A 91,698-nucleotide genomic window follows, 5' to 3' on the forward strand; every position below is an offset into this window, starting at 1 on the left:
ATGAATTTGCTGAGCAATGCGATCGATGAATTAGTCGATGCTGCGACCGAGAGTACCACCTCGTCTAAAACCATCACCATTGCCACCCGCAGTGTCGATGCTGAGTGGGTAGAGATAGTGATTCAAGACAATGGTCGAGGCATTCCCGAAGCCGTTCAAGCCAAGTTATTAGATCCCTTTTTCACGACTAAGCCTATGGGACAAGGAACTGGTTTAGGTTTATTTATCAGTCATCAAATTGTTGAGAAACACAATGGTGAGCTATTGTGCCGCTCTCAGCTAGGAGAGGGGACAGAATTTGTCCTGAAGTTGCCCGTGCAGCAAAGAGTTGCGATCGCCTAAACCCTGCGAGTGCTGTGAAAATTGGTATTGCTTAACGCTCTAAATCACTGTTGCCGCGCTTGCAGCAGAGCAATTTTCACGCTTTCCCACTCTGCCTCCAACTGTAAAACTTGGGGATGCGTGCTTATCTCCCCTTGATGTCCAATTGTTTCTAGTTGGTTGCAAAGTTCACTAAAAGAGAAGATGCCTAGGAGGTCGCTACTCGACTTGAGGCTATGGGCTGCCAGCGCCAATGCTGCTGTATCCGCTTCAGCAATCGCCTGATGCATCGCTGCTAAGCGTCGAGGCACCTCCTCCAAAAAGCAATCAATCATTTGCAGAAACAGTTCAGAAGCATCTTCACCGACCCGCTCTTGAACTGAGCGCTTCGCCTCGGCGATCGCGATTGCTAATGCAGATGAGGGGAGAGAGGCAGTGACTTGAGGGGAAACTTGACATTGGCTAAGTGCCCGCACCAGTTCTTTCACCTGCACAGGTTTGCTAATGTAATCGTCCATACCGCAACTCAGGCACTCTTCGCGATCGCCTTGCATGGCATTTGCGGTCATGGCCACAATCCGGGGGCGATCAGTGGAACCCCATTCTCGGTAGATCGCTTGAGTTGCCGTTAAACCATCCATTTCTGGCATTTGCAGGTCCATCAAGATCACATCGTAAGACTGGCGGCGTAAGGCTTCTAAGACTTCTAACCCGTTGCTAGCCAAGTCAGCCCGATAACCGAGCCGCCGGAGGAGATGGGTGGCTACCTTTTGATTGGTTACATTATCTTCAGCCAACAGAATCCGTAAGGGTAAGCACTCGGCTAATTGTGAATCAAAGGGAGAACTAATGGGACTGGACGAGAGAGACGTTGATTTAGTAACCGTGGCCCCAGCAACCGGAGCAACAATCGTGAAGTAGAAGGTGGAGCCTTGCCCAACCTGACTTTCCACCCATATCTTCCCGCCCATTAGCTCACAAAGCCGCTGGCTAATCACTAAGCCAAGACCTGTACCGCCATACTTACGAGTGGTGGAAGCATCCACCTGGCTAAAAGACTGAAACAAGCGATGAAGTTGGTTTTGAGGAATGCCAATCCCTGTATCCCTCACCGCAAATCGAATCTCGTACTGGAGTGACTGTAGGTCTAGAGGTTGCCCTGTCACAGAAACCATGACCTCTCCTACCGGGGTAAACTTGATGGCATTGCTGAGCAAGTTCACCAAGATTTGCTGTAAGCGAGTCACATCTCCGACGATCGCGCTTGGTACTGTCGGTTCTATGGTGTAGGCTAACTCCAATCCTTTTCCGTAAGCTTTTGGGCTGAGCAAATCTAGCGCTCGTTCTACACAAGCGCGCACACTCAAGGTTTGCTCCTCCAACTCCAACTTGCCAGACTCAATTTTGGAAAAATCTAAAATGTCATTAATCAGGGTGAGCAAGGTTTCACCGCTGCTGCGAATCGTTTCGGCAAAATCGCGTTGCTGAGGCGTTAATGGCGTATCGAGTAGCAGACCCGTCAAGCCAATCACGGCGTTCATGGGGGTGCGAATCTCATGGCTCATGGTGGCCAGAAACTTACTCTTGGCTTCAGTGGCTGCTTCTGCGGCTCGCTTAGTTTCCTCCAGAGAGAAGTTTTGCTGCTTGAGTTGTTGGCGTTGATGCCGCTCTTGTTCTAGAAGCTGAGCTTGAGCCAAGGCAATCCCTACTTGGTCGGCTACAGCTTCAAGTAACTCAATTTCATCGGCACTCCAGTCACGACGCTGATCACATTGATGCAAAGTAATGATGCCATTTGGCTCCCCTTGATAAGAGGTGCGGATCGCCAAGATGGATTTGATGCGGAACTCCTGACAGAGCGGCAGTAGGTATTGCAAGAGGGGGTTATTATTAACATCCGCAGAGGCGATCGCTCGCTCTTGCGCTAAAACTTGTTGGGCATGGGGATTGTCATGAATCGGAATGCCGACTTGTAAGAGGGAGGCATAACCAGACTCTAAATATTCGGCTTTGACCTCCAGTTGCCGAGTTGGGGTAGCCATATAGCCAAGAATCAGACAGCGGTTGGCTTGGAAGGCTCGACCGATTTGAGCGACTGTCGTCTGAAAAATCTGTTCAGGATCGAGACTTTCACGAATTCTTTGAGTAATTTCTTTGAGCAACGAAGCCCGATGTAGTTGCTGTCTTAAAGCAGTTGCGGCTTGCTGACGCTCAATTTCACTGCCGCTCCACTGAGCCATCAGCTTCAACAGTTCTTTATCAACCGGTTGGAATCGTTCTTGAGTCGGCACACGGCTCCAGAAGCACAACACGCCATACATTTCACCCGCAACCAAGACCCGCATACCAAGATAACTTTCGATTTTGAAGTCGGTATGGCCAGGATGCTGACACCACTGGGATGCACTTGCATGTGGAATAAATAAGGGTTCCGCAAGTTTGAAGGTCTCTGAGCAGTAAGTTTGTTGAAGTTCAAAGATGGTGCCCGGTGTGACTGAGCCATCTGGAGCCTGGACCGCAATGATTTCGTAGCGATCGCCTTGAATATGAGATAGAAAACTAAACTCAAGCTGGAATTGCTGACAGCCGAAAGCCAATAGCTGCTGGAGGCGAGCCTCAAAGCCGAGTTCATGATCCACACTCAAGTTATATAAAGCGCGAATGGCTGCTGCGCCTTCTCGCAGTTCTCGGGCTGAGCGATTGGACTTTTGCTTGAGATGGACGGCCAAGGCCAATACCCAGGCGAGAGACAGACCACCCAATAAAGTGATCGTCGGGAGCGGAGAATGCATCCGCTCTAGCAGGGCTGGAGTTGGCCAGACCTGGAGCCGCCACGTAACCCCATACATAGGAAGGCGCGTTGCTCGTCCCCACTGCTTTTGCAGTTGCCTATTCGCAGTTGGGTCCTGGTAGATCTGCTCGTTTCCATCAAAAATTGCTACTGCGAAGCCCGACACATCTTTTTGCGTCAAAATGTTATCGATGAGCGTTTGAGTTCGGTACGTGGCAGCAATAAACCCATCAAACTGGGTTGGTTGAGGAAAGATGGGCACATATAATTGAAAGCCTTTACCACCTTGGGCTAAGTCAATCTCATGAGTCATCCGAATTCTTTGTTGGTCCCGCGCGGCTATGAGAGCCTGACGCTGCCATGAGTCAGAGCCAAGATTGAGGTTGAGCGCAGCTTCGTTTCCCTTCAGGGGGGCAATCCAGCGCACCTGAAGATTTGGATCTATCCAGGCGATCGCTTGGTAACTCTTAAAGTGCTCTAGATTTAAGTTGGCGTTAAACTCCCACTCTTCCTGAGGCGGCTTACCCCCATGCTCCCACCGCTTAGCGATACGTACCAATGCCAATACTTTCGGCTGAATCTTTTCCTGAATCTCTAGCTTGAGCTTGGCTGCCTCTTGATCAACCGCACGTTGAATCTGGATTCCCTCTTGCTTCACGAGCGCCTGCCAAAGCCAAAGGCTAGCAGCTGAGGTGCTCAGACCCACTGCCAACGGCAATACAAACAATGAAGCCAGCGCGCGCTTTTGCAGCATGCCGAGAATTGCTAGCGGCCGAGTCAGCATCTTCTCAAGATTTTGGTTGCATAGAAATACTTTTCCCCACCAAGGCTGACTGAATCACTGTAGGTTGTGAATATCGAAACAAAACGCAACACCGCTGGGATGGGTGCTGCGTCAAAATGCTGTAGGTTTGGGGCAAAATCGTACGAACTTCGGGTCTTTCCTGCTTGTGGTGAAGGTTGAGCGCCACTGCTCATCTACAACATCGTAGCATCAGTCAATTTGGATCAGCTTTTGGCGGACGCAGGCGTAGAACAGCAGGAGGCCCAGTGGGCTAGGACACACAGCGAGTTGAGCCGCTCGGCTTACCTACTCCGGGCCGAACGCTCGTAGAATTCTCGGGTGCTGGTCTCTAGCTCTGAACCACTGGTTAACGGAATCAGGCTAAAGGGCGCGAATAAAAATAGGATGAGTGAGAAGAGGGAGACCTGCCTGCCAGATGTGGGTGAGATAGGTTTTGCGGTCCGGGGAGCCTGGAGGTAGGAGGTGATAGCTAAAGTCACAACCCAAATACTGAGTAGTGCCACAGCAATGGCCAAGATTGGTAGCAGCATAGAGCCTTCCAGCATTAGTACTTCTGTGGTTTATGTTTGCCACCATAACGAGGTCAAACTGTACCTGCAACATTTCTTAATAGAAAAGCCAATTTGTAATATTTAGATACAACTCTCTTAGAAATCGCTCCTAATTTCTATCTCTCCACGATCATGGCTGAAGAGACAGGAGCTTGAAGTCTATCTCTCTACTTGGCTGTGAGGTCTAGAACCCATTGATAAGAATCCGCCACGTCTTAAAGCGTTTATGAGAAGTTCGATTGCAAGCACCTCCTGACTTCCATACCGTCTGTACCTAAACAGATGAGTTGGAATGACTTCTGCATTTTCTCACTTACATCTGTCACGCGTTGGAATTGCTTTGATTCTGAAACCCCTCAAATGATAGAGGGCTGTCTCTCTATAGGTCCGCTACCTTGTCTAGGACGATGGCAAGCTCATTCATGAGCCTGTTGCAAGGGTGGTTCCATCCATACCTTGCTGCACCCATTTCTAGGTGACACCATGAACCGTATTTCTTCAGTGCTAACGACTTTGGGCCTAGCTGCCACTCTAATTGGTATGCCCTCGGTCGTTCAAGCTTACCCCACGACTGCAATCACCGCTCCCATGGGGTCTGTCGATGCTTATAACGAAGGCGTGTACCAAGCTCAGCAAGGCAACTACTCTAAGGCGATCGCTAACTGGAGTCAAGCGATCGCGTTCAATCCGCAATTCCCTGAAGCTCACTACAACCGGGGGCTTGCTCACTTAATGTTGGGCGATGCGTCAGCAGCGATCGCAGATTTTGACCGCACCCTAGAGATTAACCCCCAGGACGGAGATGCTTACAACAACCGGGGTCTAGCGCATCAAGCGCTGGGTAATGAGTCTCAGGCGATTGCAGACTTCACTCAAGCCCTCCAGATAAATCCTCAGGATGCTGAAGCCTACCAGAATCGAGGCTTTGCTCGGCTGAGCTTAGGAGATAAAGCTGGAGCGATTCGGGATGCTCGGCAAGCCTCGGCTCTATTCTTAGCGCAAGGCAATCCTCAGGAAGCGCTGCGTAGCGTTTCCTCAGACACGCTTTAGGAGAGTGAGGGGGATGGCTCTAGCTTTTCCCCTTTCAGTCAGGATTAACTTTTGCTAAATCTCGAAGTTGAAGCCTTTTTCCCTGAGTTGGTGATATTTGGCTGCATCGAACTGATAGAGTCGGGCGGCTCGATGCGCAACATCGGTTTGAGTTTCGTCTAGTTCAACCAAGAGATTCATCTTTAGAAGCTTCTTGCGAAAGTTGCGTTTATCGAGCCGCACGCCCAACACAGTTTCGTAAAGAGTTTGAAGTTGGGAGAGAGTGAATTTTTGGGGAAGTAATTCAAAGCCGATCGGCTCATAGCGAACTTTGCCTTTGAGTCGAGCGATCGCTATATCAACAATTTGCGCATGGTCAAAGGCCAGCGAAGGGAGATGGGAGATCGAAAACCAGGCTGCTTCGCTGGCATCGGTCGTGGCTTCGAGAGCATGCTCTCTGAGATTAACTAAGGCATAGTAAGCAACGGTGACAACGCGCTCACGGGGATCGCGATCGATCGCCCCAAATGTATATAACTGCTCTAGAAATACATCTTGTAGTCCTGTTTCTTCCTGTAGCTCTCGACGAGCCGCCGTATCAATGGATTCGTCAATTCGGACAAAACCGCCGGGAAGTGCCCATTGCTCCTGAAAGGGAGGTAGGTTGCGTCGGATCAGCATTACTTGCAGGTTATTCGGCTCATCCAGCCCAAATATTACGCAGTCTATAGCCAAGTTGGGGCGGGAATATGAGTACAGGTAGGTCATAGATTGACATTGTGTATTTTTGACATTAAGCTTGTTGTTATAGGTACACTATCCCATAGTAGAGACCCAAATTAAATTAGTGGGTGGCTTGGAATGACAACTCAAACACAACTGCCGATTCCTCCCCACTTTGCTACTCAGCGCGTCGGTGAGGTGTGGCGCGTTCCTTATCAAGAGCGAGCAGTGCAGGCGAAAGCATGGGCTAAGCAGCAGGGGTTACAACCAGCCGCCAAAGATCAGACACGCATTTGCTTAATGGCGATCGATGTACAAAATACCTTCTGTATCCCTGATTTTGAACTGTTTGTGGGCGGGCGATCGGGCAATGGGGCTGTGGAAGACAACGGGCGATTGTGCGAATTCATCTATCGCAATTTGGACGTGATCACCGAGATTGCGCCAACCATGGACACCCACACAGCGATGCAGATTTTTCATCCTAGCTTTTGGGTGAATGGTGCTGGAGATCATCCCGCTCCCATGACCATGATTTCTTTATCGGAAGTGCAGCAGGGTATTTGGCAGGTAAATCCTGCGATCGCCTACAGCCTCACTCAAGGCAACTACATGCTGCTAGAACGCTTTGCCTTGCACTATACCCAGCGCCTCAGCGACAACGGCAAATATCCTCTGACCATTTGGCCTTATCACGCCATGCTGGGCGGTATTGGACATGCGCTGGTTTCTGCTGTAGAGGAAGCCTGCTTCTTTCACGCGATCGCCCGTAACAGTCAAACTAATTTTGAGATCAAAGGGGGAAATCCCTTAACCGAGAACTATTCAGTGCTGCGTCCTGAAGTACTTGATAACCCTGACGGTCACCCGATTGCCCAGAAGAACACCCACTTGATTCAAAAACTACTGGAGTTTGATGCGGTAATCATTGCTGGACAGGCCAAAAGCCATTGTGTAGCCTGGACAGTTGATGATTTGCTCAGCGAAATCCAGACCCAAGACCCCAGTCTGGCTAAAAAGGTTTATCTGCTGGAGGATTGCACTTCGCCGGTTGTAGTTCCTGGGGTTGTTGATTTCACGGAGCAAGCGAATGCTGCGTTTCAACGCTTTGCCGACGCAGGCATGCATGTAGTGAAATCTACAGATCCGATCGCGCTCAGGCGCCAAAATTAGCAGAATGAGAGGCGATCGCTCCCCTGATTACTAAGACGACATTACTGAGGCTCTACTAGGCGTTTGAGGCGCAGGTAGGCTTCCTCAGGGGTGAGGGGTTCTGATTCCGTTTCATTGGGAATGTAAAACTGGCGGCTATCGGGAAAATGACGCACCACGAAGCTGGGAATTAAGCCTAACTTCATGGCTTCATAGCCTAATTGCTCTGCTGTTTCGGCTAGGGTAAATTCGTCGTGGAAGTGGCGCTCAGTCATGATGAATCCTAACTCCTACAAACCACAGCAGTAGTCTTTGGTAGACTTTACCACATTAGATTTGTGGGTTTCTGTTGGTTAGGCTTTACCCAGCTACCTAGAAGGTTAGTTGAGGCTTGTGAAATTGGATTCGCTCTCCCTTCCGCTGGTCTAAGAAGGTTGTAAGAAATGGCGTCTATGCCAAACGGACTCTGTCTTAGGGCAGTTTGGCCTGTGAGATAAATGAAGTAGAAATTAGGATGATAAATCTCGTGAAAACTGTGTTCTATGAAATCAATGACTAAAGTCTTTTCTATAGTTGGACGCTGGACAGCTACTATTCTATTTTGTGCATCAGCGATCGCTTTCGTTTGGCAAGGTGCGTTCTTCTCGAACACGAGCGCAATGGCCGCTCCTGCTGCCACCTTAATCGCGACATCCGATACAGGTGAGCAAGTTAAGAAAGAAAACAAGAGTTTTGTGAAAGATGCGGCAGAGAAAGTGAAAGAAACTGCCAACAAAAATGCGAGTCGGGTTGAGGACGCAACTGATGGTAGCGCCAACCCGATCCAGCGCAAGGCTCAGAGAGATGTAGCTCGCATTGAGAAAAGAGCCGATGAAGATGCAGCTCGGACTCAAAAGGCGATCGACAACAACGTGAATGCAGTTGAACGTGCGGTTGACAGCATCAAAGGTGTCTTCGGTAAGTAGACAATAAATAGCAACTTCTTGATTAGAGAGCGATGGAGAACTGAGTCTAACTAGTTCTCCATCGCTTTTTTAATGGTCAGCTATGCAGCGCGGGCTTTGAAGCTGAGAATGGCACCGAATTAGAGAATGGCAGCGATCGCCCTTGTGCAATCTCTGGGTGACGTAGGCAGGATAATAACAACGGTTTGTAGCTATTCCAAGTCGTAGCTTCATCTGGCAAACTCCAGACGGTAGCTTTTAGTACAACGAGCGATGAAGCGTGGGCGGTATACCAATACACGAAGCCTTAATGTGCTTTCCATCGTTTCTGTTGGGTTGGGCGAACAAGTATGTCTACGCTGGATAGGGCTATTTCTGCATCTGTGCCGCCGGATGCTTCTGAGCATGCGGAAGCCTGGCACGTAAAACCAAGTCCAATTTTGTCAGTACGAGAGTTGCTGGAGTTGAATGAGCGATCGGATCGCCAAGGCTGGCAGCAATTAAGCAGACATCTAACAGTAATGGTGGCTAGCGGTGCTATCTGGGGTTTGAGTTGGGCGCACTGGTGGATAGCAATTCCAGCATTGGTGGTTTACGGTTTTAGTCTGGCATCGATGTTTGCACCTATGCATGAGTGTGCGCATCGGACGGCATTTGTTAGTCACCCGGTGAATGATGCAGTGGCATGGCTAGCCGGGGTGTTGTCGTTCTACAACAGCACATTCTATCGGCGCTATCACAAGTGGCATCATCGCTATACTCAAATCCCTGGAAAAGATCCGGAGTTGGAGGATATCCCACCGACCAACTGGATGAACTACCTCTGGCAGATGAGTGGCATTCCCTGGTGGATGGGGAAGGGACGGAGACATATTCAGACTGCGCTCGGACAGTTTGAGGGATGTCCGTATATTTCTGAAACAGCGCGAGGAGAAGTGACGCGATCGATTCGGTGGCAGTTGGCCGTCTATGGCGGCGCGATCGCCCTTTCCATCGCTGTTCAACAACCCTGGTTCTTCATCTACTGGCTGTTGCCACTGGTGGTAGGACAACCAATCTTGCGCTTCGTTTTGCTGGCAGAGCACACAGGTTGCACCCAGGATGGCAATTCTCTGAGTAATACACGCACCACGCTGACAATGTGGCCGATGCGATTGTTGATGTGGAATATGCCGTTCCATGCGGAGCATCATCTCTACGCATCGATCCCCTTTCATGCTTTACCTAAAGCCCACGAAAAGTTAGCAGGGCAGTTCACTGAAGTAAGACCGGGATATGTGGCAGCCAACCGCCACATTGCTGCTCGGTTTGATGAGGCTGCCTGAGTAGTTGGACCAGATGCTAGACGGCGGAGCACTGTTTTGCTCCAGTGCTAACCCTCTTTTTAGGAAAACCCCACATGACTCCAGCTCTGTCTGAAATCGCCCGTGAGCGAGGTATCCGCTTTTTTTTGATCTCGTTTACCGATCTGTTTGGGACGCAACGAGCGAAGCTGGTACCGACAGCGGCGATCGATGCAATGGCAACTAGTGGTGCGGGATTTGCGGGGTTTGCCACTTGGCTGGATATGACGCCTGCTGACCCAGATATGTTTGCCCTGCCTGACACCAGCAGCCTGTTTCAATTACCCTGGAAACCGGATGTAGCCTGGATGCCCGCAGATCTGGTGACACCCAAAGGGATATCGATTCAGCAAACTCCCCGTCTGGTGCTGAAGCGAGTGCTGCAACAGGCGCAGGATATAGGCTACAGCGTCAAGACAGGAGTAGAATGCGAATATTTTTTGTTGTCAGCCGATGGAGAAACGTTATCGGATGCGTGCGATCGCCAGATCAAACCCTGTTATGACCAGCAAGCCCTGATGCGGCGATTTGATGTGATTGCTGAGATTTGCGATGCCATGCTCACTCTAGGGTGGGGAGCTTATCAAAACGATCACGAAGATGCCAACGGGCAGTTTGAAATGAACTGGACCTATGCTGATGCACTCGTGACTGCCGATCGCCATGCTTTCTTTAAGTACATGGTGAAGGCGATCGCGGAAAAGCATGGACTCCGCGCCACTTTCATGCCCAAACCCTTCGCCCATCTCACCGGGAACGGTTGCCATACCCACTTATCCGTTTGGGATGCGGTAGGCACTACCAACCTGTTTCATGATCCCGATGGAGAACTAGGGTTGTCATCCTTGGCCTACCACTTCATCGGTGGGGTTCTCCGTGCCGCCCCTGCTCTCTGCGCCTTCACCAACCCCACGATCAATTCCTACAAACGCATCAACGCCCCTGCTACCCTCTCTGGGGCAACTTGGTCACCCAATACGATCAGTTACAGCGGTAACAACCGGACACATGCCATCCGCATCCCCGAACCTGGACGCTTTGAGCTACGTCTAGCTGATGGAGCTGCCAACCCCTATCTGTTACCCGCCGCCCTCATTGCCGCAGGGTTAGATGGAATGGTGCAAAAACGAGATCCGGGTCCCCGCTATGACAACAACAATTACACCCAACCCCTCCCTCCAGACACGGCGAAATCTTTTCCTGACAACCTTCTTGATGCCCTACGCCAGTTAGAAAATAACTCGACCTTGCACGAATCACTAGGAACAGAGTTTGTGCAGTCTTATTTGAAGCTGAAGCATCAAGAATGGCGCGACTACAGCACCCAAATTACTCCCTGGGAGCGAGAAACTACTCTAGATTGCTAAACTTCGACGGGTGCAGCCAAGGATGAGATGTGAATTATGTCACTTCCATCGTTAATAATTTCAAGGCGTTGAATCCTCCGGAAGAACCAAGCCAGTAAGCTTGAAACGGCTTAGGGTGGATATAGAGTTGCAGTCCTCCCTAGGAGCACCCGAAAAACAAAGACTAGTTCTTTGAGACCAATATTTTTTAACTGTGCTACGGCTGCGCTACTGCCCTCACTCGGAGGCTTGGCGATCGCAATGAGTAAAAACCACGCCTTATTTTTTAACTGGCCTGCTCACTGGACGAGACGACGGTTTGTGCGATTTGGGATCGTGGGGTGCGCTTTACCGATCGCGGTCTCTCAAGTAACGCGTTGTGAAAATCAGAATTTATCAGTTATGGGAACTTCAAAGCAAATCGATTCAGCCGCTACAGGCCAACTACGGTCTCGACCAGAACAGCCTACAGTATTTGGAAAATCTGGGCTGCATCCTCTCCAGTTAAGTGAAAAAAGAGACGGTTTCCTTTATGTGCCTGCTAGCTATCGCGCCGATCGCCCTGCTCCTTTAGTGGTGATGCTACATGGTGCTGGAGGAGATGCTGAGGGAGCGCTGACTATCCTTCAGCAAATCGTTGATTCAGTCGGAGCCATTGTATTGGCAGTTGACTCGCGGCGGCAAACTTGGGATGTGATTATGGGTCAATATGGGCCAGATATTGCCTTTATTGATCAAGCGTTGACTCAAACCTTTAGCCGCTATGCCATCGACCCTCAGCGAGTTGGAGTAGCTGGGTTTTCCGATGGCGCTTCTTACGCCCTCTCTCTAGGCATCATGAATGGGGATCTATTCACCCATGTCCTCGCTTTCTCACCGGGATTTATGGCTCCGATTCGGCAAGCAGGCGATCCACATATCTTCGTCTCTCACGGAACCCAAGATAAAGTTCTCCCAATTGATCGTTGTAGCCGCAAACTGGTGCCGCAACTAAAAGGAGCTGATTACAACGTCCTGTATCAAGAATTTGAGGGACCGCATACAGTCCCAACGGCGATCGCCCGAGGAGCCTTGGAGTGGTTTATTCAAACCGACCCAATCCAAACAAATTCCAACCAAAGCTAAGCCCTTCCGGATGCAGTAAGGCGATCGCTGGAAGGGCTTAGGAGCTGCAAAAAAGTAGTAGAAATTTTATGGCAGCAATGCTGAGCGGGAGCTGGCTATTCCCTCAGCTTGAATGGTTGAGAAGGCCGCTTCACCCAAAATTCGATGCGCTGCTGTGGTAGGGTGAATGCCATCCCAAAACAAAAACTGATTAGGATTGCCACAAGCATTAGAACCTGCTAAACATCCACCAGTGACATTGGTAAAGCCAAACTTGGTTGGATTGCTGATGGCTTCTCGGTAAAGCGTGTTGGCATCTAGAGTCGCAATCTGTAAATCGGGATGCTGCTGAGTCAGCACTTTGAGCGATCGCCGTAAGCCTTGATTGTGGGTTTGGCTCAAGGCACTGAGAGTCTTAGCTTGGCCTCCATTCCGGGTAGAAGGAAGCTGCCCCAAGTCTGGTAGATTTGCCACTAAGATCTTTCTCGCTCCCACTTTGTTCAGCGATGCGATCGCCTGAGTAATATTCTGGATCGGGCCATTGGTGTTGCTGACTCCTTGCAAGTAGTCATTTGCCCCTGCCCACAACACATACAGAGCTTGAGAATCTGCTTTTGAATGGGTTTGGGTAAATGAGTTGACTTGGCTGAGCAGCCCCGGAACTAAACTGCTGCGATCGCTGCTAGTTGTGGCCCCACCATAGGCGAAGTTGCTCGTCTGCGCATTAGATAAAGAGAGGCGATCGCCCAGATACTCCACCCAGACTCGACCATTTGAGTAGCGCCCTTGGTAATACGTGGGACGAGGCGGATACATCCCTCCCGTTGCCCGAAACACAGTGCCTACATCTGAAAGGCTGTCTCCAAACACATAGAGCTGATTAATGGGAGTGGAACCTTGAGTGGATAGTGTCAGTGCAACCATAAAACCCAAAAACGCCAGAATTACTGCTAAAAGTCCTTTTTTTATCACGTTCAAAATCTTCCTATTCAAACCTTCTGCTCAGGAGAGCTAGGTTGGATTACCCAAATGGGAGCCTGTAAGCATCCTGGAATCGCCCTTGACACTTGCTCTACTCTAGCCATTCCGCTAGTAAGTGCGGAGGAGATAAACCGTACTAAATGGAGAGGATTGTTCTACCCTGTAGCACTACAGCTAATACCAATTCCTAAGCGGTGACTTACTAACAGACTTCCGGTCCAATATTCATGCAGAGTCTCAGAGACGTTTACAGGCGGTGCTGCCCCAGTCACCCGTAAAAGGAAGATTGAGGGAGAAATCTACTTGAAACAGTATCTATCTGACAAAGATGGCTCAGTTTAGATCTAGCTCTCTGGTTGAGCTGGGCGATCGCGGTTAAATCTTCAAAGCCATCTCAGCTCGATGTCTTGCTATCCAGGCCCAAGCCCATTGAAAAGTTATGCCTGCTCGTTGGGCGGCTTGTTCGTCTTCGGGACGATCGCCCACATACAAGCAGTTTTCTGGTAAGTGATTGTGTCTGACCATCGCCAACTTCAGCATGCCAGGGCTAGGTTTGCGATACTGGCGGAACCATTTCGTTATGCTGTGGTTGTGGACATTGTGGCGAGTCACGCGGAAGCACTTTCTGCCTTCAAAATCAGGACAGAAGTAGATTTCTTTTAGTTGAGGAATGAGCTGTAGGGTATATTGCTGTTCTTGAATGCATTGCTTGATGGATTTGTGCCCAGCCGCAACACCGCCTTGGTTGGTGATGCCTACGATGAGCCAATCTGCGGGATAGCTCTGGATCGCTAGATCTGCCCCAGCAATGATCTGTTGGTCTTGCGGGTGCTGCAAATATAGCTGTCCATCTAGGGGTTCGCGGATGGTGCCGTCGAGGTCGAGAAGAAGAAGGCTCATAATAAGAAAACTGCGATCGCCGAAACACTTAGACCAACCACAAGCTCAATTGCTGTCAGCCCTACTTTCCATACTGATAATTTGCTCAGCACAATTCATCAGCCCTAAGGAGAGATCGCGCTTGGTAGCTAAGCCTACAGGCTCTATCACTACCTGAATAGAGGCCAATCGCTCAGGGTACAGTTTGGGCTAACTAATCAGGCTTGGCGTACTGCTCAATATAGCGATCGCCCAATTGTTGACCCTGAGTAACCTGTGGAGTAACTTGTGGCTGGCCTAATTCGGATGACCGTTTTACAGTGGCTTAGGCAAAGGGGGTCAATTTTTTCTTCAGCCAAATATCGGCTCTGGCATGGAGATAGCAAGGATCAGGATGTAGGGTAATGGCTCGATCATAGGCAGCAAGGGCCGAGCCATACGCTCCCATCTCTACCAACAACAGACCTCGGTTGAACCAGGCTTGGTGATATAGCGGATTTATGAACGTGGCTTTGTCATAGCAAGCTAGGGCTTCTGCTTGTCGCCGTAGGGCACTGTAAGCATTACCTTGGTAGTTCCAAGTTTGGCAGTTATTCGGCTCTAGGCTTAAAGCAATATCAAACGCTGCGATCGCCGCTGGGTATTGCTCAGCCGCACAAAGATCGCAGCCTTGCGCTTGCCACTGTACCGCAGAGTTAATCTCTAGTTCTGCTTCTGCTGAAGTCATGCGATCGCCCACTCAATTCAATCCGTTCTCCTCCATTATGCCGAATATGCAGAACGGCAGCGCCAATCAACCAGATCGGTCCAGATCGGTGCAGATCGATTCCTGATAGGATGGTTCAGGTGATCCAGTCTTGAGACAATCTCCACCCCTTCGGCCTTGCAAGCGAACCTGTAAATGTCACTCTCTCAGATCCTGCCGTTGTCAACTTGTCCGGGACTTAGCTTAACAGCCCTAGCTCCCATGCAGGATGTGACCGATTTACACTTCATGAGCGTGCTGGCTCACTATGGCTGTCCCGATTACTTTTTTACCGAGTACTTTCGCGTTCATCCTAGTTCTACGCTCAATAAAAAGATTCTGCGATCGATTACAGAAAACACGACGGGTCGCCCAGTCTTCGCGCAGCTGATTGGGGAGAGCATTCCTGACTTAGTACGCATAGCCCGCGAGTTAAGCCACTATCCGGTTGCAGGCATCGACCTTAACTTGGGTTGTCCAGCTCCCAGAGTTTATCGCAAGAACGTTGGTGGCGGGTTGTTGCGTGACCCAGAACAGGTGAAACGAATTCTGAGCGAGTTACGGGAAGCTGTGGCAGGGCGGCTGACTGTCAAAATGCGGCTTGGCTTCGACAACACAGACCACTTCGATCGCCTCCTCGACCTGATCAATTTATGCGACATCAACTTATTGAGCCTGCATGGTCGTACGGTGAAGGAGAAGTATCATAGCGCTGTGCACTACGACCTGATTGCCCACGCCGTCCAACGAGTTAGGTGCCCAGTGTTAGCCAACGGTAATGTGACCTCCGCCACCTCTGCCCTATCTATTTTAGAGATGACAGGAGCCGCAGGAGTGATGATTGGTCGGGCTGCTATTCGTAACCCCTGGATTTTTCAGCAAATCCGCCAAGCCTTGAACGGTCAGCCTGTTTCTGGCGTTCCTCTCAGTGCCGTTCACGATTACATTGAGCGCTTGCGCCAAACCCAAACCGCGTCAATGGTGCCAGAGCGGGCGCGGGTCAGCCACATGAAGATGTATCTCAACTTTATTGCTCAAAGTGTTGATGTTGCGGGAGCCTTCTTAAGGGAGATGCGCCAAGCTCGGACGGAAACGGAACTCTTGGCAGTCTGCGCTCGCCATTTATTAAGCAACCCAGAGACAGAATTCGCTTTGGAGCCATATCCGGGGCTGGTCGCTCGTCCCACTTGTGAAACTCCCCAAGATTGCTGTGCTTGATACTTTACCTTTGATACTTTATCTACTGATCTCAACATCTTATGAATTTCTGGCAACAGATGACTTCATGGCTCGGTACCGATGTCCGCGATCGCCATTTTCATCGCTTTAATGGTTGGTCTTTAAAAGATCGTGATCCTGAAGCGATCAAAGCTTGGATGCCGATCTGGGAATGGTTCTATCGTTACTACTTCCGGGTAGAAACAGAAGGGTGGCAGCACATGCCAGCTAGCGGCAAGGTGTTGATTGTGGGCTCCCATAATGGAGGCTTGGCGTCACCTGATACCTCAATGGTCATGCTCGATTGGTTTCGGCGATTTGGCACTGAGCGTCCCGCCTATGCTCTGATGCATCCGACCGCTTGGCAAACTCCTATCTTTGCGGTTCCAGGGGCGCAGGTGGGAGCGATTCAGGCTCATCCGAAAATGGCGATCGCGGCCTTGCAAGCCGATGCGGCTCTACTGGTCTATCCGGGAGGTGCCCAAGATATGTTTCGTCCATATAGCTTGCGCCATCGCATTCACCTGGCAGGACACCGAGGATTTATTAAGCTGGCCTTGCGAGAGTCAGCGCCGATTGTGCCTGTGGTTTCTCATGGGGCGCATGAAACGCTGATGGTTTTAGGCGACTTTTATGAACAGATGCAGCAATTTCATCAGTGGGGATTTCCTTGGCGACTGGATGGCAACACTGGGGTATTTCCTATCTACTTGGGGCTGCCTTGGGGAGTGGGAATCGGTCCGTTGCCTAACTTCCCTCTGCCAGTGCCAATTCAAACCCGTGTCTGTGCGCCAGTCGTCTTTGAGCGTTATGGACGAGTCGCTGCCTGCGATCGCGCTTATGTCGATGCCTGCTACGAACAAGTACGAGCCCACATGCAAAGCGAATTGGATGATTTAGTTGCAAAGCGCCAAGATCAGCCATGATTTAACCTGTTTTACCCCAGGGTGTAACGTAGGAAATTAGAACAACTCACTGAAAAACATCGTTGATTAGCGCTTCTCTGAATCAGAGGTCAGAAATGTCAATGTCTACTAGGAGATCAGGACTATCTCAACTATTGAGCCAGGTATTTAGCAGAAAGATCAAAAACAGGGAGATCAAAACTTCCAAAACCTTTCCTAGAAGTTTGGTGCTCCTCCCAGTGGTACTCTTTGCTTGCACTGCCCCCAGAGCTGAGCAACCTCAGCGTCCAGAGACAAGCACTGCTGTAGCGACAAAACAACCTGTTGAGTTGGTTGGGAATTCTTCAATCGCCAGTCACAAACAGAAAGCAACCTATTCTCTCGTAATTCACCGCAGCGATAAGCGCCTGGAAGTACTCAACAGTCAGGGCGATCGCCTGTACGAAGCCCCGATCGGGATTGGGCAGGGTGGCATGAAGGAGAAACAGGACATGGCTGACCTAGTAACGCCGACGGGTGAGATGACAGTAGACCTAATTCTCTACAAAAAATCTGCTTACAACCAAATCGCGAGCCAGAATGTGCAGCGTTTCGCTCAAAATCCGCAATTTCGTCCCCTGGTGATTCAACCGCAAGGTTTGGTTCAGCTATTCCAGAACATGAGTCGGCTTGACTTTGATGGCAATGGTAGCCCAGACAAAGCCTATGGCGACGGGTATATCGGACTCACCTCAGAAACCACAATTACAGGCCCTAAGATGAGCACGTTTGCTTCAACGCCGTACTGGTTTTCGATCGCGCTGCATGGAACTCCTAATCCCAAGAATATTGGCCAAGCGAATTCTGGGGGTTGCGTGCATCTGGCCCCCGATACCTTGAAACAGTTGATTGAGCAAAAATGGGTCCAGCTCGGCACCGCCGTTAAAATTGTGGATTAAGCTAGGATGCTAAATCCGCAATTGTGGGAGCAATGTAACCTACCTCCCGATATAGGCACTGCCATGTGAACACCCATAACATTGAGCTTCAGTCGTATTTCAGGTAAGGCATATGTCATCTCAATTGAGCAGTAAGCCAGAAAAACTTGAGGCCAAGCAAAGTACATTGTTTGATCGCACCTTTCGAGACAGTGAAGGCAAGATCGTGATTGCTCAGATGCCCAATCTCCCCCTCCTGGTTGGGTTGACAGCAACTGTTCTGCAATCCGTGCTTCCTAGTGGCAAAATCCAGACCGCATTCGATTTAGTCGCGTTTGGTGCTTTGTTTACTTGGGCCTGGCAGGAACTGTTTGAGGGAGTTAACTACTTTCGTCGATCGCTTGGCTTGATTGTATTGTTGAGTATGCTGATGCTGGGACTTAACCTCGGTAGAGTGTGAATCCTGCCAGGAAGCTCACGCCGTGAGAAGTCTCGTTAGGTGTTGAGTCATTTTGGCGAAAAGCTGTATATCCAGTTGGCCTCTGTTACAGCGCATCAATCCGATGCAGTGACTCCATCAACTCCTCAATCTCCTCATCACTAGAGCATTGCTGCACCTGAGATTTGAACCACTCTAACTCTTCTGGTTCTGTGCTTGGCCCTTGGTACACTAGCAGTGTGCCTGCCACTCGTGCCAAGGTGAGGGGTTCATGAGGCACATGATTCAGCAGGGCATTAGCGTCTTCATATAGCTGTTCTGCTGCCACCTCGTTCAGCGGTTTCCCCATCTGTGACGCAATTTCCTGCAAGCTTTGCTGAATCGATCGCTGAAGATCTGGGGGGAAAGAATAGTTCATGGTGTCTGGGTAAAGGATTTAAATGCTTTAGGATTCATTTTCTCTCTCGCCACCCTTCTAATCAGGCATTTCCTCAATGCTGCGTGGTTCACCCTTCGGCTGCTGATTCATCTCATGACGGTAACGACTGGAGGCTTCGTACACCTGCCTCCGGACTCGCTGGATTGAACCAAGTGGTCGATGCTCTGCAATGCAGTGCCAGGCGTTGAACGATAGCACTTCATCCACATAAACACGCCGCGCGGGGCTAAACGCCTCCTGCACTGGAATTGTGAGCTTGGCGATCGCCTGATAGGGACTTTCCTGCTCGGACCACGGAATCGAGGCATCTTCGATCGGCATCGTCTCCAAATTGGTGCAAAGCTGAGCACGCAGTTCATACTCGGCAGGTTGCTGACGGAAGAAATCGACAATCAGATCGCGCAGAACTGAAGAATCATTGGTTTCGACCGTTTTGCCCACGAGTGGCTGAAGACTATCTGAGATGGGAACAGCGCTAATTTTGGCAATATAGTCTCCATAACGCAAGGCAGCAGTCGTATAGTAGGTCTCTCCCAGAATGTGGGTTTCTGGCACCGTGATCCCCAACGCAGTCGGGTAGAGGTCTATTCCTACCTTTTTGGTGACGGCATTCACAGTGCGTAGGGCAGTGGTCAGAAGTTGTTGCGCCTCCTCAGGGGCACGGACCACAACCTTTTCTTGAAGTAATTGCTCATTGAGGTAGCGAGCGACATTTCCCGATGGAAAAACCGGGCGGTTGATCATCAAAAAATCTTGGGTCAGTGCGTCTGGTTCAGAGCTAAATAGCTTAGAACCTTCTACGCCGATGACCTTAATGGCCATCCCCCGAAACGCAGACATGCCATCGGGCATGATGTCACCGGGAGAGGTTGAGAAGCGAATCATTACAGGATAGGTTCGCGGTTCACGGAACAAGCCCTGCGCTAGCGGTGTAGGCAGGTTGTCATATATCGTCAGTTCCCCTTTGAGCCCACCGTGTCCTTTGGCATGGGCACCGCGCATGGCATGGCGATGTTTGTCAAACACCCTTTGCCCCATGCGGCCAACCGAGTCTAAGGTTTCGTGAATGAGCTTGTCTTCGTCGGGTTGTTTGACTTCTACATCGTCCGAGTAGCGAACGTATTGTTCTCTGGGGCTGGGCATTAAGGTTCCTGGTCAGGTTGAGGGGATTATTCTAGACAGTCGTAGTTTAACAATCTGAAATGGAGTCTGCCTTCAAACAGATTGAATCAAGTAGCTTGAATCAAGCTAGAAATTACTTCAATCAATTTTTTGGGTTCGATTGGTTTGGAGACATGCTGTTGAAACCCAGCTTGTAGTGCTTGTTGCTGGTTGAAGTCTCCAGCGTAAGCAGTCAGGGCGATCGCTGCAACTTGCCCACCTTGCTCTGGCGACAACGCTCTTACCTGTTGCATCAGCATGTAGCCATTCATATCTGGCATCCCGATGTCACTCAGCAGCACATTTGGCCTAGAGTGGATGAGCATGGTCAAGGCTTCAGCAGCAGTCGTTGCGATCAGCACAGTGGCTCCAGCTTCCTTCAACACAAAGGCCACGAATTCTCGTGAATCCGGTTCATCATCCACCACTAAAACCTGAACCCCATGCAAATCGTAGTCAGATTCTGGCGATTGACGGCTCTGAGTAGCGATCGCCTGTGTGGGCATCAGTGGAAGTCTGACGGTAAAGGTAGCACCCATGCCAACCCCTGGGCTTTCAACTCCGACCGTGCCTCCGTGTAGTTCGACCAAGTGCCGCACGATCGCTAACCCTAATCCCAGCCCGCCAAACTTTCGTGTTGTAGTGGCATCAGCTTGCCGAAAGCTGTCAAACACATAGGGCAGGAAGTCAGGGACAATTCCCTGTCCAGTATCACCGACTGTAATGTAAGCGTATGAGTCTAAGCGCTCTAGCCGAATCCTGACTTGCCCTCCGTTTGGCGTGAACTTTACCGCATTGGAGAGCAGATTCCAAACCACTTGCTGCAACCGAGTAGAATCTCCAGAAACCAATCCCACATCTGGGTCAAGGTTGCTCTCAATTTGGATTGACTTCGCTTCTGCCGCTAGCCGTACCGTTTCCATCGCCGCTCGAATGATGAAGATCAGATTAATCGCGCTAACTTCAAGGTTGAGCTTGCCTTGGAGAATCCGGGAAACATCGAGCAAATCTTCAATCAATTCCGATTGCAGTTGGGCATTGCGTTCGATGGTCTTCAACGCCTGTTGGGTTCTGGCTGCGTCTAGCTTGCCGTTCTGCAAGAGCCTTGACCAACCCAAAATTGGGTTAAGGGGCGATCGCAATTCATGGGAGAGTACTGCCAAAAACTCATCTTTGAGCCGATTCGCGCGATCGGCTTCGACTCGGGCAGCTTGCTCACGGGTCAGGAGGTGTTCGCGTTCTGCCTCAATATGTTTTTGCTCAGTGATATTGAGTACAGTGCCAATAAAGCGTTGTGGCTGGTCGGCAGCATCAAAGTAAACTTGTCCTTTTGCCGTAATCCACCGTTCAACCCCATCTTGAATCCCGATCGTGCGATATTCTACGCTATACTTGCCGCCCCTGGCTGGGTTCAAAACTTGTTGCACTACTTTTTCTAATCGTTCGCGATCATCAGGGTGTAGACCTGCAAAAAAGCTCTCAATGCTGCTCTCCGCTTCTGGGGGTAAGCCAAACATGGCTTTGCAACCTTCATCCCAAATCAGTTGATTAGTGATCAAATCCCAGTCCCAGGTCCCTAACTGAGCAGATTCGATCGCCATGCGGAAGCGGTTTTCACTGTCGCGTAAGGCTGCTTCGGTGCGGGCCCGATCGACTGCTGCCCAAGTCCGCTCGGCGACTTCTTCTACTAAAGCCACTTCGTCTGGTGTCCAGTCTCGCGGTCCAGCCATGTGGACTGCTAATACCGCTACAAATTCGTCACCCTTGACCAGCGGTATGCCGATGTAGGCTCCAATCTGGATCGCAGCGTAGGCTGACCGTTGGGCTGGGGATAGGTTGGGATCGGTTGCCACATTGGGCATGTACACCGTACGACCCGCACGGAACGCCGCAAGCAGCTTGGGTCCAAATGAATCAATGGGATAGCCGCCAGCGATCGCGTCGGCACCGTTGACGTAGTCACGCTCAACCACGTAATCAGCACCGCAAACCTCGAAGTAGGCCACGCGGTTCGCACCGAGATATTCACCCAGCACTCGGCTAGCTGTAGCCTGAATCTCCACTGGGTCAGCAAGTGGGCGTAGGGTATCGGTCAGAGCAACCCGGAAGGCATCAAACTCGGCAGCACGCCGTGAAACTTCTTCTGCTCGTTTGCGTTCACTAATGTCATTGAACAGAACTGCCACTTTGCGCTCGTGCGGCTCACCGACCCGGAAGGCGTAAATATCAAAAAAACGTCCTAGCGCCTCAGCAGAGTTCTCAAAGCGTATCGCTACACCTGTTAGCGCAATTTTGCCGTAAACCTCCAACCAGTATGCGTCATGCTCTGGGACTAATTCGCGCATTGTTTTGCCAATCGCATCCACCAGTCCCGTGTGTTTCTCAAACAGCGGGTTAGCTTCCAGGAAGCGGTAATCGTCTGCTTTTCCGATTTCATCAAACAAAACTTCGATCAAGCAAAAGCCTTCGTCGATCGACTCAAACAGCGATCGATACTTTGCTTCCGATTCGCGCAAGGCTTTTTCTGCTTGCTGGCGTTCGTCTTCAGCGCGCACGCGATCGCTAATGTCTCGCGAGATGCACAACAGCCTTTCAACTTGCCCATTTGCTCCCCGAATAGGGCTAATCTTGTTATCCCACCACTTAGGTTCGCCGCTCAGTGTTGGACGAAATCCTTGAAAAGTGCAAACTTTACCCGCTCTAGCCTTCACGATCGCCTGGATTGCCACAGCCTGAGTCGATCCTTGCCAGAACTCAGTCCAGGATGTATTCAGAAACGGCGTAATGTCCTGGATGCTAAGCAGCGCTTGCCCTCGCGGACTCATGAACAGAATTCGCCCCTCTAAATCCAATACCTTGATGCAGTCATCGCTACTTTCAAGAATCTGCTGATCAAAATCCTGACTTTGGCCTCGTGCCATTGTTGGCTCTACCTGTTCAGCTTCAGCGCTGCCCTGAGCGGTGTTTTGAGTGATGTTTTGAGATAAATACTTGTCAGAAGCGACAGAGCGACGAAGGCTATCAGTCATACAGTCTCCATCCTTACTCTGAAAAGTATTTGGCGAGCAAATCTTTGCCAGTTTCACCCATCTGATGCAGCAATTGTTCAATCTGCTTCAACGCGATGGGTAAGGGCTTGGTTCGCCCATTTTCCCAGCGATTGACGCTCTGAAATGAAACTCCTAGCTTCGCGGCAAACTTGACTTGGGAGAGTGCTAGCCGTTGTCGCGTTTCTCGCACGAGATCCGCTAGCTCCGATGCGGCGATCGCAGGCATAAGGCACAAACCATAAAACAGCATTCACTAGCTATACCACGTGGTATAAAAAGCTTTCTCCCTCAGAAGACACAGGAAAGACGTTGCTATCTCGTCTAAGGAACACTCGTTACAGGAATAAAGTCGAGATCGATCTTATTTTTGTAACTGTTGGCATTACTGCTTGCCGAGGAATTCCACAGTAATGAAGTAAAGGATGCCGAGGCTCTTTGGTAGAGAGCGAAGCAATTTGGGTTTACTGTTAATCAGAATTATGCGTCTGCCCCATCTGGTGTTAACAGAACTGGCATGTTCTAAGCCTCTGGAGCTTTTTTAGAGCCACCTATTTTGGTAAGCGTTGGAGATCCCACTGATGTCTGCGACCTGGACCGCTGAGCAAATCTTGGCACTAGCCCCCGATGCAAGTTCTGCTAAGAACGGCAAAGGCTTAGCGAGCATTCGCAAATGGGTTGTGTTGGGCCAAGTAGAGCTAGCAGTTTGGGGAGAATGTCAAGGCAGTGGCAAAAACCCCTATCGAACGCAGATTGACTTGAGCGAACCCGCGTTTCAGTGCAGTTGCCCCAGCCGTAAGTTTCCTTGTAAACATGGCTTAGGGCTGTTTCTGGTCTGGGCCGAGCAATCCACTGCCTTTAGTGTTGGCACGCCGCCGTCCTGGGTTGAAGAGTGGCTGAGTTCTCGCCAACAGCGTCAAGAAAAGCGCACGCAAAAACAAAAACAAGAGCAATCCAAACCGATTGATGCGGCTGCTCAGGCAAAGCGGGCTAGCGCTCGCGCGGCTAAGGTCACGGCTGGTATTCAAGATTTGCAACTATGGCTTCATGACCTAACTCGTCATGGGTTAGCGACGGTGCAACAAAATTCTTATCAGTTTTGGGACATGCCCGCAGCTCGGCTGGTAGATGCCCAAGCACCCGGATTGGCTCGACAACTGCGAGAAATGGCAAGCATTCCGTCTTCGGGGTCAGGGTGGGCAGAACGATTGCTGAGCCGTCTAGGAAAACTTCACCTGCTGCTAGAAGGGTTCCAGCGCTTGGAGTCGCTACCCGCTGAAACTCAGGCCGACATCCGGAGTTTAATTGGTTGGACCCAAACTCAAGACGAGTTATTGACAGAGGCGATCGCGACAGAGCTACCCAATGAACTTCAAAACGCAGGGCGTGATGGTTCAAAAGAGATACTGCGTGACCATTGGTTAGTCCTAGGACAACATCACACCGAAGAAGACCGTCTGCGAATTCGGCGGAGTTGGCTTTGGGGTCAAGAGAGCCAACGCAGCGCCCTATTGCTCGATTTTGCTCACGGCAAGCAGCCGATGGATGCCAGCTTGATTGCAGGCACAGTTTTGGATGCAGAATTGGTGTTTTATCCTAGCGCTTACCCGCTCCGAGCCTTGCTGAAAACTCGCCACCACGCTCCAACTCCAATGCAGGAGATGCCAGGTTATCCAACCATTGCGATCGCCTTGCAAGCTTATGCTCAGGCAATGAGCTGCAATCCCTGGCTAGAGAGGTTTCCAGTTGCGCTCCAAGCGGTAACTCCAGTCTGTGAAGGCAATCATTGGTTTGTGCAGGACTCGGAGGGACGGTTCCTCAAGCTTAGCGATCGCTTTTCTGGAAGCTGGCAATTGCTGGCCCTGAGTGGAGGGCATCCGGTAGCGCTGTTTGCCGAATGGGAAGGAGAGACGCTACTGCCGCTCAGCGTTTGGACAGAAAACAAATTCTATGTTTTGAAGGGTGATGCTCTATGACTTCGCCCTGGGAAACTCTTGTGACAGCGGCGCTTTTGGGCACAGAGCGCCAAGCGTTTACTCCGCCTGCTGAGACTGGCTTGCTGGGTGAATTGCTCTCGCGTTTAGATGCTGCCAACCCGGAAGCAGCTTTACTGGGAGCGGCGGCAGCTGTCTCTTTGCATCAACAGGTGGGGCAATTGCCCGCGATCGCTCGTAAGCCTTTACCCACGGCTTGCGACTTAGACGATCTACCCCGGTGTAGTCCTCAAGCGGGTCATCACCTGAGCCTGATGCTAAGCGGAGAGTACGCCAAAGTGTTACCAGAATGGTTAGCGGCAGTAGCGGCGGCAGGGCAGCGAGTACCAGAATTTAATTTGCCTGCTTTGCTGGATTTGGGCCAGCGCAAAACCGATTTACAAGCCGCAATTGCGCCTGTGTTAGGTAAGCGAGGTCAATGGTTAGCAGCCCAAAACCCGGATTGGAATTTTGTTACGGCGACTGAGGAGGATACAAGTTGGGAGACGGGCAACCGTGCCGCTCGAAAAGCTTTGCTGAATCGCTGGCGATCGCAAGAGCCAGAACGCGCCCGCCATGCCCTGGCAGCTACCTGGAAACAAGAAACTGCCGCCGAAAAAACAGCTTTTCTGGAAACTTTTTCAACCCAGTTGAGCTTGGCAGATGAACCTTTTCTAGAATCGGCGTTGAGCGATCGCAGCAAGGATGTGCGCCGGGTTGCCGCTGATTTGTTGTCGAGACTACCCGACTCCCGCCTCTGCCAACGAATGACAGAACGAGTCCACCGCTACATCAAGTTTGGCCCGAACCAAACCCTAGAAGTCACCCTGCCTGAAGCGCTTGATCCTGACCTGCTTCAAGATGGGATTGAGCCAAAAGTACCCTATAACTACTCGATGGGCGAAAAAGCTTGGTGGCTGTTGCAGATTGTAGCGGCCACTCCCTTAAGCGTTTGGACTTCAACCCAATGCACTCTAGAAGCGTTGGTGCAAGCTGCCGTGCAGAGTGAATGGACTCCAGTATTTTGGCAAGGCTGGAAGCAAGCGACTATTCGCCAGCGATCGCCAGCCTGGGTGCCTGCTCTGCTGGAGTTTCATCTGGCAACAACCCAAGATGTGACCTATCTCCAGGACGAAGACTTACAACAACTTATGGCGCTTTTACCTGAAGCTGAGCAAGAAGCATTGGCGCTCAATCACTTGCAGCTCAAAGGGATAGAAAATTCAGCCGCATTGCGAATGCTATATCAGGTGCGTTCAGCCTGGAGTATCCAACTAGGCCGAGCGGTGCTGGACGCGCTCTATCAATACATCACTGTCTTGGAAGCACACCCCTTATGGCACCTGCTAGAGGCTTTGAAAGAATTTGCCCTCTGGATACCTCCCTCTTTATTAACCGAAGCCATCCCCTTAGCCGCAGCCATTGAGAACCGTAGCAACTGGGCTGCCAGCACTGATCAGGGTTGTTGGTCTAGAGAAATTGAGAAATTCTTAGCGCTGCTTCAGTTCCGGCAAGATATGTTACAGGCCCTTACCCAGCAATCAAAGTGAAACCATGACAGACAGCAAGCAAACTACCAAAACCCGCACCTCGAAAAAAGCCGCAACGGTCGAAGCTAGTCCCGCGATCGCTTCAACCCAGACCACCTTATTGCGAGAGCACGCCGAGCATCAGTTCGCCCATGAACTCGATGAACTCGCCAAACAAGATACGCGCCAGCGTCCCCCCAACTGGAAGCTCTCTCCCTGGGCCGTTTCAACCTATCTACTAGGAGGTATCCTCGACAACGGGTTTGAGGTGTCTCCCAAGTACATTGGTAATCGTCGTGTGATTGAAATTGCGGTGGCAACCTTGACCACCGATCGCGCTCTGCTCCTTTATGGGGTTCCAGGAACGGCAAAATCCTGGGTTTCCGAGCATCTATCTGCCGCGATCGCAGGTGACTCAACGCTACTCATTCAAGGTACAGCGGGAACCAGTGAAGAAGCGATTCGCTACGGCTGGAACTATGCGCGGCTGTTAGCAGAAGGCCCATCCATGCAGGCCTTGGTTCCTAGCCCCATGATGCGCGCGATGGAGATAGGGCAGATTGCCAGAGTTGAGGAACTAACCCGGATTCCCTCAGATGTGCAAGATACACTGATTACGATTCTCTCGGAAAAGACGCTACCCATCCCAGAACTGAATACCGAAGCGCAGGCAACCAAGGGATTTAACGTAATTGCCACAGCTAACAATCGCGATCGCGGTGTGAATGAACTCTCTAGTGCTTTGAAGCGTCGCTTTAACACCGTGATTCTGCCCGTTCCCGATAGCGCTGAGGACGAGGTGAATATTGTGCAGCGTCGGGTGACTAGCTTAGGCCGCGCCTTGGAGTTACCCGCTGAACCACCCGCCCTCGAGGAAATCCGCCGAGTCGTCACCATCTTTCGAGAGTTACGCAATGGTGTGACTAGCGATGGCAAGACCAAACTGAAATCTCCTACAGGCACCCTGAGTACGGCGGAAGCCATCTCCGTTGTCAGCAGCGGCATGGCGTTGTCCGCCCATTTTGGAGACGGCAGCTTAAACGCTAGCGATCTGATGGCAGGTCTGGTTGGAGCTGTGATTAAAGACCCAGTGCAGGATCAGGTTGTCTGGAAGGAATATCTGGAGACAGTGGTGAAAGAAAGAGAGGGGTGGAAAGATCTCTACCGCGCCAGCCGAGAGGTGATGTAACGCGATCGCTGCTTGAGATCTCCAGAAAAACTGACCCCCTTGAGTTATGTCACCAAGTTCTAATGTTCATATTTTCGGCATTCGGCATCATGGCCCCGGTTCTGCCCGAAGTTTGTTGCAAGCGCTGCACACCCTACAACCGGATGTGATTTTGGTCGAGGGACCTCCTGATGCGGATGATGTTTTGCCGCTGTTGGCCCAGGCAGACATGAAGCCTCCGGTTGCCCTGCTAATCTATGCCCCAGATCAACCACAGCAGGCGGTTTATTACCCGTTTGCTGTTTTTTCTCCAGAATGGCAAGCCCTGCACTATGGCCTGAAACACCAGATTCCTGTCCGGTTCATGGACTTACCGCAAATGCATCAGCTAGGGGTAAGCCCGCTTGAAGAACCCGTCAGGGAACCAGGAAACAGTGACGAAAAAGAGAACATTGCCACCACCGAACCAGAGGAGCTAACCCCCGACCCAGCGATAGATCTGCAACCTGAAGGCGATCGCCCTTTTTCTCCTACAGACCCCAGTCAGGCTGTGATCTCGGATCCTCTTACCTGGTTAGCCCAAGCTGCGGGCTATAGCGATGGTGAGCGCTGGTGGGAGCACATGGTAGAACACCGTCAAAACAGCACCGATTTGTTCGCAGCCATTCTGGAGGTGATGACAGTTCTCCGTGCCGAAGTCGAGGCTGACCCAGCTTACAGTTCTAGCCTCGCTCAACGCCATCCGCTCCAGGTTGAGCGAGAAGCTAAGCGAGAAGCTTACATGCGCCAAACCATCCGGGCCGCGCAGAAGGAAGGCAAAGAGCGGATTGCTATAGTTTGTGGGGCTTGGCACGCTCCAGCCTTAGCCGAGTTGTCAAACGCAAAAGCGGATACTGCAACCCTTAAAGGACTACTCAAAACCAAAGTTCAAACCACCTGGGTTCCCTGGACTTATGGGCGACTAGCGATGAGCAGCGGTTATGGCGCAGGCATTGAATCCCCCGGTTGGTACCATCACCTTTGGCAAGCAGGTATCTCCGACAAGCCAAGCTCTGCTTCCGCCTCTCAAATCACCATCAGTTGGATGACCTGCGTCGCTCGTCTGTTGCGGCAACAAGATCTCGATGCCTCCTCTGCCAGTGTAATTGAGGCAGTACGCTTAGCCGAAGCGTTAGCAGCTTTACGCGATCGCGCTCTACCTAGCCTCATGGAACTAAATGAAGCCACGCAAACCGTACTTTGCTTTGGGGATGCGCTGCCAATGAAGCTAATCCACGAAAAGCTGATCGTTGGCGAACGCTTGGGGGAGGTGCCCGACGAAACGCCAATGGTGCCTTTGCAGCAAGACTTGTTACGACAACAGAAGCGCTTGCGGTTGAAAGTTGATGCCACCGAGCAAACGCTAGATTTAGATTTGCGAAAACCCACCGATCTAGAGCGATCGCATCTCCTGCATCGGCTCAGTTTGTTCGGCATCGGTTGGGGTAAACCTCAGAGGAATGCAGGGGGCAAAGGCACCTTCCACGAGTTATGGCGCTTGCGGTGGCAACCAGAGTTTGTGATCGCTTTAATTGAGGTGGGGATTTGGGGCAACACGATTGAAGCAGCCGCGATCGCCTTTGTCTGTGATGCTGCGAATCGGGCCGCTGACTTGCCCGCTTTAACCCGACTGATTGACCAAACTCTATTAGCGAACCTGCCAGAGGCGATTCACCACTTAATGGTACGGCTGCAAGCTGAAGCCGCGATCGCCAGTGATGTCGCTCATCTCATGGCTGCCCTTCCTCCCCTAGCCAATGTGCTGCGCTATGGCAACGTTCGTCAAATTGACACAGGCATTGTTGGCCCAGTAGTGGATGGCCTGATCACGCGCGTTTGTATTGGTTTACCCGTGGCTTGTGCCTCGCTCAATGATGAAGCGGCTGCGACTTTGTACAACTTGCTCCTAGAGATGCATCGAGTCGTGACCCTATTGCAAAAGCCAGAACATCTCGCGGACTGGCAAGCAGTCTTAACTCAACTAGCCGATCAGCGAGGCTTACATGGTTTGTTAGCGGGACGTTGCTGTCGCTTGCTCTTAGAGTCTGGGGCTTTCAGTGCCGAGGAAACTGCTCAGCGTCTTGGTCTTGCCCTTTCCAGCACCAATGAACCTGCCCAATCTGCGGCCTGGGTAGAAGGGTTATTGCAAGGCAGCGGTTTGCTGTTACTTCATAACCCAACCTCGTGGCAGGTTTTAGATGAGTGGATTAGCACGCTATCGACCGAGCATTTCACAACGGTTTTGCCATTGCTCCGTCGTACCTTTTCGACCTTTTCAGCTCCAGAGCGGCGGCAAATGGGCGAGCAAGTGCGGCAAGGCAGAAGTGGTAGCTCAGCCAACCTTACTACATCAACTTCAAGTGAAAGCTTCGATCTCGATCGCGCCGATCAGATTTTGGCGATCGTGGCTCAACTGCTGGGAATTGAACTAGCCCTGCATCATCCCATTAATTCTGTCACCGCCGTCAAGGACACCCATTAGCTATGACTCAACCGTTTGACGAACGTCTCCGCCGATGGCGTTTAATTTTGGGTGGCGGATCAGCAGATGGGATTTGTACAGGTGGGGATACAGATGGGCTTGATCTGACCCTGAGTGCCGCCGACCAAGCGATGGATGATGCCTTGAGTGCTTTGTATGACAGCGATCGCCAGGGTAGCTTGGGCAGTTCTTCGCCCAAGGTCGCCCGCTGGTTGGGAGACATTCGCAGCTATTTCCCCTCATCCGTGGTCAAAGTGATGCAGCAAGATGCGCTCAACCGCTTGAATCTACGGCAAATGTTGCTAGAGCCAGAAATGCTAGAAGCTGTAGAACCAGATGTACATCTTGTCTCAAATCTGTTATCCCTCAGTGGTGTGATGCCCAGCAAGACCAAAGAGACGGCCCGGATTGTGGTACGGCGGGTGGTTGAAGAGTTACAGCGCAAATTAGAAAACCCTACTCGTCAAGCCGTAATGGGGAGCTTAAATCGAGCCATCCGCAATCGTCGTCCTCGTCACAACGAGATTGACTGGCATCGGACCATTCGCGCCAACCTCAAGCACTACCAACCTGAATACCGCACGATCATTCCTGAAACTCGCATCGGCTATGGGCGCAAACGCTCCTCCTTGCGAGACATCATTTTGTGCGTAGATCAAAGCGGTTCAATGGCAACTTCTGTCGTCTATGCAGGCATTTTCAGTGCCGTCTTGGCATCCTTACCTGCGGTGCAAACTCGTCTAGTGGTATTCGACACCGCCGTAGTTGACCTGAGCGATCTTTTACAAGATCCTGTAGAAGTTTTGTTTGGGACTCAGCTCGGCGGTGGCACCGATATCAATCAAGCTCTTGCCTACTGCCAGACTCTCATTCGCCAACCGCAAGAAACTATCCTGGTGTTAATCAGTGACCTCTATGAAGGAGGTAATCGCCAGGAAATGTTGAAACGAGTCGCGGCTCTCTCGTCCTCTGGCGTCCAGCTTGTCACACTCTTAGCGCTAAATGATGAAGGTGCCCCTTACTACGACCATCAAAACGCTGCATTTATGGCTAATTTAGGCATCCCTGCCTTTGCTTGCACCCCCGATCTGTTTCCAGATCTGATGGCCACAGCGATTAATCGGCAAGATCTAGGACAGTGGGCCGCTAAGCAAGACATCGTAACAGCTCGCAGCGATCGCTAACGGCTCTACCTTCACTTGAGCATGGCTTCCAGTTGGCTCAGCAACTCTTCTAACTGCTGAGTTTTTTCTGGACTACTCCACAGGGCTCGATCTTTCTTCGCTTGTTGTACTACTTGGGTTAAGCGCTGCTTTAGGTCTGGCTGAGCAGCTGGTTTCGTACTGCCATTCAGAGCTTTGACTCGTTGTTTAATTTCGGACAAACTGAGAGATTTACTCACAGCGTCTTTTAATAACCGTCGTCGTGCCTCTAGATCCTTAATACTGGCAATCACAATTCCCTTGGTATAGTGAATTTTGCCTTGACGAATCCCATCTAAAACTTCGCTCGGTTTCTTTAGGAGTGGCAGTCGAGTCGCGACAAAAGATTGCCAAGTGATCCGTCCAAAGGCATCAAAGATTTGCTTGACCAGTTCTGCTTCTTGGCTAACCAAAACGTTTTGGTTAGTTGTCCCTTTAGCAGCGTTATTCATCCGATAAAGGAAACTGATCACTTCTTCAGTGCCATAACCCAACTGAATTTCCAGCAAACGCAGCGTGTTATCCAGTTCTTCTAGGGCACTAAAATCACGGCGATTGGAATTCTCAGAGATCGCAGCTTGAAATGCAGTGCGGTCGTCCCAGTCGAATACCTTAACTGGAACTGTCTCCAGCCCTAAAATTTCTGCTGCCTTAAACCGACGCAGTCCTGCAACCAGCTCATACTGGCCCGACTGTCTGGGATGGGGGCGCACCCACAGCGGCGATCGAATGCCATTTGGTTTGATGTCGTTGAGTGCCCATTGTTGCAACTCGTCGTTGTCGTAGTAGTGACGAACTGGTTTGCCATCCGGGACAAAGGTAAATGTACAGGCGATCGCTTTCCAGGGAATGATCTGCTCTTTGGTTTCTTCAGCAGCTTGCGTAATTTTTTGCGTAGCTGCTTGACCAAAAACAAAGCTTAGTTCCTCACTGTTGGCGATCGCGTCACTGAGTTTGCGTCGTGTCGTCATGATTCAGCCTCAAACAGCTTCAGGGCTTCGGTTAAAAGTTTGGTGTAGACGTTGGCTGCCGACTTTGGTGCAGTTCCTTTCATCCGAAACACAGTGCTACCTTGGCCCGGTGCATCTTTGATACATTGGCGATCGGGAAGCGTAGTGTCTAAAAGCGGCAATAAACCACTTTGCAAAGCTTCTTTCGCTTCTCGCAACAAAACAGTGTTGTCTTTGACAGCATTGAGGTACAGCGCCGCCACAGGTAATCCACCCCGAATCTCTCTAGCTTGCCGCACAAACTGCACAATCTTGCCTGTGCTGGCTAAGTCAATCATGGAGTCTCGACAAGGAATTAGGACCATGTTGGAGCGAATCAGCATCGCTTTGGTGATTTCACTAGCATTACCAGGACCATCCACAATCACCACATCGTAGGACTCTGCCAGCTTGGGCAACTCATCGAAAAGAGTTTCTGGGTCGCTAATCACTTGGCAAGGCAAATCCAGCTCTTTCAACCACCCTGATGAACTCTGTTGACCGTCCGCATCGACCAAAATTGTCGAATATCCTTTTTGAGCAAACCAATCAGCTGCATGTACAGCTCCAGTGGATTTACCTGCTCCACCTTTCTGATTGGCAAAGGCTAATATCTTGGGCAACTTCGTCGCCACACTCACTGCTTTTACAGCTTTAGCTCTTGGCATAAGTTAAATAACCAAAACCTATGGTTTGATAGTATCACTGATTTTGTGCAGTGCAACATTGATCAGCAATTAACCAAAACGTTTTGGTTAAATAAACTTGGTTGGGATTAGTTGAGAAGGTTTCGCGATCGCCAGTCCTTCATTACTGTAGATGAATGACGCTGAGCCAATCTCCGCCCTCACAACCATTGCCACTAGGTCGCTCTGGCACCCCAGGCCAAATATGATTCCCATCTAAGGCGCAAAGACGACGAACGCTCAACTGTCCTGTATCTTTTCGAATCACATACAGCTTGTCCTGGGCAACCAAGCCCCAGCACAATCCTGTTACTTCAGACGCGATCGCCACAGATTCTTGAAGTGAAATGCCATTAACACTAAAGCACTCTTGCAACTTTGGTGAAATAATACCTTGCTCTAACTCTGCTTGTAACTCTAGATCTAGATTGAATAGAACTTCTTCATTCAGAATCCAGTCTCCTCGTAGTTCGACAGTGAGCTGATCTAGTTCGCTTGCTTTTATAAATTGCTGCGCTTCAGGCCAAGTCAGCCGAACTGCGTCTGTAAACAGGACATTTTCTAGTGCTTCGATTCCACCAATCATCTGAAACTCGTTTTCGACATCTGTTTCACCAATGCGCCAGCAAATTCGTTGCTTCGCTATGGTAGTGACTCGCACAGGCTGAATTTTAAGCTGATGAACTAGCTGCTGGCTGGCGATCGCGCCTGCATCATGACTCCAAAGCAAAACACTTCGCTGATGGAGGCCATCTACACGCACTGGTTTAGCAAACTGAATCACCAGTCCTACAGTCTGTACTAGCTCCAGAAATGCGTTTCTAGTCAGCACCTGATCATGATGCCAACTTGCATAAATAACTCGATTCAGGTCTGTAGGCGTTGGGTGTGTAAGCGGAGATGCAGTAGAGTTAAGGCTTGAGCCTAGTTCAGTGTCACTATCTGATACTTCTAGTAAATCTTCAGTTTGAGCGACAACAGGCGAATAGGCGCGATCGCTACCCAGAAAAAATTCCACTTTTTCTAGATACCGTAAGCACCGTTGATACTGGTTTGGGTATTCCTCGGCTACCCGTTTCTCTAAACGTCGAGCGATCGCGGCATCTCGCTTGGCCTCCCCAATTAAGTGGGTATAGCCGAGTTGGTCAGGCTGTTGAGAGGAGAAAGCTGCTTCTGGGGAATCGAACAGACATTCAATGCTGACGTCGGCAAAGAGCGAATCTGGCAACTGCTGATGATATTCAATACAAGCTGCCAAAAAATATTGCTCAATCAGCAGGCAATCTCCTAGTTTGTTATCCATCAACGCCAAAGCTGCTTGATTGCCAGGATCAGCAGCAATTCGCAAAGCCATGTCAGCATAGTGGCGAATAAAGTCTACCTGAGCGCCGCCCATAATACCGCAGCAATAAGCCAGATTTCGGCGCTTGGCAAAATACCAGTTCCACTCATCCGGTAGCCAACCATTTGTACTTTTGACGCGATGATTAAAAATTTCTGGGCGATACCACCAGCAGGTTGCTAAGGGTTTGCCAAAGACAAAATACTCCGGGTTCTGAGCAAGCACAGGCGCAGTGTTGACGACCGGGGGCAGCGGCTTCCACAAGAACACATCGTTATCGACATGGATGAAAGGCTGGGTTTGGCTACGGTAAGCCCATAGTTTACCTAAAATCCACCAATCTGGGTCTTGAGCTTGCAACGCATTTAACTCAGTTGTAACGCTATCAAACTCTAGCCCCAAGCCATCGATCAGCATTTTGGCTCCAGCATCATCCGTCACCAGCGCAGTTTCAGGATAATGTTTTCGCGCGGTTTCGAGCGACAAGATCCAAGCGAGAAGATGATGTTTTTCACTAAACCAGATGGTTTGGCGATGCGATCGGAAAGGTTTTGTCCAGAACGACCACACCGAGCGGGCGATCGCTTGGTTCATAAGAGATTACTTCCGATCGCCGTTCCCGAACCATAGTAACCAGGCACAACGACGGTGAAACTATCAGTGCTAGTCACGGTTCCACCTCTTGTCTGAACTGTGACTAGCACTTTTACCCCTCGTGAGAAGGACGGCACTCTCACCATAATCTGTGTTGCAGTCGGCGTACCGACTATAGTGCCATTCACAGAACCAAACCGAACGGCAGCTGTCCCCACAGTGAAGTTTTGGCCAGACAGAGTGATAATATCCCCTGCCTTGCCAAATTTGGGCGTAAACTGATCCGGCGCTGCATTGAAGAGGGGAGCAGGAGGTGGCGGAGGATTCACTACAAACTCACGCACAAATTGATTATTCGTGCGTAATTGATCGAAAATTTGATTACCTGGATCAGCAGTGAAACTAATTTGGTAAGTGCCAGGTTGGTCAAACTTGTGGGTAAACAGGAGCGCACCATCAGTTGATTGCTGTTGCGATCGCAGAGCCGTATGGGAATACAGCACTTGCTTAATAGATTGGGTAGGCGTTGCCTGGATATCGTCTGAGTCATCCACTACAGCTCGTAGCATCATCGAACCCGCAGAGTTTAGTGGCGGCACCCTACGAATTCCGACCTGAGAGACTTCCCAGCTAACATCAAAGCCCGCAGCATCCACGTTACCTTGGTTACTTAGAATTGCTCGAAATGTCACTTCTTGCCCCGCTACCAATGGGGTAGGTGAATCTAGCACAACATCTTGAACATTCAGATCCACAATATCGGCTCGCCAGAGTAGCAGATTGGTTTTCTGGTTCGCAGTTTTCACCACCACCAACCCGCCACCAATGACATTTCGCGGCATTTCTACCGTCAAGCGACTATTAGTGCGATCGCGAATTCTAGCCAGTTTATCTTGAAAGTAAACTTCAACCGTATCTGTTGGCGCACCGAAGTTGGCACCATCAAGGATCACAGTGCTTCCAGGAGCACCGCTCTCCGGTTTGATTTGCGTAATCAATGGTAAGTTGCGCCACAAACGCAACCGCGTTTCACCTAACCCGCTTTTAGACGAAATCTCTGTCAGCATGGCAGGCGTTTGGGTTGCCACTTCCAAATCATTGACGGAGTGAATCCCAACCGTTTTGAGTTTCTGGATCTCGACACTCTGGATTTCTGGCAGGTCTTCTAGGCGTCGATAATCACCCGTTTCCAGATCGACAGACTTACGGGTTTCTTGAACTTGGGTATCGAGGGCGGGCGTGAAACCTAGCTTTAAAACAGTAGCCCCCGTTTGACCAGGAGCTACGGTGCGAAACATGAGATGGCCGTTGGGGTCGCGGCGAACATCCACTTGAAGATCCAGGTTTAACTGGTTGACCATCATGGACAGTCGTCGATTTTGCGACTTGAGAATTAAGGTATCTTGAGCTTGATCTAACTCTGCCGTGATCACTTGGATCAGTTCAGATAACTCCCACTCATCATTGGGTAGAGCAGGAGGTTCATTGGGAGTCAGGGGGCGATCGCTATTGGTCACAGAAGCTATGTCACGTGATGAGATGGTAAGAACTAAAAGAATTTAGTCCAGAGGATTTAGCTTTAAGGTAACTCTAAAATGGCTCAAGGCATTGACTGATTTTGGCACCAGGGGTGAAGGTAAGGTAGTCATCAGTCGACTCCCTGACAGCGAATTGCCCGATCGCGGCGAGAGATGAAAATGCACCGGGATCGCGATCGCAATTTCATCAAGCTTTAAGCTGGGGAGAGCCATTTCCGAAGTCCAGTTCTGAAGATTAGACTCAGCTACTAGTTCCTCAACTTTATTAGGCGCTAGTTCATGCGTCACCGGAATTTGAGAAATCTCCCCAGCACTCATCACCACTAAGTCACTAAAGCGGATAGCAGGCATTCATACCCTCGAAAAATTGGAATTAGCTAACCTCTCCCCAACCCCTCTCCGCAGTAAAGAGAGACTTTAAATCTCGCTCCCCTTCCCTTGAGGGAAGGGGCTGGGGGTTACGTTTAGCTGTGTCTAACTGTTAACGCTAGTGCACACCGGAGGAGTGAAGCTCTAGACAATGGGAGCCAGATCCGACTCTTTCACCGTACCTGTACCATCGTTAAGCGGCTTGTAGTCAGTCTTAAACTTCAGAGTCACTTGACCGCTCATTTGGGTCAGCGTTTCGATGTTGCCCACCGTAGTTTGATCTACAGTACTGACGCTCAGGTTGTTGTAGTAAGCGCTGAGGCTAGCATTGCCCCAACCCCACATAGCACCTGCTTTTAGCGAACCACCGAAGCTAGTGCGATTAGTGTTGGTCGTGTTTGTGGTGGTGGAGTCAGTAGAGGACACCCGGAACAGCAGCTTGGTATTGATTTCGCCTTCGGTGATGACGATCCGGGCCATACCTTCACGCGCCATCTGCCGCAGTTGGTTCATGCCATCCTTGGCGAGACCATGCTTAACCGCTGTTCGAATAGTAGCAATATCGGTAGCCAGATAATTCTTTTTACCCGTGCTGTCTGCATCACCAATGCCTGCGGGATCATCTTGATCTAGCTTGCCTTTGTCTTCGTCTTTAATTTGACCATTTGCAACAGAGTCACCCAGGCCGAACACCTCCAGGATGTCCTCTCGGTAGCCACCTGTAACAGGGGCTAGGAAGTAAAGCCGCTTCAGGTGATAGGAGCGTCGAGGTTGACCCGTTGCAACCTTAAAGGTGGTAGCTGTGCCGTTGGTAGTCTCTTCAAACGCCATTTCCGCTAGCTTTTCCGAAATTGCATCTTCCGAAACGTTGTCGGAGGCAAATTCCTTCAAGCTCTTGGTTAAGTCAGATACCATTTCACTGTAGGCTTTCATCTGATCAACGGTAGCTTTGATGATCGAGTTGAAAGTGCCTGTAATTAATCCTTGGGTGAAATCAACAAATGCCATCCCGGTTTGCTGGGAGCCTCTTACCGCTGCATCGATCGCCCGCTCTGTCGTGCCATTATTACCTAGGGTTAACGATTCACCCACAGGTTGGACTAAGCCCATCGCCATCGATTCCAGATTGCCTTCTTGGGGTCGCAAGAATTCCAACAAGGTATCTTGCACAATTGTGGTCACACCTTGGCGCAAGAGTTCGCGTTCTGCTTCATCACTTCCGATGTTTTCCACATTGCGCTCGATCACTTCCATCAAGCGCTCGACACCACCTGCCACCGCTTCATCTACAGGAGCGATCGCTTCAGGCTGAGGTTGTAGTTCCATATCAGCACTCAGGTTCTCAGGGTTGGAATCGTTATTTTGCTTGCGATTACGAGCCATGTCTAAAGATCTCCTTGATGTTTAATAAATCCGAGGCAATTCGACCGCTGAGCACCAGCAAATCAGCAGAAACTATTTGAATCTGTTTTTCCTGATTTGGAGCTTGCAGTGACAGTCAAAAACTTTTAGCGAGAAAGTAACGATGTTGTTTGTTCACATCGCAGATAGCGCCTGGTTTTAGCAGTTGAGGCCAAATACGCCAGTATCTACCCAGTCCTGTTTGAGGAGCACCCACCAATCCACCGAAAGTCCACCCTGAATGTAGCTGTAGGGTAACCAACCGTACCCATCTTTACCCCAGCCTGTGCCCCAGGAATTCCGGATTAAGATCGCGCCTTTGCTTTTGCTGCCATCAGGTTTAGAATGCTCGATCACGATAGAGTCGTCATAGCCCACAGCTACCATTGCATGCCCTCCCTTGGGGCGATCGCTGTTGCATGGATATGGCAATTGACCGAGGGTTTCAGGCCGACTAGCATGCATCAAAGGTGTATCAAAGAGCATGGTGCCGAAAGCTAAGGGAAAACCTGCTGCTAATTGAGTTTTGATCGCCATCAACAACTCGGCAGTATCAATGTCTGGGGTATCTAGACGGACATAGTTAACTGATTTGTAGTTAGCAGCGAAGGCATAGCAAAACGCGGGTGGTTCTTCGTCTTGCTTGCTAAGGTCGTAGGGCCAGTACTCCTCTGGCGGAGCTCCAAATAATCGTAAAGCTCCCATCGCAGTGCGTAAAAACACTCCAACATTGCCTTGGGCTCGCAACAAATTTTTGGTGGCTTTATAAAGAAACAAGCGGGAGCGATGGCTGTACTCACTGAAAGCCTTTTGTTCTAAGTACTCGGCAATGGCGCTCACAACATGAGCAGTGCAAGACTCGATTTTGCCTTGATCTTCAACTGGAGAGAACCCTGAGCGTAGATCAACGAAAGCGGGTAGATCTAACTTTTTGAATTGCCTTTTTTCAATTAGTTCTGCAGATTGACCCATGACAGTTTCCATCATGGGTCGGATAGTTTTACTGGTCAACCTTAGATCTCGATGATCAGGATAATCGCGTATCCAGCCCATGCCATGTTGACGACTAGCGTTTCCATTCATGCAATGTTGTGACTTTCGATTTTCAGGATGAGGTGCGGACTTTTATATGCTTCAGCCCTTGTTTAGTTAATTCCGTATCTTCCCCAATTAGTTACAAAACTTACCGTGCTGTATCGCGTTCTACTTAGGGAACTGAGATTACAGGATGTTTCGTGTTAGAGGATATTGTTTTCTTAGATGAAACCGCTCTGGTTGTGCCTCAGCTAAGGGACTATATCAATAAGCAGGTGCGACCTATTCAGCAGTGAGTCAGTATGAATCAGTATTTTGCTACGGTGGCGAATGGTTTAGAGCCGCTCGTCGTTCAGGAATTAGAGCAGCTAGGGGCACATTCTGTGAAGCCAGGGTTTTGTGGTGCGGCATTTGAGGGCGATCGCACCTTGCTTTATCGCGTTAATCTATGGGCAAGGTTGCCATTCCGCATTCTCATGAAGTTGCGCCAGTTTCCTTGCCAGAGTGCCGAAGATCTTTATCGTGGAATTCAGACGATTGATTGGTCAGAGTATCTGACGCCAGATTTAACCTTGGCAGTGAACGCTACAGGCAAAACAGATCAGCTCAACCACACCCACTTCACGGCGCTTCAAGCTAAAAATGCGATCGTGGATCAGCAGCAAGAGCAGTTTGGCGATCGCTCCAATGTCGAGCTGCAAGAACCGGATGTGCAGATTAATATTCATATCGATCGTGAGGGCTGCACAGTCAGCCTGGATAGTTCTGGAAACAGTTTGCACCGCCGAGGCTATCGTCCTGCGGTTGGAGCGGCCCCGCTGAAAGAGTCTTTAGCAGCAGCCTTAATTCAGCTTTCCGGCTGGCAACCGGAGCAAATGTTTTATGACCCGCTCTGTGGCTCTGGCACCTTACCCCTAGAAGCTTGTCTAAAGTCGCTCAATATTGCCCCAGGACTGTTTCGGGAACGATTTGGGTTTGAAACCTGGCTTGACTTTGACCTCAATCTTCTGGAAGGCTTGATTCAAGAGGCGGAATCCAATCAACGGGACACTTTACCTGCACCGATTTGGGGCAGCGATCGCGATGCCAAGGTGATTGAGCAGGCGATCGCCAATGCCCAAACTTGCGGTGTACTAGACCAGATCTGGTTTTCGGAGATGGATCTTTCTGAGGTAGTTGCACCAACCGATAGCGGGGTTGTATTCTGCAATCCTCCCTATGGCGAACGATTAGGCCGAGACACCGACTTGGGCGCATTTTATAAACAGCTAGGCGATGTTCTGAAACAACGGTTTAAAGGCTGGACTGCTTTTATCTTGAGCGGTAACAAAGAGCTAGCTCAGTCGATCGGGCTGAAATCAAGCCAGCGAATCGCGGTGTACAATGGAACGCTGCCCTGCCAGTTAATGAAATATGAGCTGTACTAGAGATCTGGACTAAATATCAAATCCAGGCTGGAAGAACGCTCGTAGCACCACCCAACATCGATCATGCTCCGACTCACCGAAGTAAAACTACCGCTTGATCACCCTGAAGAGGCACTTCAGGCCGCAATCCTCAAAAAGCTGCAAATTACGCCTGCCGAGCTAGTCAGCTTTTCCATCTTCAAGCGCAGCTATGATGCTCGTAAAAAAGAAGACATTGTTTTTGTCTATATTCTGGACGTAGAAACGACTCAGGAGAAGCGGCTGCTCCAGCGATTCAAAAAAGATCCGCATGTTGTGCTCACGCCTGATACGAGCTATCGGTATGTGGCCCAAGCTCCTAACACGGCAACTGCATCTTTGGCGAATCGACCGATCGTAATTGGTGCGGGTCCCTGTGGCATCTTTGCGGGGTTGCTGTTGGCGCAGATGGGATTTCGCCCGCTGATTCTAGAACGGGGGAAGCCAGTCCACGATCGCTCGGTCGATACCTTTGGCTTCTGGAGCAAGGGCAAATTTAACTCTGAATCTAACGCCCAATTTGGCGAAGGGGGTGCAGGCACTTTTTCGGATGGCAAGCTCTACAGCCGAGTGAAAGATGCCAATCATCACGGTCGAAAAGTCCTCGAAGAATTCGTGAATGCGGGGGCGGCTCCGGAAATCCTTTACGTCAACAAACCCCACATTGGCACCTACCGACTGGTGAAGATTGTCGAGAATATGCGCCGCACGATCGAATCGTTGGGCGGTGAATTCCGCTTTGAAAGTCGGGTGCAAACGATTGAGATCGAGGAGCATGGTGAAAATCGGCAAGTGCGTGGTGTGGTCCTAGCCACTGGGGAGTATATCCCCAGCGAACACGTGATTCTAGCCGTGGGGCACAGTGCCCGTGACACGTTTGAGATGCTGCATCAGCAAGGGGTTTACATCGAACCCAAGCCTTTCTCAATTGGGTTTCGGATTGAGCATCCCCAATCTGTGATTGATCAGTGTCGCCTAGGATCACAGGCAGGCCACCCGGTTTTGGGTGCAGCCGATTATCAGTTGGTGCATCACTGCTCAAATGGGCGATCGGTCTATAGCTTCTGTATGTGTCCAGGGGGGCAAGTAGTGGCGGCAACCTCAGAAGTGGGGCGGGTGGTCACGAACGGCATGAGCCAGTATGAGCGTAGCGGTAAAAACGCGAACAGTGGCATCGTCGTTGGCATTACGCCAGAAGATTATCCGGGAAGCCCTCTAGCAGGAATGGAGCTTCAGCGTCGCTTAGAAGAGCGGGCTTTTGAGTTGGGTGGTCGCGCCTATGAGGCTCCAGGGCAATTGGTAGGCGACTTTTTGGCCCAGCAGCCCTCGATTACCCTCGGCAGCGTCAAGCCCTCCTACCGTCCAGGAGTGCATCTCTGCGATCTCAGCTCTAGCTTGCCCGACTATGCGATCGCCGCCATTCGTGAGGCGCTGCCTGCCTTCGACAAACAGATCAAAGGGTTTGCTATGCACGATGCCGTTTTAACCGGGGTAGAAACCCGAACCTCCTCCCCAATTCGGATTAAACGCAACACAGAGTATCAAAGCCTCAACACGGCAGGGCTTTATCCGGCAGGTGAAGGGGCGGGATATGCTGGGGGGATTCTTTCGGCGGGTATCGATGGCATTAAAGTCGCAGAGGCAGTCGCCCTCAACATCTTGCAAGGGGTGAATCCAGGAGCTGGGCAGGCGGCAACTCAGACTGCTTGATTCACTCCTGGTTCACAACTCTTGCTTCATAACCAATTAATAGACTAACGACCCGGAGCGCGAATATAGCCCCACTCTCCTCCTTCAAGTTGCGTTAAGTATGGGCCTTCAGGCCCAGGGGCTTGAGTGCTCCAACGTCCACTCAAATTCACGTAGGCCAAACCTTCTGAGAAGGAATTGGCATCTGCAAATTGAGGTGCGATCGCAAACTTGCCGCTTTTATCGATAAAGCCTGCTTTGTTTCCGAGTCGTGCCATTGCCAGCCCACCGGAGAAGGGAGATACTACGGCTACATCTTCGGCCACGACGGAGGTGCCATTGCCCGCTTGAGCTTGGGGAGCATAGAACTGCGCCGGAATCGCGATCGCGCCTTGGGCATTAATGAAACCCCATTTATCGGCAATTAATACGCCCGCTAACCCTTCAGCAAAGGATTGTGCCCGATAGAACTGGGGTGGAATTACTAGCTTGCCGCTTTTATCAATGTAGCCCCAGCGGCTCTCAGCGGTTTGTACTGCTGCCAATCCGCCTGCGAACGACTGAGCACCCGCAAATTGGAGTGGAATGACCACCGTTCCGGTTTTATCAATAAAGCCAATCCGATTGTTGCGCTCAACCTGAGCTAATCCTTCGGAAAATGGAGCAACTGAGCCATAAGGTTGGATGGGAATCACCCACTGCCCCTGAGGGTTGATGAAACCCCATTGCTGATTGAGTTGTGCAGCAGCCAATCCTTCGGAAAAGGGGAGAGCGTCGTCGAACTGAGGCGAAATCACAAGTTTGCCTGTGCGGTCAATAAAGCCGACCTTATTGCCTACTCTAACGGCTGCCAGTCCGGCGGAGAAAGGTTTGGCGCTAGCGAACTGCGGCTCCACTAGCCATTGCCCTTGGCGATCGATATAGCCCCAGCGAGTTCCCTCAGCATCGGGGACAGCTCCCACAGCCGCAAACCCTTCCGAAAACGGCAAAGCCACATTAAAGCGAGGGGCGATCGCGGTTTTGCCAGCAGTATCAATATATCCGTAGCGTCCATCTTTCTGCGCAACTGTAAGCCCTTGAGAAAACTGCCCAAACCCACCTGCTGCAGGAGGAATGGCAAACCCGCTCTGGTTCCCAGCAATGTACTGACTAGGAACCGTTTGACCGAGTTCTGGTTGGCTAGAAGCTAAAGCTTGGCAAAGGAGTACTGCCACTTCCCCCCTAGTAGCCGCTTGGTTGGGGCGAAGTTGTTTGACCTGCGGGTAATTCACGACTAAACGGTTCAGCGTCCCTGTGGCGATCGCCCGTTTGGCATAAGTAGGCACTTGAGCGGCATCGTCAAAATATTGCCGTAAGACTGCATCAGGCTGGTCGGGGGCCGGATGATTCAAGGCATTGGTAGCAATCGCGATCGCCTGGACTCGCGGAATCGCTTGAGTCGGTTTAAAGGTGCCATCTGGATAACCAGAAAAAAGCTGCCTTGCCGCCGCATCCTGAATCGCTCGGTAAGCCCAGTAAGTGGTTGGTACATCCCGAAAGGTGGGGGCCCTCTGCGATCGCGGCAGGTTGTGAAAAGCATTCAGCATCAAGACGGCAAACTCGGCCCGAGTCACGGTCTGGTTGGGCCTAAAGGTACCATTTGGGTAACCGTTGACTAATTTGCGTTGCGACAGTTGCTCAATGCAAGCTTGCCCCCAGTGAGTTGAAGTATCAGAAAAGCTCCAAGCGACGGATGAGTTAACGCTCCACATAGAGAAGGTGGCGATCGCCAGAGTTCCCCACCATTTAGCACCGGACATGAAAAGTTGCTCCTAGCCAGATTGAGTCTCCTTACCAGTCTGAGCAATTCTCCAGGCTAACCACTACGCCTGATGGGATGAAACTAAAACTGGATCTTTCCCTAGTCTCTTGTTTCATTGGCCCCACTTTGCCTGAATTCCTGTTAAGATGAATTTCTGCCAGTACATTCCGGTCTGTTGCTGGCGCATTGGAACTTGCTCATCCAAGCTCTCCAACTGAATCATAAGTTTCCTGCTCTTAGACTGGTCCCAGGTACTGAATTTGGGATAGGGGCACCACTAGGAGCGATCGCATCCATGACATTTCAACACCTCGGTCTTTCGGCCGACTTGCTTCGTGCTGTTACTGAGCAGGGCTACACTGAACCTACTCCGATTCAGCAGGCAGCAATTCCCGCCATTTTGAAAGGGCAAGACATTCTTGCTAGTGCTCAAACCGGGACAGGCAAGACCGCTGGCTTTACTCTGCCACTTCTGCAACGCCTTAGCGCCAAAACTGCTGGTAAAGGTGATCGCTCACCTCGTGCCCTTATTCTCACACCGACTCGTGAATTAGCAGCTCAGGTGGGTGATAGCGTCAAAACCTATGGTAAGTACCTGTCTTTGCGAGCCACTGTTATTTATGGCGGCGTCGGCATTGAACCACAAATTCAAACCCTGCGTCGGGGCGTGGACATTCTGGTGGCTACCCCCGGTCGGTTGCTGGATCACTTGGGGCAAAAGACTTTAGACCTTTCTCAGGTCGAAATCTTAGTCCTAGATGAGTGCGATCGCATGCTGGATATGGGTTTTATCCACGACATCCGCAAGATTCTGGCGAAACTGCCTCAAGCACGGCAGACCCTAATGTTTTCCGCCACTTTTTCTAAGGCGATTCAGCAGTTGGCTAATACCCTGCTTGACTCTCCTAGCCTGATCGAAGTTGCTCCCCGCAATACTGCTGCTGAGCAAGTAGAGCAGGTAGTGCATCTAGTCGATCGCAATCGCAAACAAGAACTCCTTTCTTATATGATTGGGTTCCACAACTGGCAGCAGGTGTTGGTCTTTACCCGCACCAAGCATGGAGCCAACCGCCTAGCTGAACAGTTGGCGAGAGACGGACTAAAAAGCACCGCGATTCATGGCAACAAAACTCAAGCCGCTCGCACCCGTGCCTTGAGCGATTTTAAGCAGGGAAAAGTGCGGGTCTTGGTCGCTACCGATGTTGCCTCACGGGGCCTAGATATTGATCAGCTGCCTCACGTCGTCAACTTTGAGCTACCAGATGTGCCAGAAGACTACGTACATCGCATTGGCCGTACAGGTCGAGCAGGCAATGAGGGCCGAGCGGTTTCCTTGGTCTGTGGCGATGAATACCCCCTGTTGAAAAATATTGAGCGCTTGCTCAATCGCACCTTTAGTAGAGACATCATTCCAGGATATGAGCCCACCGCCTCAGCCCAGTCGAAAGCAGACCCATCTAGCCGTAAGCGATCCGGTCAAGGTCGTGGTACTGGGGCAAAAACCCAGGCTCAAGCTGCTTCCACCCAGGGTAAAAAGCACACCTCCGCGAGAAGCCGCGATCGCAAACAGCTCCGGACTGGTTAAGGGTCTGCGTTAGTTCCTCAGCCAGAGCCACACCTGGGAAATGCCACTGAATTAGCTATCAGAGTAGGGTGAGTCGAGGAAAATTCTTGATCTTAAGTCGTGAGAGCGCTTAAGACCTAATTTTTAGGGAATTTTAGTACCGCTCCTACATCACAACACTTTACAATTGGCAACGTTGCCGTAAGTGTGGAAAAGGGTTCCCTAATATTCCAAGTGGTTGAAATTCAGCCTGTACTAGCTACGAAAGCAACACCGATTCCCTCTGAGTATCGCTTGCAGGTGGTCGTCAACGTTTTGTCGCATTTAATCTAAAGAGCAACTATGAAAGACCTCACTCGTTATCGCAATATCGGCATCTTCGCTCACGTTGATGCAGGTAAAACGACCACAACTGAAAGAATCCTGAAATTGACCGGTAAGATCCACAAGATTGGTGAGGTCCATGAAGGTGCGGCGACGACAGACTTCATGGAACAGGAGCAAGAGCGTGGCATCACGATTCAGTCTGCTGCTACGAGCTGTTTCTGGAACGACCACCAACTCAATATCATTGACACCCCAGGTCACGTAGACTTCACCATTGAAGTTTATCGTTCCCTTAAAGTGCTCGATGGTGGTGTCGGTGTTTTCTGTGGTTCTGGTGGTGTTGAACCCCAGTCTGAAACCAACTGGCGTTATGCAAACGACTCCAAAGTTTCTCGTGTGATCTACGTTAACAAGCTCGATCGCACCGGAGCTGATTTTTACCGTGTCGTCAAGCAAGTTGAACAAGTCCTAGGTGCTAAGCCCTTGGTCATGGTGTTGCCCATCGGTGTGGAAGAGCAGTTTAGTGGTGTCGTTGATCTGCTAACCCGTAAAGCTTGGATCTGGGATAACTCTGGCGATCCCATGAACTATCAGATCAAAGAAGTTCCTGCCGACATGGCCGATCAGGTCGAGACCTATCGTGAGCAGTTGATTGAAACTGCGGTCGAGCAAGACGACGAGCTGATGGAGAAATACCTGGAAGGCGAAGAGCTGACCATCGACGAAATTAAGCGGTGTATCCGTAAGGGCACCATCGACCTAGCCTTCTTCCCCACCTACTGCGGCTCCTCGTTCAAAAACAAAGGGGTACAGTTGGTGCTGGATGCGGTAGTGGACTACCTACCCAACCCTACGGAAGTCAAGCCTCAGCCAGAAATGGACCTCGAAGGCAACGAGATGGGCACCTTCGCCTATGTTGACTCTGAAAAGCCATTGCGAGCTTTGGCGTTCAAGATTATGGACGATCGCTTTGGCGCGCTTACCTTTACCCGGATTTACTCCGGTAAACTATCCAAGGGTGATACAGTCCTTAACACGGCTACTGGTAAGACCGAGCGGATCAGCCGTCTGGTGGAGATGCACGCCAATTCCCGCGAAGAGATCGAATCGGCTCAAGCGGGTGACATTGTCGCGATCGTCGGCATGAAAAATGTCCAGACGGGGCATACCCTCTGCGATCCTAAGAACCCAGCGACATTAGAACCAATGGTCTTCCCAGAACCCGTGATCTCGATCTCGGTTAGACCGAAAACCAAAGGTGGTGAGGAGAAAATGGTCGCTGCCTTGACCAAAATGGTGCAAGAAGACCCATCCTTCCACATGATGACGGATGAGGAGAGTGGCGAAACGATCCTGAAGGGGATGGGTGAGTTACACCTAGATATTAAGGTTGACATTCTCAAGCGGACTCACGGGGTGGAAGTAGAGGTTGGCAAACCTCAAGTTGCTTACCGCGAGTCGATCACCAAGCGTCTGGAAGATGATTACACCCACAAGAAGCAGTCGGGTGGTTCGGGTCAATTTGCCAAGATTGGCTACGTCATCGAGCCTGGTGAAGCAGGTACTGGTTTTGTATTCGAGTCCAAAGTGACAGGAGGCAGTGTACCTAGAGAATACTGGCCAGCGGTGCAGAAAGGCTTTGAAAGCTGCATTGATAAAGGTGTATTGGCTGGGTTCCCTTGTCTAGACTTGAAGTTCACGCTCCTAGAAGGTGGTTTCCACCCGGTTGACTCGTCAGCAATGGCGTTTGAGATCGCGGCCAAAGCAGCTTATCGCCAATCGATGCCTAAGGCGAGCCCTCAACTGCTAGAACCCATCATGAACGTAGATGTCTTCACTCCAGACAACTACATGGGCGATGTCATTGGCGACCTCAACCGTCGTCGGGGCATGATGAAATCTCAAGAGACAGGCCCGACTGGGGCTCGAATTAAGGCAGATGTGCCCTTGAGTGAGATGTTTGGCTACATTGGTGACCTCCGGACGATGACCTCAGGTCGTGGTCAGTTCTCGATGTCGTTTTCGCACTATGCGCCTTGCCCAAACAACATCGCTGAGGAAGTGATTAAGGAAACCAAAGAGCGCCAAGCTGCTTCATAGGGTTAAACGTAGCTTGCTGCTTCCAGTAAGCGTTTGATGTTTCCTAACGAATAGAAAAGCCTCCCACTGGGAGGCTTTTTTCTTAATGATGAGAATTGAGCACAATCTCAATTCCTAGCAAAGTTAGCGGGATCTTGATCCCGTCGATGTTTGACGGGAAGGGGAGGGCTCTGGCGATCGCCCACCAAGGCAGCAGTTGTCTCTAAAGCTGTCCTCAGTTGCTTTGCTGCGTAGATAGACATATCGCGGGGCGCGTTAATGCGATCGCGCAAATAACGCAGCGCCAGATCAGACCCCAAGGGTGGCAAACAGGTTTGGTTGGTCATCATGTAGGTGAGGGCACACCGTAAAGCTTCATCAAATAGTTTGTCATCAGCAGGATTGACCCGAATAATATTGGCGCGGTGCTTGATTACTCGGTGCAGGGCTTCAGCGCGTGAATTCTCAGGCTCTGGGTAAGCCACATCAGGTAGCCCAAACCAAGGGCCTTGATCGACTTGGGCTTTGTTCCGCAGCATCTGAGGCTCACCGTTTTCCCAGCAGCCCCCCATTTGAGGCGGCAAATCATGCACGTGAGTATGAAAATCGCTTTGAGTGCCACAATAGGTTGGTCGGCTTTCCATTGCGGCAAACCAGTTACTTAAACGAGGGTTTGCCTCTCGGAGCGAGTAGCCTTTGTAGTAATAAAGACTGGCATTCATGCGCTCGACATAGGGAGTAAAGATCACATCAGCAGTGCCGAACTCCTTCAAGAAGTAAGGGCCAGGGGTGCTGCCTAGGGCAAACTCGACCTTATCTACTACGCCTGTAAATTGCTCCCGGTTGCGCTGCTCTTGCTGAGCTGATCCGGTTGGGTAGCAAAGCCAAGTACACCAAGCTCTAAAGAGTAGCCGCTCCAACTGCCGCAGTGGCATCACGGTTGGGTCTTTCATGCCAAGACCGAGGGGACCAAATACCTGCTCTAGGGCGATCAAAATGTCATCACTTTCGGTGATCAGACGTCCATCTAGTTCGATCGCGGGTAGCATGCCCGATGGCACCTTGCGTTTGTACCAGCTCTCCTTTTCTCCGTAGCAGAACATGGTTACTTTTTCAATGCGGTAAGGAATCTGCTTTTCCTCTAGCCATAGCCAAATTTTCTGGCAGTAAGGGCACCAAGCGTGATTGTCGCGATATAGCGTGACGCGCACCTCGGACTCGCTGTGCCCGAACAGGCGCAAACAAGCCTGAGCATTGGTAGGCCCATTGACCGTATCGACTTGAAAATCGGTGAGGGCTTCTAGTTCAGGCCAACTGAGGGGAGCGATCGCCATAGAGATGGATGTCATTAGGGCTCGATTCAATGCGGATTAGTTTGGAAAATAGCTTTGTAGCTAGCTCAATGTCAAATTTGCGAAATTAAAGAGCAGTGTTTCCTCCTTCGATCTCCTGCTTGAGCCGCCACAAATCTTCGTACAGTTGCCCGTCTGGGGCTTCACCCAAAAATGTAGCAATGACTGCTCCCGCCATGCCACCGAAAGGGCTGTAATCCATTGTTACCTTGACTTCTGTGCCCGCTTCGTACTCCGAGCTGCGAAAGCTGACACAGCCTTCGTTAGGCACATTACTACCAGGCAGCGATCGCCAGCAAATTAGCTCATTTTCTTGGTCCTGCGTGATCTCAGCATCCCATTCAATGTGGTTGCCTAAGGGAGCTTTGGTAATCCAATGAGAACGCTGTTCATCTAACACTTTCACTGACTCTAGGTGATTCATGAACCGTGGCAAGTTCTCAAAGTTGCGCCAGAACTGATACAGCTCTTGAGGAGAGCGGTCAATCCGAATACTTCTTTCTACATGGATACTCATCGAGTTACCTGTTAGCTAAATGTCTGATTTATCTTGCCTAGACTTTGAGCTTAGATCCCTTTTAGTGAACTTACACCTGCTAGGGGAGAGACCTATGAGGGTTTGGCCTAATAGAATGAACCACTTTCTGTGGCCACAGCCTGCCCGGATTCCAGGTCGCTCAAGGTTAGTTTGCAGACAAAGCCGCGCTTAGCTCAGTTATATCGACGGGCTTGACTAAATGCACCGCGAAACCTGCTTGACGGGAGCGATCGCGGTCTTCTGGCTGACCATAGCCGCTTAGAGCTAAGAGTCGGATCTGGCTCAAGGCTGGTAGTTGGCGGAGACGACGAGCCAGCTCATAACCATCCATCCCCGGCAGCCCAATATCCAGCACCGCGATGTCTGGCAGAAAAGACTGAGCGATTTCCAGCCCTTGGAGACCGTCGTAGGCAACTTCCGTGATATGCCCACAGAGATTTAGCGAGATCGCCAAGACTTCAGCCGCATCCATATTGTCATCAACGATGAGGATACGAAGTGGCTGCTGACCCGTCGGCGCAGGGATGTCAGCTAGAGTTTTCTCACTTTGAGCCAACTGAGGCGCTAATGGCAACCACACCGAGAATTCGCTACCTTGGCCTTTGCCTGCACTCGCCGCTGATACTCGTCCTCCATGTAGGGTGACTAGGTTTTTGACAATTGCCAGTCCAAGCCCTAAACCTCCCTGCGATCGCTCAATAGACTGCTGCTCCTGGTAGAACAGGTCAAATACTTTGGGTAAGAGTTCAGGTGCCATGCCGTTACCCGTATCGCTGACACGCAACCAAACTTCGCTGTCTACCCGCTCCGCTAAGATGCTAATCTCACCTCCTGGCTCGGTATATTTAGCCGCATTATTCAGCAAGTTCGCAATCACCTGTGCCAACCGTCTAGGATCAGCTTCAATCATGAGGTCTGTGCTAGGCACCCCAATTGTGAGGTTGTGACGGCGTTGTTCCAATAAAGGGCTGCACTGCTCCACCGCTTCTGCAACGATCGCTGCTAGTTCCAAGGGTTCCTGCTGGAGCGTCAGCTTGCCCCGAGCGAGACGCGAGACATCCAGTAAATCATCGACCAGACCTACTAGGTGATGCACTTGACGCTCAATCACTGTCCGTTCTTTGTCTACTTCTGAGATGCCGCGCAGTCGCATCAGGTTCAGCGCAGTCAGGATTGGCGCGAGCGGATTGCGGAGTTCATGCCCCAGCATAGCCAAGAATTCATCTTTAGCTCGGTTGGCTAACTCAGCTTCACGCTGGGCATTGGAAATCTCAGTCACTTCAAAGGCAACTACAACGATGCTGTCGGTCTTGTCATACTCATCGGGGAGAGGTTGGTAAACGACCTCAAAGAAGCACTCCTCAATCGTCTGTGGCTGACCACGATTCAGCATTACCTGGATTCTGCCTATGTAGGGTTGCCCCGTTGTGTAAACAACGTCGAGTAACTCATAAATACCCTGACCCGCCAACTCAGGCAGCGCCGCCTGCACTGACTTACCCACCACTAGTCTGTGGCCAACCAGTTCCAGGTAGCGCTCATTAGCAAACTCAAAGACAAAATCTGAGCCTCGCAGGACAGCAATCCCTACAGGCGCATGTTTAAAGATGCGCGATAGTTGGTTGGCATTGGCTTGCAACCGTTTTTCAAGCAGTACCTTTTCGGTTGTTTCTGTAAATGTGACGAGGATACCTGCGACGTTACCAGCGTCATCTGGAACAGGGCTATAAGAGAAATTGAAGTAGCAATCCTCTGGATAGCCAAAGCGATCGATCGTGAGCTTAAAATTATCAAAGCCAAAGGACTTGCCCTGCCATACCTCTGCCCACATGGGCCCAATGGTGTTCCAAATCTCTGGCCAAGTTTCTTGGGCACTAATTCCTAAAGCTGCTGGATGCTTATCACCTAAAATCGGACGATAGGCGTCGTTATAAAACTGAGTAAATTCCTGGCCCCAAGCAATGTACATTGGCAACTGACATTGCAGCAGGATACGAACAGCAATCTTTAGGCTTTGGGGCCAAGCCTCTACCGATCCGACCGGCGTTTTAGCCCAGTCAATCGTCCGCATGAGCGCACCCATTTCTCCACCACCAGAGAAAGTAGCATGAGCGGCTAACCAATTCGCTTCGTCCCTAGATGCATCCGGTTGCATAGGCCTGTGGTCAACAGTTATTGATTTGTAGTCCCCTACTTCTCATCCTAGAGGATGCGCTTCTAGAAGCTCAGGATTTGCAGCTTCACTACTGATTTGGCTGGTTACTTACTGGAACTAAGTCATTAGCGGAGTTGACTAGAATCAGAATTTTTGTGACCTTCCAGTAACACTTCAAAAGTTGTCCAACCTTGGCCACTGTCTACTCGTAGCTCTCCACCTATTTGCGCCACTAACTTCTGTACCAAGGCTAGTCCTAGGCCAGTTCCACCTTGCCGCCACGGGTCGGCATGAGGTACACGGTAAAACTTCTCAAAAATATGAGGCAATGCAGCAGGCGGGATTTCCGCTTGATTACTCACTTCAAACTGAGTCCTGAGCGCCGCAGTTTGATCAGGGAGAGCAGGGTCGATCTGCTGCTCAACTCTCAGTTGAATCTCGCCTTGAGGTGGCGTGTATTTACAGGCATTATTGAGCAACTCAGCTAGTAATCGAGCTAAGCTATTGCGGTCTGACTGAATCGGCAGAACATGAAGTGGTAGATCAACTGTGAATTGTTGACCCCGCTCTTGCATTCGGGCTAAAAATGGTTGGATGATACTGGTCAGCCAGTCTTGAAGCACAATTGTCTCAAGGGATATAGGATAGCGATCTGCTTCAAGTCGCTGTAAGTCTAGCAAGTCATTGATTAGGTTCGCTTCTCTGGCGCACTCAGCTTGTAGGATTTCTAGGTATTGCTGCTGCCGCTCTGAGGAGGGAGAGAGCTTGAGCATGTGAAGTGCCAGCTTCATGTTAGAAATTGGCGTACGCAGTTCGTGGGATACGGTACTCAGGAAGTCATCTTTGAGTTGATGCAGATGTTGCAAAACTTCGACTTGGGCTTGAGCTGCTTGATATAAGCGGGCTTGACGAATGGCGATCGCGCACTGATTGGCTGCTTGTTGCACTAAGCGGACCTCTAGGTCATCGAACACGCAGTTGGGCAGGCGAAAGATCCATAGGTCTCCTAAGACTCCCTGATCATCAAAGATTGGGCAAGCCAAAATCGCCGCTTGAGGTCTACTAAACTTGGGTGCTAAGCGACAGAACTGTAGGATCTGCCCCTCCAGCAACGCTTGGTGGACATCTGAGACAGTCTCTAGAGGCAATGCACCGCTCTGACTAGAAGGCCAACCAGGCTTCACCGCCTCGTAGTGGATTGTAATGACGTTTTTCTCTAGATCATATAGGGCGGCATTACAGCACTCTGCGATTAGCGCCTGGTTTAATTCCTGTACCACAGTTTCTAGAATCTGGGCTTCATCCAAACTGTCCCGCACCTTATCTGTAACTCTTTTCAGCAGTGCTTCTAAATCGAGGGCTTGTCCCAGTTGCAAGGTACGTTCTTGTAATTCGGCTGTGCGCTGTGTCACGCGCAGCTCTAACTCATCCTTCACTGCTTCTAGAGCTGCAAAAGAGCCCCGCAATTGCGCCGCCATCTGGTTATGAGCTTGAGCTAAAACTCTAAATTCATTCACCCCTCCGAGGCTAACAGTTTGGTTAAAGTTCCCATTGGCTAGGGATTGGGAGGCCGAGCACAAGCGGAGAATTGGGTCAGTAATGCGGTGAGACGTGAGCACGCCTAGAACGATCGCCACCAGCAACGCCCCTAGGCACAGCAAAACCGTAGTGCGTCGGCTTGCTTCGATGTGCTCCATAAAATCTGCTTCTGGTACTACCACTACAATCAACCAATCCAACCCATAACGGTCCGTAAAGGGCATGACTTGCACAAACTGCCGCTGACCCTCCACGACAAAATCGAGTTGTTGGCTCTGCCGAATAGAGCTAAAACTACCAAAGTATTTTTGTAATTGTTGCGCGGTCAGGCGAGTCATCTGATTTCGGCTGGCGATCGCACTTAGCCGTCGTCGCGGGTCCGCCACTCCCTCTAGATTCAAGCTAAAAGGTAGCTCAGCCGTTGAACTAGCCACGAGGTTGCCTGAGCGCTCGATGATAAAGGTTTGTCCAGAGCGGCCCACCTTCAGCCGGTGCAAAAAGTCATCCAGTTGTGAGAGTGAAACCGTGGCATTGGTCGCACCAATTAAAGTCCCTGCTCCGTCATAAATAGGTCGAGTGGCACTGACGGCTAGCCCTCTAGAAGAGAAATAGGGATAGACTGCTGTCCAAGTTGGTTTATTTGCTTGCACCGCCTCTCGATACCAGGGACGAATCCGAGGGTCGAAGGTGGTATCCAGTCGGATCAATTGCTGGCGATTACCTTGCTGATTAATTGTGTAGGTGTGGTACTTGCCAGCAGTGGAGGTATCGATCACGCGAATGACGAGGGTTCCGTCCTGCAAGCGGTCCACAGCATGAATCTCTCCCTGCTCACTGCCAAAGGCGATCGGGCTTAAAGACTGAAACAACTGCATTTGTTGCCAAAAATGCTGCTCCAAACGCTTGCCGTCTCGCAAATTCAACTCCCCTAAGCGAAACGCACTGGCGTTGAGCGCAGTGACCAATTGCGGAGTTTCTAGATAGTCAGCAAGATGCTGATGGACGCGATTTGTAACTTCGTTTCTCAGCTCAGCCGCAACTTCATTGACTGCTCTCTGACCATCTCTTAAGGAAAAATATGCCGTTAACCCAACCGCCGCGGTAATTTGCAGAACAAAAGGAACAATGAGCGCTACTCTGAGCGGCACATTCGATAAATCTCTAAACAGGGGATGCAAGAGCTTCTGCATGTATCCTAGTTTAGAGCCTGCTTAAAAGTGAGTGGGCAGTGGAGTCATTCATGATAGGTACAAAGCAAAAATTATAATAGCTTTTACTTAATACCTTCTAGCCGTGCCTGTCCTGTAGCTTAAGTGTAGCTCAGCAGCCTCACATAATGGTTCGCGCCACGCTTGATCGGAAATTTCTGGCAAGGGATAGCCGAGCGATCGCATCCCTGCCGAATAATATGCTGAATCATTAGGATGGTTGCCCCAGCTTACACAAGAGGTAAGCAAATGCTAAAACAAGTGTTTCCTGGCTTCGATTCAACCAAAATCGTGCCCTGGTGCCGATTTTCCACAATGCGTCGTACGGCTTCCAAGCCCAGCCCAGAGCCTTTGCCCACAGGTTTGGTCGTGAAAAATGGCTCAAAGATGCGTGACTGAGTTTCAGGCGGAATGCCATCGCCAGAATCCATGATGTCAACGCGGACAGAATGCTCTTTACGTTGCGTGGTAATGGTCAGCACTCCTTTGCCATTCATAGCATCAATGGCGTTATCGATTAAGTTCGTCCACACCTGATTGAGTTCGCTGCCATAAACCAGTAACTTGGGCAGCTGCTTATCATAACACCGTTTAACTTGAACTCCCTGCTTGAGTTTATGAGCAAACAATCGCAAGGTATCTTCCAATCCTTGATGCACATCTACTTCTTGTCGAGTGCCTTGATCCAAGTAGGAATAGGACTTCATCGCTTGCACCAGTTCTGAAATTCGCTCTGCTCCCCGCAGACCATGTTTGATCATGGATATCACCTCAAACGAAAGTGATAGCCATTGCAACCCAATCTCGCGTAATTCAGTGGGGTCATCTCGCCAACGCACCATCAGTTGGTCTAAGGTTTCAGTCTCAACGCCTCCCTCTGCTAGGGGTTCTGCCAGTTTCCAAGCTTGGCTAACTCCATAGTCTTCTAGCCAATTTTCTAAGATTTCGGTGCGATCGCTCAGAGTTACAGCATCTACGCGATTGTTCAGAATCAAGTCATATCCCGTATCCCGCGCCTGTAGCCACTGTTGCGTATGTGCGTCATCCACTTGGCGTTTACCATAAACCAAGTTCATGCGCTGGAGTTCTAGAATGGCTGGCGGCATCTCTCGCAATGCCCGCACCAGTGCGGCGGCGGGATTGTTGAGTTCATGAGCTAGACCTGCGGCTAGCGTGCCCAGGGCTGCCATTTTCTCCCGCCCCCGGATGAAGGACTCTAACCCACGCAACCGTTGTTCCACAATACGGAACACCATCCGCTCGAACGTGCGGCATTCGTGCAACAGCGTCAGAAAGTCACTGGCCTCAATTTCGTGAAGATGGCAATCTGTGATGGCTCGCAGGGTCACTGGAGCAGGCTCATCTGTCAGGACTTGAACTTCTCCAAAGAAGGCGGGTGCTTGATGTCTCCCTAGCGGGATCTCTGTCCCCTCACTGCGACGGGTAATCAGCATTTGACCCTTTACCAGGATAAATAAGCCCCGATGCGGATCTCGCTCTTGAATTAGTGTCTCTCCAGCCTGCACCATCACAGTTTGAGTGCGATCGCACACCCACTCTAATCGGGTTTGGGACAGATGTTGAAACGCCTCCAGTTTGAGCAGGTCTTCGATGCACAACTTGCGATTCACCATGTCATACCTTACTTAGATAACGATGGATAAATTGCACCGCGATCGATCCTTCACCCACACCCGATGCCACCCGCTTCACGGAGTTATATCGCGCATCTCCGGCGGCAAAAATGCCGGGAACACTGGTTTCTAAAAGAAAAGGCGATCGATCCTGATTCCACCCTTTGGGAGGCTTGCCATCGCGGATTAAGTCAGGCCCAGTCAGGATAAACCCTCGCTCATCTCGCTCTACTACGCCATCCAACCAATCGGTTTTGGGCATCGCCCCGATAAAGATAAACAAAGAGGCAGCTTCGACGGTTTCGCTCTCGCCTGTGTGGATGTTTTTGATGACAATCGCCTCTAGGTTTTTGTCGCCTTTGACTTCCTCAACCGCACAACCGACACAAACTTTGATATTATTTGTCGCTTCTATCTGGTCAATTAAGTACTGCGACATACTCTTGGTTAAGGGCGATCGCACCAACATCACGACTTCGAGGGCATATTTAGAGAAGTGCATCGCGGCTTGTCCAGCGGAGTTGGCACCGCCCACGATATAAACGGTTTCACCCTGGCAAGCGATCGCTTCGGTCATCGCTGCTCCGTAATAGACGCCCGCTCCACACAGTTGGTCCATGCCTGGCACATCCAACTTGCGATAGGCAACTCCGGTTGCTACTAACAGCGCGTGACAACTAATTTCGCTGCCGTCGGCCAAATGCAGAATTCGGTAGGGATTAGTGATTTGGACTGCTGTTACTTCTTGAGGAGTGAGAATTTCTACCCCAAATCGCCGGGCTTGGGCTACCGCTCGCCGGGCCAAGTCTACCCCACTTAAGCCTACCGGAAATCCTAAATAATTCTCAATGCGCGAGCTAGAACCCGCTTGCCCGCCTGGGGCTTGGCGCTCAATCATGACGGTGCTGAGTCCTTCTGAGGCTCCGTAAACCGCAGCGGCTAACCCTGCTGGCCCGCCACCAATAATAGCCAGGTCGTAGAAAGGACGCTCTGCTTGGGTTTGTAAGCCAATCTTTTCTGCAATCGCCAGATTTGAGGGTTGAATTAACCGGGAACCATCAGGAAACAAAACTAGTGGCAATTGTTGCTTGCCATCAGCTTCGGCATATTCCACTAGCTGCGTAGCTTCACCTTCTAGTTCAATATCTAACCATTGGTAAGGGACTTGGTTTCGCGCCAGAAAGTCTTTCACTTGATGAGACAAGGGAGACCAGCGGTTGCCAACTACCCGAATGCCCTCGAAGGGGGGCCGAAAGGACGCAAACCAGTCGTCTAGCAAATCATCTAAAATCGGGTACAACCGCTCTTCAGGAGGGTCCCAAGGCTTGAGTAGGTAATAGTCGATCTGGATACTATTGATGGCTCGAATGGCAGCATCTGTATCCGCATAGGCCGTGAGCAAGGCCCGCTTGGAGTTCGGGTACATATCCAGAGCCTGCTCTAGAAACTCAACTCCGCTCATTTGCGGCATGCGTTGGTCTACCAAGAAGAGCGCCACAAACTCATTGCGTAGCTTGAGCTGTTGTAAGGCATCCAATGCCGCCTGCCCAGAATCCGCTCGCACAATCCGGAAGCGATCGCCATACTGATGCCGTAAATCCCGTGACACTGTTTGCAGCACATCTGGATCATCATCCACGGTGAGAATTACAGGTTTTGCCATCACTCAATCTCCTGTTATTCAACGGCCACAGTTAGGAATTTTGTATACCATTTATCGATTTGATGCTGCATTAACGTATACATATTCAGCATTTCTAGATAGAGAGCTATCTCAAACGCGATTCCGTTCGGGGAAAAAGCCAGACGCTCACTGAATTGATTAATTGATGGCTCAGTAGTTCTTTCCCTCCTCATCGGTAAAACACCACAGCCATTGTTCTCCTAATTCCGCTGAACTAATCACAGCATGTCCGCTCTCCTCATAATGACGACGTGCATGCTGATTTTTGGAGGAATCGCAGCATAGCATCTTGCCGCAGGTCTGACAGATTCGCAGATGTACCCAGCGATCGTTAGTCCGCATGCACTCTTCACACCGGAACATGGGGTAGTTAGCCTTCGGAATCAAGTTCTCCAGAGTCATTCCATTGAGATGTTGACAAGGCATAGGTTTTTACTATGTGAATGAGTAGGAAGTTTGTTTGGAGAAGAATAAATAGCCTTTCCTGACAACTCCATATAGTTTTATGGAAGGGGATACAGCCATTTGCAAAATAGTTGAGTTAGGTGTGGCATGATGAGATAAGTGAGCAAGGCAACACTGAAGCCTGTACTGATCAGTTGCTGGACCAATATAGGCAAATCAGACATTAGTGGTGCCAGCAAATGGTTCGAGATAGGAAGCGTGAGAAATACTCCTAGCCACGTCACTAACACCATTTTGTAGCGAGGGGGCGGCATCTCCACTCTGTTTGGGAGTGTAAACCAGGTTTCCAGTCCGGTTAGGGTTTGAACCGCTTCAGGCTTTTCAATTAGGGGCTGCAATCGCGCCAGCCACTCTTGCCGGATATCAGATTCTAGCCAAGTTTTGAGGTTACTGTACTGATCGAATTTGAGGATGGCAACATATTCCGGGTGAGTATGATTCCACGGTCGAATTACATTGACTCCCAAGTGTCCTCTAAACTTTTGGGCAACCGCAGCGATACCGTGCAACCACTCTTCATACCCATGCTCGCGCCCAGGGCGAACCGTATGAGAAATGATGGCAGTGACCTGCTGAGTTTTTGCATCTGTACCAATTGCTTGGGGTTCAAACATGAAATGCAACCTCAGTGAGCGATCGCTTCAGACCAATGGAGTATCCACTAAATGTTCTGCCAGAAACCAAACCTGTAACTCGTTCGCAACACTTGACTCACTAACATGATTATCCCTCTTTGAGAAAGTCTAGCAGTGCGGGGTTGACTTGTTCTGCATGAGTCCAGTTGATAGCGTGAGGACCATCAGGTATCACCACTAGACGACTACCTTTAATGAGATTCGGTAACCTGTTACCAGTGGAAGCGATCGGCAGGATGCGATCAGCCTCCCCTTGAATGATCAGGGTTGGCACATCAATGTGGGGCAAGTCATCCCGGAAATCGGTCAACCAGGAGGGTACACAGTCCAAGGTTCCTTTCGCAGAAGCTCCTGCCGCAACATTCCAACTCATCTGGATGGCCTCATTGCTGATGCGATCGCCGAGAAATACATCGACATTAAAGAAATTGTGAAGAAATGTAGAGAGATAGGCGGGACGGTCTGCGACAATGCTCTTCATAATGCCATCGAAGACGCTTTGATCCACTCCTTCCGGGTTATCGTCGGTCTTCAACAGGAAGGGGGGCACCGGAGCCATTAGTACTGCTTTACTCACCCGCTCTGAGCCGTACTTGCCGAGATAGCGCGTCACTTCACCCGTCCCCATCGAGAAGCCAACCAGCAAAACATCACGCAGGTCCAGTTCTGTGATGAGTGTGTTTAAATCTGCGGCGAAGGTGTCGTAGTCATAGCCAAAGGATGGCTGACTAGAGTTGCCAAAACCCCGGCGATCGTACGTGATGACTCGGTAGCCTGCTGCCAGCAAAACCCCTACTTGCTTTTCCCAGGAATGTCCGTTCAACGGAAAACCGTGAATGAGAACCACAGGCTGACCTGTTCCGTGGTCTTCGTAGTAGATATCGATAGTGCCAGAATTTTCTTTGCCAACGGTGACGTAAGACACTTTAAAGTCTCCTTTCTGTGAGTAAGTCTGTGGAATCATTCACCTGTGCCAAGAGGCTACTCTTCTTGGCCACAAAACAGTATTTCAACTAAGCTAGGATGCTTTCATCGCAGCAGTTGCAGCCGCCTCGATAAATTTAGCAACCTCTTTGGGATGAGAGACAAAGGGCACATGACTGGACTTGATCTCGCTAGTTTTGGCACCGATGCGTTTTGCCATAAAGCGCTCAAGTTCAGGGTTGATCGCCCGGTCTTCTTGAGTCACGAGATACCAGGAGGGAATTGTTTTCCAGGCAGCGCGATCCACTGCTTGATTGAAAGCGATACTAGCGACTGGCTTTTGGGTCGCTGCCATCACTCGGGCCTCAGCTAAGGAAACATCCTGAGCAAAGAACTCATGTAGCTTGGCTCGATCAATGAAGAGAAAGCCTGCGGTATCAGGCACAATTGCGGTGCTGAGTGGGGGGGCTGCATACCTACCATTCAACTCACTAATTTTTTCGCCTGCTTCGGGGGCAAAACCAGCGATATAAACCAATGCCTTGACTTGTGGGTTGGTAGCTGCCGCGCTCGTAATCACGCTTCCCCCATAAGAATGTCCAACCACCACGACAGCACCCTTCTGAGCATCAATCACTCGCTTAGTGGTGGCAATATCTTCTGGGAGAGAGGTGAGCGTATTCTGCACAGCCGTCACAGTGTAGCCATCTTGTTCTAGCAACGGAATGATGTGTTGCCAGGATGTGGCATCAGCGAAGGTACCGTGAACCAGAACGATCGCGGGTTTGGAGTTGGAGCTTTGGGTTACTTCCTTAGAAGTGGCTACTTCTGCACGTATCAGCACAATTATTGAAACACTGAATGCCAGTAGCAACAGCAAAAGTTTTTGAATTTTGATGATTAGCATACTCCACCAAATAGCCGCTTCTTCATACTTGTTGATAGGATGAATTTGAGGTTGAGGGAACTACCGAAACACAAAACATAGATAGTCTCCCGCAGCAGAGGTCGCATCGAGCTATCTTTGGATTGTCTTAATTTGCATCACCCTAATTTAGGGAACTCCCTCAGATCTGTCGTCCATTCCAAGTTCATACTTGCAGCCACACAACGATCAGCCATTAGGCAATCTGAAGTATGGGGTTGGCATCCAACTTAAGTTCAGATCTATCTCAAACTTAGAGGCAAAACTCATAGTGCCGTCATTAATGAAGATACGGATATGGCTGTGATTACTCAGGCTAAAGATGAGGTTGAGGCGATCGCGCTGTTCCGCCAAGTGCAACCCGATGTAGCCTTAATGGATTTGCATTAAAACGAAGGATTGCCAGTCTGTAAGCTTGGCACCTTAGCTTACTCCCTTCCCGCCCAAAGATTAGGAACTAAGTGAAAAGATAAGCCCGGATAATCCGGTGCGATCAGATGGAATTTATCAGCAAGCGCAGGCATGAGATTGCGGAACATGTGAGAGGAGGTCGGGAAGCGGTGCAACAGCAAAATCGTTGGATTGTCACGGGAACCAACTTCTCGATAAAAGATATCTAAACTATCGATCGCGATCGTGCAATATGTGATCATGGAATGCCCCCTAGTGGACTTATTGGTTTATTGAAGGCAAAACTGTGGTGCATTTACGGCAACTACTTTGGCATGGGTTGCCACGTCGAGAAGTTAGCAAGGTGTGCCCAGTAAGAACTCAATCCAATAAACGTAAAGATGAGAGCTGCCGTAATTAATACAATTGCTCCAATACTTCGCAGAAACCAATTCTTCTTGAAGTAGAGCGTTGGGGCAGAGAAAACTCCTCCGAGACCAACTAGAATGAACCCAAGTCCTGCCAACAGGGAAATCGGTATTGCGCCTAGGTTGATGATACGAAAGCCAATTACAAGCGATACAAGTCCTGCAAAGAAGCCATAAGCACCGAGGGTCAGCAGGTCCCAACCCATTGCCAGAGCGAGTGAAGTTCCGACGAGGAGAATGCCAAACAGGACTGTTGTTTCACCAAAAGCAATATTGAAACTACCAATCACAGGCCAAGTCAACGTCATGTGTAAGCCAGTGACTAACGCGATCGCACCCACGACCCCGAAGCCTGGAATCCAACGTCTCTGATTTGACTCACCCAGACCGAAATACACATAGGCAGCTAATAGAGCCAGGCCAGCCGCCAGGTTAATGAGCATGAGTGTAATGTAATCAATAAACATGAGATCTCCTATAAATGCTCGGTTTTATTGAGACGTAGATAAAGAGTGTGGAATGCTGATTAATCACCTGAATTGGGGGCAATAGCTGCCATCAATGGCTCAATGTCCCAGCGATCGCGATACCGCCTCCCATTGATAAACAGGGCTGGCGCAGCTTCGACGCCACTTTGCATTCCGCTGGTGATATCCTCATTGATACGATCGCGGTGCACTTGTCTGCTGATGGCTCGCAAAAACTGGCAGATATCGAGTCCGAGATCATTGGCATACTCCACCAAATAGCCACTGCCTAAGGCTTGTTGATGGGTGAATAACATATCGTGCATCTGCCAGAACTGCCCCTGTGCCCCTGCTGCTAGAGCTGCTGCCGCTGCCTTTTGAGCTTGAGGATGGAGTTGAAGTTGAGGGAACTGCCGAAACACAAAGCATAGATAATTTTCCTCCGCGAAGGTCACATCAAGCTGTGCTTGAATTGCCTTAATTAAGGAATAAAGTTCTTTACACTCAAGACACTGATAATCTCCATACTCAACGAGCACCACGTTGGCATCGAGTTTTCCCTGGCGGTAGTCTCGCTCGGAGGGAGGTAGCACTAACGAGTTGCGTTCACTCTGTATCTCCATTGGAGAATCGCCAGATGCTTCTTCAGAAATATCGTGACTCATGCTAAACCTGAGAAGCAAAGAGGGTTCATTATACGAGACGTACTGTGAAATCTCTTTGCCTCAGCCCTAGAACTGTTTGTATGACCCTAATTTAGGGGACTAACGCTAAGCTGTCTTCCATTCAAGGTCCATTGTTGAAGCCATACAACGATCAATCTTTGGGTAATCAAAGGTATTGGCTTGATGTCAAACTTAAGTTCATAGATTGGAACAAGCTTGCAATGCCATCTCAACCACCTGTAGGAGGTCTGCGCGGCTGGCTCCACTGGAGGCTTGGACGGACATGCCAAAGTTGACAGTTAGGACAAAGCGGGCCAAGGCAGCGGGGTCAGTATCAGACGACAAATCCCCTTCCGCGATCGCCCGCTCAAAGCGATCGCAAATTGTTGCCTCGATTAATATTCGGCGTTCTGCCAGTTCTTGATAGAGTGGATCGCTTGGATCAGCACATGAAAGCACAGTTTGGGCATAGAGGCATCTTGGCGGATTGTCTGGATTCGTCAGCAAATCAACCACCCCATACATCATTCGCTCGATCACTTTACGGGCAGTCGGCTCCTTTAGAGCTTGGGCCATGTAGGGTGTTTGTTGCTCTTGGTAAAGATCGAGCACCTTACGAAATAGAGTTTCCTTATTACCAAAAGCCGCATAGAGGCTGGGACGGTTAATCCCCATTGCCTCCGTGAGTTCGGTCAAGGATGTTCCCAGATAGCCCTTGCGCCAAAACACCTGTAGAGCTTTTTCTAAGGCTTCGTCGATATCGAAAGCGCGAGGACGTCCCTGAGCAGTGTGAAGTTTTCTCGTTTCCATACTGTTCAGTATAAAACTTTCTTGACACCCCAAGTTAAGCAGGAGATACTTTCTGTACCGATTGGTAAATAAATTACAGGCTAGTAATTATGATTTCCTTACCAAACGTCATTGTTCAAGGAAAGCTTTACGAAAGCCGCAACTCTCTGGTTTACCGAGGGATTAGAAAATCAGATCACTTGCCGATCATCCTCAAAGTTCTTAAGCAAGACTATCCCACTCCATCCGAACTGATTCGTTATAAGCAGGAATATGAAATCACCCAATCACTTAATCTTGAGGGAGTGATCAAAGCTTACGCACAGCAGGATTATCAAAGAACGCTCGTCATTCTTCTAGAAGATTTTGGTGGCAAGTCCTTAGAAAAATGGATTCGGGACGCTGCTAAGTCATACTGCCCCATGCCTCTACCTGAGTTTCTGCGTTTTGCAATTACGGTTACGAAGATCTTGGGGGACATTCATACTGCCAACGTAATTCATAAAGATATCAACCCCAGTAATATCGTGCTCAATCCCCAAACGGGACAAGTTAAAGTTATCGATTTTGGTATTTCTACACGTCTGGGTCGCACTAATCCTACCTTTAACAACCCCCATATTCTAGAAGGTACTTTAGCGTACATTTCCCCAGAGCAAACTGGGCGCATGAACCGCTCGTTGGATTATCGCACTGATTTTTATTCCCTCGGTATCACCTTCTACGAACTGCTCACTGGACAGTTACCGTTTCCTACCGCTGACATTCTTGAATTAGTTCATTGTCACATCGCCAAACAACCTGTGCCGCCGCATGAGTTGAATGCAGAGATTCCTAAAGCCATGTCAGATATGGTTTTAAAGCTGATGGCGAAAAATGCGGAAGATCGCTATCAGAGTGCATGGGGCATCAAAGCGGATTTAGAACTCTGTGCTCAGCAGTTAACAGAAACAGATCTAATAGGTAACTTGCAGCTGGGGTTGCATGATGTTTCTGATCAGTTTCAAATTCCCCAAAAATTGTATGGACGCAGCGCAGAGATTGCGGCCCTACTGGCATCATTTGACAGAGTGGCCGCAAGAATTAAAACAGGGATAACAGAAATAAAAAGGGAAGAAAACACAGGGGATATAGATATCTCTCGTTCCTCGATTCCTATACCTTCTGAAAGGTTGCTCGTCTCTGGCTATGCTGGTGTTGGCAAATCAGCTCTGGTTCAGGAACTTTACAAACCTATCACAGCAAGACGTGGCTATTTTGTCTCTGGTAAGTTTGACCAATTGCAGCGCAATACTCCCTATAGTGCGATCGCCCATGCTCTACAAAAATTAGTGCAACAACTGCTGGGCGAACCCGATGAGCAGTTGCAACAGTGGCGATCGCGCCTACTTGCAGCGTTGGGAAGCAATGGGCAACTAGTTGTTGATGTGATTCCTGAATTGGAATTGATTGTAGGCAAACAGCCCCCTGTCATAGAAGTGGGAGCAACAGAAGCACAGAATCGTTTCAACCGCATCTTTCAGCAATTTTTACGGGTGTTTTGTTCAGAGTCACATCCTTTAGTAATCTTTTTAGATGATTTGCAGTGGATCGACTCCGCCACGCTGAAGCTAATTGGACTGATGTTACTGGATGAACAAGCCCAATCGCTATTTTTGATCGGAGCCTATCGAGATAATGAAGTACATCCAACTCATCCATTGACTTTAGCGCTAGAGAGCTTACGGAAACAGGGAGCGGTGTTTCAAGAAATTGTTCTTCGACCTTTAATGCTAGAACCGTTAAGCCAGTTGCTTGCTGAGACACTACATCAGGATGTTGAAACCGTTCGTTCTCTAGCTCAGTTAGTATTGCGTAAAACCGAGGGCACCCCTTTCTTTGTCAATGAATTTTTGCGAATGTTGTATGGCCAAAATCTGTTGACTTTTGATGCTGCACACCGAAGCTGGCAGTGGAACATTGCTCAGATTGAAGCCCAGAATATCACTGATAATGTCGTAGATCTGATGCTAGTCAAGTTGAAGAAACTGCCAAAGGACACGCAGCGTCTTTTGCGGCTAGCCGCTTGTATTGGATCTGAATTTGATTTGGATACTTTAGCGCTCGTTTGTGAGCAGTCTTCCAACAGAGTATTTCGAGATTTGCTGCCAGCGCTCCAGGAAGGATTTATTCAGCCTCTCTCTGAATTAGATCAAGACCTATTATTTCAGCAATACAAGTTCCTGCACGATCGCGTCCAGCAAACTGCTTATGCTTTGATTGATCCATCACAAAAACACATTATTCATCTGCAAATTGGTCGCAATCTCCTCGAAAAAACTTTATTAGAACCTCTGTCAGACTGGCTATTTAAATCAGTTGATCATCTAAACTACGGGATTAACCTTGTTACTGATGCTGATGAACGAATTGAGATTGCCAAGTTAAATTTGATGGCAGGGCGTAAGGCAAAAGCCGCGATCGCCTACAGAGCAGCAAAAAAATATTTAGCTCAAGGAAGAGAATGGCTAACATTTTCTAGCTGGCAGAGTCATTATAACCTAACCTTAGAGTTGTATATAGAAACCACAGAAGTTTCGTATTTATGTGGTGAGTTTGAAGATGTAGAGCAGTGGGCAGGAGTTGCTCTGATAGAAGCCAAAACGGTTCTCGATAGCGTAAAGCTCTACGAAATTAAAGTTCAAGCATACATCGCGCAGAAACAGCTAGTAAAAGCCATTAACACTGCATTACAAGTTTTGCAGCAGCTAGGAATTAGTTTCCCTAAAACGCCCACCCCATCGGAAATTCGCCGTGAACTAGACGCGACCACATCTCTCTTTGACAATTGCCAGATCGGGGACTTAATCCATTTGCCAGAAATGATCGAACTGGAAAAATTAGCGGCGATGCGAATCCTATCCAGCATCACGATCACTGCCCAAATCGCTGCTCCTAATTTGACACCGCTACTTGCATCCAAACAGGTCAACCTGTCTATTCTGTATGGCAATGCATTTGTGTCTCCCTTTGCTTACGCCACCTTTGGGTTAATTCTTTGTGGTGTGGTCGGAAACATAGAGTCTGGCTATGAGTTCGGACAGCTTGCTATAAGGCTTTTATCACAGTGTCATACCCATGCCTTGAAAGCCAGGACTTTGAATATCGTAAATAATTTTATTATTCACTGGAAAGAACATGCTAGAGAGCTATTGAAGCCTTTGTTAGAAGGCTATCAAAGCGGGCTAGAAACTGGAGATTTAGAATTTGCTGCCTATTGTGCTTATACTTACTGCTTTCAATCCTATGCGAATGGAAAAGAACTCATAGAAGTTGAACACAATATGGCGATCTATGGAGAAGCAATTCGTCAAATTAAGCAAGAAACAGCATATACCTGGAATCAGATATTTCGGCAGGCCATCATAAACTTGACAGGACAATCGGCCAACCCAACCCAACTAGTTGGCGAATCCTACAATGAGGACAATGAACTGCCAAAATACGAATCCAGAAATGATGGAAGCAGCATCTTTTCTGTCTATTTTAACAAACTTTTCCTATGCTACCTTTTTTCTGAATATGCTCAAGCTGTTGAAAACGGAGTCCTAGCGGGAAGTTATCTGATTCGATTAACAGGCACATCTCTTGAGCCTCTGTACTATCTCTATATTTCTCTCGCAAGGCTCGCAATATATCCTGAAAGCAGCAATCAAGTACAGAAAGAACTCCTCCAAGAAGTTACCCTAAGCCAGGAGAAAATGAAGCTATGGGCACATCATGCGCCAATGAACTATTTGCATAAATATAATTTAGTTCAAGCAGAGACGGCACAAGTTTTGGGGCAGTGGTTTGAGGCGGAGGAGTTTTATGAACAAGCGATTCAAGGAGCTAGGGAAAATGAATATATTCAGGAAGAGGCATTAGCATACGAATTGGCTGCAAAACATTATTTGGCGCGTGGTCGCGAAAAGTTTGCTCAAACCTACATGAAAGAAGCTCACTACTGTTATGAACGTTGGGGAGCCACAGTGAAGGTGAAAGATTTAGAAACTCGCTACCCACAGTTTTTTCCTCAAGCGTCTGATGTGGTTTCGCCAACCTATAAAACTTCTGAAACCACCTCTAATCGCTCAGACCTTGCTTTAGATTTAGCGGCTGTGCTGAAAGCCTCTCAGGCGATATCCAGTGAAATTGAATTGGATCAGTTGCTCCGCTCCTTAATGCAAATTTTAATCGAGACTGCTGGGGCTCAAACCGGATGCTTGATTTTAGAAAATGCAGGTGAATGGGCGATCGAAGCAGCTTGTGAACTTAGTCAAGGAGAGAACGTCTGTACTACGAGAGTGCTGCAATCGCTTCCAACGACAAATCATCTACCAGAATCAATTATTCAGTATGTGATTCGAACTCACGAATCTGTCATCTTGAATGACGCTACTCGTGAAGGCAATTTTATTCATGATCCCTATATTCAGCACCACAAAACTCGATCGCTTCTCTGTTTACCGCTGCTGAATCAAAGTAAGCTTGTGGGCGTGCTGTACCTGGAAAATCAATTAGCAACCGGAGTTTTTTCACCAGAGCGATCGCAGGTGTTGAATCTACTATCTAGCCAGGCAGCGATCGCCATTGAAAATGCCAAACTTTACTCCAAGCTCCGCACAAGTGAAAGCCACATGACACAATTTCTAGAAGCCGTTCAAGTGGGAATTGGGGTATTAGATGCAACAGGCCGCCCCTACTATGTCAATCAACGGGGAACTCAATTATTGGGAAAAGGTATTGACCCTGTCGCGTCACCAGACTATTTTTCGGAGATCTATCAAGTTTATCTATCAGGCACCAATCAGATATATCCAACTGAGAAAATGCCAATCGTCCGAGCGCTGAATGGTGAACGCACTAGGATTGATGATATGGAGATTCATCAAAACGACAAAATCATTCCAGTTGAAGTCTGGGGAACACCAATCTTTGACGAACAGGGTAATGTGACATATGCGATTGCAGCCTTTCAAGACATTACGGAACGTAGACAAACCGAACAACTCCTAACCGATTACAACCGTACCTTAGAGCAACAAGTGGCGGAACGAACGGTAGCCCTACAGAAAAGCGAAGCCGAACTGCGTCGTCGAGAACAAGAACTACGGCTGATCACCGACACTCTCCCTGCTCTAGTCGCTTATGTAGATGGCAATCGTCGCTATCAATTTATTAACCGTACCTACGAGGTCTGGTTCAATCGCAGTCGAGATGAGATTTTAGGTAGATACGTCCATGAATTGCTCGATGAAACCGTTTATCAGAGAGTTGAACCGTTTATTCATCAAGTATTTACAGGGCAAACTGTAAGCCTGGAAGCAGAAGTTCCCTTCCCAGTGGGTAAAAAGTCCATCAGTGCTACCTTGATCCCCGATTTTGATGTCAATGCTCAAGTGGGAGGATTCTACAGCCTCATCACAGACATCAGCGACCAAAAACGTGCCGAAGAAGCCTCCATTCTAGAAGAGCGCAACCGCATGGCGCGAGAAATTCACGATACATTGGCGCAAGCCTTTACAGGCATTCTGCTGCATACTGGAGCAGCGACAGAGTTAATGACCAAGAAACCAGAGACTGCTCAGGCACACCTGGAAACTGTGGATGAATTAGCCCGCACCGGATTAGCTGAAGCCCGCCGATCCGTGACGACCCTCCGACCTAAATTGTTGGAGGAGGGAAACTTGTATCATGCGCTCAATCATCTAACTCATCAAATGAAGTCTTCCACAAAGACTCATCTCACCTGTCAAACCATTGGTGAAGTTTATGCTTTACTACCCGATGTGGAAAATAACCTATTACGTATCGGACAAGAAGCTTTAACCAACGCCATTAAATATGCCAACGCCACTGAAATTTGTATTGAGTTGGTGTACGAGAAGACGCAATGTCTATTACGAGTGAAAGATGATGGACAAGGGTTTGAAGTGGAAGTATACCCAACTCAGGGATTTGGTTTACTGGGGATGAGTGAACGGGTTGAGCAGATTGGCGGTGAATTAACCATCAGCAGCCAGCCGAATCAAGGTACAGAAATCATTGTCATCGTAAACCGGGAGTAAGCATCTCATGAGTCAACCAGCGACTATCCAGGTTCTGCTTGTGGATGATCATGCCATTGTCCAACAGGGATTGGCAGCTATCATCAATGAAGAATCGGATATGGCTGTCATTGGTCAGGCCAAGAATGGGGTTGAGGCAGTTCAGTTGTTCCGTCAAGTGCAACCCGACGTGACCTTAATGGACTTGCGGATGCCACAAATGGGAGGGGTGGAAGCAATTACGGCAATTTGCACTGAGTTCAATACCGCTCGCATCATTGTATTGACTACCTATGACGGAGATGAGGACATCTATCGGGGGTTGAGAGCAGGTTCAAAGGGATATTTACTTAAAGACTGTAAACCTAATGAACTGAGAACTGCGATTCGTACAGTTCACGAGGGGCTACAATATATTCCCCCTCACGTTGGGGCTAAGTTAGCACAGCGCATGACCCATCCAGAGCTGACCGATCGCGAATTAGAGGTGCTTCAGTTGGTCGCTCAGGGGATGAGCAATCTGGAAATCGGTGCTGCTTTGAGCATTACTGAAAGCACTGTCAAGTCCAACATCAACCGCATTTTAAGCAAGTTAGGCGCTAAAGACCGCACCCAGGCTACCATCATTGCCTTAAAGCGAGGAATTGCCAGTCTGTAAAGCCTGTCATATCGACTTAAGTTTGATTTCAAGTTGAACTTAAGTTCGATGCCAACCCAATACTTCAGGTTGCCTCATGATTGATCGTTTTGTGGATTCAAGTATGGACCCTGAATGGACGACAGATTTGAGTTATCCCCTTAAATTAAGGGCATCTAAACGGTTGCAGAGTTGAAGCGAAGAAAATGGACGGCTGTAGAAGGCTGCCATTGCCTCACGACCCAAAGCTGTGGAACTGAAAATGAAACTCATCTCTGTCAATGTGGGGCTGCCACGGGAAGTGACCTGGAAAGGGAAAACAGTGAGAACTGGAATCTTCAAAGAGCCAGTCCCAGCCAGTGCAAGGGTGATGGTGCGATCGCTGAACCTAGACGGGGATGGCCAAGCTGATCTCTTGGTTCATGGGGGATTAGACAAAGCAATTTATGTCTATCCTTTTGAGCATTATGATTACTGGCGCGCTGAGTTGCCTGACACAGACCTAACGCTAGGCATTTTTGGTGAAAATCTCACAATCACTGGACTGAGAGAAGACGAAGTAAACATTGGCGATCGCTTTCAGATTGGCACAGTCAAACTGATGGTGACACAACCTCGCCTCCCTTGCTACAAACTGGGGATTCGGTTTGGGCGACCCGATATGGTAAAGCGATTTCTCGCCAGTCGTCGCACTGGATTTTACTTTTCCGTTTTGCAAGAAGGAGAAGTCGGAACGGGAGACACTCTAGAGTTGGTGAGCCGAGATAACAACAAGATCACGGTTGCCGACATCACTCAGCTTTATGTGCGTGAGAAAAACAATCCAGAGCTACTTCACCGCGCAACTCAACTCGAAGCTTTACCCAAAAGTTGGCGCGACTATTTCCAGGAACAAAGTCGTCGTCAAGATGGGTAGATTAACTCAATTTTTACCTAAACTTCGCTAAAACCGAACATGTGGGAGATCTTATGTTTATCGATTACCTCACACTCATGCTCATTAACCTGGCGGCTGGACTCGCTCTGTTAGCTGCCTATGTCTATTTTGGTCTGGGTGAGCCAAATCAGAGACGCTGGATTCCAGGCTTTGGGGTTGTCGGTGGGATCGCTTTAGCCACTGGTTTACACATGACATTTACCTGGCCCATTATTGGTAGTTTCAATATTGCCTTTGGTGAAACAACGGTTCTGTTTGGCATTCTCTTCGTCGGCACTTCACTCGCTCTGGCAATGGGTTGGGACCTACTGACCCTCGCTGCTTATGGCTTCTTTGCAGGACTTGTATCGCTTCTAATTGGCCTTCGCATCATCAACCTGGGAATCACACAACTTCCTCTGCTTACAGGCATTGGGTTCATTTTAGTTGGCTTGGGAGGAATTTTTTCTGCTCCGACGCTCTATTTCAAAGAAAACCGATTCTTGCGAACGATTGGAGCAATTGTGTTAATTGTGGCAGCTCTTATCTTTGCTTTTATTGGATTGAGTGCCTACTGGGGACATCTTGCTAACTTCTCGACGTGGCAACCCCAAACCCTGACAAAATAGCTACGTTTCTATTGAAATTCATTACGCTCTTCTGCAAATAATGAAAACTCTTCTGAAAAGAGCCGCCTTATTTCTGGCTCTGCCAACCAGCGTCTTAGCTAATTTCTCTTTACCTGCCTTTGCTGATTCTACGGCTGGCATCATCCTGAGCACGAGATGCCAGGGTGACCACAACATCAATATTTGGCAGAATTCTACTTCCGGTGAACTGCTCTATCGCGCGACTAGTCCCTATGGCAATCTAAGTTTGGGCAGAGGAACCAGCCAAACGACGGAAGGTGTTCGAGTGTATAGGTTTCGGAACAAAAATTATGAATACTGGGTGTGGGATGGCACGTTGGATAACCCCCAGTCCGGAACTTTCGAAGTGTATAAAAACAACCGAATCTTGCTACAGCAACCCTGTACGAAAATCTGAATCCTCTGTAGGTATTCTTCATTTTCTTGAAACTCACTGCTTGCGATCCCTCAATAACTTTACAAGGGGTAATTTCATGACTACGTTTCACACGGTTGCAATCGATGGTTTGGATATCTTTTATCGAGAAGCTGGCTCCCGTGACAACCCAACAATTCTACTGTTGCACGGCTTCCCGACCTCCTCTCATATGTTTCGCAATCTCATGCCTGCGCTTAGCGATCGCTTTCATCTGGTTGCACCGGATTATCCGGGTTTTGGCAACAGTTCGATGCCCACGGTGGCTGAATTTAATTACACATTTGATCACCTAGCTGAGATTGTAGAGAAGTTCATTACCGCGCTCAATCTCAAGAAATATAGCCTTTATGTAATGGATTATGGTGCACCCATTGGCTATCGAATTGCAACTAAATATCCAGAGCAAGTGCAAGCCCTGATTGTGCAAAACGGCAATGCTTATGAGGAGGGACTGCGGGAGTTTACGGCACCGATGAAAGTATATTGGCAAGATCCTTCTCCTGAGAATGCTAAACCACTGAAAGACTTTCTAGCCCTAGAAGGAACGAAGTGGCAATATACCAATGGTGCTCGCAAGCCTGAAGCGATCAGCCCCGATACCTGGAATATGGATCAACATTTCCTCGATCGCCCTGGAAATGCTGAAATTCAAATGGCCCTGTTCTATGATTACAGGACGAATCCACCGCTCTATCCCCAATGGCAGGAGTATTTCCGCACATATCAACCTCCTACGCTAGTTGTTTGGGGCAAGAATGACGACATCTTCCCTGCCGAGGGCGCTTATCCTTATCAGCGTGATCTGAAAGATATTGAGTTTCATCTACTCGATACCGGGCACTTTGCCCTAGAAGAAGATGGAGAGGCGATCGCAGACCATATCCGTCGCTTTATGACCACTCATGTTAAAGAGCTGACGAGATTGTAGAGATTACCCTCTCATTTCTCATCGTCTTGTCACTTCTTACAGACAACTCTTTCAAACTCAACAATTAAGGCATCATCATGCAAAAATTAGATGGGAAAGTCGCTCTTGTTACCGGTGGCACCAGCGGTATCGGTTTTGCTACTGCCAAGGGCTTTGTCGCTGAAGGTGCCTATGTCTTCATCACGGGTCGTCGCCAGACTGAACTGGATGCTGCCGTAGAAGCGATCGGTAAAAACGTTACGGGTGTTCAGAGTGATGCCTCTAAGATGGAAGACCTCGATCGCCTATTCGCCACGATCGAGCAAGAGCAAGGACACCTCGATGTGATCTTCGCCAATGCTGGCGGTGGAGAAGTCGCCCCACTTGGAGCCATCACTGAAGAACACTTTGACAAAACGTTCAACACGAACGTCAAAGGTCTATTGTTCACTGTGCAGAAGGCACTGCCCCTGTTGCCAGAGGGGGCTTCCATTATCCTGAACGCCTCGATTACTTCTATAACAGGTACCCCAGCCTTCAGCGTTTACAGCGCTACCAAAGCCGCTGTGCGATCCTTTGCCCGTAATTGGATACTCGACCTCAAGGAGCGCAAGATTCGCGTCAATGCTATCAGTCCTGGTGTCGTGCCCACTCCTGGCTACAACCTGATGGGACTGAGTGATGAGCAGGTGCAGGCATTCATAGAAGGCCAAGCCTCCACTATCCCTCTGGGACGAGTCGGCACACCCGATGAGATCGCCAAAGCCGTTGTCTTTCTCGCGTCAGACGATAGCAGCTTTGTCAATGGTATTGAGCTGTTTGTCGATGGCGGTATGGCACAGATTTGAAGCGCGATCGCAAGCGGCCAACTCACCTCATAACGGTGAGAATCTTCAAGGAGTGTCAACTCGATCAATCCTGGAATCGTGGAAATGGAGGGCATACAAGCAGCGGGAATGATCGGGAGCGATTACCAAAAACAGGTTGAAGCGCTAACCCCACTGGGTCGCATGGGACAGCCACAGGACATCGCATCTGCTGCTGTCTTCTTCGTGTCCTCCGATTTAGCCTGGATCACTAGGGAAACGCTCCACATCGCGGGTGGTACTTAACGAGGAGAACCGTGAACGTCAACAAGTAGGGAGGGAAACCATGAACATCAACCAGAATGACACCGCAGTAGTCGTCATCGATCCGCAAAACGATGTCTTGAGCGAAACAGGGGTCTCCTGGGATTTGGTAGGTGACAGTGTTAAGGAGAATAAGACCATTGAGAACATCGAACGCATCTTCAAAGCCGCTAAGCACAATAAATTTGAGGTCTTCATCTCTCCCCACTATTATTACCCCACCGACTACGCCTGGAAATTTGCTGGAACCGTGGAGCAAATGATGCTCAAATCCAGAGAGTTCGATCGCAAAGGTGCATTGAGCCTTGATGGTTTCTTGGGTTCTGGTGCTGACTGGCTCGATCGCTACAAGCCCTTCATTGAGGATGGCAAGACGATCGTGGTTAGTCCTCATAAAGCTTATGGACCGCAGAGCAACGACCTCGTTTTGCAACTGCGTAAGCGCAACATCAGCAAAATTGTTCTGCTCGGAATGCTGGCAAATATTTGTGTTGAAGCTCACCTGCGCGATTTGATCGAACAGGGATTTGAGGTTGCCGTCATCAAGGACGCAACGGCTGCCCCTCGACATCCGGATCTGGGCGACGGCTATAAAGCGGCACTGATCAATTTTGGGTATATCGCCAATGCAGTGCTGTCTACGGACGATGTTATAGAAGCAATGGCGTAACGGTGTGATGACGCGGTGGCCCGATTCCTTTATCTTGACTTTAGCGATCGCGCCAAGAGTAACCTTCTGCCGCTCGCAACTATGGAACGAGGACAGCAAAATGAACCGATCGCCCTTAAAAGTGTGGATTTTGACAACCAGTATCGTAAGCGCATTGCTTTATACTCAACCGATCGCTGCTCAAGTCATTCCTGACACTACACTCCCCGTGGGAGAGCGATCGCAAGTGACAGGCAATACCAATGCTCAGATTGATGGTGGGGCAAGACGGGGTGGCAATCTGTTCCACAGCTTCAGCCAGTTTTCGGTGCCAACTGGAGGCTCTGCCTACTTCAACAATTCCATAAATGTACAGAACATTTTCAGTCGCGTTACAGGTGGGTCAGCCTCCAATATTGATGGCGTAATTCGGGCAAATGGCACTGCAAATCTGTTTTTGCTCAATCCTCATGGCATCCTGTTTGGTCCCAATGCTTCGCTCAATATTGGTGGCTCGTTTGTTGCCAGCACAGCCAGCAGCATCGACTTTGTCGATAATTTTCAGTACAGCGCCACGAATCCTCAAATGACGCCGCTGTTAACTGTTAGTGTTCCAGTTGGGTTGCAGATGGGAGCTAATCCGGGGCAAATTGAGGTGCAGGGGAATGGATACGATTTATCCGCTCAAGTTCCTATTCTTTCCTCTATTGTCAAAGGTGATAGTACAGCAGGGTTGCGGGTGCTAGGAGGTCAGACTTTGGCCTTAATTGGAGGGGATATAAACATTGCTGGCGGCACGCTGACGGCAGAGCAAGGCCGAATCGAGTTAGGTAGTGCACGCGATGGGCAAGTGGGTCTTGGTGATGGCTTTGTCCTCAGCTACCCAGAAGTACAAAACTTTGGTGATATTCGTTTATCGCGACAGGCGTTAGCCTATGCGAGTGGGAGCAGTTCAATTCAGGTACAAGGAAATCAAGTCTCGCTAGCAGATGGGTCACTGCTGTTGATTCAAAACCAAAGGGCTCAAGCGGGAGGAAGTATCAAAGTAAATGCTGCCCAGTCGCTAGAACTGAGCGGAATAAGCCCAGATGGTAGGTTCTCAGCTGGCTTGACTAGCCAAACTACTGGACTTGGAAGTGGGGCAGACATTACAGTTTCGACTAGGCAGTTAGCTGTTCGGGATGGGGCAGGAATAGCCACTAATTCCTTCAGTTCTGCCAAGACGGGCAACATAACTGTGCAAGCTTCTGATTCAGTACAACTTATTGGGTTTTCATTCATTAATCCTATTTTTCTTAGCAGCATCGCTACTAAAGCTTTTGGCTCTGGAGTTGGAGGAACGGTAACGGTATCAACAGGGCGGTTAGTTGCTTTAGATGGAGGAAGCGTATCATCTCCCAATTATGGAACTGGCAGGGGTGGTACTGTGGTGGTAAATGCAACTGAAGCAGTAGAACTGATAGGGAAGTCCCTCTTTTCCTCTCCCAGCACTGTGACCTCTACCTCTCTCAATGCTGGAGATGCTGGGGTAGTTACTATTAACACGGCGAGACTAGTGGTTCAAAAGGGAGGCAGTGTTACTTCTTCCGTCTTAGCAACTGGTAACGGTGGCAGTGTCACCATCAATGCCACGGAGTCTGTTGAGGTCAGTGGTACAGTACCCGGCGCTCTTCCCAGTTATATAGGTTCGGCTGCCCCTATTGCACCTACAGCCTTACGACAAGCTTATGGGTTGCCTGACACACCGAATGGAAATTCAGGCAACGTGACCATTAATACGCCTTTTTTGAGCATCAATGATGGTGCAAGTATCACTGTCAGCAATGATGGAACTGGGAGTGCTGGCATATTGCGGGTGAATGCCAACTCGATTTCTCTAGACCGTGACAGTTCAATTACAGCCGCTACTGCCTCTGGTGAAGGTGGGAACCTTGATCTCAATGTGCAAGGTGTTCTGCTGCTGCGAAACAGTAGTCAAATCACTGCTTCGGCGGGTGGTAATGGTAATGGCGGTAACATCGAAATTAATGCAAGCTCGATTGTTTCTGTACCCACTGAAAATAACGACATTCGTGCTAATTCTGTGAACGCTCGTGGCGGTAACATCTCGATTAATGCCTCTGGCATCTTTGGCATCCAGCCTCGACCTCAAGACACACCTTTAAGCGACATCACCGCGACCGGAGCCAAGTCTGCCTTAAGTGGCAGCGTCCAACTCAACATCAATCAACTTGACCCCACTTCTGGCTTAATCGGGCTACCCACAACGATCGTCGATTCAGCGCGCCTGATTGCCCAAGGATGTCCTGCTAATCAGGGCGACTCGTTCATTATCAGTGGTCGCGGGGGCTTGCCGCCCAATCCTGAACAACAGTTAGACGATGATGCCAACTGGCAAGACCGTCGTAGGTTAGCTGTGTCACAGCAGCAAACGGATAGTAAGAGAGAGGTGAGCCGCAGTCAACAGCCAGAAGCAGAGGATACGGACACAAAGAGACACAGAGAATTCCTTGATTCAACATCCAACAGTCAACATTCAGAGATTCCCTCTCCCACCCATCCCTCAATTACCGAAGCGATCGCATGGCAAGTGGCTCCTACTGGAGAGATAATTCTGATTGCTAACACACCTAACCAAGTTAGGCAGGATTCGGTGGACCATCTAACCCTCTGCCAGAGAAGCTAAAGAACGGTTTGAGTAAGGTTAACTTATCTATTTTGTTTAGTCTGATTTTGCAAAATCTTTGATAATGATGTAATAACCCAGCTAGCAATAGATATCCATTGATATCAGTAATGAAAGGAGCCAAGCGAGTAGATGCATCAGGAGCGCTGGGGCAGGCGAATCCATCAAGGAGAATCCATCGTACAAGGGCTCTTTTCAGAAAAAGGATGGCGGCGATTCCTGCATTTTGTTGTGTTGGGGCTGTTCATCGCTGTTAGCCTGCATGCAGAGATTGCAGTTGGATTACAAGAGACTGGCAACTGGAAGGCAGAGAAGACAGAGCAAATTAGGATCACATCCAATTCCCTACCATCTTTTACAATTTCTCCTTCCGCCCAAGTGCAGCAAGCCGAAGCGCACTACCAGGCAGGGCAGCTGTCAGAAGCAATCGCCCTCTGGCAAAAAGCTGCAACCCGCTACGAGGCGAAAGGCGATCGCCTCAATCAAGCGTTGGTTCTCAGTTTTCTTGCCACTGCCTGGGCAGACTTGGGGCATTGGATGCAAGCGAATGACGCCATCGATCAAGCAACCTCGCTGTTAAACGCCCAACACTTAGCAGCCAATCCCGATACCTCACCTGTTCGCGCCCAAGTGCTCACCGTTCAAGGAGAGCTACAGCTGACTCAAGGTCAAGCAGCCGCAGCATTGGAAACGTGGCGACAGGCTGAGACGGCCTACCGCCACACCAACGATACCAGCGGTATCTTGGGCAGCCAGATCAATCAAGCAAGGGCGTTGCAGTCAGAAGGTCTTTACAGACGAGCCACAACGCTGCTCACCCAAGTAGAACAATCTCTGCAAAACCAGCCCGATGCGAAACTCAAGGTAGCCGGATTAAGAAATCTAGGCAAGATGCTGCGCTTAGGCGGCGATCTGGCTCAATCTCGGGTGGTCTTGGAAAAGAGCTTGGCGATCGCTCTCAAGCTTCGAGACGATACCGCTAAATCTGCATCTGACATCAGTGGCATTCTCCTCAGTTTAAGCAACACGACTCGCGCTCAAGGAGAAACCGATACCGCACTTGCATTCTACCAACAGGCAGCAATCGCAGCTCCCTCGCTCACCACAAAAACGCAAGTTCAACTGGCTCAGCTCAGTCTGCTGGTTGAAGCCGAGCGGCTGACAGACGCGCAACACTTGTTGCCAGACCTCCAATCTCAAATCACTAATTTGCCCCCTAGTCGTCTAGCTATTTATGCCCGCATTAATCTAGCTCAAAACCTAGTCAGAATGAGGGGCAGAGAGGTAGAAAGAGCAGGGGAGATATCTTCTGAACGTCTCAGCACCTCAGCTCAAGAACTCGCTGCTGCGGTTCAACAAGCTCATAGCATGGGCGATCGTCGGGCTGAATCTTATGCCCTTGGCACTTTAGGCAGCTTGTATGAAACGACCCATCAATGGGACAGTGCTAGAACCCTAACGCAACAAGCGCTGAGTTTGGCTCAGTCTATTGATGCGCCCAGTGTGGCCTATCAGTGGCAGTGGCAGCTCGGACGAGTCTTCTGTCAAGATACACAGCCCTGCACTGCCGCTGGAAATCTGCAAAACGCAACGGCTGCCTATGCAGAAGCGGTTAAAACCTTGCAATCCCTCCGCAGTGATATAGCCGCGATTAACCAAGAGGTGCAGTTCTCGTTTCGAGAAAGCGTTGAACCCGTCTACCGACAATTTGTGGAACTGCTGTTGCAATCGGACAGCAATGCACCTAGCCAGGAAAACTTGAAACAAGCGCGTGAGGTGATCGAAGCCCTGCAATTAGCAGAACTAGATAATTTCTTTCGAGAAGCCTGTGTCAATGCTCGTCCCGTCAAAATTGATCAAATCGATCCGCAGGCTGCCGTCATTTATCCAATCATTTTGCCCAACCAGTTGGCCGTGATCCTGGCGTTACCTAATCAACCCTTGCGCTATCACAAGACTCTACTGGCTCAAACCGAAGTAGAGCGCATCCTCGTCCAAATGCGTCAATCTCTTAGACCCACCGCCTTTGTAGAAGATTGGTTGCCCGCTGCTCAACGAGTTTACGATCTACTCCTGCGTCCCGTGAAGACTGAACTGGCGGCAAGTGGGATTAAAACCCTTGTGTTTGTGCCTGATGGCTGGCTGCGGAGTTTGCCAATGGCAGTCCTCCACGACGGTCAGCATTATCTGATTGAAAACTATGCAGTTGCGCTTACTCCTGGTTTACACCTATTGCAACCCCAGCCGATCAAGCGTCTACAGCTGCATGGGCTACTAGCAGGATTAAGTCAAGCTCGCGAAAGCTTTCCAGCATTGCCGAATGTTGCAGTCGAAATTAATCAAATCAACACAAAAATTTCAGCTCAGGTGCTGCTGAATCAGGCGTTTACCAATCGATCGCTGCAAACCCAAATTGAGTCTACTCCTTCGTCCATCGTTCATTTAGCAACACATGGTCAGTTTAGCTCGAAGGCTGAAGATACCTTTATTTTGGCGTGGGATGGACGCATCAACGTCAAACAATTGGATCAACTGCTCCGGGTGAGAGAGGGAAATTCCAACCCCATCGAACTGCTGGTCTTGAGCGCTTGCCAAACTGCCACGGGCGATAGTCGAGCGGCACTGGGGATGGCAGGAGTCGCAATGCGATCGGGGGCACGCAGTACCCTGGCTTCACTCTGGTCAGTTGGCGATCGCTCTACTGCATTGCTCATGATTGAGTTTTACCGGGAGTTAGGTAAACCTGGAATGACGAAGGCTGAAGCTCTGCGTCGGGCTCAAGTTAGTTTGTTGCACCAAGAGGATTACAACTCTCCTTACTACTGGTCGCCGTTTGTTCTGCTAGGAAATTGGCTCTAAAAAACCTTCGCTTTAAAGACCTCACTTCTTTAAAAACCTTATGTCTTGTATCAAATCTTTGTTCTGCTATACATCCATCAGCCTTGCTCTAGCCTCAGAACTGGCGATCGCGCTCAACCTGACTGTCGCAATTACTCCTAGCGCCGCAACAGCGCTGTCTGAAAATGGAAACCGTTCAGTATATCAGCAAGCCCGCAAGCCAAACCCTCCTCCCCCGCCGCCTACGAATCCGGGTAGCTCAGCCGCAGGGGGGCGACGTAATCCCGCTGCTTGCCCTCAAGATGCGGTGGCGGGAACCAAGAGTCCGTTCTTAACAGCCTTTAGCCCAACGAGCAAACCAGGCTTAACCGTCGCAGCGCATCCCACATTTTTGGTATACGTGCCCAGAACTAGGGCTGAAACTGCCGAATTTAGCCTTCGCAATCGAGCGGGTCAAGGGATTTACCGAACGACGATCGCCTTGAGCAATACTCCCGATATCATCAGCATCACCTTGCCCGATCAGGTAGCGCCTTTAGAGATTGACAGGACATATGTATGGTCGTTTGCCATCATTTGCAACCCAACCGATCGCGTTGCCGATCAATTTGTTACAGGTATCGTACAACGAACGAAGCTTAGTCTGGCTCGCTTACGTCAAATTGAGCAAACACCCCCCAGACAGCGCCTTGTCCTGTACCAGGAAGATCGCATTTGGTATGATCCCCTCGCTCTCCTGTTCGAGTTAAAGCGCAGCCAAACCAATGATTCAGACATCGGCAGAGCTTGGCGTGAATTTTTGCAAGCGGGCGGAATGGAGACGATGCTGAATATCAGCCCAGCCAAACCCAGATAACTTGTGTTGAGCGATCGCGTTTATCCTATGTGGACAATCCTGAAGCAGTTTATTTGGCGATGGCGTGGAGTTCTGGTAACTGCTCCCAGCATTGCTGGAGGATTGCTGATTTTGCGATTTGCTGGAGCACTTCAGTTGCTGGAGCTAGCAGCACTTGACCAAATGTTCCGCCTGCGTCACTTTGAACCAGCTGATCCCCGGATTGTCCTTGTTACCGTAGATGAGTCAGACATCAAGCAACTCGGGCGGTGGCCCATGTCTGATGCGGTGCTGGCTCAGTTAATTTTATCCATCAAACAACAGCAGCCGAGAGTCATTGGTCTGGATATCTTTCGAGATCTACCTGTAGAACCGGGTCATCAAGACCTGATCAACGTTTTCATCTCTACCCCTAATCTCATTGGGATTGAGAAAGTGATTCAAACGGCTCAGGGTGAGGTGATTCAAGCACCTCCAGCCTTAAAGCGGCGGGATCAGGTCAGCGCCATTGATCTTCTCTTAGATATCGATGGCACAATTCGTCGCAGTTTGCTGTACTTAAGCAACAAGGACGGGCGAGCAATTGCCACCTTAGGAGCACAACTAGCCTTTGTGTATCTCAGAGGTGAAGGTATCGAGCTAGAAACGATCGACTCCAGTCAAGGTCAGTTCCGATTAGGCCGAGCCGCATTCACTTCTTTGCGGTCTAACGATGGGGGTTATGTGGGCGTTGATGCGGGTGGATATCAAATTCTGTCAAACTTTCCCAAATTCCTAAACGATTTCCATACTATCTCCATGACAGATGTGTTGCGGGGTCGCATACCCAAAAACTTAATGCGCGATCGCATTGTTTTAATTGGATTAACGGCAGAGAGCATTGAAGACAAATTTTTCATCTCTTACACCACGGATTTAATTGCAGCACCCCCTGGTGTCGCAGTTCACGCTTTATTAACGAGTCAATTGCTCAGTGCGGCTTTAGAGGGTCGTCCTCTATTGAGCGTCTGGCCGGAACCGCTGGAATGGCTATGGATCATATTTTGGTCCGCGATCGGAGCCGTCATTGGACGGATATCTCGATCGCCCCGCCAAACCGCATTTAGAGTTGTTTTATTGGGAATCGTGCTTTTAGGCAGTGCATACGGACTGTTTCTCGCGGGTTGGTGGATTATTATCATTCCCCCTCTGCTAGCTCTCGCGGCGTCTGCCATTACCAGCAGCAGCTACCTACTGTGGGACAATCTGAAGGAGTATGCCCGCACCCTAGAGCAAAGGGTGGAAGAGCGGACTCTCAAACTAGAGCAAGAAATTGCGGAACGAAAACAGGCAGAAGCGACCCTAAGTCAACAAAAACAACTCTTACAAGCGATCGTAGAGCATATTCCTGTCATGATTACACTCTACGATGCAGAAGGAGAAATCGAATTTGTCAATCATCAGTTTGAGCAAACTTTAGGATGGTCAACCGCAGATCTGCACCATATTGACCTAATTGCTGAATGTTGTTTCAATTCGGAACAGCAGCAGATTCTAGACCATATGTTAGCCGCAACTGGCACTTGGTCAGACCTCAAAATCAGAACCAAAGACGAGCGTGTGGTCAACACCGCGTGGGCAAATATTCGGCTTCCCAACGGCATGAATGTTGGTATTGGGCAAGACATTAGCGATCGCAAACGAGCTGAAGCAGCCTCCATTTTAGAAGAACGCAACCGGATGGCTAGAGAAATTCACGATACGCTAGCGCAGGCGTTTACAGGCATTCTGCTGCATGTTGGAGCGGCAACCGAAATCATGACCAGAAAAGCAGAGGCTGCACAAGCACATCTGGAAACTGTGGATGAATTAGCTCGCACTGGGCTGGCTGAAGCCCGCCGATCAGTCGCGGCGCTACGACCCAAACTCTTAGAAGAGGGAGATTTATTTAGTGCCCTCAAACATCTAGTCAATCAAATGAAATCTTCTACGAAGACTCAAATCACCTGTCAAATCATGGGTGGAGTCTATGCTTTACCACCTGATGTGGAAAATAATCTCTTACGCATTGGCCAAGAAGCCTTAACCAACGCGATTAAATATGCCCAAGCCACTGAAATTTGGGTTGAGTTAGTGTACGAGGAGACGCAATGCCTGTTACGAGTTAAAGATGATGGACAGGGCTTTGAAGTGGATCAAGTATATCTAACGAAGGGATTTGGTTTACTGGGGATGAGTGAGCGGGTTGATCAGATTGGCGCTGAATTAATCATCCACAGTCAGCCTGCTCAGGGCACGGAAATCATTGTGGTGGTGAATCGAGAGTAGGTCCATGAGACAATCAGCAGGAAATTCCGTTGTTCCGTCAAGCGCAACCAGAAACTCTAACTCAAAATGGGTTATACAGGATGGAGAAGTAAAGTCCATTTTCTTGCAATGTTTCCTTGCTCGCATCAACCGAGACCAAAGGCATTCCCCAATCTAATCGAGCGGTGAGGCGATCGCCCATTTGCCAGCGTAGTCCCAAGCCAACTGATGCCAGCGTATTAGGGTCAGCTTCTTCGCGATCGCCCCGATTCCAAGCTGTGCCAAAGTCAACAAAGGGAGTCAGTTGTAAGACGCTATCCCACCGACGAATCCGAGCAACAGGTAAGCGTACCTCCGCAGAGGCAAACAACCCATTGTCGGCGAGCAACAAATCTTGTCGATAGCCACGTACCGTTTCTAGCCCACCTAAACCGATCTGCTCTAGTGGTACCAGGGATTGAGCAGCCAGTTGCACATCTGTTCGCAGTAACAACAATGTGTCTGGAGCCAGCAACCTGACCCACTGCCCTTGTCCTCGCCATGAGAAAAAACGGCTATCTGGTCCGGTGTCGCTAAGGGTGGCATCTAGAGCATCCAGACCCAAACTAAATTGAGAGCGAGCCGCAAACACTTCTCGGTTACTGCGTCGCGTCCACTCCTGAAAAAAACGTAAGGCGGAGATGTGGGTTTTGCCTTGCTCATCCGCTCCTAAGGCAGGAAACGGAATATCTCCACCCAGTAACGAAGCTTGACTCTCGCGCCGACTGGCAGTGAGGCCAATGGCGAATTCTTCGCGAGGGGTTTCGACAAGCGGTTGGCGCAGGTTCAGTTCGTAATAGCGAGAGTTGGCATCAATATCGAGCTGGTCAAACGGCTCTTCTATCACCTGGCTTGCCGAGGTGCCGTAAGCCAAATTTAGGGTGCCATTGTGAGCATTCAGGGGTAAGGTGTAGCTGGCATCGAGGGAGTTGCTGCCAGCCGTATTGGTGTAAGCAGCACTGAAACTGTCTCCTAGCCCTAGTAAGTTAGCTTCACTGAGTTGTAAGCGACGACGAAACGTCCCCACGCTGGGCGATCGCCCATTATCCAGTGTTATCTGTGTATTAAAAGTCTCTGCCTCGGTGACTCGAACCTCTAACAAATTTTCGCCAGGTCTGGTTCCCGCAGATAATTCAGCTGAGAGGCTCTCGATCAGGGGATTGATTTGTAGCAGTTGCAAAGCTTCGAGCAAGCGATCGCGGTTCAGTGGCTGTTGGGTAGCGATCGCCAATCGATTCTGCACATAGGTTGGCTTTAACCGTCGCGTTCCGGTGATTATAATCTCTTCTAGCGTTCCTTCTACGATTTGAATCGTGACCACGCCATTGCGTAATTGCTGCGGTGGAATGTAGGCCCCCGAAGTGATGTAACCGCGTTCTACATATAGCTGGGTTAGGGCCGAACGCGCCTGAAATAATTCTGCGAGGGAAATGGGGCGCTGAGTAAATGCTTGAGTTACCGCTGCTAATTCTGCGGGACTGAAAACAGTACTACCCACCACTTCAAACCGCTCTACAGTTATGGTAGCAGGCACGTTATCTGGTAAGGGTTGTGGTTGCGTGACGTCAGGACTAGAAGCCGGGGGTCGCAGCAACTCTTCTGGCGGTGGTAAGACAGGAGAAGGCTGAGGTGTTTCTGGGGTAGGAATATTGCGGGATGGAGGTTCTAAGATATCCGGTGGTGGGAAAGAAGCTTGGCTAAGAACCAGTTGTGAAGCAAAAGTTGGATTTTTATCTACAGTTTGGGCTGGCAACGGATTGGCTGTAGTGCTACTAATCAATAGCATCAAACCCAAATGCCACAAATCTTTTCTCAAATGAGGATAAAGTGCAATTCTTGTGAACACTACAAGCCAGAGCTCGATCCTATAAAATATAGCCCCTGCCTCGCATCAACTAATTTTCGCCTTCGCGTCAATTATATGTAGAACGAGCAGAGCCTAGCCTACAAGAAGTAATTCTACAGCAGACTAATCTAAAGGGCGCGAGGCTATAGGGTAGTAGGACTTGAAGAAACTAAACATTTATCATGCGTTGATAACATTCATTGATGGCAGTGGAAACGGTGCCTCTTTTTCACCCGTTAACCCCAAGTCTGGCAAAGAACTATCCTTTCCAAGGAAGCGGGGCTCGATAAGGATTTTCATGCATATCTAACACTTCCCAGGTTCGAGGATTTACCTGCCCTGTTACTGGAACTTTGTACCGCTGCTGCAAATCCCTCACCGCAGATTCCGTAATGGGACCAAACACTCCATCCACCACGGCACCACTCGGATTTCTTAATCTGACTCCTGCGGCTCCTAAAAAGCCATTGTCTGAGAGAACTTGCTGCAACAGTTGAACGCTTCTGCCGCGATCGCCACGTCGCAGGGTAGGTAATGTGAGATCAGTATAGGCGGTGGCGATCAAAACTGGACGCCTTGGTTGTGAAGATACAGGTGCGATCTGCGTTTTGTCTAGAGGCAAGGCTTCACTCAGGCAGCAGGGTTGCGAGATCGCTTTACCAGACAGTGAAACTCCCAGCAGTTCTGCTGCTAAGGCTGTTGGCAAAAATACGTTGGATAGCACAAAAGTGATTTGAGGAATTGAGTTTTGAACTGTGATAGATCTCATGATGCATTGCCTAATTTACACATTCAAAGGAGATGATTAATAGGGCTGTATCGGTGCGATCGCGTTAGTTTGCGATCGCCTTTGGTGCTGTGCTCTGCGCAATCAATGAAGGAGCTTGCTGTGAAGCACAACCTGCGGCTTTAATTAAATCGGCGGCTTTTTCGCCAATCATGATCGTCGGTGCGTTCGTATTGCCTGTGGTGATCCTTGGCATGATCGAGGCATCCACAACCCGCAACCCCTCAATTCCATGTACGCGGAGTTCAGGATCTACCACTGCCATTGGGTCAGTGCCCATTTTGCAAGTGCCCACCGGATGCCACACGGTACTGCAAGTTTCCCGGACGTAAGCAACGAGGGCTGCATCACTTTGCTTCTCGGCACCCGGAGCAATTTCCTTTCCGCGAAACTCATCCAAAGCGCTGGCACCGAACAAGTTACGAAGTAATTTAATCCCGACCACGAGCTTTTGCACATCCGCTTCACTTTGGAGAAAGTTCATTTGAATCATCGGGGCGTCTTTAGGGTCGGAGGAGCGCAAACTGACACTGCCAATGTTTTGGGGATGAGTCAAACAAACAAAACTGGTGAATCCTAAACCAGAGTGGGCATAACCGGGCGGTGCCAACACAACGGGACCGAAGAGAAACTGTAAATCTGGCGCAGCATCCAGATTCCTCTCAGTATGCAAAAATAAGCCCGCTTCAGCCACACTACTGGTGCTTGCCAGATGTAGATCCTGAGTTGCTTCATGTGCCACAGCCACCACAGGGTGGTCTTGGAGGTTTTGCCCCACACCCGGTAAATTAGCCACTACCGGAATTCCCAAAGCTTTGAGGTGTTCTGCATCGCCAATGCCGGAAAGCAGCAGCAGCTTGGGCGAATCGAACGTGCCAGCACTTAAAATCACCTCCTGGTTGACTCCGACCTGGTGCAGCGTGCCTTCGTGCAGGTATTCCACCCCAACGGTACGGGTATCCTCAAACAACAAGCGAGTCACCAACGCTCCTGTCGTTACAGTTAAATTGGAACGCTGGAGAATGGGCACAAGGAAGGCAGCAGCAGCACTGTGGCGCTTACCATCCTTGATGGTCAACTGGTAGAGTCCCGCGCCCTCTTGCTGCATTCCATTAGGATCGGAATTGTGGTCATATCCTACTGCTACTGCTGCGTCTACAAAGCGTTGGGATACCACAGCAGGCGCAATCGGATCGGTGACGCTCAACTCTCCATCAATCCCGTGAAATTCGGATGCGCCTCGCTGCTGGTGCTCCGATTTCTTGAAGTATGGCAGGACATCTTGGTAACTCCAACCGGGATTCCCCAATGACTGCCAGTGGTCATAATCGTGAGGATTGCCTCGCAGATAAATCATGATATTAATCGAACTGCTGCCGCCCAAAACTTTCCCACGAGGACAAAAGATTTTGCGGTCATTCAGGTAGGGTTCGGGTTCAGAGAAATATGCCCAGTCCACCTCAGAGCCTTGTAGACTGAGGCATTGCGCCGGGATGTGAATTTCTGGTTTTATATCTGGGTTACCCGCTTCAAGTAACAACACGGTTGTGTCACTGTCTTCGGTGAGGCGGTTGGCGACTACACAGCCTGCCGAACCTGCACCAATCACAATGTAGTCATACTGGGTCATGACATCTTCCTCGGTTATTTGTAATGGCTTTATGTTTCACAAGCAGGCTTATGTTTTAAATATTTCTTAAACCAGCTCAAGGCAGTTGTGCTGGCAATCTCAAAGCCTTCTCCTTGGAATCCGTCAAAGTGTCCACCTTTCAGAACTGTGAAAGACTTTGGCTCGATCGCGTCTGCATAGACAGCGGCGGCCAATTGGGGAGAGGCCAGGAAGTCTTGCTCGCCCACAATCAGACATAGCGGAGTGGGAAAGATGGCCTCAGGGTGAGGCACAGCTTCGTAGTAGAGACAATGTTCAATCGATTCAAAGGTGAGCCGATTTTCCCATCTACCTTCGCTGGCATCCTTAGCCAATTCAATCCAAGTAAAGGCATCGGGTGTCGCTAGAAAGGAGGGTTGACCGGGCGGGGCAACCAAGGGGAAGTAGCTCACCTCTCCGGTTTGATACCGTTTGATCCGATCTTCTGCAAGCAACTTTGTGAGTTCATGGAGTGCAAGGGGGGAGACCAAACGGCGAGAATTGAGAAATGCATTCACTGTCGGCATTTGGGCTACTACAGCTTTCACGCGCCGATCGAATGCCGCTACGTGCAGGACGTGACCACCGCTATACGAGAAGCCCCAAAGACCAATACGTTCAGGGTCGACTTCGCTTTGAAGCTGAGTCCAGGTAATAGCATTGCGGTAGTCTTCATGCTGCTCGGTCGGGAGCATTTGACCCCGAGGCTCTCCCTCGCTGGCACCCAGGTATCGATAATCGAACAGCGTGACGGCGAACCCCGCTTTAGCGAAACGCTCAGCAAACTGCGGCAGTCCCATCTCTTTGGTTAAGCCAATGCCGTGAGCCATGACAATAGCAGGACAGCGATCGCCAGGTGCGACATTATCCGGCGTGTAAAAAGTGACGGCACACTTTAACCCTTTACTCTCGAAACTAGTTCTTCTTTCCATAGCTGCTTATCCTCTGATTCATCTGTCATGAAAGCGATCGCCCAGCCACCTTGTCACTGATTAGGCAGGGGTGGGTCGCAGTCCTGTGGTCATTGCTTGGGAGGCGGAGGAATAATCTCGATGCCGTACTTAGGTGCAGTAGTGAGGATCTTATCTAAGTCTTTAGCATTCAAAGGTGGGGCAGCCGTAATTTGACTATTCACCGCTTTTCCCACTTCGACAATAAATTTCTCAAAGCCAGCAGGTGTCACCCAAACCAACATTTTGGCGGGGACAGAGGTTGTATTGGTAAATTGATGCAGCTGGCCTTTGGGTGAATGGAGGAAGGTTCCAGCCGTTGCCACCAAGGTGCGATCGTCAAGCTGAAATTCAATCTCTCCGTCTTGTACATAGAACGATTCATTTTCTCGGCTGTGCCGATGGGGAGGAGTACCACCTTGAGGCGCAACGATAACCTCACAAAGCGCATAGGCTTCCCCGGTCTCTTCACCAATGGCTTTGAAGGTATAGAGGTCTTGACCAAAGTAGTAAGAACGACCTTGATCCGATTGAACAAAAAGTCCGTTTTGGTTGATTGTCATTGTCGTCTCCCAGTAGACAAGTTGTTACTAACTGGCTCTTGGAAGATTCCAGCGCTGACAGCTCTCTTTTTTCCCTCTCAGGTCACTTCTACAACCGTTTGTATGGCCTTAATTTAAGGGACTAATCCAACTCTGTCGTCCATTCAGAGTCCATACTTGCAGCCACACAACGATCAATCATGAAACAACCTGAAGTATGGGGTTGGCATCCAACTTAAGTTCAGGTTGACAGCCAACTTACTCCCTTCCCACCCAAAGATTAGGGAATAAGTGAAAAGATGAAATTGAGCGTTTTTTGCACTTGGTCTGCTGCCAGAAACTGGTTCGAGGCGAAGAATTGATTCAATTGTTGTTCAATCTGTGCCAGCGTCGTTCCAATTGAAAGCTGATGCAGAAATCGCAAGCGCAGCAAATGAATTACGTATTCAACCAAGTTCAGCTTTGGTGAGTAGGACGGCAAATACAAAAACTCAACTTGAATCGAGTCAGTCAGTCCCATTTGTTCTAGATGCACCGCAAGTTGTGCTTGCATCTTTTGCTTATGAGTCGGATTGTTATCGAGAATAATAGACTTTGTCGGAAATAAAGAGGTCATCAAAACAAGCTAGGGAAGCGCTTCGAGTGACTGGAGTCAGGCACTTTTAAGCTTGCGGTGGCTCAAGCGAAAATTATGCAAACCACAAGCTGTCTCCATGACAGCATCGGCAAAGTGATTCGTTCGACTCCTCAACGGATGCACCACAATATTGCATTGTTTGATGCCACCAATCTGATGTTCGATTTCTACTCGTTCTCGAGAGATCTCCCGATTGCGCTGTTTGTCTGCTTCGCTTAATTCCTGCTTGCGGGGTTTCTTTTGGGGCTGAAAGGTGGTCAGACCCTCTGGCTCATATCCTTGAAAGCCCGTATCCTTCCAAAGCTTGCTGCCGTCTGGAAACTGATACTCTTCCTCATCATAAATAGCTTTGTCATGCTTTTTGCCCTTGTAAGTATCACTCAAAAACGCCACTTTGCCTCGACGCTGACTGATGATGTTGTTCTTGACCGTAAATGTCTTCTTCTTGCTGCTGTAGTATTGCTTGCGCTCGGTTTTGTCTTTGGGGCGGTTGATGCGGCGCTCGGTGCCATCAATGATAAATTCCAGACTCGGGCACTGTGCTATTACCTCCTCTAATCGATAGGGTTCGCGCTCCGGCGACTGCTTCTCGAACCCGAGAGCTTGATTCAATACTCCACTCAGCTTATAGATCCACTCATGCGCTTGAGCTTGACCCATGCCAAATAGGAATCCTTGCACTTCCTGGGTCGGGTACAACCGGAATACATCAAGATGAACAACAACTTGTCGCAGGTCTGCTTCAACTTGGGACTGCGTCCACCGCCATAGCGCCGTTGCCGATCTCGGTTGATATAGTGCTGTTCCACATACCCTTGCCACGCCTGTTCAAAGGCCACTAAAAGCTACTTGAATTCAGCAGCTGTCAACCCAGCCAAGCTTTGTAGTACTCGGGGTTTGCGTTGAACTTTGGCGTAGAACCTGGTTGACTAACAAAACTCAAGAACCAAAACTGTAAGATTTGGTAGTGCAATTTTGTAAAAGATGTAGAAAAACAGGTTGTCACGATCTTGAGACAACTTGGTTCTGATCATTTCGTTGTAATGATGGATAAAGTTCCAGATGGCTCCAACATGATTGTCGAGCTTTTTGGAGAAGGACAATGTTTTCCTCACTAGGCGAGAGATTCGTTGGCGTAACGTGTTGTTGAACCGCTCAATATAGCTCGTCAACCCTGTCTTCTTACCAACGGCTCGGTGCCGCTGGCTCGGTAGTCTCAGATCTTGCACCTCGTAATCTGAACCTCCCACCCCTGCTGCTGCAACAGCATGCGCTTTTGCTCAACTTCCTGAAGCAACAGGGCAACAACCACCTCGCCTAGGCAGGCTCCGAGCACGGT

General features: G+C 49.7%; 71 protein-coding genes and 2 pseudogenes (1 of these 73 cut by a window edge). 33 read left to right on the forward strand and 40 right to left on the reverse strand.

The features are described 5' to 3' along the window. Window positions 1-342 carry the 3' portion of a GAF domain-containing protein gene (locus H6F72_RS27795; protein ID WP_190442992.1) on the forward strand. 2,532 nt of this gene lie to the left of the window's left edge, so only the last 342 of its 2,874 coding nucleotides appear in the window; its start codon lies off the left edge, out of view; it ends in the stop codon at window positions 340-342. A 44-nt stretch (window positions 343-386) separates the two neighbouring features. Here the strand turns inward: H6F72_RS27795 and H6F72_RS27800 are convergent, their stop codons facing one another. Next, a complete protein-coding gene (locus H6F72_RS27800; protein ID WP_190442995.1) occupies window positions 387-3,866 on the reverse strand; it encodes an ATP-binding protein in 3,480 nt (1,159 codons plus the stop codon). Between the two features lie 1,085 nt (window positions 3,867-4,951). Between H6F72_RS27800 and H6F72_RS27805 the strand changes: the two genes are divergently transcribed. Beyond that, window positions 4,952-5,518, forward strand: a complete 567-nt coding sequence (locus tag H6F72_RS27805; protein ID WP_190442998.1) for a tetratricopeptide repeat protein — start codon at window positions 4,952-4,954, stop codon at window positions 5,516-5,518. A gap of 54 nt (window positions 5,519-5,572) precedes the next feature. Here the strand turns inward: H6F72_RS27805 and H6F72_RS27810 are convergent, their stop codons facing one another. After that, on the reverse strand, window positions 5,573-6,265 hold the full coding sequence (locus H6F72_RS27810; RefSeq protein ID WP_190443000.1) for an NUDIX domain-containing protein: 693 nt from the start codon (window positions 6,263-6,265) through the stop codon (window positions 5,573-5,575). A gap of 93 nt (window positions 6,266-6,358) precedes the next feature. Here H6F72_RS27810 and H6F72_RS27815 point away from each other — a divergent pair, with 93 nt between their 5' ends. Further along, window positions 6,359-7,393: an isochorismatase gene (locus H6F72_RS27815; RefSeq protein WP_190443002.1), complete on the forward strand. Its 1,035-nt coding sequence runs from the start codon at window positions 6,359-6,361 to the stop codon at window positions 7,391-7,393. Window positions 7,394-7,434: 41 nt separating this feature from the next. Here H6F72_RS27815 and H6F72_RS27820 read toward each other — a convergent pair whose 3' ends face one another. Beyond that, window positions 7,435-7,647 carry a hypothetical protein gene (locus H6F72_RS27820; RefSeq protein ID WP_190443004.1) on the reverse strand — a complete coding sequence of 71 codons (213 nt, stop codon included), beginning with the start codon at window positions 7,645-7,647 and terminating at the stop codon, window positions 7,435-7,437. A 267-nt stretch (window positions 7,648-7,914) separates the two neighbouring features. On the opposite strand from H6F72_RS27820, the gene H6F72_RS27825 reads away from it, so the two are divergent. The 4 genes from H6F72_RS27825 to H6F72_RS27840 all read left to right on the forward strand — a co-directional run bounded on the left by H6F72_RS27825 (window position 7,915) and on the right by H6F72_RS27840 (window position 12,130). Further along, entirely contained in the window at window positions 7,915-8,337 is a 423-nt protein-coding gene (locus H6F72_RS27825; RefSeq protein ID WP_242017184.1) for a hypothetical protein, read from the forward strand. Window positions 8,338-8,666: 329 nt separating this feature from the next. Beyond that, window positions 8,667-9,641 carry a fatty acid desaturase family protein gene (locus tag H6F72_RS27830; RefSeq protein ID WP_190443006.1) on the forward strand — a complete coding sequence of 325 codons (975 nt, stop codon included), beginning with the start codon at window positions 8,667-8,669 and terminating at the stop codon, window positions 9,639-9,641. Between the two features lie 74 nt (window positions 9,642-9,715). Further along, window positions 9,716-11,026 (forward strand): type III glutamate--ammonia ligase, encoded by a 1,311-nt coding sequence (glnT, locus tag H6F72_RS27835; protein ID WP_190443009.1) that lies wholly within the window; start codon window positions 9,716-9,718, stop codon window positions 11,024-11,026. Between the two features lie 171 nt (window positions 11,027-11,197). Then, complete coding sequence (locus H6F72_RS27840; RefSeq protein WP_199299356.1) at window positions 11,198-12,130, forward strand: alpha/beta hydrolase; 933 nt, start codon at window positions 11,198-11,200, stop codon at window positions 12,128-12,130. Window positions 12,131-12,196: 66 nt separating this feature from the next. Here the strand turns inward: H6F72_RS27840 and H6F72_RS27845 are convergent, their stop codons facing one another. The 3 genes from H6F72_RS27845 to H6F72_RS27855 form a co-directional block, all read right to left on the reverse strand. Continuing rightward, a complete protein-coding gene (locus H6F72_RS27845) occupies window positions 12,197-13,033 on the reverse strand; it encodes an SGNH/GDSL hydrolase family protein (RefSeq protein ID WP_190443011.1) in 837 nt (278 codons plus the stop codon). 432 nt (window positions 13,034-13,465) lie between these two features. Beyond that, window positions 13,466-13,990: an HAD-IIIA family hydrolase gene (locus H6F72_RS27850; RefSeq protein WP_190443012.1), complete on the reverse strand. Its 525-nt coding sequence runs from the start codon at window positions 13,988-13,990 to the stop codon at window positions 13,466-13,468. A 304-nt stretch (window positions 13,991-14,294) separates the two neighbouring features. After that, a complete protein-coding gene (locus H6F72_RS27855; protein WP_190443013.1) occupies window positions 14,295-14,696 on the reverse strand; it encodes a tetratricopeptide repeat protein in 402 nt (133 codons plus the stop codon). Window positions 14,697-14,870: 174 nt separating this feature from the next. On the opposite strand from H6F72_RS27855, the gene H6F72_RS27860 reads away from it, so the two are divergent. The 4 genes from H6F72_RS27860 to H6F72_RS27875 all read left to right on the forward strand — a co-directional run bounded on the left by H6F72_RS27860 (window position 14,871) and on the right by H6F72_RS27875 (window position 18,214). Further along, window positions 14,871-15,932 (forward strand): tRNA-dihydrouridine synthase, encoded by a 1,062-nt coding sequence (locus H6F72_RS27860; protein ID WP_190443014.1) that lies wholly within the window; start codon window positions 14,871-14,873, stop codon window positions 15,930-15,932. Window positions 15,933-15,973: 41 nt separating this feature from the next. After that, a complete protein-coding gene (locus tag H6F72_RS27865) occupies window positions 15,974-16,858 on the forward strand; it encodes a glycerol acyltransferase (RefSeq protein ID WP_370527571.1) in 885 nt (294 codons plus the stop codon). Between the two features lie 218 nt (window positions 16,859-17,076). Then, entirely contained in the window at window positions 17,077-17,775 is a 699-nt protein-coding gene (locus tag H6F72_RS27870; protein WP_190443015.1) for a L,D-transpeptidase, read from the forward strand. A gap of 112 nt (window positions 17,776-17,887) precedes the next feature. Further along, window positions 17,888-18,214, forward strand: a complete 327-nt coding sequence (locus H6F72_RS27875; protein ID WP_190443016.1) for a hypothetical protein — start codon at window positions 17,888-17,890, stop codon at window positions 18,212-18,214. Between the two features lie 85 nt (window positions 18,215-18,299). Here H6F72_RS27875 and H6F72_RS27880 read toward each other — a convergent pair whose 3' ends face one another. From H6F72_RS27880 to H6F72_RS27900, 4 genes are all read right to left on the reverse strand, one after another. Beyond that, a complete protein-coding gene (locus H6F72_RS27880) occupies window positions 18,300-18,611 on the reverse strand; it encodes a hypothetical protein (protein ID WP_190443017.1) in 312 nt (103 codons plus the stop codon). 57 nt (window positions 18,612-18,668) lie between these two features. Next, window positions 18,669-19,775, reverse strand: coding sequence for a catalase family protein (locus H6F72_RS27885; RefSeq protein WP_190443019.1), 1,107 nt, complete (start codon window positions 19,773-19,775; stop codon window positions 18,669-18,671). A gap of 86 nt (window positions 19,776-19,861) precedes the next feature. Then, a complete protein-coding gene (locus H6F72_RS29905) occupies window positions 19,862-22,822 on the reverse strand; it encodes an ATP-binding protein (RefSeq protein WP_199299357.1) in 2,961 nt (986 codons plus the stop codon). 13 nt (window positions 22,823-22,835) lie between these two features. After that, on the reverse strand, window positions 22,836-23,069 hold the full coding sequence (locus H6F72_RS27900) for a DNA-binding transcriptional regulator (RefSeq protein WP_190443022.1): 234 nt from the start codon (window positions 23,067-23,069) through the stop codon (window positions 22,836-22,838). Between the two features lie 352 nt (window positions 23,070-23,421). Here H6F72_RS27900 and H6F72_RS27905 point away from each other — a divergent pair, with 352 nt between their 5' ends. From H6F72_RS27905 to H6F72_RS27925, 5 genes are read left to right on the forward strand one after another with little or no spacing between them, the layout of a single operon-like run. Next, on the forward strand, window positions 23,422-24,816 hold the full coding sequence (locus H6F72_RS27905; protein ID WP_190443024.1) for an SWIM zinc finger family protein: 1,395 nt from the start codon (window positions 23,422-23,424) through the stop codon (window positions 24,814-24,816). Beyond that, window positions 24,813-26,363, forward strand: coding sequence for a DUF5691 domain-containing protein (locus H6F72_RS27910; RefSeq protein ID WP_190443026.1), 1,551 nt, complete (start codon window positions 24,813-24,815; stop codon window positions 26,361-26,363). The genes H6F72_RS27905 and H6F72_RS27910 overlap by 4 nt, the downstream gene beginning before the upstream one ends. A 4-nt stretch (window positions 26,364-26,367) precedes the next feature. Beyond that, complete coding sequence (locus H6F72_RS27915) at window positions 26,368-27,531, forward strand: AAA family ATPase (protein WP_190443028.1); 1,164 nt, start codon at window positions 26,368-26,370, stop codon at window positions 27,529-27,531. Between the two features lie 46 nt (window positions 27,532-27,577). Continuing rightward, window positions 27,578-30,031, forward strand: a complete 2,454-nt coding sequence (locus H6F72_RS27920) for a DUF5682 family protein (RefSeq protein ID WP_190443029.1) — start codon at window positions 27,578-27,580, stop codon at window positions 30,029-30,031. A 2-nt stretch (window positions 30,032-30,033) separates the two neighbouring features. Then, window positions 30,034-31,215 carry a VWA domain-containing protein gene (locus H6F72_RS27925; protein ID WP_190443031.1) on the forward strand — a complete coding sequence of 394 codons (1,182 nt, stop codon included), beginning with the start codon at window positions 30,034-30,036 and terminating at the stop codon, window positions 31,213-31,215. Window positions 31,216-31,226: 11 nt separating this feature from the next. On the opposite strand, the gene H6F72_RS27930 is transcribed toward H6F72_RS27925, so the two are convergent. The 7 genes from H6F72_RS27930 to H6F72_RS27960 form a co-directional block, all read right to left on the reverse strand. Then, complete coding sequence (locus H6F72_RS27930) at window positions 31,227-32,204, reverse strand: ParB/RepB/Spo0J family partition protein (RefSeq protein WP_190443033.1); 978 nt, start codon at window positions 32,202-32,204, stop codon at window positions 31,227-31,229. Continuing rightward, complete coding sequence (locus tag H6F72_RS27935) at window positions 32,201-32,890, reverse strand: ParA family protein (RefSeq protein WP_190443036.1); 690 nt, start codon at window positions 32,888-32,890, stop codon at window positions 32,201-32,203. The genes H6F72_RS27930 and H6F72_RS27935 overlap by 4 nt, the downstream gene beginning before the upstream one ends. Window positions 32,891-33,032: 142 nt before the next feature. Beyond that, entirely contained in the window at window positions 33,033-34,844 is a 1,812-nt protein-coding gene (locus tag H6F72_RS27940) for a DUF6734 family protein (RefSeq protein WP_190443038.1), read from the reverse strand. Then, entirely contained in the window at window positions 34,841-36,361 is a 1,521-nt protein-coding gene (locus H6F72_RS27945) for an IPT/TIG domain-containing protein (RefSeq protein ID WP_190443041.1), read from the reverse strand. The genes H6F72_RS27940 and H6F72_RS27945 overlap by 4 nt, the downstream gene beginning before the upstream one ends. Before the next feature lie 42 nt (window positions 36,362-36,403). After that, complete coding sequence (locus H6F72_RS27950; protein WP_190443043.1) at window positions 36,404-36,733, reverse strand: hypothetical protein; 330 nt, start codon at window positions 36,731-36,733, stop codon at window positions 36,404-36,406. Window positions 36,734-36,895: 162 nt separating this feature from the next. After that, window positions 36,896-38,134: a hypothetical protein gene (locus tag H6F72_RS27955; protein ID WP_190443045.1), complete on the reverse strand. Its 1,239-nt coding sequence runs from the start codon at window positions 38,132-38,134 to the stop codon at window positions 36,896-36,898. Between the two features lie 177 nt (window positions 38,135-38,311). Beyond that, the gene (locus tag H6F72_RS27960) at window positions 38,312-39,235 is read right to left on the reverse strand and encodes a C1 family peptidase (RefSeq protein ID WP_190443047.1); all 924 of its coding nucleotides are present in this window, start codon (window positions 39,233-39,235) and stop codon (window positions 38,312-38,314) included. A gap of 254 nt (window positions 39,236-39,489) precedes the next feature. Here H6F72_RS27960 and H6F72_RS27965 point away from each other — a divergent pair, with 254 nt between their 5' ends. Further along, complete coding sequence (locus H6F72_RS27965) at window positions 39,490-40,614, forward strand: class I SAM-dependent RNA methyltransferase (protein ID WP_190443049.1); 1,125 nt, start codon at window positions 39,490-39,492, stop codon at window positions 40,612-40,614. Between the two features lie 63 nt (window positions 40,615-40,677). After that, window positions 40,678-42,342, forward strand: a complete 1,665-nt coding sequence (locus H6F72_RS27970; protein ID WP_190443051.1) for an NAD(P)/FAD-dependent oxidoreductase — start codon at window positions 40,678-40,680, stop codon at window positions 42,340-42,342. Between the two features lie 44 nt (window positions 42,343-42,386). Here H6F72_RS27970 and H6F72_RS29910 read toward each other — a convergent pair whose 3' ends face one another. Next, a complete protein-coding gene (locus tag H6F72_RS29910; RefSeq protein WP_199299358.1) occupies window positions 42,387-44,120 on the reverse strand; it encodes a WG repeat-containing protein in 1,734 nt (577 codons plus the stop codon). Window positions 44,121-44,417: 297 nt separating this feature from the next. Between H6F72_RS29910 and H6F72_RS28000 the strand changes: the two genes are divergently transcribed. Continuing rightward, window positions 44,418-45,707, forward strand: coding sequence for a DEAD/DEAH box helicase (locus H6F72_RS28000; protein ID WP_190443053.1), 1,290 nt, complete (start codon window positions 44,418-44,420; stop codon window positions 45,705-45,707). Between the two features lie 321 nt (window positions 45,708-46,028). Continuing rightward, window positions 46,029-48,113, forward strand: coding sequence for an elongation factor G (gene fusA / locus H6F72_RS28005; protein WP_190443055.1), 2,085 nt, complete (start codon window positions 46,029-46,031; stop codon window positions 48,111-48,113). Between the two features lie 107 nt (window positions 48,114-48,220). Here fusA and H6F72_RS28010 read toward each other — a convergent pair whose 3' ends face one another. The 14 genes from H6F72_RS28010 to H6F72_RS28075 all read right to left on the reverse strand — a co-directional run bounded on the left by H6F72_RS28010 (window position 48,221) and on the right by H6F72_RS28075 (window position 63,911). Next, on the reverse strand, window positions 48,221-49,441 hold the full coding sequence (locus H6F72_RS28010) for a glutathione S-transferase family protein (RefSeq protein WP_370527572.1): 1,221 nt from the start codon (window positions 49,439-49,441) through the stop codon (window positions 48,221-48,223). 70 nt (window positions 49,442-49,511) lie between these two features. Further along, the gene (locus H6F72_RS28015; protein ID WP_190443057.1) at window positions 49,512-49,961 is read right to left on the reverse strand and encodes an SRPBCC family protein; all 450 of its coding nucleotides are present in this window, start codon (window positions 49,959-49,961) and stop codon (window positions 49,512-49,514) included. A gap of 166 nt (window positions 49,962-50,127) precedes the next feature. Then, a complete protein-coding gene (locus tag H6F72_RS28020; protein ID WP_190443060.1) occupies window positions 50,128-52,137 on the reverse strand; it encodes an ATP-binding protein in 2,010 nt (669 codons plus the stop codon). A gap of 125 nt (window positions 52,138-52,262) precedes the next feature. Beyond that, on the reverse strand, window positions 52,263-54,866 hold the full coding sequence (locus tag H6F72_RS28025; RefSeq protein WP_190443062.1) for a cache domain-containing protein: 2,604 nt from the start codon (window positions 54,864-54,866) through the stop codon (window positions 52,263-52,265). Between the two features lie 248 nt (window positions 54,867-55,114). After that, on the reverse strand, window positions 55,115-56,518 hold the full coding sequence (locus H6F72_RS28030; RefSeq protein ID WP_190443064.1) for a sensor histidine kinase: 1,404 nt from the start codon (window positions 56,516-56,518) through the stop codon (window positions 55,115-55,117). Window position 56,519: 1 nt separating this feature from the next. Continuing rightward, on the reverse strand, window positions 56,520-58,181 hold the full coding sequence (locus H6F72_RS28035) for a response regulator (RefSeq protein ID WP_190443066.1): 1,662 nt from the start codon (window positions 58,179-58,181) through the stop codon (window positions 56,520-56,522). Window positions 58,182-58,352: 171 nt separating this feature from the next. Next, the gene (locus tag H6F72_RS28040; RefSeq protein WP_190443068.1) at window positions 58,353-58,628 is read right to left on the reverse strand and encodes a UBP-type zinc finger domain-containing protein; all 276 of its coding nucleotides are present in this window, start codon (window positions 58,626-58,628) and stop codon (window positions 58,353-58,355) included. A gap of 77 nt (window positions 58,629-58,705) precedes the next feature. Then, the gene (locus H6F72_RS28045) at window positions 58,706-59,281 is read right to left on the reverse strand and encodes an antibiotic biosynthesis monooxygenase (RefSeq protein WP_190443070.1); all 576 of its coding nucleotides are present in this window, start codon (window positions 59,279-59,281) and stop codon (window positions 58,706-58,708) included. Window positions 59,282-59,390: 109 nt separating this feature from the next. Beyond that, window positions 59,391-60,227, reverse strand: coding sequence for an alpha/beta fold hydrolase (locus tag H6F72_RS28050; protein WP_190443072.1), 837 nt, complete (start codon window positions 60,225-60,227; stop codon window positions 59,391-59,393). 93 nt (window positions 60,228-60,320) lie between these two features. After that, window positions 60,321-61,070 (reverse strand): alpha/beta hydrolase, encoded by a 750-nt coding sequence (locus tag H6F72_RS28055; RefSeq protein ID WP_190443074.1) that lies wholly within the window; start codon window positions 61,068-61,070, stop codon window positions 60,321-60,323. A gap of 509 nt (window positions 61,071-61,579) precedes the next feature. After that, the gene (locus H6F72_RS28060) at window positions 61,580-61,804 is read right to left on the reverse strand and encodes an alpha/beta fold hydrolase (protein ID WP_242017186.1); all 225 of its coding nucleotides are present in this window, start codon (window positions 61,802-61,804) and stop codon (window positions 61,580-61,582) included. Window positions 61,805-61,866: 62 nt separating this feature from the next. Beyond that, on the reverse strand, window positions 61,867-62,436 hold the full coding sequence (locus tag H6F72_RS28065) for a DUF981 family protein (RefSeq protein ID WP_190443076.1): 570 nt from the start codon (window positions 62,434-62,436) through the stop codon (window positions 61,867-61,869). 59 nt (window positions 62,437-62,495) lie between these two features. Next, window positions 62,496-63,101 carry a DsbA family protein gene (locus H6F72_RS28070; protein WP_242017187.1) on the reverse strand — a complete coding sequence of 202 codons (606 nt, stop codon included), beginning with the start codon at window positions 63,099-63,101 and terminating at the stop codon, window positions 62,496-62,498. Between the two features lie 198 nt (window positions 63,102-63,299). Further along, the gene (locus tag H6F72_RS28075) at window positions 63,300-63,911 is read right to left on the reverse strand and encodes a TetR/AcrR family transcriptional regulator (RefSeq protein WP_190443078.1); all 612 of its coding nucleotides are present in this window, start codon (window positions 63,909-63,911) and stop codon (window positions 63,300-63,302) included. Between the two features lie 89 nt (window positions 63,912-64,000). On the opposite strand from H6F72_RS28075, the gene H6F72_RS28080 reads away from it, so the two are divergent. The 13 genes from H6F72_RS28080 (at window position 64,001) to H6F72_RS28140 (ending at window position 83,931) form a co-directional block, all read left to right on the forward strand. Beyond that, window positions 64,001-69,979: an AAA family ATPase gene (locus H6F72_RS28080; protein WP_190443080.1), complete on the forward strand. Its 5,979-nt coding sequence runs from the start codon at window positions 64,001-64,003 to the stop codon at window positions 69,977-69,979. Between the two features lie 7 nt (window positions 69,980-69,986). Then, window positions 69,987-70,616 carry a response regulator transcription factor gene (locus tag H6F72_RS28085; RefSeq protein ID WP_190443082.1) on the forward strand — a complete coding sequence of 210 codons (630 nt, stop codon included), beginning with the start codon at window positions 69,987-69,989 and terminating at the stop codon, window positions 70,614-70,616. A gap of 241 nt (window positions 70,617-70,857) precedes the next feature. Further along, entirely contained in the window at window positions 70,858-71,511 is a 654-nt protein-coding gene (locus H6F72_RS28090; protein ID WP_190443083.1) for an MOSC domain-containing protein, read from the forward strand. 53 nt (window positions 71,512-71,564) lie between these two features. Continuing rightward, the gene (locus H6F72_RS28095) at window positions 71,565-72,140 is read left to right on the forward strand and encodes a DUF981 family protein (RefSeq protein ID WP_190443086.1); all 576 of its coding nucleotides are present in this window, start codon (window positions 71,565-71,567) and stop codon (window positions 72,138-72,140) included. Window positions 72,141-72,180: 40 nt separating this feature from the next. Beyond that, window positions 72,181-72,558 (forward strand): hypothetical protein, encoded by a 378-nt coding sequence (locus tag H6F72_RS28100; RefSeq protein ID WP_190443088.1) that lies wholly within the window; start codon window positions 72,181-72,183, stop codon window positions 72,556-72,558. A 76-nt stretch (window positions 72,559-72,634) separates the two neighbouring features. After that, window positions 72,635-73,507 carry an alpha/beta fold hydrolase gene (locus H6F72_RS28105; RefSeq protein ID WP_190443090.1) on the forward strand — a complete coding sequence of 291 codons (873 nt, stop codon included), beginning with the start codon at window positions 72,635-72,637 and terminating at the stop codon, window positions 73,505-73,507. A gap of 77 nt (window positions 73,508-73,584) precedes the next feature. Beyond that, on the forward strand, window positions 73,585-74,334 hold the full coding sequence (locus H6F72_RS28110) for an SDR family oxidoreductase (RefSeq protein ID WP_190443092.1): 750 nt from the start codon (window positions 73,585-73,587) through the stop codon (window positions 74,332-74,334). Between the two features lie 63 nt (window positions 74,335-74,397). Next, a complete protein-coding gene (locus H6F72_RS28115) occupies window positions 74,398-74,598 on the forward strand; it encodes an SDR family oxidoreductase (protein WP_370527573.1) in 201 nt (66 codons plus the stop codon). A gap of 40 nt (window positions 74,599-74,638) precedes the next feature. Further along, a complete protein-coding gene (locus tag H6F72_RS28120) occupies window positions 74,639-75,286 on the forward strand; it encodes a cysteine hydrolase (protein ID WP_190443096.1) in 648 nt (215 codons plus the stop codon). Window positions 75,287-75,293: 7 nt separating this feature from the next. Beyond that, complete coding sequence (locus H6F72_RS28125; RefSeq protein WP_242017195.1) at window positions 75,294-77,951, forward strand: filamentous hemagglutinin N-terminal domain-containing protein; 2,658 nt, start codon at window positions 75,294-75,296, stop codon at window positions 77,949-77,951. A gap of 132 nt (window positions 77,952-78,083) precedes the next feature. Then, the gene (locus H6F72_RS28130) at window positions 78,084-80,810 is read left to right on the forward strand and encodes a CHAT domain-containing protein (RefSeq protein WP_190443099.1); all 2,727 of its coding nucleotides are present in this window, start codon (window positions 78,084-78,086) and stop codon (window positions 80,808-80,810) included. Between the two features lie 40 nt (window positions 80,811-80,850). After that, window positions 80,851-81,645, forward strand: a complete 795-nt coding sequence (locus tag H6F72_RS28135) for a DUF928 domain-containing protein (RefSeq protein WP_190443101.1) — start codon at window positions 80,851-80,853, stop codon at window positions 81,643-81,645. A 6-nt stretch (window positions 81,646-81,651) separates the two neighbouring features. After that, window positions 81,652-83,931: a CHASE2 domain-containing protein gene (locus H6F72_RS28140; RefSeq protein WP_206755471.1), complete on the forward strand. Its 2,280-nt coding sequence runs from the start codon at window positions 81,652-81,654 to the stop codon at window positions 83,929-83,931. A gap of 61 nt (window positions 83,932-83,992) precedes the next feature. Here H6F72_RS28140 and H6F72_RS28145 read toward each other — a convergent pair whose 3' ends face one another. The 8 genes and pseudogenes from H6F72_RS28145 to H6F72_RS28180 form a co-directional block, all read right to left on the reverse strand. Further along, complete coding sequence (locus tag H6F72_RS28145) at window positions 83,993-85,735, reverse strand: ShlB/FhaC/HecB family hemolysin secretion/activation protein (RefSeq protein ID WP_190443146.1); 1,743 nt, start codon at window positions 85,733-85,735, stop codon at window positions 83,993-83,995. Window positions 85,736-86,054: 319 nt separating this feature from the next. Beyond that, window positions 86,055-86,564: a peptidoglycan-binding protein gene (locus H6F72_RS28150; protein ID WP_190443106.1), complete on the reverse strand. Its 510-nt coding sequence runs from the start codon at window positions 86,562-86,564 to the stop codon at window positions 86,055-86,057. 64 nt (window positions 86,565-86,628) lie between these two features. After that, window positions 86,629-88,212 carry a GMC family oxidoreductase gene (locus tag H6F72_RS28155; RefSeq protein WP_190443108.1) on the reverse strand — a complete coding sequence of 528 codons (1,584 nt, stop codon included), beginning with the start codon at window positions 88,210-88,212 and terminating at the stop codon, window positions 86,629-86,631. 29 nt (window positions 88,213-88,241) lie between these two features. Then, window positions 88,242-89,162 (reverse strand): alpha/beta hydrolase, encoded by a 921-nt coding sequence (locus H6F72_RS28160; protein ID WP_190443110.1) that lies wholly within the window; start codon window positions 89,160-89,162, stop codon window positions 88,242-88,244. 89 nt (window positions 89,163-89,251) lie between these two features. After that, window positions 89,252-89,743 (reverse strand): cupin domain-containing protein, encoded by a 492-nt coding sequence (locus tag H6F72_RS28165; RefSeq protein WP_190443112.1) that lies wholly within the window; start codon window positions 89,741-89,743, stop codon window positions 89,252-89,254. 259 nt (window positions 89,744-90,002) lie between these two features. After that, window positions 90,003-90,311 (reverse strand): annotated as a pseudogene (locus tag H6F72_RS28170) (transposase); the annotation flags it as partial. A gap of 63 nt (window positions 90,312-90,374) precedes the next feature. Then, entirely contained in the window at window positions 90,375-91,181 is an 807-nt protein-coding gene (locus H6F72_RS28175) for a transposase family protein (RefSeq protein WP_348252389.1), read from the reverse strand. A 200-nt stretch (window positions 91,182-91,381) separates the two neighbouring features. Further along, window positions 91,382-91,609: pseudogene (locus H6F72_RS28180) on the reverse strand (IS1 family transposase); the annotation flags it as partial. Window positions 91,610-91,698: the final 89 nt, after the last annotated feature.

The sequence above is a fragment of the Trichocoleus sp. FACHB-46 genome, assembly GCF_014695385.1.
GTDB lineage: Bacteria > Cyanobacteriota > Cyanobacteriia > FACHB-46 > FACHB-46 > Trichocoleus.

What these genes read in the sequence shown, in the direction of transcription:
- H6F72_RS29905 (WP_199299357.1), bottom strand. Translation starts at nt 22,822, where the DNA reads ATGACTGATAGCCTTCGTCGCTCTGTCGCTTCTGACAAGTATTTATCT.
- H6F72_RS27935 (WP_190443036.1), bottom strand. Translation starts at nt 32,890, where the DNA reads ATGCCAAGAGCTAAAGCTGTAAAAGCAGTGAGTGTGGCGACGAAGTTG.
- H6F72_RS27850 (WP_190443012.1), bottom strand. Translation starts at nt 13,990, where the DNA reads ATGAGCCTTCTTCTTCTCGACCTCGACGGCACCATCCGCGAACCCCTA.
- H6F72_RS28090 (WP_190443083.1), top strand. Translation starts at nt 70,858, where the DNA reads ATGAAACTCATCTCTGTCAATGTGGGGCTGCCACGGGAAGTGACCTGG.
- H6F72_RS28030 (WP_190443064.1), bottom strand. Translation starts at nt 56,518, where the DNA reads ATGGTGAATCGCAAGTTGTGCATCGAAGACCTGCTCAAACTGGAGGCG.
- H6F72_RS28070 (WP_242017187.1), bottom strand. Translation starts at nt 63,101, where the DNA reads ATGAGTCACGATATTTCTGAAGAAGCATCTGGCGATTCTCCAATGGAG.
- glnT (WP_190443009.1), top strand. Translation starts at nt 9,716, where the DNA reads ATGACTCCAGCTCTGTCTGAAATCGCCCGTGAGCGAGGTATCCGCTTT.
- H6F72_RS28045 (WP_190443070.1), bottom strand. Translation starts at nt 59,281, where the DNA reads ATGTTTGAACCCCAAGCAATTGGTACAGATGCAAAAACTCAGCAGGTC.
- H6F72_RS28165 (WP_190443112.1), bottom strand. Translation starts at nt 89,743, where the DNA reads ATGACAATCAACCAAAACGGACTTTTTGTTCAATCGGATCAAGGTCGT.
- H6F72_RS28085 (WP_190443082.1), top strand. Translation starts at nt 69,987, where the DNA reads ATGAGTCAACCAGCGACTATCCAGGTTCTGCTTGTGGATGATCATGCC.
- H6F72_RS29910 (WP_199299358.1), bottom strand. Translation starts at nt 44,120, where the DNA reads ATGTCCGGTGCTAAATGGTGGGGAACTCTGGCGATCGCCACCTTCTCT.
- H6F72_RS27810 (WP_190443000.1), bottom strand. Translation starts at nt 6,265, where the DNA reads ATGACCTACCTGTACTCATATTCCCGCCCCAACTTGGCTATAGACTGC.
- H6F72_RS27915 (WP_190443028.1), top strand. Translation starts at nt 26,368, where the DNA reads ATGACAGACAGCAAGCAAACTACCAAAACCCGCACCTCGAAAAAAGCC.
- H6F72_RS27845 (WP_190443011.1), bottom strand. Translation starts at nt 13,033, where the DNA reads ATGGTTGCACTGACACTATCCACTCAAGGTTCCACTCCCATTAATCAG.
- H6F72_RS28135 (WP_190443101.1), top strand. Translation starts at nt 80,851, where the DNA reads ATGTCTTGTATCAAATCTTTGTTCTGCTATACATCCATCAGCCTTGCT.
- H6F72_RS28035 (WP_190443066.1), bottom strand. Translation starts at nt 58,181, where the DNA reads ATGGCAAAACCTGTAATTCTCACCGTGGATGATGATCCAGATGTGCTG.
- H6F72_RS27950 (WP_190443043.1), bottom strand. Translation starts at nt 36,733, where the DNA reads ATGCCTGCTATCCGCTTTAGTGACTTAGTGGTGATGAGTGCTGGGGAG.
- H6F72_RS27910 (WP_190443026.1), top strand. Translation starts at nt 24,813, where the DNA reads ATGACTTCGCCCTGGGAAACTCTTGTGACAGCGGCGCTTTTGGGCACA.
- H6F72_RS28095 (WP_190443086.1), top strand. Translation starts at nt 71,565, where the DNA reads ATGTTTATCGATTACCTCACACTCATGCTCATTAACCTGGCGGCTGGA.
- fusA (WP_190443055.1), top strand. Translation starts at nt 46,029, where the DNA reads ATGAAAGACCTCACTCGTTATCGCAATATCGGCATCTTCGCTCACGTT.
- H6F72_RS27900 (WP_190443022.1), bottom strand. Translation starts at nt 23,069, where the DNA reads ATGCCTGCGATCGCCGCATCGGAGCTAGCGGATCTCGTGCGAGAAACG.
- H6F72_RS27885 (WP_190443019.1), bottom strand. Translation starts at nt 19,775, where the DNA reads ATGCCCAGCCCCAGAGAACAATACGTTCGCTACTCGGACGATGTAGAA.
- H6F72_RS27860 (WP_190443014.1), top strand. Translation starts at nt 14,871, where the DNA reads ATGTCACTCTCTCAGATCCTGCCGTTGTCAACTTGTCCGGGACTTAGC.
- H6F72_RS27805 (WP_190442998.1), top strand. Translation starts at nt 4,952, where the DNA reads ATGAACCGTATTTCTTCAGTGCTAACGACTTTGGGCCTAGCTGCCACT.
- H6F72_RS28110 (WP_190443092.1), top strand. Translation starts at nt 73,585, where the DNA reads ATGCAAAAATTAGATGGGAAAGTCGCTCTTGTTACCGGTGGCACCAGC.
- H6F72_RS27800 (WP_190442995.1), bottom strand. Translation starts at nt 3,866, where the DNA reads ATGCTGCAAAAGCGCGCGCTGGCTTCATTGTTTGTATTGCCGTTGGCA.
- H6F72_RS27965 (WP_190443049.1), top strand. Translation starts at nt 39,490, where the DNA reads ATGAATCAGTATTTTGCTACGGTGGCGAATGGTTTAGAGCCGCTCGTC.
- H6F72_RS27970 (WP_190443051.1), top strand. Translation starts at nt 40,678, where the DNA reads ATGCTCCGACTCACCGAAGTAAAACTACCGCTTGATCACCCTGAAGAG.
- H6F72_RS28160 (WP_190443110.1), bottom strand. Translation starts at nt 89,162, where the DNA reads ATGGAAAGAAGAACTAGTTTCGAGAGTAAAGGGTTAAAGTGTGCCGTC.
- H6F72_RS27930 (WP_190443033.1), bottom strand. Translation starts at nt 32,204, where the DNA reads ATGACGACACGACGCAAACTCAGTGACGCGATCGCCAACAGTGAGGAA.
- H6F72_RS28100 (WP_190443088.1), top strand. Translation starts at nt 72,181, where the DNA reads ATGAAAACTCTTCTGAAAAGAGCCGCCTTATTTCTGGCTCTGCCAACC.
- H6F72_RS27815 (WP_190443002.1), top strand. Translation starts at nt 6,359, where the DNA reads ATGACAACTCAAACACAACTGCCGATTCCTCCCCACTTTGCTACTCAG.
- H6F72_RS28015 (WP_190443057.1), bottom strand. Translation starts at nt 49,961, where the DNA reads ATGAGTATCCATGTAGAAAGAAGTATTCGGATTGACCGCTCTCCTCAA.
- H6F72_RS27875 (WP_190443016.1), top strand. Translation starts at nt 17,888, where the DNA reads ATGTCATCTCAATTGAGCAGTAAGCCAGAAAAACTTGAGGCCAAGCAA.
- H6F72_RS28025 (WP_190443062.1), bottom strand. Translation starts at nt 54,866, where the DNA reads ATGCAGAAGCTCTTGCATCCCCTGTTTAGAGATTTATCGAATGTGCCG.
- H6F72_RS28155 (WP_190443108.1), bottom strand. Translation starts at nt 88,212, where the DNA reads ATGACCCAGTATGACTACATTGTGATTGGTGCAGGTTCGGCAGGCTGT.
- H6F72_RS28020 (WP_190443060.1), bottom strand. Translation starts at nt 52,137, where the DNA reads ATGCAACCGGATGCATCTAGGGACGAAGCGAATTGGTTAGCCGCTCAT.
- H6F72_RS28150 (WP_190443106.1), bottom strand. Translation starts at nt 86,564, where the DNA reads ATGAGATCTATCACAGTTCAAAACTCAATTCCTCAAATCACTTTTGTG.
- H6F72_RS27880 (WP_190443017.1), bottom strand. Translation starts at nt 18,611, where the DNA reads ATGAACTATTCTTTCCCCCCAGATCTTCAGCGATCGATTCAGCAAAGC.
- H6F72_RS28130 (WP_190443099.1), top strand. Translation starts at nt 78,084, where the DNA reads ATGCATCAGGAGCGCTGGGGCAGGCGAATCCATCAAGGAGAATCCATC.
- H6F72_RS27905 (WP_190443024.1), top strand. Translation starts at nt 23,422, where the DNA reads ATGTCTGCGACCTGGACCGCTGAGCAAATCTTGGCACTAGCCCCCGAT.
- H6F72_RS27920 (WP_190443029.1), top strand. Translation starts at nt 27,578, where the DNA reads ATGTCACCAAGTTCTAATGTTCATATTTTCGGCATTCGGCATCATGGC.
- H6F72_RS28120 (WP_190443096.1), top strand. Translation starts at nt 74,639, where the DNA reads ATGAACATCAACCAGAATGACACCGCAGTAGTCGTCATCGATCCGCAA.
- H6F72_RS27830 (WP_190443006.1), top strand. Translation starts at nt 8,667, where the DNA reads ATGTCTACGCTGGATAGGGCTATTTCTGCATCTGTGCCGCCGGATGCT.
- H6F72_RS27820 (WP_190443004.1), bottom strand. Translation starts at nt 7,647, where the DNA reads ATGACTGAGCGCCACTTCCACGACGAATTTACCCTAGCCGAAACAGCA.
- H6F72_RS27855 (WP_190443013.1), bottom strand. Translation starts at nt 14,696, where the DNA reads ATGACTTCAGCAGAAGCAGAACTAGAGATTAACTCTGCGGTACAGTGG.
- H6F72_RS27925 (WP_190443031.1), top strand. Translation starts at nt 30,034, where the DNA reads ATGACTCAACCGTTTGACGAACGTCTCCGCCGATGGCGTTTAATTTTG.
- H6F72_RS28010 (WP_370527572.1), bottom strand. Translation starts at nt 49,441, where the DNA reads ATGACATCCATCTCTATGGCGATCGCTCCCCTCAGTTGGCCTGAACTA.
- H6F72_RS28065 (WP_190443076.1), bottom strand. Translation starts at nt 62,436, where the DNA reads ATGTTTATTGATTACATTACACTCATGCTCATTAACCTGGCGGCTGGC.
- H6F72_RS28145 (WP_190443146.1), bottom strand. Translation starts at nt 85,735, where the DNA reads ATGCTATTGATTAGTAGCACTACAGCCAATCCGTTGCCAGCCCAAACT.
- H6F72_RS28000 (WP_190443053.1), top strand. Translation starts at nt 44,418, where the DNA reads ATGACATTTCAACACCTCGGTCTTTCGGCCGACTTGCTTCGTGCTGTT.
- H6F72_RS28060 (WP_242017186.1), bottom strand. Translation starts at nt 61,804, where the DNA reads ATGATCACATATTGCACGATCGCGATCGATAGTTTAGATATCTTTTAT.
- H6F72_RS27865 (WP_370527571.1), top strand. Translation starts at nt 15,974, where the DNA reads ATGAATTTCTGGCAACAGATGACTTCATGGCTCGGTACCGATGTCCGC.
- H6F72_RS27955 (WP_190443045.1), bottom strand. Translation starts at nt 38,134, where the DNA reads ATGGCTCGTAATCGCAAGCAAAATAACGATTCCAACCCTGAGAACCTG.
- H6F72_RS28125 (WP_242017195.1), top strand. Translation starts at nt 75,294, where the DNA reads ATGACGCGGTGGCCCGATTCCTTTATCTTGACTTTAGCGATCGCGCCA.
- H6F72_RS28105 (WP_190443090.1), top strand. Translation starts at nt 72,635, where the DNA reads ATGACTACGTTTCACACGGTTGCAATCGATGGTTTGGATATCTTTTAT.
- H6F72_RS28040 (WP_190443068.1), bottom strand. Translation starts at nt 58,628, where the DNA reads ATGCCTTGTCAACATCTCAATGGAATGACTCTGGAGAACTTGATTCCG.
- H6F72_RS28080 (WP_190443080.1), top strand. Translation starts at nt 64,001, where the DNA reads ATGATTTCCTTACCAAACGTCATTGTTCAAGGAAAGCTTTACGAAAGC.
- H6F72_RS28075 (WP_190443078.1), bottom strand. Translation starts at nt 63,911, where the DNA reads ATGGAAACGAGAAAACTTCACACTGCTCAGGGACGTCCTCGCGCTTTC.
- H6F72_RS27960 (WP_190443047.1), bottom strand. Translation starts at nt 39,235, where the DNA reads ATGAATGGAAACGCTAGTCGTCAACATGGCATGGGCTGGATACGCGAT.
- H6F72_RS27825 (WP_242017184.1), top strand. Translation starts at nt 7,915, where the DNA reads ATGAAATCAATGACTAAAGTCTTTTCTATAGTTGGACGCTGGACAGCT.
- H6F72_RS27940 (WP_190443038.1), bottom strand. Translation starts at nt 34,844, where the DNA reads ATGAACCAAGCGATCGCCCGCTCGGTGTGGTCGTTCTGGACAAAACCT.